Below are 110,631 nucleotides of genomic sequence, written 5' to 3' on the forward strand. Positions count from 1 at the left end.
TCGACGGCGGTCACCGAGGTGTTCGTGCGCCTGTACGAGCAGGGCCTGATCTACCGCGGCAAGCGCCTGGTCAACTGGGACCCGGTGCTGGGCACCGCGGTGTCGGACCTGGAAGTGGACAGCGTCGAGGAAGAAGGCTCGCTGTGGCATATCCGCTATCCGCTGGTCGAGGCTGACGCCAAGGGCGGCCTGACCCACCTGACCGTCGCCACTACGCGCCCGGAAACCATGCTGGGCGACGTGGCCGTGATGGTCCACCCCGAAGACGAGCGCTACGCGCACCTGATCGGCAAGTCGGTGCACCTGCCGCTGACCGGCCGCCAGATCCCGGTGATCGCCGACGAATACGTCGACCGAGAGTTCGGCACCGGCGTGGTCAAGGTGACGCCGGGCCACGACTTCAACGACTACGCCGTCGGCCAGCGCCACAACCTGCCGCAGCTGTCGATCCTGACGCTGGACGCGAAGATCGTTGCCGACGCGCCGGCCGCCTACGCCGGCCTGGACCGCTTCGACGCGCGCCGGACCATTGTCGAAGACCTGGACAAGCGTGGCCTGCTGGCCGAGGTCAAGAAGCACAAGCTGATGACCCCGCGCAGCGAACGCACCGGCAGTGCGATCGAGCCGATGCTGACCGACCAGTGGTTCGTCGCGATGAGCAAGCCGGCGCCGGAAGGCACTTTCTACCCCGGCCGCTCGATCGCCGAGGTGGCGCTCGAAGCCGTGCAGAGCGGCGAGATCAAGCTGGTGCCGGAAAACTGGATCAGCACCTACAACCAGTGGCTGGGCAATATCCAGGACTGGTGCATCTCGCGCCAGCTGTGGTGGGGCCACCAGATCCCGGCGTGGTACGACGATGCCGGCAACTGCTTCGTCGGCCGCACCGAAGAGGAAGCGCTCGCCAAGGCGAAGGCCGCGGGCAGCACCGGCGCGCTGCGGCGCGAGGAAGACGTGCTCGACACCTGGTTCTCGTCGGCGCTGGTGCCGTTCTCCTCGCTGGGCTGGCCCGCGGAAACGCCCGAGCTGAAGCACTTCCTGCCGTCGTCGGTGCTGGTCACCGGCTACGACATCATCTTCTTCTGGGTGGCGCGCATGGTCATGATGACCAAGCACTTCACCGGCAAGGTGCCCTTCCATACCGTCTACGTGCACGGCCTGGTGCGCGATTCGGAAGGCAAGAAGATGAGCAAGTCCGAGGGCAACACGCTCGACCCGGTGGACCTGATCGACGGCATCGACCTCGACACGCTGCTGAAGAAGCGCACCACCGGCCTGCGCCGCCCCAAGGACGCGCCCAAGATCGAGAAGAAGACGAAGAAGGAATTCCCGGAGGGCATTCCCGCCTTCGGCGCCGATGCGCTGCGCTTCACCTTTGCCTCGCTGGCGACGCTGGGCCGCAACATCAACTTCGATACCGGCCGCTGCGAGGGCTACCGCAACTTCTGCAACAAGCTGTGGAACGCGACCCGCTTCGTGCTGATGAACACCGAGGGTCACGACTGCGGCATGGGCCCGTGCAATCACGACTGCGGCCCGGACGGCTACCTCGATTTCTCGCAGGCGGACCGCTGGATCGTGTCGCTGCTGCAGCGCGTGGAGGCGGAGGTCGAAAAGGGCTTTGCCGAGTACCGCTTCGACAATATCGCCAACGCCATCTACAAGTTCGTCTGGGACGAGTACTGCGACTGGTACCTGGAACTGGCCAAGGTGCAGATCCAGAACGGCACCGAGGCGCAGCAGCGCGCCACCCGCCGCACCCTGCTGCGGGTGCTCGAGACCGTGCTGCGACTGGCGCATCCGATCATCCCGTTCATTACCGAAGAACTGTGGCAAAAGGTGGCCCCGCTGGCCGGCCGCGCCAGCGCCGATGGTGCGGAAACCATCGCATTGCAGCCGTATCCGCTGCCCGCCGTCGCCAAGATCGACGAGAATGCCGAGCAGTGGGTCGCGCGCCTGAAGGAAGTGATCGACGCCTGCCGGAACCTGCGCGGCGAAATGAACATCTCGCCGGCACAGCGCATCCCTCTGTACGCACAGGGCGACAGCGCCTTCCTGAAGGCGGCCAGCGCACATATCCAGGCGCTGGCGAAACTTTCGGAGGTGCGCGTCTTCGAAGATGAAGCCACCCTGCAAGCGGAGGGCGCCGGTGCGCCGGTCGCCATTGCCGGGGGCAACCACCTGCTGCTGAAGATCGAGATCGATGTCGCCGCCGAGCGCGCGCGCCTGTCGAAGGAAGTCGAACGCATCGGTGGCGAAATCGGCAAGTGCCGCGCCAAGCTGTCGAACGAGAGCTTTGTCGCCAAGGCACCGCCCGCGGTGGTGGCGCAAGAGACGCAGCGCCTGTCCGATTTCGAGCAGACGCTGGCCAAGCTGCAGGGCCAGCTGCAGCGGCTGCCGGCCTGACCGAACGGTCAGTCAGGCGGCCTGCATCACGCCCCTGCCAGCCGGGGGTTCTGTACGGCATCGTCGGACAGAACCGGACAGACGGCGCCCACGCCGGCTGGCAGGGTTATGGACTGGAATCTGAGAGGTACACCTGATATGGAAAATCGCGTCACCAAGGCTGTGTTCCCGGTTGCGGGCCTGGGCACCCGCTTCCTGCCAGCCACCAAGGCCAGCCCCAAGGAAATGCTTCCGGTGGTGGACAAGCCGCTGATCCAGTACGCCGTGGAAGAGGCCATGGCCGCCGGCATTACTGAGATGATCTTTGTGACTGGCCGCTCCAAGCGCGCCATCGAGGACCATTTCGACAAGGCCTTCGAACTGGAAGTGGAGCTCGAGGCCAAGAACAAGCAGGCGCTGCTGGACGTGGTGCGTTCGATCAAGCCGGCCAATGTCGAGTGCTATTACGTGCGCCAGCCCGAGGCGCTGGGGCTGGGTCACGCGGTGCTGTGCGCGGCCAAGCTGGTGGGCGACACCCCGTTCGCGGTGATGCTGGCCGATGACCTGATCGACGGCAAGCCGCCGGTGATGAAGCAGATGGTGGATGCCTTCAACCACTACAACTGCTCGGTGCTGGGCGTCGAGGAGATCACGCCGGAGCAGAGCCGCTCCTATGGCGTGATCGATGGCCGCGAATGGGACGAAGACGTGATCAAGGTTTCGGGCATCGTCGAGAAGCCGGCGCCGGAAGATGCGCCGTCCAACCTCGGCGTGGTCGGGCGCTACATCCTGACGCCGCGCATCTTCGACCACCTGCGCGAACTCAAGCCCGGCGCCGGCGGCGAGCTGCAGCTCACCGACGCGATCCAGTCGCTGCTGGGCCAGGAGCAGGTGCTGGCCTACCGCTACCAGGGCCGCCGCTACGACTGCGGCAGCAAGCTGGGCTACCTCAAGGCGACCGTCGAGTTCGCGCTGAAGCACCCCGAAGTGGGCACCGATTTCAGCGCCTACCTGGAATCGCGCGAACACTTGAACGGCCTGGGCCGCTGAGTTCGCCGTCGCGGGCACCAAGAAAAAGCCGCTTTCGAGCGGCTTTTTCTCTATCGGACGGTCGAGCGCTGCCAGCCCCGCGGCCGGCACCGGTCAGCAAACCCTCAGCGACGGCGCATGTAGAACACGAACACCTTGTCCACTTCCGAGTGCGACAGCAGCTCGTTGCCGGTCTGCTTGGCAAAGGCCTGGAAATCGCGCGTGGCGCCGGGATCGGTGGCCAGCACCTTGAGCACGTCGCCGCTGGCCATGTCGGCCAGGGCCTTCTTGGTGCGCAGGATCGGCAGCGGGCAGTTCAGGCCGCGCGCATCCACTTCTTTCTGGAACTCCATTCGTCTCTTCCTCTGATGCTTGGGGGCTGGAGGCTGGCTGAAAAAACCGGCCTTACCAGCGGTATTGTAGCGAAGCCCCGACCTGGCTGAAGTCGTGGGGGCGGCGCGGGTCCGGAATGTCGGCGCCGGTCTGGCGATCGAAGAAGCGCACCGGGTAGCCCCGCGCGGCAAGCCAGTCGGCCACGGCGAAGCCGGTTCCGGCTGACCACACGCGCACATCCTCGGGCGCCACCAGCTTGTACTCGGCCAGTTCCTCGGACAGTGCCACGGTACCGGTGGCCTTGACGTGATAGGCGATGATCAGCTCGTTCTTGCGCATGAACTCGTAGACGCCGATCAGCGCGACCGACTCGGTATCGAGGTTGGTCTCCTCCTTCAGCTCGCGCGCCACGCCGAGTTCGGGCGGCTCGTCGCGCTCCAGGAAGCCGGTGACCAGCGCAAACATCGTCTCCGGCCACGCGGCGTTGCGCGCCAGCAGCAGCTTGTCCTGGTACTCCACCACCGCCGCCAGCACCGGCAGCGGGTTGTTCCAGTGCACGAAGCCGCAGTCCTGCTGCACGCAGGCGTGGCGTTCGCGCCCGGACAGCGGCAGCAGTTCCAGCGGCGCGCCGCACTGCGGGCAGAATCGGTATGGCATGGGGGCTCCTGAGTCTTGTCGTTACGAGTATGGCGGGATTGTCCCGCTATGCGCCGCAGGCGACGCGCATGTCCGCGGCCAGCGCCTCCACGGTCTGCGGCTGCAGGTCCCACGAACACATGAAGCGGCAGCCGCCCGCGCCGATAAAGGTGTAGAAGCGCCAGCCCTTTGCGCGCAGCGCCTCGATCGCCGGCAGCGGCAGCTCGGCGAAGACCGCATTGGATTGCGTCGGGAACATGATGCGCACGCCCGGGATCTCGCGGATGCGCTGCTGCAGCAGTTGCGCCATCGCATTGGCATGGCGCGCGTTGGCGAGCCACACGTCGTTCTCGAGCAAACCCAGCCACGGCGCGGAGATAAAGCGCATCTTCGACGCCAGCTGCCCGGCCTGCTTGACGCGGTAGGCAAAGTCCTCGGCCAGGCGGCGGTCGAAGAACACCACCGCCTCGCCCACCGGCAGCCCGTTCTTGGTGCCGCCGAAGCACAGCACGTCGACGCCCGCGCGCCAGGTGATCTCGGAAGGATGCACGCCCAGCGACGCCACCGCGTTGGCGAAGCGCGCGCCGTCCATGTGCACGCGCAACTGCCGGCGCTTGGCGATGGCGGCGATGGCGCGCACCTCTTCGACGCTGTAGACGGTGCCGACTTCGGTCGACTGCGTCAGCGACACCACCTTGGGCTTGGGGTAATGGATGTCGGCGCGGCGCGTGACCAGCGCCTCGACCGCATCGGGCGTGAGCTTGCCGTGCGCGCCCGGCGCGGTCAGCAGCTTGGAGCCGTTGGAGAAGAACTCCGGCCCGCCGCATTCGTCGGTCTCGATATGCGCCAGCTCGTGGCAGATCACCGAGTGGTACGACTGGCACAGCGCCGACAGCGCCAGCGAATTGGCCGCCGTGCCGTTGAACACGAAGAACACTTCGCAATCGGTCTGGAACAGGTCGCGGATCCGGTCGCAGACCTTCTGCGTCCAGGTATCGTCGCCATAGGCCTGCTCATGGCCGCTGCCGTTGGCTTCCAGGAAATACTTGAGCGATTCCGGGCAGAAGCCGGCGTAGTTGTCGGAGGCGAAGTGCTGCATGGTGTTCAGTGTTGAGCGGCCTGGCGCCTTACTTCTTGTCGGCCCACAGCTCGCCGCCGGTGGACCAGTTCTCGCGCTTGATGTCGGTGATGATGATGTCGACCGCCGACGGCGAGCAGCCCAGCGTTTCGCAGCTGACGCGGGTGACTTCCTCGACAAACTTGCGCTTCTGCTCGATGGTGCGGCCTTCAAACATTTCGACGTGGAAAGTCGGCATACATTGCTCCTGTGCTTGATTGATTGTTGTGGTCCGGGCGGGGAAGCTCTCCCCTTCAGTCCCGGTAGGAAGGATCGATTCTATCCAGTTTGCGCAGCAGCGCGGGCCACTCCATCACGCCCTCGACCGCGCCGTTGTCATAGAGCTGGGCGGAGGTCTTGTCCGCCACGGCGGCGCCGGGCTGCACCAGCGCGCCGCCCGCCTGCGCCGCGATCTGGACTTCGCAGGCCTTGATCAGCGTCGCCATCAGCACATAGGCTTCGGCCACGGTGCGCCCCACCGTCAGCGTGCCGTGGTTGCGCAACAGCAGGGCCGGATGCGCGCCCAGCGATGCGGTCAGCCGGGCGCCCTCGGCCGGGGTGAAGGCCAGGCCCTCGTAGTCGTGGTAGCCGATGCGTCCATGGAAACGCATGGCATGCTGCGACAGCGGCAGCAGCCCCGCCGCCTGCGCCGACACGGCAATGCCGGCGGTGTTATGCAGGTGCATCACGCACATCGCGTCGGCGCGCGCGGCATGCACCGCGGCGTGCAGCGCAAAGCCGGTCACGTTGACCGGATGCACGGTATCGCCGACGACTTCGCCGCGGCCGTTGATCTTGACCAGGTCGCTGGCGCGAATCTCGTCGAAGGCAAAGCCGAACGGGTTGATCAGGAAGTGATCCGGCTCGCCCGGCACCGTGGCCGAGATATGGGTGTAGATCAGGTCATCCCAGCCCGCGCGCGCGGCCAGGCGATAGGCGCCCGCGAGGTCGACGCGCACGCGCTGCTCTTCGGCCGAGACGGGATGGGAAGCGCCCGCGGCGCGCGCGGGCTGCAAGGCAAAAGACATGGGGTCGCTCCTGCGCCGCCCGGTCTGGCGTGCCGGGTACGGCCCGGCCTTCTGTGCCGCGCCGCGGGACCGCGATGCCGGCAGACCCGGCCGCAAGCCCTCGCGCGGCGCGCCGGACGGCAAAGGCGATACTTTAGCGCACCTTGGCGTCCGGGCTCGGGCTGGTGCCGGCGGCCGGCAACGGCCACGCGCGGCGCATCCAGGCGAACACCAGCGCGCCCAGCGCCAGTGCCGCCGCGGCGCACGCCAGCGAACTGGCAAAGCCGCCGCTGCGTGCCACCAGCGCGGTCGCCAGCGGCGGGCCGGCGATCTGGCCGAGGCCGTAGGACGCGGTCATCAGGCCCATCAGCCGTGGGGCGTGCGGCCCCCACAGCCGCCGCGCCTCGCGCATCGCAAACGCCACCAGCGCGGTAAAGGGCAGGCCGGCCAGCAGGCTGCTGACGGCAAAGCCGGCCACGCTCGGGAACACCACCGCGATCGCCACGCCTAGCGCCTGCATGCCGTACAGCAGCGCTAGCAGCTTGCGGTTGTCGTGCGCCATGCCGATCCGCGTTGCCACGAACGCGCCCACCGCCACGCCCGCGCCGAAGATCGGCCAGAACAGGTCGGCCCACACCGTGCCGGGCAGCGCTTCGCGCGCGATCACGGGCAAGAAGGTCGCGGTGATGATGTAGCCGAAGCCGGCCAGGCCGTAGGCCAGGGTCAGCGCCCAGGTCTGGGCATCGAGCCGGACCGTGCCGGCACCGGCACGGTCCGGCGAAGCTGCCGGCGCCGCTGCGGCCAGGGCGGCGGGGGCGGCGAAAATCCGCCAGACACCAGCCACCAGCACCACCGCCAGCGCGGTAAAGGCAAGCCAGCCATGGTCCGCATGCCAGCCCGCGCCGACCATGCCGGACGCGCCCAGCCCGGTGACCACGATGCCCAGGCCCGGGCCGCAGAAGATCAGCCCGCCCAGTTCCGGCCGGCCCAGCTCGGCCAGCCGCTGCAGGCACCAGGCGGCGGTGTAGACCATCACCAGGGCGCTGGCCACGCCCGCGGCGGCGCGCCACAGCGACCACGCCGGCATGCCGCCCGGCAAGGCCATGCCCAGCGTCAGCAGCACCGTCGCCACCAGGCCCAAGCGCACCATGCGCACCGCGTCGGGCCGGATGAACAGGCACACCGCGGCGCCGACGAAGTACCCGATGTAGTTCACCGTCGCCAGCCAGCCGCCCTGGTCAAGCGTGACCGTGCCGTCATGCAACATCATCGGCAGCAGCGGCGTAAAGGCGAAGCGGCCGATGCCCATCACCACCGCCAGCGACACCAGCCCGGCCAGCGCCACCGCAAACGGGCCGGCGGCGCGACGCCGCGCGGCCGCGGCCGCGACGCGCGCGGCAGGGTGTTCGGAGTCCAGGCTGTGCGGGGTAGGCATGAGGGGCGGCTGCGGGGGACAGCGGTTGCATTGCGATCCCTGTATGCTACGCTGCCATCATCATCTTGAAACATGAATTCTCAAGATGCCAGCCATTCTGAAATCTGATGGATTACCCGGGAGCCGCACCATGGATCTTGCCGCGCTGGAGATTTTCCGCGCCGTCGTCGAAGCTGGCGGCGTCACCCGCGCAGCCGAGCGGCTGCACCGGGTGCAGTCCAATGTCACCACCCGCATCCGCCAGCTGGAGCAGTCGCTGGGCGTCGACCTGTTCGTGCGCGACGGCCGGCGCATGGTGCTGACGCCGCCGGGCCAGACCCTGTTCGACTACGCCTGCCGGATCCTGACCCTGACCGAAGAAGCGCGCCAGGCGGTATTGCCGGCCCGCCCGCATGGCCGGCTGCGCATCGCCTCGATGGAAAGCACTGCCGCCAGCCGCCTGCCCGGGGTGCTGGCCGCGTATCACCAGGCCTGGCCCGAGGTGCAGCTGGAACTGGTGACGCTGGCCACGCGGCAGGCGTTCGATGCGCTGGCGCGCTTCGAGGTGGACTGCGCCTTCGTCGCCGAGCCGCTCGCCGATCCGGCGCTGCGCGCGGTGCCGGTGTTCGAGGAAGAGCTGGTGGTGATCACGCGCGAGCACCATCGCCCGGTACGCGGCGCGGCCGACCTGGAGGTGCCGACGCTGCTGGCGTTCGAGCCGGGCTGCAACTACCGCGCGCGGCTCGAGACCTGGTACGGCTCCGGCACCGCGCCGACGCCGCGCGTGCTGCAACTCAGCTCCTACCATGCCATCGTCGCCTGCGTCGCGGCCGGCATTGGCGCGGCGATCGTGCCGAGCTCCGTGCTCGGCCTGTACCGCGACCTGCCCGCCATCCGGCAGCACAGCCTGGGCGCGGCGGGCCGGGTGCGCACGCTGCTGGCGTGGCAGCCGTCGATGGCCAGCGCCGCGCTGCATGCGCTGGTCGAGGCCCTGCCCGAACTCACGCCGGCACCGCCCGGCGCGGCCGGCCCCGAACTGGCGGCGGCCTGACCGGCGGGGCCGCGTGCAAGATGTGCCCGGTGGCCTACACTTGAAGTGGCGTCACCACGGCACCTTGCCTGCCCCGCTCCTGCCATGAACCCTGCCACCGCGTTGCTGCGGGCCTTCCGGCTGCTGGCCAGCCTGGCGCTGGCATGCTGCGCCCTTGCCTTCGGCGGCAGCGGCGCCGCGGCCCCGCCGGCGGGCACCACGGCCACGGCCACCGCGCCGGTCTACGTGATTCCGTTGAAAGGCGCGGTCAGCCCGGCCAGTGCCAGCTTTATCCTGCGCGGCATGGCGCGCGCGCGCGAAGCCGGCGCGCAGCTGGTGGTGCTCGAAATGGACACGCCCGGCGGGCTGGATGCATCGATGCGCGAGATCATCCAGGCGATCCTGGCCTCGCCGGTGCCCGTGGCCAGCTATGTCTATCCCGGCGGAGCGCGCGCGGCCAGCGCGGGCACCTACATCCTCTACGCCAGCCATATCGCGGCGATGGCGCCGGGCACCAACCTGGGCGCGGCCACGCCGGTGCAGGTCGGCATCGGCGGGCCGCAGAAGCCTGAGTCCCTGCCCGGCGCCCGACCCGCTTCGGCGCCCGCCAGCGAGCCCGCGTCGGGCGACACCATGGCGCGCAAGCAGATGCACGATGCCTCGGCCTATATCCGCGGGCTGGCGCAACTGCGCGGACGCAACGCCGAGTGGGCCGAGCGCGCGGTACGCGAGTCGGTCAGCCTGTCGGCGGACGAAGCGCTGGCCCAGCACGTGGTCGACCTGGTAGCCGCCGACCTGCCCGCGCTGCTGCGACAGGCCGAGGGACGCAAGCTCACCGCGGCGGGCGGCAAGGCCAGCGTGCTGCACACCGCCAATGCCCCGGTGGTGACGCTGGAGCCGGACTGGCGCAACCGCTTCCTGGCCGTGATCACCGAGCCCAGCGTGGCCCTGTTGCTGATGATGATCGGCATTTACGCGCTGATCTTCGAGTTTTCGACGCCGGGCATGGTGGTGCCGGGCATCGTCGGCGCAATCTGCCTGCTGCTGGCGCTGTTCGCGCTGCACATGCTGCCGGTGAACTACGCCGGGCTGGCGCTGGTGGCGTTGGGCATCGGCTGCATGGTGGCGGAACTGTTCCTGCCGACGTTCGGCGCGCTTGGCGTCGGCGGCATCGTCGCCTTCGCCTTCGGCGCGGTGATGCTGATCGACACCGACGTGCCGGGCTTTGGCGTGCCGCTGCCGATGGTGGCGGCGCTGTCGGCGCTGTCGGCGGTGTTCGTGTTCGGCATGTCGGCGCTGCTGGTGCGCTCGCGCAAGCGCCCGGTGGTCAGCGGCGCCGACACGCTGGTCGGCAGCCGCGGGGAGCTGCTCGACGACCTGCGCGAGGAAGGCTGGGCCAGCGTGCGCGGCGAGACCTGGCGCGTGCGCAGCGCCACCCCGCTGGCGCGCGGCACGCCGGTGCTGGTCACCGGACGCAGTGGCCTGGTGCTCGAAGTGATCGCCGCGGGCAGCGCGCCGGCCTCCTCTTCCCCATCGACCCCTGACACGGGAGCCTGACCATGGCCTACGGATTCAGCTTCGGCGGTGTGATTTTCCTGCTGGCACTGCTGATCATCATGGCGTTCCGCGTGCTGCGCGAATACGAACGCGGCGTGGTGTTCATGCTCGGGCGCTTCTGGAAGGTCAAGGGCCCGGGACTGGTGCTGCTGATCCCGGCGGTACAGCAGATGGTCAGGGTCGACCTGCGCACGGTGGTGATGGACGTGCCGCCGCAGGACGTGATCTCGCGCGACAACGTTTCGGTCAAGGTCAATGCGGTGGTGTACTTCCGCGTGGTCGATCCCGAACGCGCCATCATCCAGGTGGCGAACTTCCTCGAAGCCACCAGCCAGCTGGCACAGACCACGCTGCGCTCGGTGCTGGGCAAGCACGAGCTGGACGAGATGCTGGCCGAGCGCGAGAAGCTCAACCTCGACATCCAGCAGGCGCTCGACGCGCAGACCGACGCCTGGGGCATCAAGGTGTCGAACGTCGAGATCAAGCACGTCGACCTGAACGAGACCATGGTCCGCGCCATCGCGCGCCAGGCCGAAGCCGAACGCGAGCGGCGCGCCAAGGTGATCCATGCCGAAGGCGAACTGCAGGCGTCGGAGAAGCTGCTGGAAGCGGCGCAGATGCTGGCGCGGCAGCCACAGGCCATGCAGCTGCGCTACATGCAGACGCTGACGCAGATCGCCGGCGACAAGAGTTCGACCATCGTGTTTCCGCTGCCGATCGATTTGCTGACGACGCTGCGCAGCGCTACGGGGAACACGGAGAAGTAGGAAAGGAGACTGCCGCAATGCCTGCGGCGGATGGCCCCCTCTCCCGCTCGCGGGAGAGGGGTTGGGGGGAGGGCCGGCGCCTGCCAGGCACGATGCCGAATCACTTCGTGGCAGTTCCGGCCCTCTCCCCGCCCCTCTCCCACAAATGGGAGAGGGGAGCAAATCCGCGATGATCGTTACGCGATCAAACCTTGCCCGCCACCCATTCGCTGACACCCGCCAGCGCCTGCGGCAGCTTGCCCGGCTCGGTGCCGCCGGCCTGCGCCATGTCCGGGCGGCCGCCGCCCTTGCCGCCCACCTGCTGGGCGACAAAGTTGACCAGTTCGCCGGCCTTGACCTTGCCGGTGGCGTCGGCGGTGACGCCGGCGATCAGGCTGACCTTGCCGTCGGCCACCGCGCCCAGCACGATGGCGGCACTCTGCAGCTTGTCCTTGAGCTTGTCCATGGTCTCGCGCAGGGTCTTGACGTCGGCACCGTCCAGCTGCGCGGCCAGCACCTTCAGGCCCTTGACGTCGACCGCCTGCGCCGCCAGCTCGTCGCCCTGCGACGCGGCCAGCTTGCTCTTCAGGCGCTCCAGCTCCTTCTCCAGCGCGCGCACCTGGTCCTGCACCTGGCCGATACGCGGCACCAGTTCCGAAGGCTGCGCCTTGAGCACGGCGGCGGCCTGGTTCAGCTTGGCGTCCAGGCCCTGCAGGTAGTGCAGCGCGTTGTCGCCGGTGATGGCTTCGACGCGGCGGATGCCGGCGGCGACGCCCCCTTCCATCACGATCTTGAACAGGCCGATATCGCCGGTGCGGTGCACGTGGGTGCCGCCGCACAGTTCCTTCGAAGTGCCGATCGACAGCACGCGCACGTCGTCGGCGTACTTCTCGCCGAACAGCGCCATCGCGCCGCTCTTGACCGCGTCGTCGAACGGCATGATCTCGGCGTGCGTATCCTCGTTGCGCAGGATCTCGGCGTTGACGATCTCTTCAACCTGGCGGATCTGCGCGTCGGTCAGCGCGGCGTTGTGCGAGAAGTCGAAGCGGGTCTTGTCCGCATCGACCAGCGAGCCCTTCTGCTGCACGTGGCTGCCCAGCACTTCGCGCAGCGCCTTGTGCATCAGGTGGGTGGCCGAGTGGTTGCGCACGGTGCGCGCGCGGCGCAGCGCGTCGACCTGCGCCGACACGGCATCGCCGAGCTTGAGCGCACCGCCCTGCAGCGTGCCCTGGTGGCCGAACACGTCGGCCTGGATCTTGGTGGTGTCGGCCACGGCAAAGGTCGCGTTGCCGGCCCGCAGCACGCCCTGGTCGCCGGCCTGGCCGCCGGACTCGGCGTAGAACGGGGTGTTGTCGAGCACCACCACGCCGGTCTGGCCGGGCTGCATGGTGTCGACCGAGGCGCCCTCCACATACAGCGCGGTGACCCTGGCCTGCGGCAGTTCCAGCTTTTCGTAGCCGTGGAACACGGTCTTGTCGCCGGTGTACTCCAGGCCGGCGGCCATCTTGAACTTGCCGGCGGCGCGTGCCTGCTCGCGCTGGCGATTCATGGCGGCGTCGAAGGCGGCCTCGTCCACGCCGATTTCCTGCTCGCGGCACACGTCCTGGGTCAGGTCCAGCGGGAAGCCGAAGGTGTCATGCAGCTTGAAGGCGAGTTCGCCGTCCAGCATCTTGCCGCCCTTGAGCTTGAGCTCGGCCAGCGCAGCGTCCAGGATGGCCATGCCGTTCTCGATGGTCTCGAAGAAGCGCTCTTCCTCGGCCTTCAGCACTTCGGTCACGCGCGACTGCGCCTCGGCCAGTTCGGGGTAGGCCTGACCCATCTGCTCGACCAGGTCCGGCACCAGCTTGTGGAAGAACGGGGTCTTCTGGCCCAGCTTGTAGCCATGGCGGATGGCGCGGCGGATGATCCGGCGCAGCACGTACCCGCGGCCTTCGTTGCCGGGGATCACGCCGTCGACGATCAGGAACGAGCACGCGCGGATATGGTCGGCGATGACCTTCAGCGAGTTCTGGTTCAGGTTGTCGATATGGGTCTCGCGCGCGGCGGCCTTGATCAGTGCCTGGAACAGGTCGATCTCGTAGTTGCTGTGCACGTGCTGCAGCACCGCGGCGATGCGCTCCAGGCCCATGCCGGTGTCGACGCACGGCTTGGGCAGCGGCGTCATGTTGCCCTGCTCGTCGCGGTTGAACTGCATGAACACCAGGTTCCAGACCTCGATGTAGCGATCGCCGTCTTCCTCGGGCGATCCCGGCGGGCCGCCCCACACGTCGGGGCCGTGGTCGTAGAAGATTTCCGAGCACGGGCCGCATGGGCCGGTGTCGGCCATCTGCCAGAAGTTGTCCGAGGCGTAGCGCGCGCCCTTGTTGTCGCCGATGCGCACGATGCGCCCGGCCGGCACGCCCACTTCCTTCGCCCAGATGTCATAGGCCTCGTCGTCTTCGGCATAGACCGTCACCCACAGCTTCTCTGCCGGCAGCTGGTAGGTCTTGGTCAGCAGTTCCCAGGCGTACTGGATCGCCTCGCGCTTGAAGTAGTCGCCAAACGAGAAGTTGCCCAGCATCTCGAAGAACGTATGGTGGCGCGCGGTGTAGCCGACGTTCTCGAGGTCATTGTGCTTGCCGCCCGCGCGCACCGAGCGCTGCGCCGAGGTGGCGCGGCTGTAGGGGCGCTTGTCGGTGCCCAGGAACACGTCCTTGAACTGCACCATGCCGGAATTGGTGAACAGCAGCGTCGGGTCGTTCGCCGGCACCAGGCTGGACGAGCGGACCACGGTATGGCCCTTCGATTCGAAGAACTGCAGGAACTTGCTGCGAATGTCTGAGACTTTCATGGGATGGCGGACGCTTGCCCCGGCGTGGCCGGGCGCGACGAATCAGTATGGGATTTGCAAACCGTTGATTATACGGGCAAGGCAGGCCGCCGGGCAGGTCGGCCCCGGCGCCCGGGAAGCGGCCGGCTATCGCCCGGAATCCAGTAGCCACGAGATACGCATGCATCACTTGCGGCGGCACCGGCGACTTGCCGGTGGTACAGTGCAGCCAACCCGCGCCGCCCCGTTTCCGGGGCGCGCCGAGCGCCCGCATTCCGCATCCGATCCCCCTTGCCTCTGCCTCGAATACCGCCATGGGAGCCTTAAGCCATCTCCGCGTCCTCGACCTGACCCGCGTCCTCGCCGGGCCGTGGTGCGCCCAGAACCTTGCCGACTTCGGCGCTGACGTGATCAAGATCGAGCGCCCCGGCGCCGGCGACGACACCCGCACCTGGGGGCCGCCCTGGCTCAAGGACGAGGACGGCCGCGACACCGCCGAGGCCGCCTACTACCTGGCCGCCAACCGCAACAAGCGTTCGGTCACCTGCGACATCAGCACCCCGGAAGGCCAGCGGATCGTGCGCGACCTGGCCGCGCAGAGCGACGTGGTGCTGGAGAACTACAAGGTCGGCCAGCTGAAGAAATATGGCCTGGACTACGACTCGCTGCGGCAGGTCAGGCCCGACCTGATCTACTGCTCGGTCACCGGCTTCGGCCAGACCGGCCCGTATGCGGCGCGCCCCGGCTATGACTTCATCATCCAGGGCATGGGCGGCTTCATGAGCCTGACCGGCGAGCGCGACGACCTGCCCGGCGGCGGCCCGCAGAAGGCCGGCGTGGCGATTTCCGACCTGATGACCGGCCAGTACGCCACCATCGCCGTGCTGGCGGCGCTGGCGCACCGCGACCGCACCGGCGAGGGCCAGTACATCGACATGGCGCTGCTCGACGTGCAGGTGGCCATGCTCGCCAACATGAACACCAACTACCTGGCCAGCGGCGAGGCGCCGCGCCGCTGGGGCAACGCGCACCCGAACATCGTCCCCTACCAGACCTTCCAGGCCGCCGACGGCTGGATCATCGTCGCGGTGGGCAACGACGGGCAGTTCCGCAAGTTCGTCACCGACGGCGGCATGCCGGAGCTGGCCGACGACCCGCGCTTTGCCACCAACCCGCAGCGCGTGGCCAACCGCGACCTGCTGGTGCCGATCCTGGCCGGGATGGTGCGCCCGCGCACCCGCGCGCAATGGATCCGCGACCTGGAGGCCGCGGGCGTGCCGTGCGGCCCGATCAACACGCTCGACGACGTGTTCGAGGACGACCAGGTCAAGGCGCGCGGCCTGCGCGTGGACCTGCCGCACCCGAGCGCGGGCGAGGTCAAGCTGGTCGGCAGCCCGATCAAGATGAGCGCGACGCCGCCGCAGGCGCTGCGCCACCCGCCGCTGCTGGGCGAGCACACCGACACCGTGCTGGCCGGGACCCTGGGCTACAGCGCCGCGCAGATCGCCGCGCTTCGCGCAAAGGGTGTGCTGTAAGATTCTCCTCCAGCCCGCGGCAGGCCATCCGGCCGCGGGCGCTTTCCGGAAGTTCAGTCCCCACTGAAGTACTTTCCCGGGCGCGCGCCCGCGCAAAGCGAAGGAGAACCCATGCTGACCGACGCCATCCTGGCCTTCCTGCATTTCCTGGCGATCTTCGTCCTGATCACGCTGATGGCCGCCGAGGCCGTGGCGCTGCGTCCGGACCTTACGCCCGCCACCGTGCGGCGCCTGTCGCTGTATGACCTGTTCTACTTCCTGTCGGCGATCGCGGCGCTGGGGACCGGCCTGCTGCGCCTGTTCTACGGCGCCAAGGGCGCGGACTTTTACCTGCACAACCCCTGGTTCCACGCCAAGATGGGCGTGTTCGTGCTGATCGCGCTGTGCTCGCTGCCGCCCACCCTTGCCATCGCGCGCTGGCGCAAGCAGGCGCGCAGGCTGCCCGATTACGTGCCGCCGCCGTCCGAGATCAAGGCGGCGCGGCGCTGGGTCATGATCGAATCGCACCTGGTGATCCTGCTGCCGCTGTGCGCCGTGATGATGGCGCGCGGCATCGGGGCCCGCTGACCATCGCCGAAATTCCCAATCCCCCTGTCCTCCGCAACATGCTGAAGAAACTGCTTGCCGCCGCGCTGACCGCGGCACTGATGCCCGCCGCCGCGGTGGCGGCGACCAACGCCTATCCCTCCAAGCCGGTCCGCTTCGTCGTGCCCTACCCGGCCGGCGGCCCGCTCGACACCGTGGCGCGCGCCATCGGCGACAAGCTGCGCGACAGCCTGGGCCAGCCCGTGATCGTGGAAAACAAGCCCGGCGCCGGCGGCAACCTCGGTGCGGACTACGTCGCCAAGCAGCCCGCCGACGGCTACACCATCGTCATGGGCGCGGTGGCCACGCACGCGATCAACCCGACGCTGTTCAGCAAGATGCCGTACGACCCGGTGAAAGACTTCGCGCCGGTCACGCTGGTTGCCGACGTGCCCAACGTGCTGGTGATGCACCCCGGCAAGGCCGCCGAGCTGCATATCAACAACGTGCGCGACCTGGTCGCATACGCGCGCAAGAACCCGGGCAAGCTGGACTACGCCTCGGGCGGCAATGGCAGCGCCGGCCACCTGTCGGGCGAGCTGTTCAAGAGCATGGCGAAGGTCAGCATGGTCCATATCCCCTACAACGGCGCGGCGCCGGCGCAGCTGTCGGTGCTGTCGGGCCAGACCGACCTGATCTTCGACAACCTGGCCTCGGCCTCGGCCAATATCAAGGCGGGCAAGCTCAAGGCCTTCGCCGTGACCACCGCCGGCCGCGCCGCGGCCGTCCCGGAGCTGCCGACCATTGCCGAGGCCGGCAAGGGACTGGGGCTGGAAGGCTTCGACATCTCGACGTGGTTCGGCGTGTTCGCGCCGGCCAACACGCCGCGCGAGATCGTCGAACGGCTCAACCACGAGATCGTGGCGATCCTGAAGACCGACGACATGAAGGCCCGCCTGGCCCGCATCGGCGCCCAGCCGGCGCCGACCACGCCGGAGCAGTTCGCGGCGCTGATCCAGAAGGAACTGAAGAAGTATGCGCAGATCGTGAAGGTGTCGGGGGCGAAGGTCGACTGACCACAAGCGTTCGCGGCCCCCAAGGTTTTGGGTGCTCCCAAGCCGCCCGAGCTGGCCTCGGCAAGGTGTTCTCCCTCTCCCCTTCACGGGGAGAGGGTCGGGGTGAGGAGTGGTTTAGCGAGGTACCAAACCAGGCGAAGCCAACGGTTTCTTAGCCCCCAGGCTGCGGCAAGCGCTCACCCTCACCCCCGCCCCTCTCCCGCGCGCGGAAGAGGGGAGAAAACCAGCGCTATCCGGCACGCTCGCGCCTGTCCGTCCTTTTCCTTTGCACCCACAGCTTCCCCGCCGAATCCCCTTCCAGCCGCGGCAGCAGCAACCCCACCTGCACGATCTGCGCGCCTTCCATGCGCGTCACCGTCAGCGGCAGCCCGGCGATCTCGACGCTGTCGCCCTCCACCGGCGGCGACGTGAACGCGCGCTGCATCGCGCTTTCCAGCGTCAACGATGCCTGGTCGGGCGTCAGTGCGCGCGTGCCGTAGAGCGCGGCCACGTCGCGCAGCGGCGCGTCGCCCGACAGCAGGAAATCGTGCGAGACCTGTTCCCAGGTGGGCGCCCGCCCCGGCGTCTGGAACAACGCCGACAGCAGCGGCAACGAGACGGTCGGCCCCAGCACGCAGACCGCGTCGCCGGCGCGCAATACCGTCTGGCCCGGGTCGGCGAGCGCGTCGTCGCGGGCCACGGTCAGCAGGCGGCAGCGTGGCGGCAGTTCCAGCTGGTCGGCGCGCACGTTCTCGACCGGTGCGTTGGGGCCGACCTCGAACTGCATCACTTCCAGGATCGGCGCGCGCGTGCCGCGCAGGCGCGAACGCGCCAGCGGCTCGGGGTAGCCGGGGCGCAGCACGCGCGCCAGCCGCGCCGCCGCCGACACGGTGGTGCCCTGGAACAGCAGGCTGGCCAGCACCACCGCAAAGGCAATGCGGAACAGCAGGCCCGATTGCGGCACTTCGCGCAACAGCGGGAACAGCGCCAGCACGATCGGCACCGCGCCGCGCAGGCCCATCCAGGCGATAAAGCCGGTTTCGCGCGCATTGAAGCGGAACGGCAGCAGCGCCAGCCAGACCGCCACCGGCCGCGCCACCAGCATCAGGAAGGCCGCCACCGCCACAGCGGGGCCGGCGACTTCCCAGATCCGGTGCGGCGCCACCAGCAGCCCCAGCAGCAGGAACATGGCGGACTGTGCCAGCCACGCCATGCCGTCCATGGCGCGCATGGTGTCGGCGGTGACGGCGCGCTCGCGGTTGCCGATCAGCATGCCGGTCAGGTACACCGCCAGGAAGCCGCTGCCGCCGGCGCTCTGCACGATGGCAAAGACCATCGCGCCGCCCGAGCACAGCAGGATCGACTGCAGGCCTTCGGCCACGCGCGTGCGCTCCAGCACATTGGCCAGGCAATAGCCGAGTCCAAGGCCCAGCACGCCGCCCACGCCGAACTGCACCAGCAGGCGCAGCACCAGGTCCAGCGGCGTCAGGCCGCCGGGCGCGGTCAGCCATTCGATCAGCGTCAGCGTCAGGAAGATCGCCATCGGGTCATTGATGCCGGATTCGATCTCGAGCACGCTCGCCACCCGCTCCTTGAGCCGGATGCCGCTGCTATTGAGCGTCGAGAACACCGCGGCGGCATCGGTGGAGCCGACGATGGCCCCCAGCAGCAGCCCCAGCCGCCAGTCGATGCCGAGCAGCCAGGCGGCGAATATCCCCACCAGCGCGGCCGTCACCAGCACGCCGACCGTGGCCAGCGACAGCGACGGCCTGAGCGCCACGCGGAAGGTGGCAAAGCGCGTGCGCAGCCCGCCGTCGAGCAGGATGACGGCCAGCGCCAGGTTGCCCACCAGGAAGCTGAGCCAGGTGTCGTTGAAGCGAATGCCGCCGGGGCCGTCCACGCCGGCCAGCATGCCCACGGCCAGGAACACCAGCAGGAACGGCACGCCGAAGCGTGCCGAGAACGCCCCCAGCACGATGCCCAGGGACATCACGATGCCGCCGATCAGGATGACGTGGTCGATGCTCTCCAAGCTGCTCCTTGCCTCAGCTATATGTTCTCGCCGGAGCCTTTCCAACCTTACAGGGCTGTCAGGCCGATGCTGTCGCGGAGACCGCGGTACCAACACGCGGACTGCTCCGGATGATAGCGCAGCACTTCCACCGCCTCACCCGCCAGCCCGCCTCCAGACTGGATTTGCGGACCGGTCAGAGGTCTTTTAAGCGCCATCTCACTAGGGGATACCCGAACCATGACGCTGTTTGCAGACATCTGAAAGGTAGCTGAAAGGTCGCCCCCTTAACTTCCACCCTGCCCGCAGGAGGGCCCTTCGTTGCAGATCGCATTGATGCGGGGCAACAAAGGGTCGACCGCAGATTTTCAAGCGTCTTATCGAGGAGATTCACTTTGCGCATACGTAGCCAAAAGGACTTTGCCTCCGGCCTGATGTTCATTCTGGTCGGATTTGGCTTTTCCTGGGTCGCACGCGGTTATTCCATGGGAACTGCCGCAAAAATGGGACCGGGATACTTCCCGTTCTGGCTCGGCATCGTGCTCGCCCTGCTGGGCGCGCTGGTGCTGTGGGGGTCGTTGTCTTCCAAGTCGGAAGAAGACAGCCTGGCCCGCTGGGACATCAAGACGCTGCTGTGGATCCTCGGTTCGGTGGTGCTGTTCGGCCTGCTGCTCAAGCCGCTGGGCATGGTGCTGTCGGTGCTGGTGCTGGTGCTGGTGTCGTCGATGGCCAGCCATGAATTCAGCTGGAAGGGTGCCATCCTTAACTCGATCATCCTGGTGCTGATCAGCCTGGGCGCGTTCGTGTACGGCATCAACCTGCAGATGCCGGTGTGGCCGGCTTTCCTGGCAAGCTAAGGAGGCCGCCAACATGGAACTACTCGCCAACCTGGGCCTGGGCTTCTCCACCGCCCTGACCTTCCAGAACCTCGCGTACGCCTTCCTCGGCTGCGTGCTGGGCACCCTGATCGGCGTGCTGCCGGGCCTGGGGCCGCTGGCCACCATCGCCATGCTGCTGCCGGTGACCTACACGCTGCCGCCGGTGGCCGCGCTGATCATGCTGGCCGGCATCTACTACGGCGCGCAGTATGGTGGCTCGACCACCGCCATCCTGGTGAACCTGCCCGGTGAATCGTCGTCGGTGGTGACCACCATCGACGGCTACCAGATGGCCAGGCGAGGGCGAGCGGGGGTGGCGCTGGCGACAGCGGGCCTGGGCTCGTTCTTCGCCGGCTGCGTCGCCACCATGATCCTCGCCGCGTTTGCCGCGCCGCTGTCGGAACTGGCGTTCAAGTTCGGCCCCGCCGAGTACTTCTCGCTGATGGTGCTGGGCCTGATCGGCGCCGTGGTGCTGGCCTCGGGTTCGCTGGTCAAGGCCATTGCGATGATCGTGCTGGGCCTGCTGCTGGGCCTGGTCGGCACCGACGTCAACTCGGGCGCCGCGCGCTTCTCGTTCGACGTGCCGGAACTGACCGACGGCCTGAACTTCGTCTCGGTGGCAATGGGTGTGTTCGGCTTTGCCGAAATCATCGCCAACCTGGAGCAGAAGGAGCACCGCGAGACCTTCACCGACCACATCACCAACCTGTTCCCGACCAAGGAAGACTTCAAGCGCATGATCCCTGCAGTGCTGCGCGGCACCTTGCTGGGCTCGGCGTTGGGCATTCTGCCGGGTGGCGGTGCTTCGCTGGCCTCGTTCGCCGCGTACTCGCTGGAGAAGAAGACCTCCAAGCATGCCAGTGAATTCGGCAAGGGCGCGATCGAAGGCGTGGCGGGTCCGGAGTCGGCCAACAACGCGGCCTCGCAGACCTCGTTCATCCCGCTGCTGACGCTGGGCATTCCGCCCAACGCCGTGATGGCGCTGATGGTCGGTGCGATGACCATCCACAACATCCAGCCCGGCCCGCAGGTGATGACCAGCAACCCGGCGCTGTTCTGGGGCCTGATCGCCTCGATGTGGATCGGCAACCTGATGCTGGTGGTGCTGAACCTGCCGCTGATCGGCATCTGGGTCAAGCTGCTGAAGGTGCCCTACCGTTACCTGTACCCGGCCATCCTGACGTTCTGCTGCATCGGCGTGTACTCGGTCCAGAACACCACCTTCGACGTGTTCCAGACCGCTGCCTTCGGCGTGATCGGCTACCTGTTCATCAAGCTGCGCTGCGAACCGGCACCGCTGCTGCTCGGCTTCGTGCTGGGGCCGATGATGGAAGAAAACTTCCGCCGTTCGCTGCTGCTGTCGCGTGGTGACTTCAGCGTGTTCGTCACGCGCCCGCTGTCGATGGGCCTGCTGATCGCCGCCGCGGTGCTGGTCGTGATCGTGGCGCTGCCGTCGATCAAGGCCAAGCGCGAAGAAGCGTTCCAGGAAGAATAAGCAGGAAATAGCACCGGCCTGGCGCTGGTGGCAACAAACCTGAAGGGCACCGCAAGGTGCCCTTTTTTTCGTCCGTCGCCCGTCGCCGCTAAGCCCCGAACAGTTCGCTGCAGGCCGCCCGCACCGCCGCCGTGACCTGCCCGCGGCCGTGGTCGCGCCGCTCCAGCATGCCGATCTGGCGCATCACCGGCTCGCCGTTGACCAGCAGCGCCAGCACCCGCAAGGCGTCGTCGTCGCGCCAGCGCGCGCGCCGCAGCAGCGGCACCACGGTCACTCCCACTTCCTGGCGCACCAGTTCGACCAGCGCCTCGATCGCGTTCAGCTCCAGGAATTCATTGACCTTCAGGTGAGCGCGACGCAGCGCGCGCTCCACCAGCACGCCGGTGCGCTGGCTGCGGTCGAAGCGCAGATAGGGGTTGGCCGCCAGCGCCTCGCGCGCGTCGCGGCCCGGGCTGCCGCGCGCGGCGATGGCCACCAGCGGCTCCTGGTACAGCGGCGTCCAGCGCAGCGAGCCCGGCACGCGCGCGGCGCCTTCCACCAGGATGGCGGCGTCGAGTTCGCCGGCCTCCACCTGCGCCGCCAGCTCGATCGACTTGGCACCGACCAGGCGCACCTCGAGCGCCGGATAAGTGCGCTTCATGCGCGCCACCGCGTGCGACAGGCCGCCCATTACCGACACCACCGCGCCCACCGCGACCGCGCCCGCCATGGCTTCGGCCGACGCCAGCGGCAGCCGCATCTCGTCATACAGCGCCAGCAGCCTGCGCGCCTGCGGCAGCAACGCGCGGCCATCCGCATTGAGCACCGCCACGCGGCCGTTGCGGTCGAACAGCTCACGCCGCAGCTCGGTTTCCAGCGCGCGCATCTGCAGGCTGACCGCGGCCTGGGTCAGCGCCACCTGCGCCGCCGCGGCGGCGAACGAGCCGTGCTCGGCCACGGCAACAAAGGTACGAAGGAAACGGACAGTGCTCATGGTGCACACCCAGGCAAAAAAACGCCTTGTCGCCAGGGCGTTCGATACTTAAAAATTTCTTGTGACATCGAAAAGGAATATTAGCTTTCTTTGTGACTGGCGGCGCGGAATAATGAAGGCCGATCATCAATCGGCCTCCTCGCGCCCGATCTCCGGAGACACCCATGACATCCTGGCTGCGCCGCCTCGGCACCGGCCTCGGCATCGGCCTGTGCCTGGCCACCACCCCCGCACTGGCAGACAGCTACCCGAGCAAGCCCATCCGGCTGCTCGTGCCCTTCCCCGCCAGCGGCGCCACCGACCTGCTGGCCCGCGCCATCGCGCAGAAGGTGGGCAGCAACATGGGCCAGCAGATCGTGGTCGACAACCGCCCCGGCGCCGGCGGCGCGATCGGCTCCGACATGGCCGCCAAGGCCGCGCCCGACGGCTATACGCTGCTGATCGCCACCACCAGCACGCATTCGATCGGGCCGCATATCAATCCCCGGCTGCCGTACCAGACCGAGACCGACTTCACGCCGGTGGGCCAGGTCGCGATCGCCACCAACGTGCTGGTGGTGCCCAACAGCCTGCCGGTGAAGAACGTGCGCGAGCTGATCGACTATGCCAAGAAGCATCCCGGCGAGCTGAACTACGCCTCGAGCGGCAACGGCACCGTGGTGCACCTGACCACCGAGGCGTTCAAGACGCAGGCGGGCGTGTTCATCACCCACATCCCTTACCGCGGCACCGCGCTGGCGGTGCCCGACCTGATCTCGGGCAAGGTGCAGGTGCTGTTCGACAGCATCGTGTCGGGGCTGCCGCATGTGAAGGACGGCAAGCTCAAGGCACTGGCGGTGACCAGCGCCAGGCGCTCGCCGCTGGCGCCGGAAATCCCCACCGTCAGCGAATCCGGCCTGCCCGGCTTCGTCTCCGATACCTGGTTCGGCATCTATGGCCCCAAGGGCATGCCGGCCGATATCGTCAACCGCCTCAATGCCGAGTTCAACAAAGCCATCCAGTCGCCCGAGGTCAAGGAACGGCTGGCCAAGCTGGGCGCCGAACCGGTCGGCGGCACGCCCGCCCAGTTCGCCGCCATGGTGAAGCAGGACAGCGCGCGCTGGGGCAAGCTGATCAGGGATCGCAAGATCACGGCAGAATAAGCACGCCACCGAGACGCCACCGAGCACTCCGGCGCACCGAGCACAAAGGACTACCCATGCAGAACTTCAACTGGACCAACCCCTACCCGTCCGTGCGCATTCCGCTGTTTGCGCGCAATGTGGTCTCGACCTCGCACCCGCTGGCCGCGCAGGCCGGCCTGCGCATGCTGCTCAAGGGCGGCAATGCCGTCGATGCCGCCATCGCCGCGGCTGCCGCCATCACCATCGTCGAGCCGGTGTCGTGCGGCCTGGGCAGCGATGCCTTCGCCATCCTGTGGGACGGCAAGTCGCTGCACGGCCTGAACTCGTCGGGCGTGGCTCCAGCGGCGTGGAGCCCGGAATACTTCAAGGCAAAGTACGGCACCGACGCCAATGGCCTCGCCATGCGGCCGATCCGCGGCTGGGATTCGGTCACCGTCCCCGGCGTGGTCGCCGGCTGGGCCGCGCTGCACGAGCGCTTCGGCAAGCTGCCGTTCGCCGACCTGATGGAGCCCGCGATCGAGATCGCCGAGCGCGGCTACGCCGTGCCGCCGGTGGTGGCGCACAAGTGGGCAGCCGCGGTGCCGGAACTGAAAGACCAGCCCGGCTACGCCGAGACCTTCATGCCCAACGGCCGCGCCCCAGCGGTGGGCGAGAAGTTCACCATGAAGGCCGCCGCCGAGACCCTGCGCCAGATCGGCGCGAGCCGCGGCCGTGCCTACTACGAAGGCGAGATCGCCGAGAAGATCGCCGCCTTCAGCAAGCAATGCGGCGGCGCGATGACGCTCGACGACCTGCGCAACTACCGGCCTGACTGGGTAAAGCCGATCAGCAAGTCCTACCGCGGCTACGAGCTGCACGAGATCCCCCCCAATGGCCAGGGCATCGCCGCGCTGATCGCGCTGGGCATCCTCGACCAGTTCGACCTGGCCTCGATCCCGGTGGATTCGGTCGATTCGCAGCACCTGCAGATCGAGGCCATGAAGCTGGCCTTCGCCGACCTGTACCAGTACGTCGCCGATCCGCGCAGCATGGAAGTCACGCCCGAACAGATGCTTGACGACGCCTACCTGAAGTCGCGCGCCAAACTGATCGACATGCAGCGCGCCACGCATTTCAACTTCGGCATGCCCAAGGTCGGCGGCACCATCTACCTGACCGCGGCGGACGAGAACGGCATGATGATCTCGTTCATCCAGTCGAACTACATGGGCTTCGGCTCGGGCGTGGTGGTGCCGGGCACCGGCATCAGCCTGCAGAACCGCGGCGTCGGCTTCTCGATGGATCCGAAATCCGCCAACGTGGTAGCGGGCGGCAAGCGTCCGTTCCACACTATCATCCCGGCCTTCCTGACCAAGAACGGCCAGCCGGTGATGAGCTTCGGCGTGATGGGCGGCGACATGCAGCCGCAGGGACACCTGCAGACCGTGGTGCGGATGCTCGACTACAACCAGCAGCCGCAGGCCGCCTGCTGCGCGCCGCGCTGGAAGGTCAACCGCGACTTCACGCTGGACGTCGAAGGCACCATGGACCCGGCCACGGTCGAGGGCCTGAAGGCGCGCGGCCACCAGCTCAAGTCGGTGGACGACCCGTACATGGACTTCGGTTCGGGCCAGTTTATCTGGCGCCTGTCGGATGATCCGGAACAGGGCTACGTCGCGGCCAGCGACAGCCGGCGCGACGGGCAGGCGGTCGGGTTCTGAACGCAGGTTTAGCGGAGCACCAACGCCGCGCCAACCAACATTTGCGTACTCCCTGTCCCGCAAGCGGGCGAGGGGAGCTTGCTGCGAACGACAGCGCGACAACACCGCTGATCCAACTGGCCCGCTCGCAAGCCCTCCAATTGTCCATGGCCCGCCGGCCCGGTCTCCGTACACTGTAACGGAAGAATTCCGGAGCCCTCGCGCCATGACCACTTACGCCTTCCGCCTGCTCAACGTCTTTGCCGAATCGACCTTCGGCGGCAATCCCCTGTGCGTGTTCGAAGACGCGCGCGGCATGGACCACGCCAACATGCAGGCGCTGGCGCTGCAGTTCAACCTGTCGGAAACCACCTTTATCCTGCCGTCGGAACAGGCCAGCGCGCGCGTGCGCATCTTCACCCCCGGCTATGAGATGCGCTTCGCCGGCCATCCGGCGCTGGGCACCGCGCACGTGGTGCGCGAACTGGCGGGCACCGGCGCTGCGCTGACGCTGGAGTTCGCCGCGGGCGTGGTGCCCGTGAACGCGCAGGGCGACGTCTGGACCTTCACCGCACCCCATCGCGGCAAGCCCAGGACCGCGCCGTCCGGGCTCTCCGACGCCGGCATGGCCTCCCTGCTCGGCCTGCGCGAACAAGACCTGCTGATGGCGCCGATGTGGGTCGATACCGGCGCCGACCAGCTGCTGGTGCCGGTGCGCAGCGCCGATGCGGTGCGCCGCGCCCATCCCGACAGCGCGCGGCTGGACCTGTGGCCGCAAAGCAGCCTGGGCCGCAAGACCGCCTACGTCTTTGCTTTCGACCCCGAACAGCCCGGCCACGTGCTGGCGCGCTACTTCTTCACCAAGCAGGGCGGCGGCGTGGCCGAGGATCCGGGCACGGGTTCGGCCTGCGCCAACCTGGGCGGCTGGCTGCTGGCCACCGGCCGGGCCTTGCCGGCGGAATATGCAATCAGCCAGGGCGAGGCCGTCGGCCGCCCGTGCCGGCTGCGCCTTGCGGTCGATGCCGAGGGCGCGATCCGCGTGGGCGGGCGCGTGCTGGAGATCGGCCGGGGCACCGTGACCGTGTAACGTCCCCACCGCGCTGGTGCGTTACATTGGCGCTTTCGCCCCCGTCTCCAACGCCCAGCCGCCATGACCCCGCACGCCATCACCACGCTGGCCGAACTGGAAGCGCTCTACGCGCAACCGGCCGCGCCCTCTCTCGCCAAGCAAGTCGATTACCTGCACCCGCACTACCGCGCCTTTATCGAGGCGGCGCCGTTCTGCCTGCTGTCGACGGTCGGCCAGGACTGGGCCGAATGCTCGCCGCGCGGCGACGCCCCCGGCTTCGTGCAGGTGCTGGACCCGCGCACCCTTCTGCTGCCGGACCGGCGCGGCAACAACCGCATCGACAGCCTGCGCAATATCGTTGCCGATACGCGCGTGGGGCTGCTGTTCGTGATCCCCGGCATCAACGAGACCATCCGCGTCAACGGCACCGCGCAGATCAGCGTCGATCCGGGGCTGATCGCGCGCTGCGTGGTCGATGGCAAGGCGCCGACCACGGTGCTGGTGATCACGCTGCAGGCGGTGTTCTTCCAGTGTGCGCGCGCGCTGATTCGCTCGCGCCTGTGGGCCGCCGACGCGCAGGTGGCACGCCAGACGCTGCCGAGCAACGGCGAGATCCTGGCCACGCTGAGCGAAAACGCCATCGACGGCGCCGCCTATGACCGCGAGCTGCCCGAACGGCAGCGCGCCACGCTCTACTAGCTCTACGCGTTCTACTAGCGCGGCAGCCACTCCGGCGCGTGGGTGCCAAGCGGCTCGGACGGCAGCGTCCAGCGCGCCGGCGTCTCGGACAGGTGCGCCGCGTGTCGCACCGCGGTCAGCATGCCGAAGCCCGACGGCACCGCTTCGAGCAGGTCGGCAACATCGTCGATTTTCTGCTCGGGCGCCTTCAGCCCGTCCGGGACGCGCCCCAGCCCGCGCAGCCACTGCCCCACCTGCGCCAGCGACACGCGCACGTGCCAGCTGCCGCCCTCGACCGCGCGCCGGTGCAGCGCGGCCATCGCGCCGAACGCCAGCAGGTAGCCCGCGGCGTGGTCCAGCACCTGGGCCGGCAACGGGCGCGGCGTGTCGCTGCCGGCCGCTTGCGCCTCGGCGTGGTTGAAGCCGGTGGCGGTCTGCACCAGCGAATCGAAGCCGCGCTTGGACGCCCACGGCCCGACGTGGCCATACGCGCTCAGCGACACATAGACCATGCCTGGCCGGGCGCGGGCCGCGGCCTCGGGGCCCGCGCCCAGCTCGGCCAGGCCGCCGGGGCGGTAGCCCTGCACCATCACGTCGGCGCCATGCAGCAGCTTGTGCAGCGTGCGCTTGTCGTCGGCATCGCGCAGGTCCAGCTGGCAGCTGCGCTTGCCGCGGCCGGTGTCGATCACCAGCGGCGCGATCGACGGCAGGTGCGGCGCGGTGACCAGCAGCACGTCGGCGCCATGCGCGGCCAGCGTGCGACCCGCCACCGGGCCGGCGATGATGCGGGTGAAGTCGAGCACGCGCACGCCCGACAGCGGCTGCGCGTCCACGCAGCCCGGCGCCGGCAGCGGCTGCGGCGGGGCGTCGCCGATCCGCTCCAGTGTTACCGGCGCCAGGCCGCGCAGCGCCGCGGCCTGCGGGTGGCGGTCCCATTCATCGAAGCTGCGCAGCGCGGCCACCACCAGGCCGGCGTCGGACGCAGCCGTCTCGAACGCCTCGGCCTCCCATTTTTCCAGCGCTGCCTGCACCGCCGCCTTGTCATAGGCACAGCCCAGCAGCCGCAGCACGCCGTCGCGGTGGTGCGGGAAATTGGTGTGCAGGCGGACCCAGCGGCCGTCGCCGCAACGGTAGATGCCTGCGATCTGGTCCCACAATTCCGGCGCCGGGCCGCCATCGACGCGCAGGTAGCGCTCGCTGCGGAACTCGGTGATGGCATGGCGCATGTCGACGCTGACCTCCTGCCAGCGACCGCTGCGGCCTTGCCACAGCGTGGCGGCGGCCAGCGCCGCCGCGGCCAGGCTGGCCTGCGCCGCAGTGCCCACGGCAAAGCTCGAGGGCAGCACCGGCTCGGCGCCGTGCAGGCGCAGGTGGGCCAGTGCCGCGTCAGGCAGGCCGGCATCGCGCCACAGCGCGCCGACGACATCGAGGGGCATGGGCGGCACTTGTGCCGCAGCGGTGGGGGCGTTCATGAGCGTTCCTGCTGCGATGGATGAGTGCGGGCCGTGGCGGCCGGCACGGGTCTCCATGCTACTCCGACACATCATTTTCGGTGCGGCCAACTTGTGTCGGCAACGAAGCGGACCACAAATGAGCCGATGCTCACGGCGTGCGGCGCCGCCGGCACGGTAAAATCCCGCTATTGGCATTCCGCCACGCAATCTGACGACCCGGCCCCCCCGCCTTGCAGGCGCTAGCGGCCGGCCAACCGGCGCCATCATGAGCCACGACAACAAGCCTACCGACAGCACCCCAGCCGCCTCCAACTTCCTGCGCAGCATCATCGACCAGGACCTCGCCGCCGGCACCTACGCCGGCCGCCAGGACAAGCAAGGCGAGCCGCTGCCGACCGTCATCACCCGCTTTCCGCCGGAGCCCAACGGCTACCTGCATATCGGCCACGCCAAGAGCATCTGCCTGAACTTCGGGCTGGCGCGCGACTACGGCGGCCGCTGCCACCTGCGCTTCGACGACACCAACCCGGTCAAGGAAGACACCGAATACGTCGATTCCATCATCGACGCGGTGCACTGGCTCGGCTTCTCCTGGGACAGCACCGGCAAGGACGGCGCCGCGGAGCCGCACCTGTACTACGCCAGCGACTACTTCGACCAGCTCTACGCCTTTGCCGAGACCCTGATCGAGCGCGGCGCCGCCTACGTGGACAGCCAGTCGGCCGACCAGATCGCCGCCAGCCGCGGCAATTTCTCCGAGCCGGGCAAGCCCTCCCCCTTCCGTGACCGCAGCGTCCAGGAAAACCTGCAGCTGTTCCGCGACATGCGCGCCGGCAAGTACGCCGATGGCGAGCACGTGCTGCGCGCCAAGATCGACATGGCCGCGCCCAACATCGTCATGCGCGACCCGGTGCTCTACCGCATCCGCCACGCGCATCACCACCGCACCGGCGACAAGTGGTGCATCTACCCGATGTACGACTTCACGCACTGCATCTCGGACGCGCTGGAGAACATCACCCACTCGCTGTGCACGCTGGAGTTCGAGAACAACCGCCCGCTGTACGACTGGGTGCTGGAGCACCTGCGCGACAGCGGCGTGTTCCGCGACCCGCTGCCGCACCAGTATGAGTTCGCACGGCTGAACCTGACCTACGCCATCACCAGCAAGCGCAAGCTCAAGCAACTGGTCGACGAGCACCGCGTCGACGGCTGGGACGATCCGCGCATGCCCACGCTGGTGGGCGTGCGCCGCCGCGGCTACACCCCGGAATCGATCCAGCTGTTCTGCGACCGCGTCGGCGTGGCCAAGGCCGACAGCTGGATCGACATGAGCACGCTCGAAGGCGCCGTGCGCGACGACCTCGACGGCCGCGCCGCGCGCGGCGTCGCCGTGCTGGATCCGCTCAGGCTGGTCATCGACAACTACCCCGAAGGCCAGAGCGAGGAATGCTCGGCCCCGGTCCACCCCAAAAAGCCCGAACTGGGCAAGCGCGTGTTCCCGCTGTCGCGCGAGCTGTGGATCGAGCGCGAGGACTTCAACGAGAACCCGCCCAAGGGCTACTTCCGCCTGTTCCCCGGCAACAAGGTGCGCCTGAAGTATGGCTATGTGATCGAGTGCACCGGCGTGGACAAGGATGCCGACGGGAACGTGATCGCCGTGCACGCCAGCTACCTGCCCGACACCAAGAGCGGCACGCCGGGCGCCGACAGCGTCAAGGTCAAGGGTGTGATCCACTGGGTCAGCGCGGCGCATGCCTACGCGGCCGAGGTGCGCCTGTACGACCGCCTGTTCAACGATCCCAATCCGGATGCGGGCGGCAAGAACTTCCTCGATGCGCTCAACCCGGATTCCAAGCAGGTGATCGCCGCCTACCTGGAGCCGGGCCTGCGCGAGGCGCAGCCGGAAGACCGCTTCCAGTTCGAGCGCCATGGCTACTTTGTCGCCGACCGCAGCGATTCGACACCGGGCAAGCCGGTGTTCAACCGCATCGTCGGGCTCAAAGACAGCTGGGGCAAGTGATGGCCAAACCTGGCAAGGCAACGGTGCAGACCATCACCTTCCCGCTCGAGGGCGAGTTCATCGCCCTCAATGACCTGCTCAAGCTGGCGGGCGTCTGCGACAGCGGCGGCGCCGGCAAGGCGCTGGTCGCGGCCGGCGAGGTCTCGGTGGACGGCGCGCCCGAATCGCGCAAGACTGCCAAGATCCGCGCCGGGCAGGTGGTGGGCCTGGCGGGCATCGAGATCCGCGTGGTCGCCGCCTGAGCGCGCGGACCGGCCGGCGCGCCGCCCCGTGCGGCCGGCGCCGGCACTGCAACCGAAAGGATGACTATGCCGATCGCTTTCTGGTGCGTGCTGCTGGCCGGCGTCCTGCCGCTGGCGACGGTGGCCATCGCCAAGGCCAGCGCGCCGGGCTATGACAACCATGACCCGCGCGGCTGGCTGGAGCGGCAATCCGGCCGCGCACGCCGCGCCGACCTGGCCCATCGCAACCATTTCGAGGCCTTCCCCTTCTTTGCCGCGGCGGTGCTCAGCGCCACCTACCTGCAGGCGCCGCAGGCCCGCGTCGACGAACTGGCGATGGCCTTTATCGCGGCGCGCTTGCTCTACACCCTGTGCTACATCACCGATCGCGCCACGCTGCGCACGCTGTGCTGGACCGTCGGCTACCTGACCGTGGTGGGGATCTTCCTGCTGCCGGTCTTTGTCCACTGACGCCCATGGGCCTGCGCGCGCTGGTGCTCGTCGCCGCCCTCGGCATTACCGCCGCGCACGCGGCGCCGGTCGAGTACACCCTGGATCCGGCCCATACCACCGTCTATTTCTCGGCCAGCCATTTCGAGCGCAGCGCGGTGCGCGGGCGCTTCGGCAAGATCGACGGCCGCCTGGTCTATGACGTGGACAGCGGCGTCGGCGCCATCGACGTGACCGTGGACCTGGGATCGGTCGATACCGGCAACCGCACCCTGGACGGCGTGCTGCGCTCGGCGCAGTTCTTCGATATTGCCGAGCATCCGGTGGCACGGCTGCGCGCCGACCGGTTCGTGACGGAAGCCGGCCGCCTAGCCGTCGTCGAGGGCGAACTGACGCTGCACGGCGTAACCCGGCCCGTGCGCCTGCAGGCCGAGCGTTTCCGCTGCGGCGAGGTCACGCTGTTCGGCGTGCGCCGGCAGGTCTGCGGCGGCGACTTCCGCACCGAAGTGCCGCGCAGTGCCTTCGGCATGACCCGCTTCCTGCCCGAGGTGGGCGACACCGTGACGCTGCAAGTGGCGGTTGAGGCATCGCCCGCCGAAGCCGTTCCGCGCTGACCCGGCGCTTGGCCTGAGCTCGCCCCTACTCATCACCTGCGCCACAAATTTCTCTTGTAGAATCAGCGCTTTGCAAAATCCCTGCCACGCTTCGCGCGCGTGTGCGGCGACGCGAGACAGAAACCATGTTCGAAATCCATTCCGGCGACATCGTGGCCGCCGCGCTGGCGGCTGCCGGGGCCTGCCTGGCCTGCAGCATTCCGGGCGACTTCCTGCGGCGCTTCCCGCTGTGGGCCGTGCGCACCTACGGGCGCGGCGCGCTGCTGATGCCGTTTCTGGCGATGATGGTCGGCACCTGGCTGTTCCGCCTGGGCCTGGCGGGAAAGATCGACACCCCGCCCGGCCAGGCGCTGCTGGTGGCGGCGGCCTTCCTCGGCACCCTGCTGGTGTCGGCGCTGCTGCGCTTCTACCTGAAGGAATACCGCAAGCGCTGAGGCGCCGGCTTTGAATTGCCGCCGTTGAATCGCGTATGATGCGGCCTTTTGCGTCGTACGCACCCCAGCCCGGGGCGCCTGCCGCTCACCTCATCTCATGGCGCTCAAATCCACCATCTTCAAGGCCGAACTGTCCGTGTCGGACATGGACCGGCCTTATTACGGCAGCCACAGCCTGACCATCGCCCAGCACCCGTCCGAGAACGACGCGCGCATGATGGTGCGCCTGCTGGCCTTTGCCTGCGAAGCCAGCGAAACCCTGGCCTTTACCCGCGGCCTGGACGAGCCCGATGAGCCCGACCTGTGGGACAAGCGGCTGACCGGCGACATCGCCCATTGGGTCGAACTGGGCCAGCCCGACGAAGCCCGCCTGAAACGCGCGGCGGCCCGCGCCGAACGCGTGACCGTCTACACCTACAACGCCGCGAGCGCGCGCGAATGGTGGAAGGGCATGGCGGGCAAGGCCGGCAAGCTGCGCAATGTCACCGTCTACAATGTCCCGGCAGAGGCCGTCGAGGCGCTGGCCGCGCTGGCGCAGCGGGCCATGCGCCTGTCGGTGACGATCCAGGACGGCGATATCTGGGTGGCCGACGACGACCGCAACGTACAACTGACGCTGGAAGTGCTCCAGCGCGCCCAAGCCTGAGCGCAGCGACGCTGCGCTCATCTGTCCACGTCTTTCCCATCGCAAGGAAACAACGCCATGCAAACCACGCCCTCTGGCCTGCAATACGAAGACACCACCGTCGGCTCCGGCGCCGAAGCCACCGCCGGCAAGCACGTCACCGTGCACTACACCGGCTGGCTGTACGAGAACGGCCAGGCCGGCCGCAAGTTCGATTCGAGCAAGGACCGCAACGATCCGTTCGTGTTCCCGCTGGGCGCCGGCCATGTGATCCGCGGCTGGGACGAGGGCGTGCAGGGCATGAAGGTGGGCGGCGTGCGCCGCCTGGTGATTCCGGCCGACCTGGGCTACGGCGCACGCGGCGCCGGCGGCGTGATTCCGCCGAACGCGACGCTGCTGTTTGAAGTGGAACTGCTGGCGGTTTAAGCCGGCGCTCTAGCCGGCGCCGCTCCCGCGCCAGCAGGAGCGGCGTCCGGCCGCAGTCTTCGGCCCGGGCGCCCTGCCCGGGCGCGCTCAGAAACCGATGGCGGCGTTGCCGACATCGACGCGGACCTTGTCCCGGTCCAGCAGCCGCGCCGCATGGCGCGCGTAATCCTTGGCCCAGGCCGCATCGCCGGCGAAGCGCCCTTCTCCCGAGAACTTGGCGACATTGAGGATCTTGTCGATCACCAGCACCTTGCCCACCGGGCTCGATGCCTGGCAGTCCAGCTCGGTGTATTCCCGGTCGAACCAGCGCCAGGCGGCATCCTCGGTGACCGCGGCCAGCTCGTCCGTGCCGATCGTGAAGTCATATTCCTTGCCGCTGCCGAATACCACCGTAAGCGTACGTGCCATCGCAGGTTCCCCCTGGGTTGGATTGAGGCCCCATTGTAAGGACTCGGCGGCGCCAGCGGCGCGCAATTCGCGCCGGCCTGATCGCCGACAAGGCGCCACGGCGCACGGTCATGGCGAGTGGCAGCGACGGCACGCGGCCCGAACCGTTGTCTGGCGCCCACACCCGGAGCGCTGACTCGGACAATTCCGAACAAAAGTGCCACTTGTGGCATTTCCCCGCCCCGCCCGGGACGCTGCTTTGATTTATGCTTGCAGCATGGGCATCACGCGACAGGACCTCGAATCCGACCGGCTGCGCACCTCGCTGTGCAGCACCCCGGTTGCGTCCTCGCTGTTGCCCGAAGCGGCGCTGGAGCAATCGCTGGCCGATACGCTGGCGCGCCGCCCCGACGATCGCGCGCTCGGCGGCGATGTGTGGGTATTCGGCTACGGCTCGCTGATCTGGAACCCGATGGTGGTGCACACCGAGCGCCAGCGCGCCACGGTGCACGGCTACCACCGCGGCTTCTACCTCTATTCCCGCATCAACCGGGGCACCTGGGACAATCCCGGACTGGTGCTCGGGCTCGACCGCGGCGGCTGCTGCCACGGCATGGTGTTCCGCGTGCCCAGCCATGTGGTCGAGCAGGAGTTCCGCGTGCTGTGGCGCCGCGAAATGCTGACCGGCGCCTACCATCCGCGCTGGCTGCGCATCCGCGTCGGCGCCGCCGGCGCGCCGGAGCAGCGCGCGCTGGCCTTCGTCATGAACCGTTCGCACGAGGCCTACGCCGGCCGGCTGCCGGACGCCAGCGTGGTGGAACGGCTGCGCCACGCCACGGGCCTGTTCGGCCCGGCACGCGAATACCTGCAGCAAACCCTGCTGGGGCTGGCCACCAACGGCGTCGACGATCCCTACCTCGGACGGCTCTGGCGCCAGCTGCAGGCGGGCGATGCCGCCGAACCCGCCGCCGGACCTGCCACCCAGGCCGCGGGCCAGGCGCCGGAGCTGCCGCTGCCGGCCAGCCGCCACGAAACCGTCTGAGCCCAGGAGCTGCCGCCATGACGCGCCCCGCCGCCCGCACCCGCAGACAGGCACTCAATGAGTTGCTGGGGCTGATGGGCTTGCTGATGGGAGGTGGCCTGCTGGCGGCGCAAGGCGGCCAGACCCTGGCGCGTCCCGCGGGCAGCGCGGCCAACGTGCCTGCTGCGCGTCCGCCGCGCGACCCCGCCACCCTGGCGCCGGCACGCCGCGACGCCATTGGCACGCTCGACCGCAACCTGATCACCGCCGCCAGTGCCGGCGACCAGGCGCTGGTGTCGCGCCTGCTGGCCGCGGGGGCCTCGGCCCGCGCCGCCGACGAACACGGCCGCAGCGCGCTGCTGGCGGCCGTGCAGAACCGCCGCACCGAGGTCGCGCGCACGCTGCTGCTGGCCGGCGCCGACGTCAACCTGAAGGATGCCGATGCCAACAGCCCGTTCCTGCTGGCCGCCGCCACCGGCCAGGCCGACATGGTGCAGCTGGCGCTGGCGCACGGCGCCGACCTCGCCAGCACCGACCGCTACCATGGCACCGCGCTGATCGTGGCCAGCCAGCAGGGCCATGTGGAAGTGGTGAAGCTGCTGCTCAAGGCCGGCATTGCCGTCGACCACGTCAACGACCTGGGCTGGACCGCGCTGCTGGAGGCGGTGGTCCTGGGGGACGGCAGCGCGCGCTACGAGGACACGGTGCAGCTGCTGCTGGACGCGGGCGCGGACGCCAACCTGGCCGACCGCGAAGGCGTGACGCCCACGCGCCATGCGCGCCAGCGCGGCTACAAGACCATGGTAAAGATGCTGATGCGGGTGCGCGGGCATTGAGCCTTGCCCTGGAGACAACGGATGCCACTTGTGTGCGCCCTCTCACGCTCGCCGGAGCGGGCTGGGGTGAGGGCCGGGCGCCGGCGGGAGCCACCGTGTTCGACAAAACCGCCAGCGTGGTTTTTTGTGGTTCTTTGCTGAACCACGCCTCACCCCGGCCCTCTCCCCATGAGGGGAGAGGGAGAACCCACTCCGGACATCTGGCCTAGACGCCTGTCCGGGCGTTCTCGCTTTCCTGCAGCTGCCGCCACATCACCTTGCCGGTCCCCGACTTCGGCAGGGCGTCGACGAATTCCACCACGCGCGGGTACTTGTAGGCGGCCATGTTGTCCTTGGCCCAGTCGATGATCTGCTCCGGCGTGGTCTTGCCCCTGGCATGGGCGCGCAGCACCACCACCGCCTTGACGGTCTCGCCCCGGTACGGGTCGCGCGTGCCGATGATGCAGGCCTCCTGCACGTCCGGGTGCTTGTACAGCAGGTTCTCGACCTCCGCCGGCCACACCTTGAAGCCCGACGCATTGATCATGCGCTTGAGCCGGTCAGTGATGAAGAAATACCCCTCTTCGTCCATGCGGCCCAGGTCGCCGGTGCGGAAGAAGGTTTTGCCCTCGAATTCGATGAAGGCCTCGCGCGTGGCATCCTCCTTGCCCCAGTAGCCCTTGAACACTTGCGGGCCGCTGACGATGATCTCGCCGATCTCGTTGGGCGGCAACTCCTTGAGCGTGACCGGGTCGATCACGCGCGCGTCGGTGTTGAAGGTCGGCACGCCCAGGCACTGCAGCTTGGGCCGGTCCGACGGGTTGCTGTGGGTCGGCGCCATGGTCTCGGACAAGCCGTAGCCCTCCAGGTAGTTCAGCCCGAACTGGTCGCGCAGGCGCTCGGCCACCGCCTGCGGCATGGCCGCGCCGCCGCCGCCGACATAGCGCAGGCTCGACAGGTCGAACCCGGCCAGGTTGGGGCTGGCGAGGAAGTCGATCACCATGGTCGGGATATTGGTCCAGTGCGTGACCTGGTAGCGCGAGATCAGGCGCCCCGCCACTTCGCGGTCCCAGCGCGGCAGCATCACCACGGTAGCGCCGCTGTAGATCGGCCCGTTCATGCCGTACTGCATGCCGGTGACGTGGAACAGCGGCAGCACCGACAGCACCACCGACTCTGCGCCCGAGCCGGACCAGGTCGCGCCGCCGACGATGTTGTGCATCACCGAGCGGTGGGTGTGGATGCAACCCTTGGGGAAGCCGGTGGTGCCCGAGGTGTACGGCATGACCGCCATGTCGTCCGGGCCGGCGGTATGCGGCCCCGGCTGCAGGCCCGCGCCGAGCGCATCCGCCCACGCGGTGGCGCCGGCGGGCAGCGGATGCGGCGTGGTCAGCCAGGCCGGCGGTGCGTCTTCCGGATGCTCGTGGGCCGGCGGCAGCGCGTCGGCGTATTGGGTCACCAGCAGGTGCTGCAGGCGCTGCGCCGGTTCCAGCTCGGCCTGCGCCTGCTCGACGCCGGCGGCAAGGTCGGCGCTGAAGATCGCCACGCGCGCCTGGGCGTCGGTGACGTAGTGCTTGAATTCCTCGGCGCGGTTCATCGGGTTGACCGGCACCACCACCGCGTCGGCGCGCAGGATGGCGTAGTAGCTGACGATGAACTGCGGGCAGTTCTGCATGTACAGCAGCACCCGGTCGCCCTTCTTCACGCCCGCCTGTTGCTGCAGCCAGCCGGCCAGCGCGGTGGCCTGGTCAAGCAGTTCACGGAAGCTGATGGCATTGCCGAAATAGCGGATCGCGGCCTTGTCGGCATAGCGCAGCGCCGAGACCTCCAGGTTGGCCCACAGCGACGTTTCCGGCAGCACGATGGCGGCCGGCAGGCGCTTTGGCCAGAACTGGAAATGCGGGCGGGCGGGGGTCGGCATGAAGGGTCTCCTGTGCGGTCTCGCGGACCGGGTCTGTCGTATGGTCAAGGACTATAACCGAACGATCGTTCTATTTTCAACCGGTGACTTCCCCAAGCACGGCGCGGCGCCGGCCGCAACCGGCGTTGCATTTGGCGCCTTCGCCCTCACAATAAGGGTATCGACTCCCTATTTCTCTTTCGACCAGGATTCCCCCATGAGTGACGTCACCCTGCAGAATTTCGAAGCCGAAGTGATCGACGCCTCGCGCCAGGCACCGGTGCTGGTCGATTTCTGGGCCCCGTGGTGCGGCCCCTGCCGCACGCTCGGGCCGATGCTGGAACGCCTGGAGGCCGAGGCCAACGGCCAGTGGAAGCTCGCCAAGGTCAATGTCGACGAGAACCAGGAGCTGGCGGCGCACTTCGGCGTGCGCAGCATTCCGCATGTGGTGGCGATTGCCGACGGCCAGGCCGTGGACCAGTTCACCGGCGTGCTGCCGGAGTCGGGCCTGCGCGAGTTCCTGGACCGGCTGGCGCCGGGCCAGGCCAAGGCCGGCTCGCCGCTGGCTGACGCGCTGGCGCTGGCCGCCGCCGGCAACCGCGACGGCGCCGAAACCCTGTTCGCCGATGCGATCGCGGCGGAGCCGGAATCCGATGCCGCGCGCCTGGCCTACATCGGCTTCCTGCTGGACGGCAACGCCCTCGACCGGGCCAGGGCCGAGTTCGCGGCGCTGTCGCCGCGCGCGGAACAGGAAGACGGCTACGGCGCGCTGCGCACCCGCATCGAGGCCATGGAAAACGCCGCCGGCCTGCCCGATGCCGCCACCCTCGCCGGCCGCATCGACGCCGATCCGCGCGATCTCGCCGCGCGCATGGACCTGGCGCGGCTGATGATCGCGCAGCAGCAATACGAGCCGGCGCTGGAACAGCTGCTGGCGATCGTGCGCACCGACCGCGGCTTCGACGACGATATCGGCCGCCGCACCATGCTGTCGGTATTCGAGATGCTGGCCGACCGGCCCGAGGTGGTGTCGCGCTGGCGGCGCCAGCTGAGCACGTCGCTGAACTGACGGTGACGCAGGCCGGCGCGGTAAACTGGCGCATTCCTGTTTCCGCCGCATCCCCGATCCACCTGCTGCCATGACCGCGCCCCGCCTGATCGACTTCAAGACCGAGCCCGCCCCCAGCCACGACCGTCCGCGCCCCGACCGGCTGGTGTCGGGCAATCCGGACCGCACCACCTGGACGCACTACAGCGCGCAGCATGGCGATTTCGATTGCGGTATCTGGGCGTGCGAGCCGGGCGCCTGGCGCATCGCCTTCCCGGCGGGCAAGGAAGAGTTCTTCCACGTCATCAGCGGCCGCATCCGCATCAGCGACGACAGCGGCCATGCCCGCGAATTCGGTCCCGGCGATGCCTGCGTGATCCCGGGCGGCTTTACCGGCGTGTTCCAGGTGCTGGAGCCGGTGCGCAAATACTTCGTGGTGATCGACCGCGACGCAGCGCGCCAGCCCTGAGCGCCGCGCCCGCGGCAATCACGCCGCCGTGGCGGGGCCTTCGATCAGCGTGAAGCCGTGCTCGCGCATATGCTCGACCATCATCGCGTCCATCGACTTGACGTGATGGTCGAACCAGCCTGACAGCTCGGCCACCAGCCGGCGGCCAAGCTGGAATTCCGCATCGCTGTGCACCTTGTCGCGCACCGCGACGGCCACCGCCAGCACCTGCTGGTGCTCGCCCGCGTGGCAATGGCGCGGTCCGAAGCCCATGGCCTCCATCCACTGCTCTTCCTGGGCGAAATGATGGCGGGTGTGGTCGATCCATGCGTCCATCGCCGCCAGGAAGGCGGCGTCGTCGGCGCTGGCGACGGCCGCCAGCAGTTGCATGAACTCGGCGTGGGTGGCGTCGGTGACCGGTTCGCCCAGGTGCAGGTGGTCCGGCAGGCCGGCGGAGGAAAGCTGGTCTTTGGCGTCCATGGGAAGCGGCGGGGAGCGTGGAGAAAAACGGCAAGGATACCGAATCGGCGCGACCCGGGCCTGATCTGGCGCAAGCAAGCGGGTATGCTGTGGGCAATGCGGCCGGTCCGTCACCCCTACCGTCTTTCGCTCATGCCACGACTGATCTTCTTCTGCGGCCATGCCGGCACCGGCAAGACCACCCTCGCCCACCGCCTGATCGGCCCGCTGATGCAGGCCACCGGCGAGCCGTTCTGCCTGCTCGACAAGGACACGCTGTACGGCCGCTACAGCGCCGCGGCCATGGCCGCGATCACCGGCGACCCCAACGACCGCGACAGCCCGGCCTACCTGGAGCACCTGCGCGACCCGGAATACCAGGGCCTGCTCGACACCGCGCGCGAAAACCTGGCGCTGGGCATCAGCGTGATCGTGATCGGGCCGCTGTCGCGCGAGGTCCGCGCCCACCTGCTGAACGACCCGGACTGGCTGCATGTCACCGCTGGCACCACGGTGCGCACGGTCTGGGTCCACCTGCCCGAGGATGAGGCCCACGCGCGCATCGTCCGGCGCGGCAATCCCAACGACGCCTACAAGCTGGCCCACTGGGACGCGTACCGGACCCGGCGCTTCATGCCCGCACCCGCAGACTATCCGGAACTGATCTTCTTCGACAATCGGGCACCGGGGGAGGCCGAGACCGATGCGCTGCTGCGCGCGCTGAGCGCCTGAGCGCCTGAGTAACCGTCTTCAAAGTCAAGTTCGGTGAAGCGATTTGCCCCAAGGGGTGCTGGTTCTGACCATGGCGTTGAGCACGGTCAGCAACTTGCGCATGCAGGCCACTAACGCCACCTTGGGCAGCTTGCCGGCGGCTGTCAGGCGCTGGTAGAAGGCTTTGATGGCGGGGTTGTGCCGGGTTGCGGTGAGCGTGGCCATGTACAGTACCCGCCGGATCTCGAAGCGCCCTCCCAGAATCCGGCGCCGCCCCCTGCTGCTGCCCGAGTCATTGGCCATGGGCGACACACCTACCAGGGCCGCGATCTCGCGCCGGCTGAGCCGCCCGAGCTCAGGCAATTCGGCAATCAGCGTGGCGCTGGCCACCGGGCCGATGCCGCTGGCCGACTGCAACAGCCGATCTAGTTCCCCAAAGTGCTCACGCATGTGGCCCACCATCTGCGCCTCCACGTCGTCCAGTTGGGCCTTGATGGCCGCCACGATGGCCTCGATGCTCGGGTGCAGCCCGGCCGGCGTGATCTGCAGCCGCTGGCGTTCGGCGTTCAACATGGTCAGCAGTTGGCGCCGGCGCGTAACCAGGGCCGCCAGCCACTGCTGCTGGGCGTCGGCCAGCGGGCGCAGGAAGCGCGCAAGGTCTTCGCGTTGCACCAGTACCGAGGCCAGTTCGGCGAGCATGCGCGCATCGATGGCGTCGGTCTTTGCGAGGCGCCCCATGGATTTGGCGAAATCGCGGGCCTGGCGCGGGTTGATCACCGCCACAGGTTGGCCTGCCGCCTGCAGCGCACAGACCAGTGCCGCCTCGTAGCCGCCGGTGGCCTCCATCACCACCAGGCCAATCCCCAGCGGCTGCAAGGTCGCGGCCAGTGCCGAATGGCCCTCGGCATCGTTGGCAAACTGCTGGGTATCGCGATTGGCGCCCAGTACACAGACATCGACGTGTGCCTTCGCAACGTCAATACCAACAACTGAGATAACAGACATGGTCTTCAGATCCCTTGCTTGTGCATGCGCGCTCACACAAGGCGCGCGTAACCGTTCGGGCTTCAGGAAGACCAGCACGGCGACCGTGCGTTCTGTACTCAGGCGCGGGCTCGATCACCCTAGCGGCTATCAAACTGCACGAGCCGGTCTGGCCGCCTCAACGACGCTCAGACTCTACCGCACTGGTCTGGTCTGAACATACAAGCGGCCCGGTGCCGGCGCCTCAGCCGCGCGCGATCGCGCCGATCACCGCCGACGCCGCGACCAGGCCGAACACCGCCGTCACCGCCACCGACGAACCGAAGCCGGCGCAGGCCAGCCCTTGCGGTCCGCGCGCGGCGGGCTGGCCGAACGGCACCTCCGCCGGCGGCGCCTCGTCGAGCTCGCAGGCCTGCTGCTCGGGTTCCGGGTATTGCAGCGGCTCGTCGGAATAGACCGCGGCGATGCCGAACTTCTTCTTCGGGTCGCGGGTAAAGCCCCACTGCTTGCGCAGGCTGGCGCGCACCTTGGACAGCAGCGGGTCCTGGATCGTGCGCGCGAGGTCGTCGATGCGCACGCGCGTGGGGTCGAGCTGGCCGCCGGCGCCGCCGCAGGTGATCACCGGCACGCCCTGGCGCCGTGCCCAGCCCAGCATGGCGGTCTTGACCCGCACCGCATCGATGGCGTCGATCACATAGTCATAGCCGGCGCCGAGCAGGTCCGGCACGTTGTCGGCGGTGACGAAGTCGTCGACCTGGGTCACGCGGCAGCGCGGATTGATGGCGACGATGCGCTCGGCCATGGCCTCGACCTTGGCGCGCCCGTAGGCATCGCCCAGCGCATGGATCTGGCGGTTGGTGTTGGACAGCGCGATATGGTCCAGGTCGATCAGCGTGATGCGGCCCACCGCGTTGCGTGCCAGCGCCTCGGCCGCCCAGCTGCCGACTCCGCCGATGCCGACCACGCACACGTTGGCCACCTCCAGCCGGGCCAGCCCGGCGGCGCCGTACAGCCGCGCGACGCCGCCGAAGCGGCGATGGTAATCGTCGTCGGCCGGGCTTTCGTGGGTCAGCGGCTCGGGCAGGCCAGCCAGCTCGTGTGCGGCATCGTTCATACGTGAGGGAGAGGATCCGGGGACGCGGGCCATGCCGGGCAGGGCAATACCGGGGCAAAAAATCCGGCATTTTCCGGCGCCGATGTCAGCCAGTCCCCGACAAGGACGGCAAGCGCGCAACTATACAATAGACCTGCAGTGGTCCGTTCGCCGCGCCGCCCCGTGCGGGTAGCGCGGGCCCGCCCTCGCCCAGCCAGGAGCCCGCCTCATGCCCGTGCGCCGCAAGGTCGTTCTGTGGAGTGTCCTGACACCGGTCGCGCTGATCGCGCTGCTGGTGGTCGTGATCCTGACCTTCGACTGGAACCGGATCAAGCCCTGGCTCAACGACCGCGTCTCCGAAGCCATCGGCCGCCCCTTTGCCATCAATGGCGACCTCACCGTGACCTGGCGTCGCGGCGAGGGCGAGCAAGGCTGGCGCACGCTGGTGCCGTGGCCGCGGCTGTCGGCACGCGACATCACCATCGGCAACCCGGACTGGGCCGCGCAGCCCCATATGGCAACCGTGCGCGAGCTGATCTTCGTGCTGCGCCCGCTGCCGCTGCTGGCCAACGAGATCGCGGTGCCGACCATCGTCATCGACAGCCCCGCGGTATGGCTGGAACGCCTCGCCGACAGCCGCAACAACTGGACCTTCGAGACCGGACCGAAGAAAGGCACCTCGAAATGGCAGCTGGATGTCGGCGAGGTGGTGCTGGCGCGCGGCAACCTGGCGCTGACCGACCAGCTCAAGAAGATCTCGCTGCAGGCGGAACTCGACACCATCGGCAGCGCGCCGCTCTATGACAAGGAGCGCGACGGCGCGCTGGTCGAGCCGCAGGCCTCGGCCGTGCCGCCCGGACCGCCGGGCAGCGCCGCGCAGGCAGCCTCGGCGCCGCGGGCGGATGGCCCGGCCTCCGCGCCGCCCGCCAGCAGCGCCGACGGCCGCTATGGCGTGCGCTGGAAAGCGACCGGGCGCTACAACGAGGCCACCATCAACGCCAGCGGCAAGGCCGGCACGGTGCTGAGCCTGCGCAATACCGACGTGCCCTTCCCGATCCAGGCCGATGTGCGCGTAGGCACCACGCGTGCGCAGATCGAGGGCACGGTCACCAACCCTGCGCACCTGGCGGCGCTGGACGTGCACCTGACCCTGGCAGGCGACAGCATGGCCAAGCTTTACGCGCTGACCGGCGTGGTGCTGCCGTCGACGCCGCCGTACCAGACCCGCGGCCGGCTGATGGCGACGCTGCGCAAGGAAGGCTCGATCTACGAGTACCAGAAGTTCACCGGCCGCGTCGGCGGCAGCGACCTGTCGGGCACGCTCACCTTCACCAAGCGCGACCCGCGCCCGCTGCTGGCCGGCAACCTGGTGTCGAACCAGTTGCGCTTCGTCGACCTGGCCCCGCTGATCGGCGCCGATGCCAAGCCCGGCCGCCCGGCCAAGGACAGTGCGGTGGCCCAGCCGGCGGACAAGGCGCTGCCGGTGGCGCCGTTCCGCACCGAGCGCTGGGACGAGATCGACGCCGACGTGCACTTCACCGGCAAGCGCATCATCCGCGATGCCGAGTTGCCGATCACCGACCTGGTCACGCACCTGAAACTGCAGGACGGCGTGCTGCTGCTCGACCCGCTCAACTTCGGCGTGGCCGGCGGCAACCTGGTCTCGACGATACGGCTCGACGGCAAGCGCGAGCCCATGGGCGCGATGGTCGACCTGAAGGCGCGGCGCATGAAGCTCAAGCAGCTGTTCCCGACCATCGACCTGATGCGCGCCAGCATCGGCGAACTCAACGGCAGCGCCAAGCTGTCGGCCACCGGCAATTCGGTGGCGGCGCTGCTGGGCTCGTCCAACGGCGAGGCGCGGCTGCTGGTCGAGAACGGCACGGTCAGCAAGTTCCTGCTCGAGGCGATCGGCCTGAACGTCGGCAGCCTGGTGATCTCGAAGCTGTTCGGCGACAAGCCGGTGCAGATCAACTGCGGCGTCAGCGACTTTGCCCTGACCGACGGCGTGGCGCGCGCGCGCACCTTCGTGCTCGACACGCATGACGCGGTGATCGAGACCACCGGCGGCATCGACCTGCGCAGCGAGCGGCTGGCGCTGACCATCCACCCGGACTCCAAAGGCCTGCGGGTGTTCTCGCTGCGTTCGCCACTGTATGTAGGCGGCACCATGAAGAACCCGCGCGTCAGCCCCGACATCGGCGTGCTGGCGCTGCGCGCCGGCGGCGCGCTGTCGCTGGCGCTGCTGGCACCGGTCGCAACCGCGGTGCTGCCGCTGCTCGACCTCTCCCCCGGCGGTGACGACACGCAGTGCGCCAGGCTGCTGGCGGAACTGCGCAAGCGCCCCACCGCGCCACCGCCCGGCAAGACCTACCAGGACCCGAAGGCAGCCGCGGCGCCCGCCGAGCCTGCCGCTGCCGCCGCAACGGCCCGCCCGGGGGCGACGGCCACCAGCCGGCCCGCTGCGCCGGCCACCGCCGCGACGCGTCCCGCCCCGCCCGCCGCCACCGCGCCGCGCGAGCCGCCCGCGCCCTCGGGCCAGCGCCCGCCGCAGCGCGCGCCGCAGCGTCCGGCCAACGACCGGTCGTTCTACCAGGGCGGCTGAATCTGCTTGGCGCCTCCGCGCCCTCGCCGTTTAAACAAAATCGCAACACTTGCCGCCGCTGCGTCAGGTTGACGCATGTTGCCGTTGTGCCGCGCCGCGCTCAGGCGCATAATTAAACGGCCATTTACAAGAAGCTCAAGCATGGCAAGCGTTGATTGCGACGCGGGCCCGCCCGTGTGGCATCCTTGAGAAGGCGCGGCCGCGGCCGCCCTTGTTTTTGCTGCCGGTCTTGCGGCCCAATTTCCTGATCCGCCGCGCCTGGTACGGCCCCCGCCGACACCTGTCGCGCTCCACCTCGCTCCGCCCCGCCCCATGACGCTGACGCATGCCACCGTCCCGCCGATCACCTGGCTGATCGCACTGACGGTGTGCAACCACGTGGCCTTCAATGCCAGCCGCGTGGTGGTGTCGCTGTTCGCGATTTCCCTCAAGGCTTCCACCGTCACGCTGGGCGTGCTGATGTCGCTGTACGCGCTGCTGCCGATGCTGCTGGCGATCCGCGCCGGCAAGCGCATCGACCAAATCGGCCCGCGCAAGCCGATGATGGCGGGCTCGCTGATGGTGGTGGCGGGCACGCTGCTGCCGGCGCTGTGGCACGAACTGGACGCGCTGTACCTGTCGTGCGCGCTGATCGGGGTCGGCTTCATGCTGGTCCAGGTGGCGATGCAGCTGCTGATCGGGCAGGTCTCGACCGATGCCACCAGGCTGCGCAACTACACCTGGCATGCGCTGGGGCTGTCGGTGTCGGGCACGCTCGGGCCGGTGGCGATGGGCTATGTGATCGAGCACGCGGGCTTTCGCCCCGCGTTCGGGGTGCTGGTGGCGGTGGCGCTGGCCGGCCAGGCCGGCCTGCAATGGGTACGTCGGCGGCTGCCTGCGCGCGGCGGCAACGCCGGGCGCATCGCCATCGCGGATGGCACCCGGCACTCCACGCTGGACCTGCTGCAGCATCCCGAACTGCGCGCGGTCTTCGTCGCCAGCGCGGTGCTGTCGGCGGCGTGGGACCTGCACGCGTTCCTGATCCCGATCCAGGGCTCGCGCATCGGGCTGTCGCCGTCGTCGATTGGCTGGGTGCTGGGCGCGTTCGCCATCGCCACCTTTGCCATCCGCGTGGCGATGCCGGCGGTGTCGCGCCGCCTGTCGGAATGGAAGATCATCCGCGCCGCCCTGCTGGTGGGCGCGCTGGCCTACCTGGCCTACCCCTTCGTCGCGCACTTCTGGCTGATGTGCACGCTGGCCTTCGTGCTGGGCCTGGCGCTGGGCAGCGCGCAGCCCAATGTCATGAACATCCTGCACGCCGCGTCGCCGCACGGCCGCGCGGGCGAGGCGCTGGGCCTGCGCTCGGCGGTGCTGAACACCAGCCAGGTGTTGTGGCCGCTTACCTTCGGCGTGGTTGGCACGGCGCTGGGCATGCTGCCGATCTTCCTGTCGATGGCGGGCGCGATGGGCGCCGCTGGCTACTATTCGCGGCGCCAGGGGCGCAAGGCGCTGGCGCCGCCGGCGCACCCCACTGCCGGCGGGTGACGCAGCGGCGGGTGACCCACATACCGCTGCCTGCCGCTTGTCGCCACGCAAATGCGGCCCCCGATGCATTCGCTATACTCGAATCAGCCGGACCCGCGGCCCCCGCTCCGGGGCGCACCGCGCTTCCGTACCGATTCCCTGATGATTGCGACATGACCCAACTTGCCGACCTGCGCCGCACCTATGTGCTGGGCGCGCTGTCCGAATCCGACGTGGCCCCCGACCCGATGAGCCAGTTCAAGCGCTGGTTCGACGAAGCGGTCACGGCCAAGCTGCCTGAACCCAATGCCATGACCCTGGCCACGGTCGACGCCGACGGCCAGCCCTCGGCCCGCATCGTGCTGCTCAAGGGCATCGACGACCGCGGCTTCACCTTCTTCACCAACTATGAAAGCCGCAAGGGCCTGGACCTGGCGGCAAACCCGCGCGCCGCGCTGCTGTTCCACTGGGTCCAGCTGGAACGCCAGGTGCGCGTCGAAGGTCGCGTCGAGAAGGTTTCCGACGACGAAAGCGACGCCTATTTCGCCACGCGTCCACTGGGCTCGCGCGTGGGCGCCTGGGCTTCCGCGCAAAGCCGGGAGGTCACCGGCCGCGACGTGCTGGAGCAGCGCGAGCAGGAATACCGCAGCAAGTTCGGCGAAAACCCGCCGCGCCCGCCCTACTGGGGCGGCTACCGCCTGGTGCCGACGGCGCTGGAATTCTGGCAGGGGCGGCCATCGCGCCTGCATGACCGCATCGCCTACCGGGTCCAGCCGGGCACGGGCTGGCAGATCGTGCGGCTGTCGCCCTGAGCGGGTCCGCGGACGCCGCGCGCGTCCGCGCTGATGCGTCTACGCCTCTCCGGGGACGACGGGGGTCTTCCGGCGGTGCGCTGCACGGGCTGCGGAATTGGACTAAAGTGAGACAGGCGTCGCTTGGCTACTCTTTTCTTGCAGCGCTCGCGACGGATCGGGCAAGGCTTGCGCGCAGTTTCTCCTTGCCGGATGCGTCCGCCGAAGCGTGTGCCGCAACCATCGGGAGGTAAAGCGCATGTTTTTCAAGCAAACCCTGGAAAAGCAACTCGACAACTGGATCGCCGACCTGCGCGAGAACGCGAATCTCCCGGTCAGCCTGCGGCTGTGGAATGGCGCCGAATACCCGCTCGGGCAATTCGACAAGCCAGTGGTGACGCTGACCGTGCGCGAAGCCGCGGCCCTGCCGCTGCTGCTGACCCCCAGCCTGGACAACCTGGGCGAGGCGTACGTCCAGGGCAAGATCGATTTCGACGGCCGGCTGGCGGACATCATCAAGGTGGGCTACGGCTTCTCGGCCGCGGCCACGCGGCGCGCCGGCGGGGCGCTGTACAAGGTGGCACAGCACTTCTCGCATACCAAGCAGGAAGACAAGGAGTCGATCCAGTACCACTACGACGTCTCCAACGACTTCTACCAGCTCTGGCTCGATCCCAATATGGTCTATTCCTGCGCCTACTTCGAGCACGGCGATGAAGACCTGGCCACCGCGCAGATCAAGAAGATCGACCATATCCTGACCAAGATCCGGCTGCAGCCAGGCCAGACGCTGCTCGACATCGGCTGCGGCTGGGGCGCGCTGGTGCTGCGCGCGGCGCAGAAGTTCGGCGCGCGCTGCGTGGGCATCACGCTGTCGCAGAACCAGTTCGACCTGGCCACCGAGCGCGTACGGGCGGCGGGCCTGTCCGACCGCGTCGAGATCCGGCTGCAGGACTACCGCGACACCGCCGGCACCTTCGACCGCATCACCAGCGTCGGCATGTTCGAGCATGTGGGCAAGGACAACCTGCCCGGCTACTTCAGCCGGATCCGCGAACTGCTGGCCGACGACGGCTTTGCCATGAACCACGGTATCACCTCGCCCGACCCGGACAACGGCGCGACGCCGATGGACGGGGCCGAGTTCATGGACCGCTACGTGTTCCCGCAGGGCGAACTGCCGCATATCGGGCTGGTGCTGCGCACGCTGCAGCAAGGCGGCCTGGAGGCCTTCGACGTCGAGCTGCTGCGCCGGCACTATGCGCGCACGCTGCACCACTGGGCCGACAACTTCGAGGCCCGCGGCGATACCATCCGCAGCATGGTGGGCGAGAAAAAATACCGCATCTGGCGCGTGTACCTGGCCGGCTGCGCGCACGCCTTCGAGACCGAGAAGATGTCGATCTACCAGGTGGTGTGCCACAAGTCCGGGCTCCAGGCCGACTCGCTGCCGTGGTCGCGCCGCTATATCTACGACCAGCCCATCGGCGGCAACGACTGAAGGCAACCGAAGCGATTGACTGAAGATCTCTTTGGCGGGCTGCCCCTGCCCGCCCCCGCAGCCCCTGCCGGGCCGCCCGCGGCGCCAGCCGGCGTGGCCGCCCGACCCGACTCCCCAGGCAAACCGGCGCGCGGCAAGAGCGTGCAGCCGTTTCCGGCCACGCCGGCACTGCAGGCGCTGGCCGCACGGCTGCCGCCGCAGCTGTATTTCGGCACCTCGTCGTGGGCCTATCCCGGCTGGAACGGGCTGGTCTACGCCGGCGAGTACGGCGACAGCCTGCTGTCGCGCAAGGGCCTGGCCGCCTATTCGCGCCACCCTCTGCTGCGCGCCGCCGGCATCGACCGCGGCTTCTACTGGCCGATCCCGCTGGCCGACTACCTGTCCTACGCCGCGCAGGTGCCGGAAGGCTTCCGCTTCCTGGTCAAGGCGCCGGCCAGCGTCTGCGACGCCTGGCTGCGCGGCCCGGACGGCGCCGGCCGGCTGGCCAACGCCGCCTTCCTGGATGCGGAGATCGCGGCGCGCGACTTCATCGTGCCAGCCACCAGCGGACTGGGACACAAGTGCGGGCCGCTGCTGTTCCAGCTGTCGCCGATGGGGCCGCTGGCCGACAGCGCGGTTTTCCTGGAGCGGCTCGATGCCTTCCTCGGCGCACTGCCGGCGCTGGATCCGGCGCTGACGCCGCACGCCGCCTATGCCGTCGAGCTGCGCGACCCGGCCCTGCTGACGCCGCGCTATATCCGGCTGCTGCGCCGCCACGGCGTGCGCTTCTGCCTGTCGGCGCGCGACCGGCTGCCGCCGGTGCCGCGCCAGGCCGCGGCGCAGGCGCTGATGGACGAGGCCGCGGCGGGCCCGCTGGTACTGCGCTGGATGCTGCATGCGGGCCGACCCTACGCCTACGCGGAAAAGCGCTATGCGCCGTTCGACCGCATCGTCGACGACGATCCCGACACCCGCGACGCGATTGCCGAGGTGGTGGCGCGCACGCTGCGCGCCGGGCAGCCCGCCATCGTCATCGTCAGCAACAACGCCGAAGGCTGCGCGCCGCTGAGCTGCGTGCGGCTGGCCGAGGCCATCGCGGCACGGCTTGAGCACTGAGCCCGCCGCCGCGCCGGCGCGCCCTTATTTGCGCAGCTTCGCGCCGAACTGCTTGCGGAACTTGGCCAGCTTGGGCGAGATCACGAACGCGCAGTAGCCCTGGCTGGGATGATCCTGGTAGTAGTTCTGATGGCTGGCCTCGGCGCGCCAGTACGGCTGCTCCGGCTCTACCTGCGTCACGATCGGCGCATCGAAGGCCTTGGCGGCGGCCAGCTCGCGCATCACGTATTCGGCGGTCGCACGCTGCGCCTCCGAATGCGTGAAGATGGCCGAGCGGTATTGCGGCCCGACGTCGTTGCCCTGCCGGTCCGGCGTGGTCGGGTCATGGATGGCGAAGAAGATCTCGAGAATCTCGCGGTAGCTGATCACCGAAGGATCGAAGCTGACCCGCACCACCTCGACGTGGCCGGTATCGCCTGCGCAGACCTGCTGGTAGGTCGGGTGGTCGACATGCCCGCCGGTGTAGCCGGACTCGACCGCGACCACGCCTTCGACCTGCTGGTAGACCGCTTCCAGGCACCAGAAGCATCCGCCGCCCAGCGTGGCGGTTTCCAATCCATGTTCCATTTGCGCCGCTCCCTTGCGTAGTCGTCTTTCTTGCCAGGCCTCAAGCATAAGCGCAGATCGGCGCGCTTGCAGGGGATTCAGCCGGGCTCGCGCCGCGCCTCCAGCAGCGCGCGCAATTGCGGCTTGAGCACCTTGCCCAGGGCGCTGCGCGGCAGGTCGTCCATCAGCACCACCTCGCGCGGCAGCTTGAAGCGGGCGATGCGCGCGGCCAGCAGCTCGCGCAGCGGTTCGGCCGCCAGCGCGCCGCGCGGCGCGCCCGGCGCCGGCACGATCACCGCCACCGGCACTTCGCCCCAGCGCGCATCGGCCACGCCGACCACCGCGCATTCCTGCACGCCAGGCAGGCCGACCAGCACGTTCTCGATCTCGGCGGGATAGATGTTCTCGCCGCCGGAGATGATCATGTCCTTGCTGCGGCCCACCACCTCGATGCAGCCCTCGGCATCGCGGTGCGCGAGATCGCCGGAACGGAACCAGCCGCCCGGCAGCCCGCTGTCGGGCTGGTTCCAGTAGCCCGCCATGACATTGGCGCCGCGCACCCACAGTTCGCCGACCGCGCCCGGCGCCACCTCGGCGCCGTCGGGGCCGGCCAGGCGCACCTCGGCCTCGGGCTGCGGCCAGCCGGCATAGCCGGGGCGCGCCATGGCCTGTTCCAGCTTCAGCGCCACCGACACCGGCCCGGTCTCGGTGGCGCCATAGATCTGCCCCAGCGGCACGCCGCGGGCATGGAACGCTTCGATATACGAGCGCGGGATGGTCGACGATCCCGCCATCACTCCGCGCAGCGCCGCCAGGTCGGCATCGGGCCAGCGCGGATGCTCCAGCACCGCGCGCAGCGTCGCCGGCACCATCAGCGACAGGCTCGGCCGCGCCGCGGCCACGGCGTCCAGCCACGCCTGCGGCGCAAAGCGGTCATGCAGCGTGACCCGCGCGCCGGCCAGCAGCGCCGGCAGCGTCTGGATGCACAGCCCGCCGACATGGAACAGCGGCAGCACCGACAGCACGTGGTCGTCGGCGCTCATGCCGTGCGCCCACCAGCTGGCGCGCGCATTGGCCAGCAAGCCGGCCTGGGTATGCACCGCGCCCTTGGGCTTGCCGGTGGTGCCGGAGGTATAGGCCAGCAGCAGCGGCGCATGCTCCGGCACGGCGGCATGGATCACGCCGGACGGCGCCGGAATGGCGATCAGCCGGTCGATCTGCGCCAGCCGGCAATCGGCGCCGGCCTCGCGCGCCAACGCTTCATGGGCCGCGTCATGGAACAGCACGGCCAGTTGCGCGTGGGCCGCGATCGCCCGCAACTCGGCCGGCGCCAGCCGGTAGTTCAGCGGCGCAAACATGGCTCCGACGCGGGCGCAGGCGAACAGCAGCACCAGCTGCAGTTCGTGGTTCAGGCACAGCGTGCCGACGCGGTCGCCGGCGCGCACGCCCCAGGTCGCGGCCAGATGGGCGCTGGCGCGCTCGACGCGCCGCCACAGCTTACCGTAGGTGAAGGTGCGGCCCAGGTAGTGCAACGCTGGCCGGCCGGGCGCCGCCACAGCGTGGCCATGGAGCATGGCCGGCAGCGCGCCCAGGCCGACGGCACCGGCACGGATGGCGCGGGGGGCGCTCATTCGTCGCGCTCGCCGGATTCGTACAGGGCCTCGCGGCCCATGCGGTCGAGGATCAGCTCGGCGGTCCAGGGCAGCATCAGCGCACCGCAGCGCGAATCGCGGTAGAGCCGTTCCAGCGGCAGGTCCTTGAGCATCGACTGGCCGCCGCAGGTGCGGATCGCCAGCCGGGCGATATCGTTGGCGCCTTCCATCACCGTGTAGTGCGCGGCGTACAGGCGCAGGCGCTCGTCCTTCGACGGATTGGGCCTGGCTTCGTGGATCGCGCGCCAGAAGATCGAGCGCATGGTCTCCAGCTGGATGCGCATCTGCGCCACCGCGATCTGCTTGGTCGGATACATGCGGCGCTTGACCGGCGGCTGGCCCGGCACCTCGCCGCGCAGGTACTGCACGGTGAAGTCGTACGCCGCCTGCGCCACGCCGAGGTAGGTCGGCGACAGCGTGAAGAACATCGCCGGCCAGGTCTGCGCGGCGCGGTAGTAAACCCCGCGCGGCATCAGTTGCTCCGGGTCGGGCACGAACACGTCCTTGAGCAGCAGCGTGCGCGACACCGTGCCGCGCATGCCCATCGGATCCCACTCGCCGGTCACGGTGAGCCCGTCCGCCTTTCCGGGCACGGCGATATAGAGCGTGTCGCGCATGTCCGGATGCTGGTTGCCGCGATCCTCGGTGCACAGGATGCCGTAGTAGTCGGCCGCGCCCGACAGCGAGGCGAAGATCTTGCGCCCGTTCAGCACCCAGCCGCCTTCGACCTTGCGCGCGCTGGTGCCGAACGGCGCCTTGCCGGCGGCGGCGGCCGAGCCTTCGGAGAACGGCTGTGCGTAGACTGCGCCGTCGCGCACCACCCGCGCGAAATGCAGCTCGCGGCGCGCCTGGTGTTCATCGCGCTGTGCCGGCGTCATGTCGATGCCATCGGACAGCACACCGGTCCACATGGTCGAGCAGATGTGCATGTTGTAGGTGAGCGCGGTGGCGCCGCAGAAGCGGCCGATCTCGGCGCCGACCATGCAGTAGGTGGCAAAGTCCGCGCCCGCGCCGCCAAACGCCCGCGGCACGCACAAGGCCAGCAAGCCGGCCTCGCGCAGGTCGTCATAGTTGGCGAAGGGAAAGCTGGCCTCGCGGTCCCAGATGGCGGCGCGCGGCGCGAAGCGCTCGCGGCCCAGGCGGTTGGCCAGCGTCAGCCATTGCGCCTGTGCCGGGGAGAAGTCCGCCGTACCGACGGCGGGAATGAAGTCGAGCTGGCCGGATGGCATGTCGCGTCTCCTGGTTGTCCTGCTCGCGCCGGCTTGGTGGAAGGAGGGCGGCGCGGCGGGGTTCTGGTGTTGGCGTTGCCGCCAAGCGGCGCACCTCAGTGCACGGGAAAGTGCCGGCGCAGGAAATCCAGCACCGCGTCGTTGAACTGCTCGGGGCGCTCCATGCAGGCCAGGTGGCCCACGTCGGGCAGGCAGCGGTACTCGGCGCCGGCAATGCGTTGCGCCATGCGCTGCATCACCTCGGGCGCGGCGTTGGTATCGTGCTGGCCGGCCAGCGCCAGCACCGGCACCGCGATGCGGGCCAGCGCATCGCGCTGGTTGAAGCGCACCAGCGCACCCAGCGCGGCGCGATAGGTCGGTGCCGGCACCGCCGCCATCACCGTGGTGGCGAAGGCCACGGCGCGGGCGTCGGCAGCGGGCGCGACCATGGTGCGCACCAGTCCCGCGGCCATCTGCGCCATGGTCTTGCCGGCATCCAGCGGCGCGGTGCGCGCGGCGATGAACTCGCGTTGCCACGGGCCATCGCCCTTGCCGAAGGCGGGCGAGGTGCCGGACAGCACCATGCCGTCAACCAGCGCGGGCGTGGCCGCGCACGCCTGCTGCGCCACCATGCCGCCCATGCTATGGCCCAGCAGCACCACGCGCCGGCCGGCGTCGCGTTCGAACAGCAGCACGGGCGTCAGCGCCTGCGCCAGTCGGTCGAAGTCGTAAGGATCGATCAGGGCACTGTCGCCATAGCCGGGCATGTCCCACGCCACGGCGCGGTAACCGGCCTGCGCCAGGGCCTCGCCCTGCGCCGGCCAGGCAGCCTTGCCGCCGCCGATGCCATGCAGCATCAGCACCGCCACCGGCCCGTCGCCCCAGGCCAGGGCGGCGATGCCGTTGGCGTGGCGCTGCGTGGTCGCGGCGGCGCTCATGCGGCCACCTCCACCAGCGCGCCCGCCTCGACCTCGTTGCGGCCGTCGAGCGCAACCGTGCAGTTGCGCAGCGGCAGGTCGAAGTGGCCCAGCGTATGCCGCCCGGCGACCTCGTTGGCGCCGGTCGAAAACAGGAAATTGCCGGCGAACGCGCGCAGCTCGGTGCCGTTGCAATCGCGCTTGTCATAGAACGTCATCGCGTCCCAGCGCGCCATCCGGTTCAGGCCCCAGCCCACGTGCGAGACCGCATAGGCGTCGCGCGTGCCCTCGCGGTCGGCCCAGGCCTGGTAGTAGCCGCGCATCATGTCGGCGTCGATGCCCTGGCCCTCGACCGCGACGATGTAGTCGTCCTCGATATGGCAGACCACGGTGTCGCGCAGGTAGGTCTTGAAGGTCAGGTTGACGTCGCCCGGCGCCAGCACCAGCGTGCCGTTGACCTGGCGCCCGGCCGGGAACGCCAGGCACAGCCCGCCGGGCCAGTGCGAGACCTGGCCGGGCTTGTTGCAGAAACCCCAGACGCCGCCCACGCGCGCCTCGGCCAGGCCGATGCGCAGCTCGGTGCCGGCAGCGGAATGCACACGCATCTCGCGCGCGCCGCGCAGGCGCTTCATCGCCGCGCGCACGGTGGCCTCCAGCGACGGGTCGGGCTGGCAGCGCTCCAGGATCTCGGGGTGCTCGTTGCTGACCATCAGCATGCGCGGCACCACGCCATTGGCGCCGCTCAGGATCTGCGGCAGCTCAGGGGCGTGCAGCAGGCCTTCGACGGTGCAGTCAAGCACCAGCTGGCAGCGCGACAGCGCCGCCAGCACTGGCGCCAGATGCTGCAGGGCATCGCTGGCCCCGGTCGAGCGCACCGGCGCCGGGGCCGCAAGCGCCGGGGTCGGCACCTGGATCCGCACCGGGGTGGCGCCGAGCGACTGCGCGGCCAGTTCGGCCAAGGCCACGTTGACAGGGCGGGATTGGGACTCCGTTACAATTCCCACCACATCACCGTGCCGCAGGGCACAGAGTTCCAGCGTGCGGCGGAACGCCGCCAGCCAGCGGTGTTCGATCTGCTCGATGAGCATGCGCTTGTCTCCTGCTGCTTGTTGTCTGGCTTGTTGTTCGCTTCTTGTTCTATAGGGCGGGCCGCCGAGGCTTTTGTGCACCGGCCGGCGCCTGCGGCGCCGGGCTTGAACTCGCCGCCCCTGGCGCGAATAATATATATGAAATTTCATGAACTCCAGTGGAGCCCCCATGGGCATGCCTGAGGCCCAGCCACGGATCGCCAGCGTGGCCGCCGCGCCGGACTTCGATGCGATGCACTTCCGCCGCACCCTGTCGCAGTTCGCGACCGGGGTCACGGTGATCACCACGCGCGCCAGCAACGAGTCGGTTGCGGCGGGCGCGCCGCCGTACATCGGCATCACCGCCAGCTCCTTCAACTCGGTGTCGCTGGAGCCGCCGCTGGTGCTGTGGAGCATGGCCACGCGCGCCAACAGCCTGCCGATGTTCCGCGACGGCACCCACTACATCATCAACGTGCTGTCGGCCTCGCAGCTGGACCTGTGCCAGCGCTTCGCCACGCTCAAGGGCGATCGCTTCGCCGGCGTCGACTACCGGCTCTCGGCCACCGGCCTGCCGATCCTGTCGAATGCGCTGGCCTGGTTCGAATGCCACAACCGCAGCCGCTACGACGAAGGCGACCACGTCATCTTCGTCGGCGAAGTGGAGCGCTGCGGCGTGCTCGACGGCAAGGACGGCCCGCTGGTGTTCCAGGGCGGCCAGTTCACCACCACCGCCCCGCTCGATCCCTGAACCGCCCCTGCCCCATCATGGCGGACCTGCCGGCAGCACCCTCGCCCCAGCCCTTCGTCGACGGCTACCTGGCCTACCTGCTGGCCCGCGCCAGCCATCTGATCTCGGGCGAATTCCATCGCGAGGTCGAGGCCAGCGGCCTTTCGGTGCAGGAATGGCGCGTGCTGGCCACGCTGGCCGACCGCCCCGACTGCACCGTCGGCGCGCTCGCGGAAATCACGCTGACCAAGCAGCCCACGCTGACCAAGCTGGTCGATCGCATGGCGCACGACGGCCTGGTCCGGCGCCGTGCCGGCAAGACCGACCGCCGCCAGGCGCTGGTTTCGATCACGCCGCGCGGCCTGGCGCTGGTGCGGCCGCTGCTCGAGCGCGCCGCGCAGCACGAGCGCGCGGTGCTGGATGACTTCGGCGCCCGCGAGGGCGCGCAGCTGAAGGAAAGCCTGCGGCAGCTGATCGCGCTGCATACGCAGCGCTAGGCCTGCGCGGCCGCCTTCAGGATTGCCAGCGGCGAACTGTCCACCTTGATCCGCTGCAGCACGATATTCGAGCGGATATCCATCACCCCCGGGGTGCGGTACAGCCGGTTCACGATGAAGTCGGAGTAGTGCTTCAGGTTGCGCGCTTGCACGCGCAGGATGTAGTTGCTGTCGCCGGTGATGATGTACGCCGAGAGCACTTCCGGCCACGACTGCACCGCGGCGATAAAGGTGTCGTGCCAGCCCTCCACGTCATGGCGCATCGACACTTGCACGATCGCCTCCAGCTCCAGCCCCAGCTGCTCGGCATCGAACCACGCGCGATAGCCGCCGATCACCCCTGACTCTTCCAGCAGCCGGACCCGGCGCAGGCATGCCGACGGCGACAGCGCCACGCGGTCGGCCAGGTCCTGGTTGCTGATGCGGCCGTTCTCCTGCAAACAGGTCAGGATGCGCAAATCGGTGGGATCGAGGTTCATTCGAATTTCCTTCGAGTAATCGGCGATTTTTCGCATTCTATGCGAAAGACAGCTAGGATGACGGGTCATTTAGCAAGCCTCTTGCCGCCGTTTTTGACTATGATTCCCGACATCGAGGCACACAGAAACGGCGCCCGCAGACGGCGCCGCCCACACCCATGACCGCCCCCAATCCCGACCCGCGCCGGCTGTGGGACATCAGCCCGCCGCTGTCTCCCGCCACGCCGGTGTGGCCCGGCGATACGCCGTTCCAGCAGCAGCCGGCCTGGCAGATCGACGCGCAGTGTCCGGTCAATGTCGGGCGCATCACGCTGTCGCCGCATACCGGCGCGCATGCGGACGCGCCGCTGCACTATGCCGCCGACGGCGCCCCGATCGGCGCGGTGCCGCTGGCGCCCTACCTGGGCCGCTGCCGCGTGATCCACTGCATCGGCGCGGCGCCGCTGGTGCTGCCGCATCATGTCGGGCACGCGCTCGACCAGTTGCCGCCGCGGGTGCTGCTGCGCACCTACCGGCAGGCGCCGCTGGCGCAGTGGGATCCGGCCTTCTGCGCGGTGTCGCCCGACACCATCGCGCTGCTGGCCGCGCACGGCGTGCAGCTGGTCGGCATCGACACGCCCTCGCTCGATCCGCAGGAGTCGAAGACCATGGACGCGCACAACGCGGTGCGCCGCCATGGCCTGGCGATCCTGGAAGGCATCGTGCTGGACCAGGTCGATGCCGGCGACTATGAACTGATCGCGCTGCCGCTGCGCTTTGCCGCGCTGGACGCCAGCCCGGTGCGCGCGGTGCTGCGCAGCCTCGACTGAACTTTTTTCCGAACCCGCCTGGCTTTTCTGCACGACATGACGACCATTGACCGCGAGCACTGTATCCGGCTCGACCAGCAAGACCCGCTGCGCCCGCTGCGCGACCAGTTCGCGCTGCCCCACGGCGTGATCTACCTCGACGGCAACTCGCTCGGCGCCCGCCCGCGCGCCGCCGCCGCGCGCGCCGCGCAGGTGGTGGCCGAGGAATGGGGCGACGGCCTGATCCGCAGCTGGAACACCGCCGGCTGGTTCGACCTGCCGCAGCGCCTGGGCAACAAGCTGGCGCCGCTGGTGGGCGCGGGCCACGATGAAGTGGTGGTCACCGACACCACCTCGATCAACCTGTTCAAGGTGCTGGCCGCGGCGCTGCGCGTGCAGCAGACGCGCGACCCGGCGCGCAAGGTGATCGTCTCCGAGGCCAGCAACTTTCCCACCGACCTGTATATCGCCCAGGGCCTGGCCGACCTGCTGCAGCAGGGCTACTCGCTGCGGCTGGTGAACTCGCCGGCGGAGATCGACGCCGCCGTCGGCGCCGATACCGCGGTGCTGATGCTGACGCACGTCAACTACAAGACTGGCGAGATGCTCGACATGGCCGGGCTGACCGAACTGGCCCATGCCCGCGGCGCGCTGACGGTGTGGGACCTGTGCCATTCGGCCGGTGCCGTGCCGGTCGACCTGAAGGCGGCCGGGGCCGACTACGCCATCGGCTGCACCTACAAGTACCTGAACGGCGGCCCGGGTTCGCCCGCCTTCGTCTGGGTGGCGCCGGCGCTGCGCGACGCCTTCTGGCAACCGCTGTCGGGCTGGTGGGGCCATGCCGCCCCGTTTGCGATGGATCCGCAGTACCGGCCGGTCGAGGGCGTGCGCCGCTTCCTGTGCGGCACGCAGCCGGTCACGTCGCTGGCCATGGTCGAGTGCGGACTGGACGTGTTCGCGCAGACCGACATGCAGGCGCTGCGCGCCAAGTCGCTGCAGCTGACCGACCTGTTCATCGCGCTGGTGGAAGCCCGCTGCGGTGACCACCCGCTGACGCTGGTGACGCCGCGCGAACACGCGCGCAGGGGCAGCCAGGTCAGCCTGGAGCATCCGCAGGGCTACGCGCTGGTGCAGGCCCTGATCGAGCGTGGCGTGATCGGCGACTACCGCGAGCCGCGCATCGCCCGCTTCGGCTTCACGCCGCTCTACACCAGCTTTGCCGAGGTGTGGGATGCTGTGGAAATCCTGCGCGACGTGCTGGACAGCGGCGCGTATCGCGACGCGCGCTTCCAGACTCGCGGCCAGGTGACCTGACCGGGAGCGCATCATGAGCGAATTCAAGGGATGCCCCTTCTCCGGCGCGGCGCCGGCAGCCACGCCGCAGGGCGACGGCTGGCACGGCGCGCAGATGGATTTCGCCAAGGACATGAGCTATGGCGACTACCTCGGCCTTGACCAGATCCTGAGCGCGCAGCATCCGCTGTCGCCGGACCACAACGAGATGCTGTTTATCGTGCAGCACCAGACCACCGAGCTGTGGATGAAGCTGATGCTGCACGAGCTGCGCGCCGCGCGCGAATCGGTCAAGGGCGACAGCCTGCCGCCGGCGTTCAAGATGCTGACGCGCGTGTCGCGCATCATGGACCAGCTGGTGCAGGCGTGGAACGTGCTGGCCACCATGACGCCGCCGGAATACTCGGCGATGCGGCCCTACCTGGGCATGTCGTCGGGCTTCCAGTCGTACCAGTACCGCGAGATCGAGTTCATCCTGGGCAACAAGAATGCCGCCATGCTCAGGCCGCATGCGCACCGGCCCGAGCACCTGGCGCTGGTCGAGGCCGCGCTGAAGACCCCGTCGCTGTACGACGAGGCGATCCGGCTGATGGCGCGGCGCGGCTTTGCCATCGACGCCGCTTGGGTCGAGCGCGACTGGAGCCAGCCGACCACGTACAACGCCTCGGTCGAGGCAGCGTGGCTGGAGGTCTACCGCAACCCCGGCGCGCACTGGGAACTGTATGAGCTGGGCGAGAAGTTCGTCGACCTGGAAGACGCGTTCCGGCAATGGCGCTTCCGCCATGTGACCACGGTCGAGCGAGTGATCGGTTTCAAGCGCGGCACTGGCGGCACCGAAGGTGTCAGCTATCTGCGCAAGATGCTGGACGTGGTGCTGTTTCCGGAACTGTGGAAGCTGCGCACCGACCTTTGAACCGCGCCGTTCCTGCGCGCGCGGACCGCGATACGGCCGGCGGGCGGCCTCAGCCCGCCGGCTCGGACAACCTTGCCGCCAGCGTCTGCAGCGCCGGCGCCAGGGTCTGGTGGAACACCGCCTCGTCCACTGCCCCATACGAAGCACTGCAGCTCAGCATGTGCAGCTCTTTCTCCCCCACCGGCCGGAACGCCACCGCGCAGGCATGGATGGCCGGATGCCAGTCGCGGAACGACGCCGCATAGCCACGCTGCTGCGCCTCGGCCAGCGCGGCGCGGGTGGCGGCCTCCTGCTGCTTCCATTGCTCCGGGAAGGCCTGGCTGAACTCGGCCATCACGCGCTCGCGGCGCGCCGCCGGCAACGCGGCCAGGTAGGCCCGCCCCATCGAGCTCGAGACCAGCGACAGCCGCGAGCCGACGCCCAGCCCTAGCATCACGCCGGCGTCGTTGCGGATCGATTCCAGGTAGATCACCTCCATGCGCTCGCGCTTGCCGAGCGACACCGAGACCCCGTACGACTGCGCGAACGCCAGCATGTGCGGGCGCGCCAGCGCCACCACATCCGACGCCGACAGGTAGGCATAGCCCAGCGCCAGCACCCCGGCATCGAGCGCGTATTTGCCCAGGCCCTCGTCATAGCGCAGGTAGCCAAGCTGCACCAGCGTGCCGGCCAGCCGGCTCACCGTGGCCTTGGGAAATCCGGTGCGGCGCACGAACTCCTGGTTGCCCAGCATGGCCTCGCCGGTACGGAAGCAGCGCAGCAGTTCAAGCCCGCGCGCCAGCGCGGTGACGAAGTTAGGGTCGCTGTCGCGCACGGGTGCCGCGGCAGCTTCCTGGGGAAGTGACAGATCGGGGTTGGGGTTGGCCAAGGTTCGCGGCTCCAGTCGGCGCTTGTCCGTTCATCGCACAAAGGCTGGGTGGGTCAGGGTTTTGCCGGTTGCGTGGCAAGACCGTTGCGATATACTAATTCAACGGAACACAGTTCCGCAATGCGGAACTATCAGGATCCCGAAAAAATCCTCCGCACGATCATCGACCGATCACCAAACCCATTACGAATGACGGAATCCGCCGGCGCGGACCACGGCACGCCAGCCAACCGCCCGCCGCTTCCCTGTGCTACCGAAGGAGACCTGCATGGCTGCCAACGCCGAATTCCACTGGGCCGACCCCCTGCTGCTCGACCAGCAACTGAGCGCCGACGAACGCGCCGTGCGTGACGCCTCCGCGGCGTACTGCCAGGACAAGCTGATGCCGCGCGTGCTGCAATCGTTCCGCAACGAGAAGACCGACGTCGAGATCTTCCGCGAGATGGGTGAACTCGGCCTGCTCGGCCCGACCATCCCCGAGCAATATGGCGGCCCGGGCCTCAACTACGTCAGCTACGGCCTAATCGCGCGTGAAGTGGAGCGCGTCGATTCTGGCTACCGCTCGATGATGAGCGTGCAGTCGTCGCTGGTGATGGTCCCGATCTACGAATTCGGCACCGAGGCGCAGAAGCAGAAGTACCTGCCCAAGCTCGCCACCGGCGAGTGGATCGGCTGCTTCGGCCTGACCGAGCCGAACCACGGTTCCGACCCGGGCTCGATGGTGACCCGCGCGAAGAAGGTTGACGGCGGCTACGAGCTGACCGGCGCCAAGATGTGGATCACCAACTCGCCGATCGCCGACGTGTTCGTGGTCTGGGCCAAGCTGCAGGGCGAAGACGGCAAGGAAGACATCCGCGGCTTCATCCTGGAAAAGGGCTGGAAGGGCCTGAGCGCCCCGGCGATCCATGGCAAGGTCGGCCTGCGCACCTCGATCACCGGCGAGATCGTGCTGGACCAGGTGTTCGTACCGGAAGAGAACATCATGCCGGGCGTGAAGGGCCTGAAGGGTCCGTTCACCTGCCTGAACTCGGCCCGCTACGGCATCGCCTGGGGCGCGCTGGGCGCCGCCGAATTCTGCTGGCACACCGCGCGCCAGTACACGCTGGACCGCAAGCAGTTCGGCCGCCCGCTGGCCCAGACCCAGCTGGTGCAGAAGAAGCTGGCCGACATGCAGACCGAGATCACGCTGGGCCTGCAGGGCTGCCTGCGTCTGGGCCGCATGAAGGACGAAGGCACCGCCGCGGTGGAGATCACCTCGATCATGAAGCGCAACTCGTGCGGCAAGTCGCTCGACATCGCCCGCGTGGCGCGCGACATGCTGGGCGGCAACGGCATCTCGGACGAATTCGGCGTGATCCGCCACGTGGTGAACCTCGAGGTGGTCAACACCTACGAAGGCACCCATGACATCCACGCGCTGATCCTGGGCCGCGCCCAGACCGGCCTGCAAGCCTTCTTCTGATCGGAGCATGAAAAAAGCCCGGCGATGAAGCCGGGCCAAGCACACTACCAAGGAGACGACGAGGCTGCCCCCGTCGATACAACACCTGCCTTGCACACGGCCCCGCCCTGGCGGGGCCGTGTTCATTTGTCGGGCGGCGAGAACCGCAGGCCCCGGCCGTCGCCGGGCCACGCATGCAAGCGGATGCGGCCTGCGCTGGAATCCTGTCCCAGGTCCGCGGCGATAGCGCCAAGTCGCAATGCCATGCTCGGTTCTCCTGATTTCACGGTGGAACCAGGGTAACTGGATTGATATCCAACCCAAACGAATATAAAGTCACTACAAAATCACTCGTAGTCATATAGGCATTCTCTGACATCCATCACGCCCGCTTTCGTGCATGCTGGCAATACTTGGGCGTCGACCCGCAGCGAACCCGCAGCGAACCCGCAACCGACCCTGTTCCGGGCGCGTTGCCTTGAAACGGCGACGTGTCGCCACATATGCTTAGTATCAGACCGACAAATGCCGTTAGCCTCGGAGCGAAGAAAATGTCAGAATCCGCACAAACCGAACCAACCGCCCGCAAACAGGAGAAACTGATGAGCGATGTGAAGACCGTTCTGTCCGACGCCGAGGAACTGCTGAAGCAAGCCGCCTCGACCACCGGGGAAAAGGCCGCCGAACTGCGCGAGCGTGGCATGGGCCTGCTCAAGCAAGCCAAGGAGAAGGCCCAGGACCTGCAAGATGCCGTCGTAACCAAGAGCAAGGCCGCCGCGCGTGCCACCGACGACTACGTGCACGACCACCCGTGGCGCGCGGTGGGTGTCGCCGCCGGCGTGGGCCTGCTGATCGGTCTGCTGCTCAACCGCAAGTAAGCGCTGCAAATCCGGCGCGGCTCGCCAAGGCCGCGCCATCGTGGCAACCCGCCCGGCGGGTTGCCAATGGCCGGGGCGCCCGGTGTGCCGGTAACGCTGTCGCGGTTGACCTCTCATGGCCAACCGTTCGTTGCCGACACGACCTGGCGCCGCATCCGGCCTTGCCAGCTGGATAGGTGCGTACGGCCATGCCGGCGCACCGCTCTTTCACGCCGGAGCCGCATGAGCGAAGCCACCCCTTCCCCCAAGTTCCTCGACGCCGTGCGCAACCTGGCCGGCTCGCTCGTGGCGATGGTGCAGACGCGCCTGGAGCTTGCCAGCGTGGAGCTGGCCGAGGAGCGCACGCGCTTGCTGAAGGTCGCCCTGCTGGCCTTGTTCGGGCTGGCGTTCTTCGGGCTGGGCCTGGTCACGCTGACCGCCCTCATCGCGATCCTGTTCTGGGACACCTACCGCTGGCAGGCGCTGGGCGCCCTGACGGTGCTCTACCTGGTGCTGTGCGCCGTCTGCCTGGCGTACGCCCGCAGCGTGCTGCGCAACGCGCCGCCGATGCTGGAAGCCACCCTCGCCGAAATCGACAAAGACCGGGAGATCCTGCGCCGATGAGCACACTCGACCCTGACGACGCCACGTCCGCACGCGAACGCGGCGAATACCCGCGCGCGCCCCGGTTCACGCAAGAGGTGCGCCTGCCGCTGGCGGTGCGCAAGGAACTGCTGCTGACCCGCGCCGCCCTCGAACGCCACGATTGCCTGCAGGCCCTGCGCGCGGTGCGCGGCGGCGTGCACCGCCTGGGCACCGTCAGCGCCTGGCTGCCGCGGATCGCGCGGCCGGGCTCGTGGATGAAGGTGGTCGGCCTGACCAAGGACTACCCGCTCCTGAGCACCGCGGTGACGCTGGCGCTGCCGCTGGTCAAGCGCGTGCCGGTGCTGCGCTGGAGCTGGAAGCTGTCCAAGCTCGGCCTGGTCGCCGGCGCGGCCTACTGGGCCTACAACACCTGGCGCGAGGCCAAGGGCCAGGCGGTACCGCCGGCCAGCGTGCCGACCCCGGCCCCGGCGGGCACTCCGCCCGCCGCCGACACCGGCTTCCGCGATCCGCTGATCCCCTGACAATCTGGACGACTCAGCCGGCCAGCGCCAGCGCCGGCCGCGCCCCGGCCTCCGGGGCGAACGGCACCGGCGGCGCAATGTGGTAGCCCTGCGCCAGGTCCACGCCCAGCTCGCGCAGGCGCTCGAGCATCGCCTCGTTCTCGACGAATTCGGCAATGGTCTGCTTGCCCATGGCGTGGCCGATGCGCTGGATCACCTCCACCATCACCAGGTTGACCGGATCGACCAGCATATCGCGCACGAAACTGCCGTCGATCTTCAGGTAGGCCGCCGGCAGGTGCTTCAGGTAGGTGAACGAGGACATGCCGGCGCCGAAGTCGTCCAGCGCGAACTGGCAGCCGAGCTGCTGCAACTGCATGATGAACGCCCCGGCCTGGGCCAGGTTGGCAATCGCCGCCGTTTCGGTGATCTCGAAGCAGATGCCGTCCAGCGCGATGCCGAAGCGCTGCGCCTGTTCGCGCACGAAATCCGGGAACTGGAGGTCGGCCAGCGACGAGCCTGACAGGTTGATCGCGCAGATGGCGGTCTCGGCCTGGCGTCCCACCAGCGTGGCAAACGCGGTCTCGACCACCCAGCGGTCGATCATCGGCATCAGGTTGTAGCGCTCGCAGGCCGGCACGAAGGCCATCGGCGGCACCACGCGGCCGCGCTCGTCGACCATGCGCAGCAACAGCTCCACATGGCGCCCCCGCGCCGACGGCGTGCCCGGCTGCACCGGCACGATCTCCTGCGAGAACAGGCAGAAGCGGCCGGCCGCCAGCGCCGCGTGCACGCGGCTGACCCACTCCATCTCGCCATGGCGCGCCTGCACCACGCTGTCCAGCGGATGGTAGACCTGCACGCGGTTGCGCCCGCCTTCCTTGGCCACGTAGCACGCCGCGTCGGCCGCGCTCAGCGCCTCGGCCACGCTGCCGGTGTGCCGGTCCAGCGTGACCAGGCCGATGCTGGCGCCGACCGCGAAGGTGCGCTGCCGGTGCGCAAAGCGGAAGCTCGCAATGGCGTGGCGCAAGCCCTCGGCCACGCGCTCGCCGTCGGCGGCGCCGCAATGCTCGAGCAGCACGCCAAACTCGTCGCCGCCCAGCCGCGCCAGCATGTCGCTGCGGCGCAGATGGCCGCGCATGATCTCGGCCATCTGCCGGATCAGCTCGTCGCCGGCGGCATGGCCGCAGGTGTCGTTGACCACCTTGAACTGATCCAGGTCCAGGTACATCAACGTGTGCGGGATGCCCTGCGTGCGCGCACGCTCGATCGCCGCGGCCAGCCGGCGCTCGAATTCGGCGCGGTTGACCAGGCCGGTCAGCGCGTCGTGGCTGGCCTCGTATGCGAGGCGCGCGGCATGCGCGCGTTCCTGGCTGATGTCGTGCAGCACCACCACCACGCCGATGGCCTGCGCGGCGCGGTCGCGGATCAACGCCACCGACGGCTTGACCACCAGCGCCGGTCCGGGCTGCCCGGCACCATCGCGCTGCACCAGCTGAGCCGAGCGGGTGTGCCAGCGCTGCTGCAAGGCCAGCATCACGATATCAGGCAGCGGCGCCTGGCTGTCCTCGTCGCGCAGCACGCAGACCTGGCTCAGCGGCAGCCCGCGCGCCCCGGCTTCGCGCCATCCGGTCAGCGCTTCGGCGGCGGGATTGAGCGACTGCACGCGGCCCCATACATCGGCGGTCACCACCGCATCGCCGATGGCCTGCAGCGTGACCTGGGCGCGCTCCTTTTCGGCAAACAGCTGGGTCTCGTAGCGCTTGTGCTCGGAGATATCGGTGAGCGAGCCCGCCATGCGCGCGCGCCGGCGCCCGGCACCGCGCACCAGCCGGCCGCGTGCCCGCACCCACAGGTAGTCCCCGGCGCGGTTGCGCAGGCGGAATTCGGCGTCATAGGGCTCGCCGCTGCGCAGGTGGTATGCCAGCCTGGCTTCGAACGCCGCCAGCTCGGACGGATGCAGAAGCCCCAGCACGGTTTCGCGCGCATTCGGCAGCTCGTCGGCGCGGTAGCCCAACATCTGTGCGCAGCGCGCCGAGAAATACAGTTCGCCGCGGCCAGGATGCCAGTCCCACAGGCCATCGTTGCTGCCCTCGACCGCCAGCTGCAGCTGCTCTTCACTTTGCGCCAGGGCCTCGCGCAGCCGGCGCTCACGCCGCAGCGGCCCCAACGACAGCAGGATCGCCGACATCAGCAGCGCCGCCGCCATCACCGCGCTGCCGCTGGTGAGCAGCCGCATGACCCGGCGCGAGGCGTGGCCCAGGTGTCCCGAGAAGGCACGTTCCAGCGGCGTCAGCCGGGCGTCGATCTGCGCGATGTTGCGCAGCACAGGCGCCACGCAGGCGTCGTCGCACCCGGGCTGACCGGCCAGGCGCCGCAGCGCCAGCGCCTGCTCATGCAACGCAAAGATCTCGAGATCGCCCTGTGCCCACACGCGGATGGCCGCGTCGACCTCATGGATATGGCGGAAGTTCCGGTACAGGCGCACCATCCGCGGGATGTCTTCGGGGTGGTTGCCGCCGGCCAGCAGGCCCTCGCGCACGCGCTCCAGGTCGGGCTCGGCGCGGTCCAGTTCCAGGCGGGCGCGGTGGTCGCCGAACGGGATCGCGATGGACGCCAGGTAGGCGTCGAAATCCGCCGGATCGCGGTCCTCGCCGTAGCGCAGCAGGTGCAGCACGGCGTTCTTCTGGCCCTTGGACCACTGGCTCTCGCCGGCGACGAAGGCGCGCGCGGCCGACAGCAGGTCCAGGCTGGCGATGCTGAACAACGCCAGCGCCACCACCACCGGTACGAACGGCCAGATGATGCGCAGCACATGCCCGCTGGCCGGCAAGGAAACGCCTGCTTGCCGCATAGGTCTTGTTCGGGGGGCCGTGTCTCGCGGCCGTTCCATGGGTCCGCGGTCCACGCGCCGCGGTTAGCCCATTGTGCGGCGCGCGCCGGGCCCGCGTCTCTACCTCGAACTAGTTAAAGCATCCCCTACCATCGGGGCATGCCAGATGCAAAAAGGGCCTGTGACGTGCGCCACAGGCCCTTCGCAATACTGGTGGGTCGTGCGTGACTCGAACACGCGACCAACGGATTAAAAGTCCGCTGCTCTACCGACTGAGCTAACGACCCGAAAAAACAGAACCGCGATTATAGTGATGCGATTCTCGATGTGTCAAGGCCATGGTGCGCCAGCGTCTTACACCATGCGTTCCAGGCGCCACATCTGGTAGCGGAACGCCAGCACCGCGCCGGCCAGGATGCCGGCCAGCGCAATGAACGAGCCCAGCGCCAGCGTCGACACGCCCGACAGCCCCTGCCCCACCGTGCAGCCCAGCGCCGTCACCCCGCCCGCGCCCATCAGGATGCCGCCGACAATGTGGTTGGCCACGTCCTCGGCATTGCCGAAGCCTTCCCAGCGGAAGGTGCGGGTGGCCAGCGCATACGCGGCCGCGCCGGCGATCACGCCGAACACGCTGACGATGCCGATGGTCAGCACCTTGCTCTTGTCGCTGAACAGCATCAGCCAGTCGAGCGTGTAGGCATACGGCGCGACGAAGCTCAGGCTTTCCATGCGGCCGCTGTTGGTCGAGACGAACAGTTCTTCCAGCGTATTGGGGTCTTCGGCAACGTAGCCGAGGTGGCCCGACACGTACCACATCGCCACGATGATCAGGCCCACGCCGAGGCCGCCGAGCAGGTTGTCGAAGGTGCGGAAGCCGCGCCCCGCCAGCGCCCACGCCGCCAGCACGCCGCCCAGCGCCAGGCCCAGCCCCAGTTGGAGCACGCCGCGCGCCGCGCCGGTGCCCTGCGCCAGCACCGACGGCAGGTCCTGCGTGGTCGGCAGCGCCAGCGCCACCGCATCGACGGTATTGACTCGCACCACGCCGAACAGGCCGCGCAGTGTCATGTAGGCCGACAACCCCAGGAACACGAACACCACCAGCGACTTCAGGTTGCCCGCGCCGATCCGCACCAGGGTCTTGCTGCCGCAGCCGGACGCCAGCACCATGCCGAAGCCGAACATCAGCCCGCCGGCCAGCGCCGACAGCCAGGCCAGCTTGCTGGCGGCATAGATGGTCTTGGTCGGGTCGATCGCGCCGTGCCAGGCCAGCACGCCGGTGCCGATCATGGCCACCCCGATCGCCAGCGCCCACATGCGCATGCGGCTCCAGTCACCCATGTTGACGATGTCCGAGACCGCCCCCATGGTGCAGAAGTGCGTGCGCTGCAGCAGCGCGCCAAACAGGAAGGTCAGGACGAAGGTGCTCAGCAGCACCGAGCGCGAGAGCGCGGCAAGATCGATTTCAGGCATGGGGCGGGAACGGCGGACTCAGGCTCAGGATCAGGCGGCGGCCTGGTAGCGGGTCGGGTCGGGCACGCCGGCGGCCTCGAAGCCGGCGCGGCGGATGCGGCAGGAATCGCACACGCCGCAGGCGCGGCCGTCGTCGTCGGCCTGGTAGCACGACACCGTCAGGCTGTAGTCGACGCCCAGCGCGATGCCGGCGCGGATGATCTCGCCCTTGGTCATGTCGATGATGGGGGCATGGACGCGGAAGCGGTCGCCCTCGACGCCGGCCTTGGTGGCCAGGTTGGCCAGGGTCTCGTAGGCGGCCACGTATTCGGGGCGGCAGTCCGGGTAGCCGGAATAGTCGACCGCGTTGGCGCCGAAGAACAGGTCGCGACCGCCGACCGCCTCGGCCCAGCCGAGCGCCAGCGACAGCATGATGGTGTTGCGCGCCGGCACGTAGGTGACGGGAATGCCGCCGCTGGCGCCATCGGTCGGCACCGCGAGCGCGTCGTCGGTCAGCGCCGAGCCGCCGAAGCGGCGCAGGTCGAGGTCGACGATCTCGTGGCGCGCGGCGCCCAGCGCCGCGGCCACGCGCGTGGCGGCTTCCAGTTCCGAGGAATGGCGCTGGCCGTAGCGCATCGACAGCGCATAGGTCTCGAAGCCCTGGGCGCGGGCCATGGCAAGTACGGTGGCGGAGTCGAGTCCGCCGGACAGCAGGACGATGGCGCGTTGAGTCATGGTGCGGGTCGCGCCGGCGGCGGCGCGCAAGAACATTCAGGCGAATCGCATATTCTAGCGCGACAAACGAAAAAGGCCCGCCGAAGCGAGCCTTGCCATGGCGGGCAGCGGCGCCGGCGCTTACTTCAGCGTCTTGAGCCGGTTGCTCGCCGCCTGCGCGCCCTCGGTGCCGGGATACTTCGCCACCACCTGCTCCAGCGTCTTGCGCGCGGCCGCCTTCTGGCCGGACTCGAGCTGGTTGTTGGCAATGGCGATCATCGCGTCCGGCACCTTGGGGTGGGTCGGGTTGGCATTGACCATGTTCTGCAGCACGAAGGTGGAACCCTTGTAGTCGCGCTGCGCGTACAGCGAGTTGCCGAGCCAGTACTGTGCCAGCGGCAGGTACGGACTCTGCGGGTACTTCTTCACGAACGCCGAGAACGAATTCCCCGCGCTCTTGAAGTCGCCCGCCTGGAACTGCTTGAGCGCGGCATCGTATTCGGGCTTTTCGCCCGGCTGCGCGATGCCTTCGCGGCCTTCGACCGTGACCTGCTGCGGCTCGAATTTCTTCAGGCGCGCATCGAGGTCGGCGTAGTAGTCCTTCTGCTGCTTCTGCAGCGTTTCCACCGTGTTCTGCAGCACTTCGTTCTGGCCGCGCAGCCGCGCCACTTCCTGGCGCAGGCCTTCGAGCTGGTTCTCCATCTCGAGCGTGGTGCGGCTGTTCTGCTCGATGCGCTGGGTCGCGGTCGCCTGGAAACCGTTGAACTGGTCGCGCAGGCTGATGACGGCCTTGCGGGCCTCGTCATCGTCGAACACTCCGGCATGCGCCTGCGACAGCGGCAGCATGCCGCCGCCGGCGACGGCGGCGAGCCACAACAGGGTGGAAACGCGTGCTTTCATGGAAGGCGGTCCAGATCAGTAGTTGATGTCCGCGCGGCGGTTCTCGGCCCACGAGGCTTCATCGTGGCCGGCGGCCTTGGGCTTTTCCTTGCCCAGGCTGACGGCTTCCATCTGGGCGTCGGGCACGCCCATCGACGCCAGCGAGCGGCGCACGGCTTCGGCGCGCTTCTGGCCCAGCGCGAGGTTGTACTCGCTGGTGCCGCGTTCGTCGGTGTTGCCCTGGATCAGGATCTTGCGGCCCTTGTTGGTGCCCAGGTACTTGGCGTGCGCGTCCAGCATGCCCTGGTAGTCGGGCTTGACGCTGTAGCTGTCGAAGTCGAAGTAGACGCTGCGCTTGGCCAGCGGGCTGTTCGGGTCGTTCAGCGGATCGGCCGCGGTCACCGGGGTGACGGCGCGCGGATCGGCACCGGTGCCGCCAGCGGCGCCGGCGCCGGCGTTGGCGGTATCGTCAAGCTTGACGCCGGAGCTGCACGCGCCCAGGGCGAGCAGTGCGGCAACGGCAAGGGTTTTGGTCATCAGTTGAGGCATGGTGAATGACTCCTGTTATTGCATGAAAGGACCCCAGGACGGCTCGCGAACATCGCCGGACTGGAGGGACAGAACCTGCCGGGTACGCCCGTCAGTGGACACCGCCGCCAGCACCGCGCGACCGCCCACGCGGGTGGCATAAAGGATGTACTTGCCGTTGGCGGCGAAGCTGGGCGCTTCGTCGTTGGCGGTATCGGTCAGCGACGTCACGTCGCCGTTGGTCAGGTCCTGCAACTGCAGCTTGAAGCCGCCCCCGCGCGAAATGTACGCCAGGTACTTGCCATCCGGCGAAATGCGCGGGCTCACGTTGTAGCTGCCCTTGAAGGTGACGCGTTGCGCACCGCCGCCTTCCTCGCCGGAGGCGGACATGCGGTAGACCTGCGGTGCGCCGCCGCGGTCGCTGGTGAAGTAGATGCTCTTGCCGTCGGGCGAATACTGCGGCTCGGTGTCGATGGCGCTGCTGCGCGACAGGCGGCGGATGCCCGAGCCGTCGGCGTTGACCTGGTAGACCTGGGTATTGCCATCGCGCGACAGCGCCAGCGCCAGGTGGCGGCCATCCGGCGACCACGACGGCGCGCTGTTGTTGCCCTTCTGGTTCGACACCAGCGTGCGCTTGCCGCTGGCGAGGTCGTGCACATACACCACCGGCTTCTTGGCCTCGAACGAAACATAGGCCACGCGTGCGCCGTCCGGCGACCACGACGGCGAGATGATGGGCTCGTTGCTGGTCAGCGCCACCTGCGCGTTCTGCCCGTCCGAATCCGAGATCAGCAGCTGGTAGCGGCCGCCCACCTTGGACACGTAGGACAGGCGCGTGGCAAACACGCCGCGCTCGCCCAGCAGCTTTTCATAGATGTAGTCGGCGATCTTGTGCGCGGTCACGCGCAGCTGCGACTGGTTCACGGTAAAGGCCAGCCCGCCCAGGCTCTGGCCCTTGACGGTGTCGTACAGGCGGAAGCGCACTTCGTACTTGCCGCCCGCGGCCGGGGTCACGCTGCCGGCGACGAAGGCATCGGCGCCACGCGCCTTCCAGCTGCCCAGGTCGACATTGGCGGACTCGGCCACGGTCGCGCCGCCCGGGTCGACGTTGCGAAAACGGCCGCTGCGGGCCAGGTCCGAACGGATGATCGCGGTCAGGTTCTGCGGGGCCTGGGCCTCGCCCTGGAAGTTGGCGGTGGCCACCGGGAACTGGCTGGAGCCAACCCCGGAGATCTCAACGTTGAGCTGCGCGTGCGCGGCGCCTGCCGCCATGGTCATGGCCGCGGCCAGCCACGCCATCAGCGCGCGCCGGCCCGCCAGCGGCGCCGGCCGGCTGGCGCCTCGGGATGCGGGGGAATCTGCGTTGTGCCGCCTCGCGGACAGCCAGTTGGGGGCCCAAAGCTTTCGCATGCTGCTCCTCAGTCGATTTCAAGTTTCGTCGGGCACGACAGGCAATCGGCAACACGGGCACTGCGGCATTGCTGCGCGTGGCGCATGCCCCGTCCGCGTGCGTACCGCACCGTCGGCTGCGTCAGGCAACCTGTCATGCTAGCGCTGGGACCGGAACCCGGCGATGAAGGTTGCATTATGTTGCAAATCATGCCTTGCCGGTCACTCAGTCCTTCGGCCGGAAGGTAATGGTGAAACTGGCCGGCGCCTTGCCGTTCTCGTCGCGCGGCAGCGGATCCGAACGCTCCACCGCGCGCAGCACGGCATTGTCCCAGCCGGAGTTGCCGCTGGACCTGGACAGCCGCGCCGACAGCAGCGAACCGTCCGGCGCCAGCTGCACCGAGACCACCGCGGTCGGGTTGCCCGGCACGTCCTCGGTAAAGACGATGTTCGGCTTGACGCGGCGGCGCACGCGGTCGGCATAGCCGGGCGAAGCCTTGCCGCCACCGCCGGCACCGGCGCCGGCCGCATTGCCGACCCCGCCACCGCCGGCGCCTGAACCGCCGGCCAGTGCCTGCAGGCGCGCCAGCTCGCTCTTGCGCTGGGCGTTGGCGGCGGCTTCGCGCTTGGCCTTGGCGTCGGCATCCGCCTTGGCCTTGGCGTCGGCCTCGGCTTTCGCCCTGGCGTCGGCCTGGGCCTTGGCCTTGGCATCGGCCTGCGCCCTGGCCTTGGCCTCGGCGGCTTCCTTGCGCTCGCGCTCGGCCTGTTCCTTGCGATCCTGCTCCTGCTGCGCGGCCTTCTTCTTCGCGTCTTCCTTGCGCTGCGCTTCCTTGCGCTCGGCCTCGCGCCGCTCGGCTTCCTTGCGGTCGGCCTCCTTTCTCAGCGCTTCCTTGCGCGCGTCCTCTTTGCGCGCTTCCTCCTTGCGCTCGGCGTCCTTGCGCTCGGCGTCCTTGCGTGCCGCTTCCTTGCGCTCGGCTTCTTCGCGCGCGGCCGCTTCGGCGCGGCGCTTCTTCTGCTCCAGCGCGATATCGGCGTCGTCCTCGACCTTGCTCTTCACCTGGGGCGGCGGCGGTGCCGGACGCGGCAGCGGTACCGGCTCCGGCGCGGGTTCTGGGCGCGGGGGCGGCGGTGGCGCCGTGGCAGCCGGGATCTCTTCCCAAAGTTCGGCCTCGGCGCCCACGGGCGTGCTGCTCTGCCAGCTCACGCCGTAGTACAACACCACGGCCAGCAGCAGATGCATGATCAGCGCGAGCACGAAGGAACGCAGGGTTCCCCGCTCCTTGACCGGCTGGTAGGGATAAGCGGCGGCGGTCGTCATCAGGCGCAACGGCAATCGGATAGGCGCTTCAACGCGTCAGGAGGTCTTGGACTTGACCATCAGGCCCACGCGCTTGACGCCATCGGCCTTGAGGACGGACATCACGTCCAGCACCGCTTCGTACTTGACCGCGCGGTCGGCGGCGATCACCACCGGCTGGTCCGGGTTCTCGTTCTGGCGCTGGTGCACGAAGTCCAGCAGGCCCTGCTTGTCGAGCTTGCGTTCGAAGGTATTGCCCGCATTGTCCTTGCCGCGCGCGGTGAGGTGGCCGTCTTCATGCACGGTGACAACGATCGGGGGGGCCTTCTGCTGCGGCGTGGCATTGGCCACGGTGGGCAGGTCGACGGTGGCGGGGCTGACGATCGGCGCGGCCACCATGAAGATGACCAGCAGCACGAGCATGACGTCGATATACGGCACGACGTTGATCTCGGCGCTGGCCCGGCGGCGCGAGCCGCCGCGGCGCTGAATGGCTGCCATTGCAGGACTCCTGGAAACGCCGGCCCGGGTTCGCGCCCGGGCCGTTGATAGGAAATACGGTTAGCGGGTCTGCCGCTGCAGGATGTTCAGGAACTCTTCCATGAAGCTCTCGAAGCGGATCGCCAGGCGATCGATTTCGGTGGCATAGCGGTTGTAGGCGATCACCGCCGGGATCGCCGCGAACAGGCCGATCGCGGTCGCCACCAGCGCTTCGGCGATGCCGGGCGCCACCGATGCGAGGGTCGCCTGCTGTACATTGGACAAGCCACGGAATGCGTTCATGATCCCCCACACGGTGCCGAACAGGCCGATATACGGGCTCACCGAACCCACCGACGCCAGGAACGGCAGATGCGATTCGAGCACGTCCATCTCGCGCTGGTAGGCCGCGCGCATGGCGCGGCGAGCGGCGTCGAGCAGCGCCCCGGCTTCGTTGCCGCGCTCGCGCGCCTTCAGGAATTCGCCCATGCCGGATTCGAAGATCCGTTCCAGCGCACCGGTGTTATGGCGGTTGTTGACGGCGCTGTTATAGAGCGCCTGCAGGTCGCCGCCGGCCCAGAAGTCGCGCTCGAAGCCTTCGGTCTGGGTACGCGCCGAACGCACTGCCAGGTGCTTGCGGAAGATATAGGTCCACGAAAACAGCGACATGACGAGCAACAGCGCCATGACGGCCTGTGCCAGCACGCTGGCGTGGAGCACCAGCGTTACGATCGACATGTCTTGCGTGACGGTCACGGGATTCATCGTGCTGACTTGATGGTGGCTAGAACGGGGTCGGGGATCGGGGCGGGACGGAAAGTGCTTTTGTCGACGCAGCCAACGCGGATCGCGCCGGTCGCGAGCATCAGTTCGCCCCGCCAGGCTTCCTGGGTGAACTGCACCGAAGCCGGGCCAACCCGGTCGATGCGCGTGCGGATCTCAAGCTGGTCGTCCAGCCGGGCGGGCGCATTGTAGTCCACCGCCGTGCTGCGGACGATGAAGACCACGCCCGCCTGGTCGGCGAGCGCCTGCTGTTCGATGCCGAGCGAGCGCAGCCACTCGGTGCGGGCGCGCTCGAAGAACTTGAGGTAGTTGGCGTAGAACACTACGCCGCCTGCATCGGTGTCTTCCCAGTACACCCGCAGGGTCCAGACAAAGTTTGTCATGGCCGCGATTGTAACGGAGAGCGATACCCGTTTCGTGTAAACCCGCAGGACGACTTTGCAACAGCAAGTTGCTGGCCAGGTCCGCGCCAGCCCTTGCCAGCGCTTGGCTGGCGGGTCCACGGCTTGCGGCGGGCGGCCGCCTCGCGCTACACTGCGCGCAACCATTCCATCTTGCGCGACTGGCGAAGTCAGTGGGCACTACCACGAGGAAGCGCAAGTTCTCTGGCGTGAAGTTTCCAGACGCCATGGCGTTGACGCGAGTCATGCCTGCCGCTCGCCTGGGCAGCGAATGGGAAGCAGGGTGCGCCCTGCGCCGACGGCCAAGCCGCCGGTGCGGGTCGCCGCTAGCCTTCCCCGCGCGCCCTACCCCCGATGCCCGCATCGGATTCCCTTTTTTCAGACGAGTTTCGCCATGTTCGAACGCAGCCGTTTTACGATCGACCAGATCGACCCCGAGGTCTTTGCCGCCATCCAGCAGGAAAACCAGCGCCAGGAAGACCACATCGAGCTGATCGCCTCCGAGAACTACACCTCGCCCGCGGTGATGGCCGCGCAGGGTTCGCAGCTGACCAACAAGTACGCCGAGGGCTATCCCGGCAAGCGCTACTACGGCGGTTGCGAGTACGTCGACATCGTCGAGCAGCTGGCCATTGACCGCGTCAAGCAGCTGTTCGGCGCCGAGGCCGCCAACGTGCAGCCCAACTCGGGCTCGCAGGCCAACCAGGGCGTGTACTTCGCCGTGCTCAAGCCGGGCGACACCATCATGGGCATGAGCCTGGCCGAAGGCGGCCACCTGACCCACGGCATGGCGCTGAACATGAGCGGCAAGTGGTTCAACGTGGTCAGCTACGGCCTCAACGCCCAAGAAGACATCGACTACGACGCGCTGGAAAAGCTGGCGCAGGAGAAGAAGCCCAAGCTGATCATCGCCGGCGCCTCGGCCTTCGCGCTGCGCATCGACTTCGAGCGCATCGGCAAGGTCGCCAAGTCGATCGGCGCCTACTTCATGGTCGACATGGCGCACTACGCCGGCCTGATCGCCGCGGGCGTCTACCCGAACCCGGTGCCGCACGCCGACTTCGTCACCACCACCACGCACAAGAGCCTGCGCGGCCCGCGCGGCGGCGTGATCCTGATGAAGGCCGAGCACGAGAAGGCGATCAACTCGTCGATCTTCCCCGGCATCCAGGGCGGCCCGCTGATGCACGTGATCGCCGGCAAGGCGGTCGCGTTCAAGGAAGCGCTGACGCCGGAGTTCAAGGCCTATCAGCAGCAGGTGGTGAAGAACGCCGCGGTGCTGGCCGAGACCCTGATCGCGCGCGGCCTGCGCATCGTCTCGGGCCGCACCGAGAGCCACGTGATGCTGGTCGACCTGCGCGCCAAGAACATCACCGGCAAGGAAGCCGAGCGCATCCTGGGCGAGGCGCACCTGACCGTGAACAAGAACGCGATTCCGAATGACCCGGAAAAGCCGTTCGTCACCTCGGGCATCCGCGTCGGCTCGCCGGCCATGACCACGCGCGGCTTCAAGGAAGAAGAAGCCCGCATCGTCGGCAACCTGATCGCCGACGTGCTCGACAACCCGCACGACGCCGCCAACATCGCCGCGGTGCGCGAGCAGGTGTCGGCCCTGACCAAGCGTTTCCCGGTCTACGGCTGACGCCAGCAGGCCGCCCGCGCGCACGCGCATGGGCGGCCGGCAGCTCCGCGGCCCGCGCCCCACGGCGCGGACCGCGGGCCTCGCCAACCCGCCCCGCCGCCGCAGAACGACAACACGGACAAGGCGCTGGGGTCCAACTCAAGGTGGTCCGGCATGAAATGCCCCTTTTGCGGTCATTCCAATACCCAGGTTCTCGACACCCGCATGTCGGAAGACGGCGATGCCGTGCGCCGGCGCCGCCGCTGCGAAGCCTGCGACCGCCGCTTCACCACCTATGAGCGGATCGAGCTGTTCTTCCCCGCCATCGTCAAGAAAAACGGCTCGCGCGTGGACTACGCCCGCGCCAAGCTGAAGGATTCGATGCGCCTGGCGTTGCGCAAGCGCCCGGTCTCGGCCGAAGCCATCGACGAAGCCATCACCCGGATCGAAGAAAAGCTGCTGGCGCTGGGCGAGAAGGAAATTCCCAGCAGCCAGGTCGGCGAACTGGTGATGCGCGAGCTGCGCAAGCTCGACAAGATCGCCTATATCCGCTTTGCCTCGGTCTACCGCAGCTTTGAAGACGTGTCCGAATTCTCGGACGTGCTGGCGGAAGTCACCGCCGGCAGCGGCAAGCGCTGACGCCCGCGGTTTCCGCTACCAGCACTGCGCCGACGGCACGCCGGCGCATCCCCGTGTTCCCTTGCAATCCCAGTTGGTTGATGGTGTAGCTGCCGCAGTCGTCCCCTTGCTGCGCGCCCTGCTTTTCGCGTGTGTTGCCGGCGATCTTCTCCTGCAGGCCGAAGCCGCGGAACATCACATGTCCGCGCTTAACACAATGGTGCGGATCTTCGCGCTTTACGTTTGGGCACGTTCGCCGCCGGCACGGCTCGCTAATCTTGGCCCGTCGCCTTCACAGCCCGTGCCATGCCCTCACCTGCAACCCGGCGCCGGACGCCGCCGCCAACCATCCCGCAACCCGGGATCCAGCGCGCGTACGCGCTGATCGAGGCGCTTGGCGCCTTGTCGATCGTACTTGCCGGACTGCTGCCGATGGCGGTGGTCGGCACCAGCGGGCTGGGCTGGCTGCGCGAGCTGGAGCGCCTGGCACAGGCCACGCGCAGCGCCGCCGACGATGCCGAACTGGGTCGCTGCGCGACGCCCCTGGTCGCGGTCGCCGCCATCGTGCCGTGGCCGGATGCCGGCGGCTGCCTGCCGGGCTGGGCCACGTGGGGGCGCCCATGAGCCGGCTTATTGACGCGTGCGGCTGGCGCGCCCGCCGGCGCGGCTTCTCGCTGGTCGAACTGATGGTCGGCATGGCGCTGGGCCTGATCGCTTCTGCCGCGGCCGGCGCCGCCTTCCTCAACGCGCACGCGGCCTACCTCGCCACCACCGACCGCGTGCTGATCGAGGAACGCGGCCAGCGCGCCCTGGCCATTCTCTCCATGCTGCTGCGACAGTCCGGATGGCCGGGCGAGCCGGCGTCCGGCATGGCCGGCACCGCCCTGCCCGTGGTCAGCGGCGCGGACAATTGCGGCCAGCCCGCCATGGCCGCCGCGCCCGCCTGCGCCCGCGCCGCGGTCGGCCAGAGCGACGCGCTGCTGGTCCGCTTCAGCGGCAGCGGCCTGCCCGCGGCGCCGGCACAGCCGGACGACACCATGACGGATTGCAGCGGCTATCCGGTCGCCGCAAGCGCGGCGGGCACCGAGGCAAGCGCCGGCTACGTGGCGGAGAACCTGCTCTATGTGGCGGCTGGCGCCGATGGCGTGCCGCAACTGCTGTGCCGGTACCTGGCCCGCCGCAATGGCCTGATCGACGGCAACGGCTGGACCTCGGGCGCGCTGGTGCGTGGCGTGGAATCGCTGCAACTGCGCTATGGCCTGGACCTGGACCAGGACGGCCGCCCGGAGCGCTTCGAGACGGCATCGGCGATCGCGTCGCAGGGCGATGCCGCCTGGCAACGCGTGGTGGCGGTCCAGCTCGCCATTGCCGTGCGCGGCGACCGGCCGGGCTCGGCCACGCCAGTGCGGGCCAGCGCTACGGACACGCCGGCACTGCCCGGCACCGCGGCGGCGGACCTGCCGCCCGCCGCACCGGCGCAGGCTGGCACCGCGCGCCGCGTGTTCGTCGCCGCGGTACGGCTGCGCAATGCGCCGCGCTGCCAGGAGACGCTGTGCTAGCGCGCTGCCTGTCACGCCCGTGCCAGGGCGGCGCCGTCACGCTGCTGCTGTGCGGCACCCTGCTGCTGATGGTGGTGCTGATCGCGGCCGCCACGCTGCAGATGCTGCTGTCCGGCCGCCAGCTTGCCGTCATGCAGCGCGAGCGCGAACTCGCCTTCCGCGCCGCCGAGGCGGCCCTGCGCGATGGCGAGGCCGAGCTGCTGGCAGCCGCGGCATCGCTCGACGCGCAGGACCGCCTCGCTCCGTGGCCGGCGCCGGGTCGCTGCGGCAGCGGCCAGCAGGCGGGCCTGTGCCGGCCCGCACTGGCCGGGCCGCCGGTGTGGCAGCCGTGGCTGGGGGGCGATGCCGAGGTCGACGCCATCGGCGTGCCGCTGGGCCGCTTTACCGGCGCTGCGCTGCCGGCCGACGCAACCGCACAGGAGCCGCCGCGCTATGTCGCGGAAATCCTGGACGAAGCGCCGGCCGGTTACAGCGCGCCGGATCCCGCCTCCGCGCTCGCCCCGGCGCCGCGGATGCGGGTGACCGCGATCGGCTTCGGCCGCACCCGCGCCGTGCGCGCCCTGTTGCAAAGCGTGATCCAGCCATGATCAGCCTCGCCACCCGCTGCGCTCTCGTCTGCCTTGTCTTCGCCCTGGCTGCGGCCTGCCATGCCGCCGGGTCCGAAGCGGGCCGGCTGCCGCTGGCCTACCGTACCGCGAACGGCGCCTATCCGTGGACCGGGCGCTTGTTCGCCATCGGCTGGCAGGACCTGACCCAGGCACCGTCGCCAGCCCTGTGGGAGGCCGGCGATCGCCTCGACCGCCGCACGGTGCCGTCGCGGCGGATCTTCACGTACGCCGCGCCGGACGGCGGCACGGCGCACGCCATTGCGCTGCAATGGGATGAAGCAACCGAGGCCTTGCACATCGGGGACAGCGCCTCGGTGGACTGGCTGCGCGGCGACCAGACCCGTGCCGGCCTGCGCCCGCGCGATACCCGCCTGGGCAATGCGGCAGGCGCACGGGTGCGGGTGGTGGCGCCGCCCGCATGGTCGCCCGGCAAAGCCGGCCACGCCGGCTTTCGCCTGCGCTACAGCCTGCGCCCGCACGTGGCCTGGCATGGCACCGGCGACGGGCTGCTGCACGCGTTCGATGCCGTGACCGGCGAGGAGCGTGCCGCTTACCTGCCGGGCGCGCTGCTGCCCCATGCCCTCGCCATGCCGGCCCCGGGGACGCCAACGCCGCCGGCGCCATGCCCGCGCCCGGAAGCGCAGGACGTCACGCTGCGCGGCGAATGGCGCACGGTGCTGCTATGCGGCATCCCGGCCAATGCCGCGGCCGGCAATGCCGCGGCAGCCTTTGTGCTGGATGTCACCGATCCCGAGGGACAGACGCCGTTCATGCCGATCTGGGAGATCGCCGCGACCGACGCATTGCCTCTGGCTGCGCGCGGGCCGGTACGCGCTGCGGGCATCCGTGGTCCGGATGGCTTGCGCTGGTTCGCGGTCGTGGTCCTCGCTGCCGGCACCGGCGGCGAGGCAGGCGCTGCCCGCGCCGGACTTGCCCTGCTGCCACTGGACAAGCCCGCCGGCGCCGCATGGTCCGGCCAGTACGCCATCCGCACCCTGCCCTTGCCGGAACGTGACTGCCTGGGGAACCCGGCGGCCAGCCAGCTCGTGGCGGTCAGCGTGCTGTCCGATATGAGCGGTGCCGCGCTCGCTGCCTATGCCACCGACGATGCCGGGCAGCTCTGGCGCTTCGCGCTCGCCGACGCGCCGCAGGCCGGGGCCAGCGCCGCCGCGGCCTGCCTGTACCGGATGCAGGTGTCCGCGCAACCGGCCACGGAAGAAGCCCCGGTATTGCTCGGATCCCCGAGCGCGCCGGTGGTGATCTACGGCGCCGGCAACGAACTGGCCGCGGTGCCCGATAGCACTGCCACACGTAGCGCCACCGCGCGCAAACCGCGGCAGGTCGCGACCCAGGCCGCGGACAACGGCCATGTCCTGCGCGCGGCGCCTGGCGGCGGGCCGGATCCCGGCTGGCGCCTGACCCTGCCCCATGCCGGCGAACAGCTGGTCGAGATAGAGCCGGTCTACCCCGGCTACCTGCTGTTCGTGACCCGCACGCCCGATGGCGCGCAACGCAGCTACCTGGTGCTGGCGGCGACCGGGGAATCGGTCTCGCAGCGCAGCTCCGGCGAGCGCGTGCCGGTTGCCACCGGCCAGTTGCTGCCGCCCGGGGCCAGCGTGTTCGCGACCCGCACCGACTTGCCGGGCACGCCCGCGCAACCTGGCGGCGCCGGGCGCCAGGCGTACGCGCTCTCGGTGTGGTCCGCCACCGGCAACGCGGTCACGCGCGTCGCGCAGACACTGGCCACGCGCCGCACCGGGCGCCTGCGCTGGCGCGAGATCGTCGGCCCGGCACGGGAGGATGCGCCATGAAGACCCGGGCCTCGGCGTGCCGGCGCAAGCGCGGCTTCAGCCTGATCGAGCTGGTGGCGGCGCTGGCCGTGCTGGCCATCCTCGCGGCCATTGCCGTGCCCGCATGGCACCGCCACCTGGCGCGAGGCTGGCGCGCACAGGCGCGCGCCGAGCTGACCGGCGCGATGTTGCAGCTGGAGCGGCATGCGCTCGAGGCCATGACCTTTGCCGCCGCGCCAGGGTCCGACATGGTTGCCGGCGAGTGGCCGTTGCGGGTGCCAGCCAATGGTCCGGTGCGCCACCTGGTAAGCGCCGGCGCTTGCCCGCAAGCCGCGCTCGATACCTGTGTCGAACTCCGTGCGGTGCCGCAAGCCGCGGATCCCGAATGCGGGACGCTGATCCTGCACAGCACCGGCCAGTGGCTGGCGCAGCCGCAAGGCGCGGCGCAGCCGCAGCCGCTGCCACCCGGCTGCTGAAGCCATGACCCACACATCGCTGGACCCCGGCTGGCCGCTCCGCCCTGACGGCCTGACGCTGGTCGAACTGGTCGCCGGCCTGGCCATTCTGGGCGTGTTCACGGCCGCGGCCTATCCGCTCTTCAGCGGCATGCTGGCGCGCCAGCAGGTCACGCTGGCGGCCGACCGGCTGGTGATGTCGCTGGCGCTGGCACGCGCCACCGCGCTGTCGCGCCGCCTCGAGGTGACGCTGCAGCCGCTGCCGGGCGAGGCCACGCTGAGCCCCGGCTGGCAACTGGTGACGGCCGGCGCCGGCCAGGAGCGGCCAGTGGTGCTGTCCGTGGTCGAGCCCGGCATGCCGTGCCTGTCCGTGACGCTGCGGCAGACCGTGCGCGGCGCCAATGTGCTGAAATTCCTGCCTGTGGGATACTCTCGTTCTGAGCAGGGCGGTTTTCAGGCCGCCACCTTCACGCTTGGCTGTCGTGGCGAGCAGCGGCAAGTCAGGCTGGGCGCGCAGGGACGTATCCGACTCTGCACACCCGGCCGCGACGCTGACTGCGAAGCGGCGGAATCCTCCGAGCCGCCATGACCTGGCAGCCCTGCCATCTAATCGCAGCGCCAAGGCCCACCCGATCGCCGAATGTTTTCCGATACCGACCACGCCGCCATGCAGCAGGCGCTCGCGCTCGCCGCGCGGGGCATGTTCAACACCACGCCCAATCCGCGCGTCGGCTGCGTGCTGATCAAGGATGGCCAGGTCATCGGACAGGGCTTTACCCAGCCGGCCGGGCAGGACCATGCCGAGATCCAGGCGATGAAAGACGCGCTGTCGCGCGGGCTCGATCCGGCTGGCGCCACCGCCTATGTCACGCTGGAGCCGTGCAGCCATTTCGGGCGCACCCCGCCGTGCGCCGATGCGCTGGTGCGCGCCGGCGTGGCACGCGTGGTGGCGGCGATGGAAGACCCCAACCCGTCGGTGTCCGGTCGTGGCCTGCAGCGCCTGCGCGATGCCGGCATCGACGTGCGCTGCGGCCTGCTGGAAAAAGAGGCGCGCGACCTGAATATTGGCTTTGTCTCGCGCATGACGCGCGGGCTGCCGTGGGTGCGCGTCAAGGTGGCGGCGTCGATGGACGGCGGCACGGCGCTGCATGACGGCACCAGCCAGTGGATCACCGGCCAGACCGCGCGCGACGACGGGCACGCCTGGCGCGCCCGCGCCTGCGCCATCCTGACCGGCATCGGCACCGTGCGCGACGACAATCCCGCGCTGACGGTGCGCGCCATCGCCACGTCGCGCCAGCCACAGCGGGTGCTGGTCGATTCCCGCCTCGAAGTGCCGCTCGACGCGCAGATCCTGACGCCCGATACCGGCGAGTTCGCCCGGCCCGTGCTGGTGTTCTGCGCGGTGGAAGACCGGCAGCGCCAGCGCGCGCTCGAGGGCCGCGGCGCCGAAGTCGTGGTGCTGCCCAACCCGCACGGCAAGGTCGAGTTGCGCCGCATGCTGGAAGAACTTGGCCGGCGCGGCATCAACGAATTGCACGTCGAGGCGGGCTTCAAGCTCAACGGTTCGCTGGTGCGCGAGCATTGCGCCGACGAACTGCTGATCTACCTCGCGCCCAAGCTGCTGGGCGATGCCCAGGGCATGTTCAACCTGCCGCCGCTGGCGCGGCTGCAGGATGCCGAGCAGTTCCACTGGCATGAAGTGCGGCAGATCGGCGACGACCTGCGCCTGATCGCCCGGCGCAACGATGCGTAGCGCCGGAACGCCGGCAGCCCATTCGAGATTCCCAAAACCTCAAGCACAAGACTCCACCATGTTTACTGGCATTGTCGCGGCGGTCGGCCGCATCGAATCCGTTACCCCGCTCGGCGCCGCCGCCGACGCCGGCGTGCGCCTGCGCATCGCGGCCGGCGGGCTGGACCTGTCGGACGTCATCACCGGCGACAGCATCGCCATCCAGGGCGCCTGCATGACCGTGGTCGCGATGGCGCCCGACTCCTTCGAAGTCGAGGTCTCGCGCGAATCGCTAAACAAGACCGTGGGGCTCGACCGGGCCGGCCGCATCAACCTGGAAAAGGCGTTGCGCCTGGCCGACCGGCTCGGCGGCCACCTGGTGTCGGGGCACGTCGACGGCCTGGGCGAAGTGGAGCATTTCGCGCCGGTGGGCGAGTCGCACGAGCTGCGCATCCGCGCCCCGCGCGAGCTGGCCCGCTACCTGGCCTACAAGGGCTCGGTGGTGGTCAACGGCGTGTCGCTGACCGTCAACCGCGTCACCGACGAGGCCGACGGCTGCGTGTTCTCGATCAACCTGATCCCGCACACCGTCGAAGTGACCACGCTGCAGGAGCTCAAGCCCGGCGCGCGCGTCAACCTGGAAATCGACCTGATCGCGCGCTACGTGGAACGGATGCTGTCTGCCGCGCAGGCGCCCGTGTAAGGTTCCCGCGTAAGGCGCCCGCGTAAGGCCCGCATAAAGCAAGGCCTGCCGGCCAGGCGCCGCAGCCGGCACCCCGCCCGCCCGGCCTCGAACCGGCAGCACTTTCCGCTGCCCGCGACTCCAGCGTGGGCTGCCTTGGCGTACAATACCCGGCTTGACTGGGCAACCTGCCGGGCGTATATGGCCCGGCCGGCCCGGCCCGATGCCCCGCCTCAGTCCGGCCGCTTTCCACCGCGGCCATGGTTCCTGCCACAGCCATTCGCCCTGATTTCCGCCCCAACCTGCCGTTCTGCACGCCATGACAATCGCCCGTACCGAAGACATCATTGCCGACATTCGCGCCGGCCGCATGGTCATCCTTGTCGATGAGGAAGACCGCGAAAATGAGGGCGACCTGGTCCTGGCTGCCGATTTCGTCACGCCGGAGGCGATCAACTTCATGGCCAAGCATGGCCGCGGCCTGATCTGCCTGACGCTGACGGCCGAGCGCTGCCGCCAGCTCGACCTGCATCCGATGGTGAGCCGCAACGGTACCCAGCACGGCACCAACTTCACCGTCTCGATCGAAGCGGCCGAGGGCGTGACCACCGGCATTTCCGCCGCCGATCGCGCCCGCACCGTGCAGGCCGCCGTCGCCCGCGACGCCAAGCCGGCCGACCTGGTCCAGCCGGGCCATATCTTCCCGCTGACGGCCCAGCCCGGCGGCGTGCTGATCCGCGCCGGCCATACCGAGGCCGGCTGCGACCTGGGCGCGCTGGCCGGCCTGACGCCGGCGGCGGTGATCTGCGAGATCATGAAGGACGACGGCACCATGGCGCGCTTGCCCGACCTGGTCGAGTTCGCGCAGGAGCATGACCTGAAGATCGGCACCATCGCCGACCTGATCCACTACCGCAGCCGCACCGAGAGCATTATCGAGCGCGTCGGCGAGCGCGCCATGCAAACCCCGTACGGCACCTTCCACAGCATCGCCTACCGCGACAAGCCGACCGGCCAGGCCCACCTGGCGCTGGTCAAGGGCAAGCCCACGCCGGAACAGGAAACGCTGGTGCGTGTGCACGAGCCGTTCTCGGTGCTGGATCTGCTGGAAGTGAAATGCACGACGCACTCGTGGAGCATCCCGGCAGCGATGCAGGCCATCGCCGAGTCAGACAAGGGCGTGATCGTGCTGCTGAACTGCGGCGACACCGTCGAACAGCTGTTCACGCAATTCAGCGCGCTCGACGCGCCACAGTCGCGCCCCGCCGCAAGCCCGACCTGCGCACCTATGGCATGGGTGCGCAGATCCTGAAGGATGTCGGCGTGGGCAAGATGCGCGTGCTGGCCGCAAAGCAGCGCATGCCCAGCATGACCGGTTTCGACCTCGAAGTGACCGGCTACCAGCCGATGAGCGGCCAGGCCGACTGATCCGGCCCCCGGCCCCTCGGCCTCTGTACCGAGCCACCCCAATACCCGGACCGCGGCGCAAGCCGCCGCGGTCCTCCCGAAAACTGGAGAACTGAACAATGGATCACGGCTTCTACCCCAGCAACCTCGACGGTGAAGGCCTGCGTATCGGCATCGTGCAGGCGCGCTTCAACGAGCCGGTCTGCGCCGAGCTGCTCGAGGCCTGCGTGGCCGAGCTGGAACAGCTCGGCGTCGAGGGCGAGGACACCCTGGTGGTGACCGTCCCCGGCGCGCTGGAAGTCCCGCTGGCACTGCAGAAGATGTGCGAGAGCGGCCAGTTCGACGCGCTGGTCGCGCTGGGCGCGGTGGTGCGCGGCGAGACCTATCACTTCGAGCTGGTCTCGAACGAGTCGGGCGCCGGCATCACCCGCGTCGGCCTGGACTTTAACGTGCCGATCGCCAACGGCATCCTGACCGTCGACACCGACGAGCAGGCCCACGCCCGCACCCGCGAAAAGGGCCGCGACTGCGCCCGCGCCGCGGTCGAGATGGCCAACCTGGTGGCGGCGCTCGATTCGCTGCGCGGCCAGGAAGACGAAGACGAGGACGACGATGAGTGATACGTCGAACAACCCGGACCAGGACGCCGGCAAGAGCGCCGGCGGCAAACCCGCCGCGGCCCGCACCGAAGCCAAGGCGCCGCCCAAGAGCGCGCGCCGCCGCTCGCGCGAGCTGGCCCTGCAGGGCCTGTACCAGTGGCTGCTGAACCGCAACGACATCGGCGCGATCCAGGCCCACCTGCATGACGCCCAGGGCTTCAACAAGGCCGACCGCGAGCACTTCGACGCGCTCCTTAACGGCGCCGTGCGCGAAGAGGCCCGCCTGACCGCCGCGTTCGAGCCGTTCCTGGACCGTTCCGTCGACGAACTGTCGCCGGTCGAGCGCGCCGCGCTGCTGGTCGGCAGCTATGAGCTGGTGCACTGCCTCGACATCCCGTACAAGGTGGTCATCAACGAAGCCGTCGAGCTGACCAAGACCTTCGGCGGCGTCGAAGGCTACAAGTACGTCAACGGCGTACTCGACAAGCTTGCCGCCCAGGTGCGCGCCGCCGAGGTGGCCGCGCGCCGCTGAGCGCCCCGCCCCGCGGCCCCGCCGTGCCGTCGCGCTGGCCCTGGCGCCAGCGCGATGAAGACGACACCCGCCGCGGCGGGTGTTTTCATTCCTACCTGTCACCTTGCTGAACGGGCCCCGGCCCGCCCCGGAACATCATGGACCTGCAGCACCTGGCCACCGCCTCCCGCCTCGCCAACATCGACGCCTTCCATGTGATGGAGCTGGCCAAGCAGGCCGCCGCGCTGGAGCGCGCCGGCCGCCATATCGTGCACATGGGCATCGGCGAGCCGGACTTCACCGCCGCCGAGCCGGTGGTGCGCGCGGCCGAAGCCGCGATGCGCCGCGGCGTCACCCAGTACACCGGTGCACTCGGCATCCATCCGCTGCGCGAAGCCATCGCCGGCCATTACAAGGCCGCCTACGGCGTGGACCTCCCGGCGCGGCGCGTGATCGTCACCGCCGGCGCCTCGGGCGCGCTGCTGCTGGCGTGCGCGGTGCTGGTCGAGATCGGCGCCGAGGTGCTGATGCCGGACCCGAGCTACCCGTGCAACCGCCACTTCGTCGCCGCCTTCGACGGCGTCGCGCGCATGATCCCGAGCGGCCCGGCCGAGCGCTTCCAGCTGACCGCGGCGCAGGTCGAGGCCAACTGGGGCGAACACACCCGCGGCGTGCTGCTGGCCTCGCCGTCCAACCCGACCGGCACCTCGATCCTGCCCGACGAACTTGCGCGGATCCTGCAGGCGGTGCGCGCACGCCACGGCTTCGCCATCCTCGACGAGATCTACCAGGGCCTGTCCTACGATGCCGCGCCGGTGTCGGCGCTGAGCCTGGACCCGAACGTGGTCACGGTGAACAGCTTCTCGAAGTACTTCAACATGACCGGCTGGCGCCTGGGCTGGCTGGTGGTGCCGGAGGCGCTGGTCGAGGCCTTCGAGAAGGTCGCGCAGAACCTGTTCATCTGCGCCTCGGCGGTGGCGCAGTACGCCGCGCTGGCGTGCTTCACGCCCGAGGCGCTGGCCATCTACGACGAGCGCAAGGCCGAATTCCGGCGCCGCCGCGACCTGATCGTGCCGGCGCTGGAGTCGCTGGGCCTGCGCGTGCCGGTGCGCCCTGACGGCGCCTTCTATGTGTATGCGGACTGCCGCGGCGTCAACCATCCGGCCGCCGGCGACGCCGACCGCCTGACGCAGTCGATGCTGCACGATGCCGGCGTGGTGATGGTGCCGGGGCAGGACTTCGGCCCGCATACGGCCAGGGACTACATCCGGATCTCTTATGCGACCTCGCGCGAGAACATCGAAGAGGCGATGGCGCGGCTGGCGCGGCTGTTCCGCTGACCGGCCCGGCCGCCACCGCGGCAGGCAAAAGAAAAGCACCCCGCGGGGTGCTTTTCTTTCATGGCGATGCCGCCGCCGTGCTCAGGCGTTGTGCGGGCCGTTGTTGGCTTCCAGCTTCTCGGTCGGAGCGTGCTCGACCGGCGCCTTGTCCTCGGTGGCAGGCTTGCCGGCGTTGGCGGGCGCGTTGCGCACGCCGATCAGCTGGCGCAGGCGGGCGCGCTCGGCCAGCACCTTGGCGCCGTAGCCGCCATCGGTGGCCGTGGTGGCGCCGACGTAGTACTTCAGGCCGCCCTCGAGCGAGCCGGCGCGGGCGATGCAGTCCTTGAGCACCAGCGCGCCGATCTTGATGTTGGCGTACGGGTTCAGCGCCGCGGACACGCCGCCGACGGCTTCGTACTTGTCCTGGTGGACCTTGGTCATGACCTGCATCAGGCCCTGCGCGCCCACGCCGCTTTCGGCGTACGGGTTGAAGCTGGACTCGATCGCGATCACCCCCAAAATCAGCAGCGGGTCGATGCCGACCTCGCGCCCGGTCAGGTAAGCCGCCTTGACCAGCTGCGCGGTGGCCTGCGCCGCCACGCGGTACTTGCGGGCGATATAGTCCGCCACGGCGGCCTGCTCGCGCGCGCTGCCGAGCGTCGCACCGGTGCTGCGGGCGTCCATGGCCACGCGCGTCACCGGGATCTGCGCGGCCAGGTGCGCGACCGACGGCACCTTGGTATTGGCCGCCAGGCTCCATTCGTCGACGCCCGACACAGTCGGCAGGCCCAGCTTGCCGCCGCGGCCAGTGCCCGCGCCATAGCCGAACCTGGCCACCGCGACGTCCGCCGTGCTCGGCGGGACGGCGCTGGCTACGGCCGGGCCGTTGGCAGCGCTGGCGGCCGGGCCGGCATGCGCGGGTGCTGCCACGGCGGCGCGCACCAGCACCGCGGGCGCTTCGTCGCCGGCCAGCAAGGCGGCCAGTGTGGTGCGCCATTCCTGGCTCACCGACAGCGACACCGCCGAAACCACCGCCACCACGCCCAGGCTGTTCAGGGCGTACTTCAGCGTCGTGCGGCCGCCGCGCAACGCGCGGCCCGCGACCGGATGCGCGAGACGGACCTGCAATGCCCGACTCACTCCGGGTACCGGCTGTCGGAGGCGGACCTGCAGGGCCCGCCCGATGCCGGGAAGATGAAGGGTTTTCCAACCGCTCATGCTTACCTCCATCCGTTGCCCGCTTCGCGTGCCCGACTGCGGCATGCGCCCGATCTCAACGTACTCAAGTAAGGATGCCGCGCCGTCCAGCAGTGACGACCAAGCACCTGTTGGCAGGGCGCTCCCCTTGCGCCCAACTGGAAACAGGCCACGCCCTGGGGGAGCGCTACCTGCCACGACTTAACTCTCTCTACACTCCGGCAAGTCGCCGGAGGCGACCGGTCCCCCGCGATGCGCGGGTCTGTGACCATCGGTCCTTGCTGGAGGGACTCTCTGGCACATTCTTTTTATGTGCACCCCTTGACACAGGGGAGAATCCATGTTGCGACGCAACACTCCATGGAGCAGACCGGATTGTAGAAACCGTGTTATATCCCGTCAAGAATAACAAATCGATAATTAACTACTTCCAGTTATTTGTAACACGACGGTTCTGGTCGGCGGGGCATCACTCGGACCCCCGCAAACGCAGGCGTGGCCTTGGCTCGCCGCGCTGGCACCGGCCCCCGCGCGGACAAAAAACTTACACTTTCCGAAGTATCGGGCTGATGATTTTTTTGCCGCTGCCGCGAGGAATGTGTATCGTCACCGACCTGACTGCCGCCTCCCTGGATCCGGTGCGGGATGCCGCACCACAACAGAATTCACCATGCAATACAAAGACTTGCGCGATTTCATCGGCCAGCTCGAAAACCTTGGCGAGCTGCAGCGCATCGCCCGGCCGGTGTCGCCCAACCTGGAAATGACCGAAATCTGCGACCGCCTGCTGCGCGCCGGCGGTCCCGCGGTCGTCTTCGAGCAACCTGCGGGTGCTCCCCATGGCGACATCTATAGCGTGCCGGTGCTGGCCAATCTGTTCGGCACGACACGCAGAGTCGCATTTGGCATGGGCGCCGAATCGATGGAAGACCTGCGCGACATCGGCCGGGTGCTGTCGGCGCTGAAGGAGCCGGAGCCGCCGCGCGGGCTGCGCGAGGCCGGCAAGCTGTTCACCCTGGCCAAGTCGGTATGGGACATGGCGCCCAAGCGCGTCAGCAGCCCGGCGTGCCAGGAGGTGGTGTGGGAAGGCAACGACGTCGACCTGGCGCGCCTGCCGATCCAGACCTGCTGGCCCGGCGACGCTGCCCCGCTGATCACCTGGGGACTGGTGGTGACCAAGGGCCCGCACAAGAAGCGCCAGAACCTGGGCATCTACCGCCAGCAGGTGATCGGCCGCAACCAGGTCATCATGCGCTGGCTGGCGCATCGCGGCGGCGCGCTCGATTTCCGCGAGCATGCGCTGGCCAACCCCGGCAAGCCGTTCCCGATCGCGGTGGCGCTGGGCGCCGACCCCGCCACCATCCTGGGCGCGGTGACACCGGTGCCCGATACGCTGTCCGAATACCAGTTCGCCGGGCTGCTGCGCGGCAGCCGCACCGCGCTGGCGGGCTGCCTGACGCCGACGCTGTCGGAGCTGAGCGTGCCGGCCTCGGCCGAGATCGTGCTGGAAGGCCATATCCAGCCCGACCCGAGCCACCCGTCCGGCTACCAGCATGCGCTGGAGGGCCCGTTCGGCGACCACACCGGCTACTACAACGAGCAGGACTGGTTCCCGGTCTTCACCATCGACCGCATCACCATGCGGCGCGACCCGATCTACCACTCCACCTACACCGGCAAGCCGCCCGATGAGCCCGCCGTGCTGGGCGTGGCGCTGAACGAGGTGTTCGTGCCGCTGCTGCAGAAGCAGTTCCCGGAGATCACCGACTTCTACCTGCCACCCGAGGGCTGCAGCTATCGCATGGCGCTGGTGCGCATGAAGAAGCAGTACGCCGGCCATGCCAAGCGCGTGATGTTCGGCGTGTGGAGCTTCCTGCGCCAGTTCATGTATACGAAGTTCATCGTGGTGGTCGACGACGATGTCGACGTGCGCGACTGGAAGGAAGTGATCTGGGCCATCACCACCCGCGTCGACCCCAGCCGCGACACGGTGCTGGTCGACAATACCCCGATCGATTACCTCGACTTCGCCTCGCCGGTGTCGGGCCTCGGTTCCAAGATGGGCATCGATGCCACCGACAAATGGCCCGGCGAGACCACGCGCGAATGGGGCACGCCGATCGCCATGGACGCGGCGGTCAAGGCCAGGGTCGACACCCTGTGGGAAACGCTGTTCGAGCGTCCCGGCGCCCGGTGATGGCAGCGGGCAGGCGCCTGCGGCGATCCGCCGTTATCATGTCACGCTGATGCCGGGCGCCGCGACAGGCGCCCGCGACCAACCATCGCACCATCCGATGCCCGCGCCAGACGGGCCCGAGGAGGAGACATGAGCACCGCCGCCCCGCTCGCCGAAGGGAACCTGATGTGGACGCCGTCCGAGGCATTCCGCGAGCGCAGCCAGATCGCGCAGTTCATGCGCTGGCTGCGCACCGAACGCGGCCTGGCCTTCGACGACTACGACAGCCTGTGGCAATGGTCGGTCACCGAACTGGAAGCCTTCTGGGACGCGGTGCGCGCCTACTTCGACGTGCGCTTCGACACCCCGGCCACGCAAGTGCTGGACCGGCGCACCATGCCGGGCGCGCGCTGGTTCGACGGCGCCACGCTGAACTACGTGCAGCAGGTGTTCCGCCACGCCGGCACGGGCGCGGCCCGCGAGCGTACCGCCATCCGCTACGCGGGCGAGGCGCAGCCGCTGGCCGACATCAGCTGGCACGCGCTCGAAGCCCAGGTCGCCTCGCTCGCGCATGCGCTGCGCCAGATGGGCGTGCAGCGCGGCGACCGCGTCGCCGGCTACCTGCCCAATATCCCCGCCACCGTGGTCGCCTTCCTGGCCACCGCCAGCCTGGGCGGGGTCTGGTCCGGCTGCGCGCCGGACATGGGCCAGGTGGCAGTGGTCGACCGCTTCCGCCAGATCGCGCCCAAGGTGCTGATCGCCGTCGACGGCTACCGCTACGGCGGCAAGGCCTACGACCGCGCGCCGGTGCTGGCCGAGCTGGTCGCCGCCCTGCCCTCGCTGACCGACCTGGTGCTGGTGCCGCAAACCGGCAGCGGCGCCGCGGCGCCCGCCGGCGTGCGCGTCCATGCCTGGCAGCAGGCGCTGGCGCACGACGTGCCGCTGGCGATCGAGCCGGTGCCGTTCGACCATCCGCTGTGGATCGTCTATTCGTCCGGCACCACCGGCATGCCCAAGCCGATCGTGCACGGCCATGGCGGCATCGTCATCGAGCAGCTCAAGCTGATGGCGTTCCACAACAACCTCGGCCCGGACGACGTGTTCCACTGGTACAGCAGCAGCGGCTGGATCATGTGGAATGCGCAGGTGGCCGGGCTGCTGCTGGGCACCACCATCGCGCTCTACGACGGCAACCCGGCCTGGCCCGACGCCGGCGTGCTGTGGCGCTTTGTCGACGATGCCGGCGTGACCCTGTTCGGCGCCGGCGCGGCGTTCTTCACCAACTGCATGAAGGCCGGCATCGAGCCGGCGCGCATCGCCGACGTGTCGCGCCTGCGTGGACTGGGCTCGACTGGCTCGCCGCTGCCGGTCGAGGCCTACGACTGGATTTACCGCCATGTGCGCGAAGACATCTGGCTGGTGCCGATGTCGGGCGGCACCGACTTCGCCGGCTCGTTCGTCGCCGGCTGCCCGCTGCTACCGGTCTCTTCCGGCGAGATGCAGTGCCGTTGCCTGGGCGCGAAGGTGGAAGCCTTCGATGACCACGGCCAGCCGCTGGTCGACGCGGTCGGCGAGCTGGTCTGCACCGAGCCGATGCCGTCGATGCCGCTCTACCTGTGGGGCGACACCGACGGCAAGCGCTACCGCGACAGCTATTTCGACACCTACCCGGGCGCGTGGCGGCATGGCGACTGGATCAAGATCACCAAACGCGGCGGCGCGGTGATCTACGGGCGTTCCGACGCCACCATCAACCGCCACGGCATCCGCATGGGCACCAGCGAGCTGTACCGCGTGGTCGAAGACCTGCCCGAAGTGCTCGACAGCATGGTGGTCGACCTGGAATACCTGGGCCGCGAATCGTATATGCCGCTGTTCGTGGTGCTGCGCGAAGGCGTGGTGCTCGACGACGCGCTGCGCGACACCTTGCGCGCGCGCATCCGCAGCGCGCTGTCGTCGCGCCACGTGCCCAACGAGATCGTGCAGGCGCCCGGCGTGCCGCGCACGCTGTCGGGCAAGAAGATGGAGGTGCCGATCAAGAAGCTGCTGCTGGGCCACGCGCCGCAGGGCATCGCCAACCGCGACGCCATGGCCAACCCCGACACGCTCGACTGGTACTTCGACTATGCCGCGCGCTTCCTCGAGGCGCGCCAGGCCGAGTCGGCCACGAACTGAGCACCGGCTCCGCATCCACACGCCATGCACCATCCGCCAACCGAGGACTTCCAGGGCCAGCCGCTGGTGCGGATCGGCCAGGCCGATTCCTACCTGCTGCTGGCGCCGCAACATGGCGCGCGCCTGGTCCGCTGGGTGCACCGCGGGCACGACCTGCTGTACTGGCCCGACGCCGCCGACTGGAGCCGCCCGGCCAAGATCCGTGGCGGCAACCCGCTGCTGTTCCCGTTTATCGGGCGGCATTTTGTCGACGGCACGCCTGGGCAGTGGCGTGACGCCAGCGGGACGGTCCACACGCTCGCACAGCATGGCTTTGCGCGCGACCTGCCGTTCGAGGTCAGCGCCGTCGACACCCGCACCGCCATCACCATGACGCTGCGCGACAGCGAGGCCACGCGCGCCGGCTATCCGTTTGCCTTCGTGTTCGACGTGATCTACGCCTTGCTGCCCGACGGCCTGGAGGTGACGCTGCGCACCGCCAACCCCGGCCCGCAACGCCTGCCGTGTTATCCGGGCCACCACTTCTATTTCGCCCTGCCTCACGCCCAGCGCGCCGCGGCGTCGCTGGCGTTGCCCGCCACCGCGCGCCTGCGCCAGCTACTCGATGGCAGCCCCGCAGGGGCCGAATCCGGCGAGTCGACCTACCAGCTCGACGATCCACGGCTGCAGGACACGTTCCACGTCTTCCGCGCCAGCCCCGCGGCCGAACTGGCCATGCCGGACCGCCGTATCCGCTTCGAGCTGGACCTGCCCGGCAGTGCGCCCTGGCATGCCGTGACCACGTGGTCCGAGAGCGAGGCCTCTGACTTCTATTGCGTCGAACCGTGGGTGGGACTGCCCGATGCCATCCACCATGGCCAGGGCTTGCGCTGGCTCGAGCCGGGCCAGAGCGAAAGCGCGGTGTGCCGGCTGCGCGTCGCCGCCTGATTCAGGCAGCGACGCTCAGTGTTCGAAATCGAGCCCGCCGATCAGGATCTGCGGGTCGGCCTGCGACAGCGAGCGGAAGTCGATGCCGCGCGGCTCCTGCCACGCCCGCAGCTTGGACGGCAGCGCCGCCAGGTAGCCGGCAAAGCGCGCCTCGCCGCCCGCCGCGAACAGGCGCTGCACTTCCAGCCCGTTCCACGCCAGCGTGATATCGAGCGCATACGGATGGCGCCGCAGTTCGGGCGGGCCGTCTCCGGTCACGCGCAAGCGCGGCGCATGCCCCGGCGCTTCGGCCGGCAAGGGGTGCAGTTGCAAGCGCCGGTGTTGCTGGCCGATCGCGTCGGCGATGCGCGGCAGGCATTCGGCTTCAAAGCGGGCAAAGAAGTCAGTGGTCAAGGTGGGGGCGTCCTGACGTTGGGGGCGGGGTCACGGCGCATCGGGCGTGCGTCATGGTGCCGGCCACTATACGACGGGCGTCAACCCTCGCGGTAGACGCGGAAACCCCCGGCGACAGCACCTCGGTCTCGCGGGCAAGCGCGGCATATCATGCCGGTGATGGAGAGCTACAGGAACCTCAGCGGCAAATCGGGCGTCATCGCCTACGAACTGGGTCCGGACCATATCCGGGTTCGGTTTGGCGACGGCCATGTCTACACCTATGACTACCGCAGCACCGGCCGCGGCAAGGTTGAACAGATGAAGCGCCTTGCCACTGCCGGACGCGGGCTGTGCAGCTTTATCAGCCAGGTGGTCGGCAACAATTTCGCGTACAAGGACACCCGGGGCTGAATGGGGCCTATCCGGCACTCGCTTGCACTGCCGTGCTTTCCCGCATAGAATCGCGGGTTCGCGGGCGTCGTATAATGGCTATTACCTTAGCTTCCCAAGCTAAAGACGTGGGTTCGATTCCCATCGCCCGCTCCACTTCCAGTCGAGACAAGCCGCCTTTGCCACCGTTACGGTGATCCGCCCGGCGGCTTTTTTGTTGCCATGCTTCCCCAAGACCCCAGCACCGGGCCGGCCGACGACGCCGCGCCAGCGTCCGCCCCCTCTCCTGCCGATCCTGAAGGCGTTGCGCATCCGCGCCGGATCCGTTCGTTCGTGCGCCGCGCGGGCCGGACTTCGACGGGGCAGCAACGTGCCATCGACGAGGTCGGGCCGCGCATGATGGTGCCGTACGCGCCGCAGCCGCTGGACTGGGAGGCGACCTTTGGCCGCCGGGCGCCGTCGATCCTGGAGATCGGCTTCGGCATGGGCGAGACCACCGCGCATATCGCCGGCCTGCGGCCGCAGGACAACTTCCTCGGCTGCGAGGTGCATGAGCCGGGCGTGGGCGCGCTGCTCAAGCTGATCGACGAGCGCGGCCTGTCCAATGTGCGCATCCTGCAGCACGACGCGGTGGAAGTGATCGCGCATATGCTGACCGACGCTTGCCTCGACGGCGTGCACATCTACTTTCCGGACCCGTGGCACAAGAAGCGCCACAACAAGCGCCGGCTGGTGCAGCCGCCGCTGGTTAAACTGCTGGCCGCTCGCCTGAAGCCGGGCGGCTATATCCACTGCGCCACCGACTGGGAAGAGTACGCGCACCAGATGGTGGAAGTGCTGTCGGCCGAGCCGCTGCTGGAAAACACCGCGGCGGCGACGGATGGCTTTGCCGAGCGGCCCGATTACCGCCCCGTGACCAAGTTCGAGCGGCGTGGCGTGCGGCTCGGGCACGGCGTGTGGGACGTGGTGTTCCGCAAGCGCGCCTGAGCGCGGCAAACGCGCATACAAAAAAGCGTGGCATCTGCCACGCTTTTTTGTTGCCCGCGCTACGGCGACATCAGGCGTGCCAGGACACCAGGCCGGTGTACGCGGTCAGCAGCACCACGATGCCGAAGGCGATGCGGTACCACGCGAACGGCTTGAAGTCGTGCGTGGCGACGAAACGCAGCAGCCAGCGCACGCACAGGAAGGCGGACAGGAAGGCAAAGACGAAGCCGACCGCGAAGATGCCGAGATCGTCGCCTTCCAGCAGCGCGCGCGCCTTGTAGAGTTCGTAGACGGTGGCGCCGAAGATCACCGGGATCGCCAGGAAGAACGAGAACTCGGTGGCCACCTGCCGCGACAGCCCGAACAGCATGCCGCCGATGATGGTGGCACCGGAGCGCGAGGTGCCCGGCACCAGCGCGAAGCACTGCGCCAGCCCCACCTTGAGCGCATCGCGCCAGTTCAGGTCGTCGACCGACTCGATGCGCGGCGCGCCGGCCTTGGCGGCTTCCAGCAGCGCATTGCCCTGCGGATGCGAGACCGTGCCGCGGCGCGCGTCGCGCCATTCGGCCAGCAGGATCACCACGCCGCCGACGATAAAGGCCAGCGCCACCGAGATCGGGTTGAACAGGTGGGCCTTGATCCATTTGCCGAAGATAAACGCCAGCACGATCGCCGGCACCGACGCGATCACCACGTTGGCGGCGAAGCGCTGCGACAGCGGGTCGTCGCGCAGGCCGCGCACCACCTTGCCGATGCGCGCGCGGAACTCCCAGCACACCGCCAGGATGGCGCCGAACTGGATCACGATCTCGAAGATCTTGCCCTTCTCGTCGTTGAAGTCGAGCAGCTGGCCGGCCAGGATCAGGTGGCCGGTGCTGGAAATGGGAAGAAACTCGGTCAGGCCTTCGACGATGCCGAGGATCACGGCCTTCAGCGCTAGTGCGATTTCCATGCGGAATCAAAGAGACGTAGTCACGGGCGTTGCCCGGCGTGGTGCCGGACCGCCCGCATTGTTTGTTGTTCGATGCGCCCCCGGTCAGGGGCGGTTGATCTTGACGTTGATGCCGTCAGGCAAAACGGTGATTGTACCGGGCTCGACGTGCGTGCCGGCAACACGCAGCTGGTCTTCGCGGAAGGTATAGAGCGGATAGCCCTGCAACAGCTGCTCGGCCAGGATGCCGCCCAGCGCATTGAGCTGGCGCGAGAACTGCGCGGGCATGCCCTGCACGTCGAAGCGCCTGACCTCCGGATCCTGCAGCACCACCGAACGCGTGGGCTCGTCGTAGCGCAGCCCGCTGTCCAGCGCGAAGCGGCCGCTCAGGGCCTGGCTGAAGAACAGCTTGTTGTCGATGGTGGCGTCGAACTGCACGTTGACGCGGTTGCGCACGGCGTCCAGCGTCAGCTGCGGGTTGGTCAGCTGGATGTCGAACAGCTCCATGTAGCGCTTGTTGAACGGGAACTTGCGCTCCAGTGCCGGCTGCAGCTGGCTTTGCGAGAACGTGTACTCGCTGCGGAAGGCGCCGCAGGCGGCCAGGCCCACGGCCAGGGTTGCCGCGGCGGCAGCGGCCAGCCAGCGCCGTCGGGTAGTCCGGATCATATTGCCTCCGATTGCGGGATATCAGGAACGAATGCCAGGCGTGATGCCGCGCCGGGGCCCTTCAGGCGTGCGCTTGCGGCGCGGTCAGGATCTCGAGCCGGGTCAGCCATTGCAGCGCGGCCTCGCGGGAATCGCCGCACATCTCGGCCGACGGTTTCAGGCCGCCGCAGAACGCGGGCCGCTCCAGGCTGCCGAATACCGCGCAGCGCATGTCCGGCAGCAACTGCGCGCACGGCACGCCCGCCGGCTTGCCGTCCGGCATGCCGGGCAGCGGCGAGGCGATCGACGGCGCGATACAGCAGGCGCCGCAACCCGCGCGGCAGGAAAGGTCGGACCGGCAACTCATGACGATGGTTCGGAAGCGGCAACCGCCGAGGCTGCCCGTGCAAAGGCGACATTGTGCCCGAAGGGGCGCGGGCCTCCTGTAAGAAAAGGAAAACGCCGTAAGCACGCGGAAGTGGCACAGGCATACGTGCGCCTTTCATCATATGGCAGAGAAAGGGTTTTGGTGGCCTGCCTCGGTACATGCCCGTGCTTGACCCCCTGTGGGGCCTCATCTACATTACTGACCCACAAGTTATTAACTTTTCAACGCGCCCCTCCGTGCCCCGCAGTCTTCGCAAACCCGCCGTGACCAAGCCACCCGCCGACCCGCACAAGGACGCCGACAGCCCCCGCTGGAGCCGGCGCAAGGCGGCGCGGCCGCAGGAGCTGGTGGCGGCGGCGCTGGACCTGTTCGTCGAGCGCGGTTATGCCGGCACGCGGCTGGAAGACGTGGCGGCGGCGGCCGGCGTGTCCAAGGGCACGGTCTACCTGTACTTCGCCAACAAGGAAGAGCTGTTCAAGTCGGTGGTGCGCGAGAACCTGGTGCCGGCACTGGCGCGCGGCGCCGACCTGGTCGACGCCTACCAGGGCAGCACGCCCGAGCTGCTGCGCGAGCTGCTGCGCGGCTGGTGGGGCCTGATCGGCGCCACGCCGGTGGCGGGGCTGACCAAGCTGATCATGGCGGAGTCGGCCAACTTCCCGGATATCGCCCGCTTCTATAACCAGGAAGTGATGGTGCCGGGCGACGAGCTGTTCGCCAAGGTGCTGGCGCGCGGCGTGGCGCGCGGCGAGTTCCGCGCGCTGCCGGCCAACCCCACCACCACCCCGAGCTGATCTGCGCGCCGCTGGTGTTTCTGATGATGTGGCAGCGCGCGCTGCGCGCCACCGCCGAGAAGGACATCGACCCCGAGGCCTTCCTCGACGGCCTGCTCGACACGCTGCTGTTCGGGCTGACCGCTGGCGCAGCGCGCGACCGGCCGCTGCCGCCGCAGCACGGCCCCTATATCTGGGAAGTGATCCGCGACGAGATGCTGGCGCAACGCGCCGCCGCGATGGCTGTCGACGCCACGCCCGCCCCTTCCGCGCCGCGACCCGGCACCCCGACATGAAGCGAAAGACCCTGCTGATCACCACCGCCTGCCTGGCCCTGGCGCTGAGCGCCACGGTGGCCGTGCGCAAGGCCGGCAGCGCGCGCCAGCCGCAGGTGGCCGCTGCGGCCGCCAATATCGTCGAGTTCCTGCAGACTGACCTCGTTCGCGTGGCGCGCCAGGACCTGCAGCTGTCGCTGCCGCTGTCGGGCAGCCTGCGCGCGCTGAACCAGGCCTCGGTCAAGGCCAAGGTCTCGGGCGAGGTGAAGCAGGTGCTGGTGCGCGAGGGCGAACCGGTGCGCGCCGGCCAGGTGATCGTGCGCATCGACCCGACCGAATACGAAGCCCGGGCCGCGCAGGCGCGCGGGCAGATGCTGGCGGCGCGCGGCCAGTTCGAGAATTCGCGCCAGACCTGGGAACGCAACCGCGAGCTGGTCGGCAAGGGCTTTATCTCGCAGACCGCCTTCGACAAGTACCAGTCCGACCTGGCTGTGGCTCGCGCCAACCTCGACGCCGCCCAGGGCGGGCTGGCGGTGGCGCAGAAGGCGCTGGCCGACACCGTGGTCAAGGCCCCGCTCGACGGCATGGTGGCCGCGCGCGCGGTGCAGCCGGGCGAGAAGGTGTCGCCGGATACGCGCCTGGTCGATGTGGTCGACCTGCGCGTTCTGGAGCTGGAAGCGCCGATCCCGATGGCCGAGGTGGCGCGCGCCGCGGTGGGCCAGCCGGTGGCGCTGGAAGTGGAAGGCGCCGGCCGCTTTGCCGGCAAGCTGGTGCGCATCAACCCGGCGGTCAGCGAGGGCACGCGCAGCATCATGGTCTATGTGCGCGTCGACATGCCGACAGAAACTGCGCGCCGGCATGTTCGCGCGCGGCGCGCTGGTGCTGGGCCAGCGCGCCGCGGTGGTGGCGGTGCCGGTGTCGGCGGTGCGCACCGAGGGCGAGCGCGCCTTCGTCTATGCATCGAGCGCGACACGCTGGCGGAACGCCCGGTGCAACTCGGCCTGCGCGACGAAGCCGGCGGATGGTCGAAATCGTCGCCGGCCTCGACGCGGCGCCGAGATCGTGCGCAACAACCTGGGCACGCTGCGCAGCGGCAGCCAGGTCAGGCGCGTCAGGCCTGACGGTACCCAGGACGCGCGCCATGTGGTTCACCCGCCTGTCGATCCGCAATCCGGTGCTGGCCACCATGATGATGATGGCCTTCATCGTGGTGGGGCTATTCTGTACCAGCGGCTGCCGGTTGACCAGTTCCCGGACATCACCTTCGGTGGTGGTGGTGCAGACCGAATACCCGGGCGCGCGCCGGAGTCGGTCGAGTCCGACGTCAGCGCAAGGTCGAGGAGATCGTCAATACCATCTCCGGCATCGACGAGATCTTTTCGCACTCCTACCAGGGCACTTCGGTCGTCGTGATCAAGTTCGACTGAGCGTCGATGTCGGCCAGGCCGCGAGGACGTGCGCGACAAGATCGCGCTGATCCGCCGCAGTTCGCGACGAGGTCAAGGAACCGCGCGTGCTGCGCTATGACCGTCCGACGCGCCGATCTTCTGTCGGTGTCCAACGCGCCGGGCGCCGGCGCAGCCAGCGCGAGCTGACCACCATCGCCGACCAGATCGTGCGCAAGCGGCTGGAAACCGTACGCGCGTGGGCGCGATCAATCTCGTCGCGGCACCAGGCGAGGTCGAGATCCGCATCGTCCGGCGCAGCTGGAAGCGCTGGGCATCGGCGTCGACAGGTGATGAACGCGATCCGCAACGAGAACCAGGAATTGCCCGCGGGCGAACTGCGTTCCGCGCGACCGAGACCGTGGTGCAGATCAAGGGCCGCGTGCCACGCCGGATGCGTTCCGGCAGATCATCGTCGCGCGCCGCGCCGGCCAGCCGGTGACGCTGGCGAGATCGCCGACGTGCGCGACGGCCAGGAAGAACAGGAAAGCCTGGCTGCTCGACGGCAAGCGCGCGCTGTTCCTGTCGGTGGTGAAGGCGCAGGGCCAGAACACGGTCGATACCGTCGACGGCCTGGTGCGCATGACCGACGAAGTGCGCAAGCTGGTGCCCGCCGGCGTGCAGCTGAATGTGGTCAACGACACCGCGCGCGCATCCGCAGCAGCGTGAAGGAAGTGCGCTCGACTTGCTGGAAGGCGCCTTCCTGACGCGTGGCGATCGTGTTCTGTTTCTCGGCTCGTGGCGCAGCACGGTGATTACCGGCTGACGCTGCCGATCGCGCTGATCGGCACCTTCGGCGTGATTACCTGTGCGGCTTCACCTCGTGATCACGCTGATGGCGTGTCGCTGTGCGTGGGCCTGCTGATCGACGATGCCATCGTGGTGCGAGAACATCGTGCGCCACAACCTGATGGGCAGGACCACCGCAGCGCGGCGCTGGACGGCACCAACGAGATCGGGCTGGCGGTGCTGGCCACCACCTTCTCGATCGTCGCGGTGTTCCTGCGGTGGGCTTCATGGGCGGCATCATCGGGCGCTTCTTCCACCAGTTCGGCATCACCGTGGTGGCGGCGGTGCTGATCTCGATGTTCGTCTCGTTCACGCTGGACCGATGCTGTCCTCGTCTGGCATGACCCCGACCTGCACGGTACGGCAACAAGGCCAGCTGGTACGGGCGACGGTGGGCGGCTGCTGGACTGGTTCTCGGCCAGGATGGACCGGCTCGGCGACGGCTAGCCGGCATGCTGGGCTGGGCGCTGAAGCACCGCCTGGCGACCGCGTCATCGCGTCGCGACCTTCTTCGGCAGCTTTGCGCTGGTGCCGCTGATCGGCACCGAGTTCGTGCCCAATGCGACCTGGCGAAACCCAGGTCGGCTCACAGCCGGTCGGACCTCGCTCGACGTCACCGAAGCAAGGTGCGGCAGGTCGAAGCCGCGTGAAGGCTTCCCGGAAGTGGTACACTACGCACATCAACTCGGGCAACACTCGGCGCAACAACGCGCTGGGTTCGGTGGCCTGACGAGCGGCGCGCGCGCACCCTGACAGCGCAGCTCAACCCGCTGATCGACAGCGCCTGGCCGGCATCGCCGGCATCACGCTGACCATGGTCGGATGCCCGATGGCGCGGCGGGCAAAAGGCGATCCAGGTATCAATCCAGGGCGACGACCTCGACGAACTGCGGGCCTGTCGCGCGAAGCCAGCGCGCGCATGGCGGCGATCCCCGGCTGACCGACTGGATTCGAGCATGAAGGACGACCGCCCACCATCGAGTCGCATCCGGCGCGAGCTGGCTCCGACCTGGGCGTGGGCGTGGCGCAGATCGGCAACGCGCTGCGCCGCTGCTGGCGGAATGCCATCAGCTCTGGCGCGCGCCGGATGACGAGAACTATGACGTGCGCGTGCGCCTGCCGAAGGACGCGCGCACCGGCATGGCCGACCTCAGCGCGCTGATGATCGCCAGCAGCCATACAACGCCGATGGCTCGCCAGGATGGTGCGCGCGCCAGATCGCCGAGCTGGTGCGACCACCGGCGCCAACCAGATCAGCCGGCGGACCTGAACCGGAGGTCGAGCTGACCGCCAACGTGGCCGGGCGCTCGGCTGGCGAAGTCGCGCGCGACGTCAAGGCGCGCTGGATGGGGTCAACTGGCGGCCGGCTACAAGTACCGCTTCGGCGGCTCGACCAAGTCGATGAAGAGTCGTTCGGCTACGCCGTGTCGGCGCTGGCGCTGGCGGTGATCTTCATCTACATGATCCTGGCTTCGCAGTTCGCCAGCTTCTTCAGCGGTCGCCATCATGACCTCGCTGCGCTGACGCTGGCCGGCGTGTTCGCGGCGCTGCTGCTGTTCGCTCGACCCTGAACATGTTCTCGATCATCGGTTTCATCATGCTGATGGGGCTGGTGACCAAGAATGCGATCCTGCTGGTGGACTTCGCCAACCAGGCGCGCGCGGGCGATGTGGACGGCACCTACGGGCGCGCGCCGCTGTCGCGAGAGGCCGCGCTGGTCGAAGCCGCGCGCGTGCGCCTGCGCCCGATCCTGATGACGACGCTGGCGATGATCTTCGGCATGGTGCCGCTGGCCTTCAGCCTGGGCGAGGGCGCGGAGCAGCGCGCGCCGATGGGGCAGACCGTGATCGGCGGCATCATCACGTCGTCGATCCTGACGCTGGTGGTGGTGCCGGTAATCTATACGTACCTCGATGATTTCGGCGCGTGGCTGCACCGGCTGTGGCTGGGCAAGCCGCGTAACGGGACGACAGCGCCCGCAGCAGGCCCGGTGCCGGGCGGGACCGGCCGGCCCGCGGCGGGCGACCATGCGGCCCCCGGCGGAGCCAGCGCCGAATGAGCCCGGAGCCGCCCGCAAGGTTAAAATAACGGGTTTGATAAGACTGTCCGGCCGTGGCACCGCGCGGCCGGCACACAGACCGACAGCGGTTGGCATTGGTAAGGAATGGCAAGATGGACCTCGAAAAAGCCCGATTCAACATGATCGAACAGCAAATCCGCCCGTGGGACGTGCTGGACCAGGAAATCCTGGACCTGCTGGCGGTGGTCAAGCGGGAGCAGTTCGTCCCGCCCGCGTACGCCTCGCTGGCGTTCGTCGACATGGAAATTCCGCTGCCCGCCGGGCAGAACATGCTGGCGCCGCGCGTCGAAGCCCGCATCCTGCAGGACCTGGCCGTGCGCAAGCATGAGACCGTGCTGGAAATCGGCGCCGGCTTCGGCTACATGGCTGCGCTGCTGGCCAACCGCGCCCGCCATGTGCTGAGCGTCGACATCGTGCCCGAGCTGGTCGAGCTGGCCCGCGCCAACCTGGCCAACGCCGGCGTCACCAACGTCGACGTCGCCGAAGGCAATGCCGCCGACGGCTGGGCCGCCGCCGCGCCCTACGACGTGATCTGCATCTCCGGCTCGCTGCCGGCGATCCCGCCGTCGATCCTGGCGCAGGTGAAGGTGGGCGGGCGCATCGCCGCCTTCGTCGGCGAGCTGCCGGTAATGGAAGCGCGCCTGGTCACGCGCGTAACCGAGACCGAGTACCAGGTCGTCAACCTGTTCGAGACCGCGGTCAAGCCCCTGCAGGGCGCGGCCCGGCCGTCGCAATTCCAGTTCTGAGGACATACCGCCATGCAGGTCATCCAAGCGACCGAACTGGCCCGGTGGCTGGCCGATGCCAGCCGCGCCAGGCCGGTCCTGCTCGACGTGCGTGAAGGCTGGGAGGTGCAGACCTGCGCCCTGCCCGGCATCACCCACATCCCGATGCGCGATATCCGGCGCGCGCCGCCGAACTCGACGAAGACGCCGACATCGTCTGCATCTGCCATCACGGCGCCCGCAGCATGCAGGTGGCGGCCTACCTGGAGCGCCAGGGCTACGGCAAGGTCTACAACCTGACCGGGGGCGTCGACGCCTGGGCCAGCCAGGTCGACCCCGGGATGCCGAAGTACTGACGCGGCAGCAGCGCCCGCGACACCGGCCGCGCGCCGACCTGGAGGTCTATGCGTGCGCAAGCCAATGACTCCCAGTTCGCCAGCGCGCGCGCGCAGCTGCTGGCCACGCGCGAGAAGCTGCCGCAGGGCCGCGCGGGCCTGCTGCCGCAGGTGGTGGGCACCGGCGGCGCCAACCGCACCAAGCTGGACCAGACCGCGTCGCTGCCGATCGGCGGCGCGCCCAGCGCCTCCGGCACGCGTTTCTTCAACAACAACAACTGGCAGCTGCAACTGAGCCAGCCGCTGTTCCGCTGGGACCGCTGGGAAACCTACAAGCAGGGCGAGCTGGCCGCGCAGGCGGGCGAAGTCACGTTCCACCAGGCCGAGCTCGACCTGATCACGCGCAGCGCGCAGGCCTACTTCGACGTGCTGGCTGCGCAGGACAACCTCTATCTCGCGCGCGCGCAGAAGAAGGCCATCGCCGAGCAGCTGGAACAGGCCAGGCGCAATTTCGAGGTCGGCACCGCCACCATCGTCGATGCCAACGACGCCCAGGCCCGCTTCGACCTGGCCACCTCGACCGAGATCGCTGCGCAGAGCGACCTGGAGATCAAGCGCGCGACGCTGCAGCAGATTACCGGCAAGCCGGTCGACGAGCTGCTGGGCCTGCGCCCCGAAGCGCCCATCCCCGGCCCGCAGCCGCCCGACGTCAACGCCTGGGCGGCGCAGGCCGAGACCAGCAACCTGCAGGTCAACCTGGCCAGCTACAACCTGGAAACCGCGCAGCGCGAGACCAACAAGGCCAAGGCCGGGCATCTGCCGTCGGTCGACCTGGTGGCCTCGTACGGCTTCAACAACCAGACCGGCAGCGCCACGCAGGCCATCTCGACGCACTACAACGCGTCGCAGATCGGCGTGCAGCTGACCCTGCCGATCTTCGCCGGCGGCCAGATCCAGTCGCGCGTGCGCGAGACCCTGGCGCTGGCCGACAAGGCCGCCAGCGACCTCGAATTCGCCCGCCGCACCGCCGCGCAGACCGCGCGCCAGACCTATTCCGGCGTCTCCAACGGCCTGGCGCAGGTCAAGGCGCTGGAGGCGGCCGAACGCTCGGCCACCAGCGCGGTGGAATCCAACCAGCTCGGCTATGAAGTGGGGGTGCGCATCAATATCGATGTGCTCAACGCCGAAGCGCAACTGTTCTCCACCCGCCGCGACCTCGCCAAGGCCCGCTACGACACCATCATGAACGGCCTGCGGCTGAAGGCCTCCACCGCCGTGCTGCAGGAAGCGGACGTGGTGCAGATCAACACCCTGCTGACCTCGTCGCCGGGCGCGCTGTACAAGCTGCCGGTGCCGGCACAGGCGGAGGCCAAGGCGCAGGCAAAGCCGGCTGCGACGGCGGACCGGCGCGACGCGGCGGCGAGCCGCAAACCGCGCTCCTGAGCGAAGGCGCAGATCGCCGGATTTTGAGTTCCCGCTTGGGTGCTCCCCTCGTCCGCCTGCGGGAGAGGGGCCGGGGGTGAGGGCAGGCGCCGGCAATACCGACGCCCGTCACTTCGTCGAAGCGCCGGCCCTCACCCCGACCCTCTCCCGCAAGCGGGAGAGGGAGCAAACCACGCATGCCTACTTCGCCCGCGTGCGCGACTCCACGTTCAGCACCTGCCAGCGGATGGCCGACGCATCCGCCGGCGGGTTCGGCACCTGGTATTCGCGCACGCGCAGCTTGTACGACACGCCCGGCTCGAAATCCAGCCCCTCGATCGGCCCATACCAGAGCTGCCACGGCGCGTCTGGCGACTCGCGCCAGCGGTAGCACGTCATCTTGCCAACGCCCGTGCATTCCACGCGCTGCGAGTCGATATAGACCGTCTTCTCCACGCCCGCGGCCTCGACGCGCGCACCGCGCTTGCCCACGCCCTCGCGCTCGACGAACTGCAGCAGGTCGCCGTCGACGGTCTTCCAGATGATCTGCCGGCCGGTACTGGCCGCCGAGGGCTGCGTGCCCACGGTGGCGAACGGCGTCTGCATCGCCTTCAGCAGCGCCGACTCCAGCGCCATGCGCGGCGGCGGGCAAGCCATGCGCGTGCCGGCGATGCGGTCGAAGCGGATGCCGGTCTCGGTCTTGCCATAGCTGCCGGTGAAGCGGTTGCAGCCGCTGGTGCCGCTGACCGTGCCCTGCGCCGCATCGATGCCCTCGTTGAACTCGAAAATGACCGGCTGGCCATTGTCGCCGTGCGGGATCTCGCGCAGCGACCCATCAGGCTGCTGCCATCGCACCAGTTCCCAGCGGCTTGGGCCCGACGGCTGGGTCTGGTTCAGGTTGGTGCCGGCCGAAGGCAGGCTGGGCGCGGTCGCGGTGGTGCAGGCGCCGAGCACGGCGGCGACCAGCAAGGCGGCCGCGCAGCGGCCAGCTGGCGCGAAGGAAGTCAGGCGGTTACGGCTGTGCATGAAAACTCCTGTTGAGGGCGGCCCGAGGCGCCCGTATCGACGTCATCGATGTGTGTGACAAACGGATCTGACCATTGGCATGCCGGAAAATGCACCCGGCCATAGACCTTCAGTTTAGCAAGCCGCTCCGGCAAGGCGCCCTCGAAGCGCCCTGTTCGCCACATACATCCTGTAACGGGGCAGCACGCCTACCGGGCTAGGATGCGGAACTCCTGGAAATGCCACCGTAGCCATCCGATATAATCGCTTCGCCCCGAGCCGCTATGCCGGCGCAGGGCACCGCTCCTCAGGAGACGGCGACAATAATAAGACGGACGGAACGGCACGCATCTCCCATGCACCAACCTTCCTCCGGAACCTTTCTCCATGCTCTTGATGACGAGATTGCAAGGGTCCCTACCGTTGGGGATCGACAAAGCTCTTTACCTGAGCGCCTGTGTTGTCCTGGCTGCGTTTCCAGCGCTGATGTTTGTCAAGCCGTCGCTCAGCAATACCTGCTACGGGCTGTTGCTGGGATGGAGCGTGATCGTCATGGCTGCCGGCGGCCGCGCCGGCCTGGCCGAATATGGCCTGATCCTGCGCCGGTACTGGCCCTTCATGCTGGCCATGGCGGCGCTGCCGCTGGCCGTCCTGTTCCAGCAACTGCTGACCGGGGCCGAAGACCCGCATGTGCCCTATCTTTATCTGCGTTTTGCGTTGTTCATCCTGCTGGTCCCTGGCATGCTGCGACTGGGCCGGCGTGGCATGCAGCACATCCAGTGGGGCTTCGTCGCCTGTGCGCTGATATCCGCCTTGTGGCTGCACGAAGTCGCCGCGGCCGGCCGCCCAAGTCATGTCGGGTTCTCCAATGTCATTCCCTTCGGCAACCTCGCCCTGCTGACCGGCATGCTCGCCGTGATCTCGATCGGCTGGAACCGCCCCGGCGATCATTGGCTGGCCGGCCTGAAACTGCTGGCCGGCTTCGCGGGCCTGTACGCCTCATACATGAGCGGCACCCGCGGCGGCTGGCTGGCGATCCCGGTGCTCGCGCTGATCGCGCTGGCGGCCTCGCGCCGGCTGAAGCGGTGGCACAAGGCGGGAGTGCTGGCGGGGCTCGCAGGGCTGATGGCGCTGGGGTGGTTCACCAGTGCGCTGGTGCAGCAGCGGACGGCCGCGGTTGTATCGGAACTGTCTCAATCTGTTCAGCATGTAACGTCGGATACCTCGATCGGAATCCGGTTGCAGTTGTGGCGCGCGTCGCTGGAACTGATCCAGGCACACCCGTGGACCGGCGTGGGGCCGGAACATTTCGAGGGAAGCTTGCAGACCCTTGCCGCCGAGCGCGTCATCACGCCGCTGGCCGCCACCATGCCGCACTCCCACAACGAGCTGCTGCATGCGGCAGCAACACTTGGCATGCCAGGCTTGCTGGCGGTGCTTGCACTTTATCTTGTGCCCGCCGCATTCTTTCTGCGCTACCTGCGCGGCACCGATCGGGGCGCGCGTGTCGGCAGCGCCATGGGCCTGGCCCTGTGCTGCGGCTTCATGGTGTTCGGGCTGACCGAAGTCATGTTCGCCACGACGCTGGTCAATGCCTTCTATAGCCTGGTCATGGCATTTTGCTTTGCCTACGTGATTGTGCGCCAAGGCAAGATCCCGGCGCCCGCGGCCCTTTGAACCCGGACTCGCGGCGTCGTATCTGCTTCCTGACCGGCACCCTGAACGCGATGGCCGGCGCGGAACGCATGACCGCCACCATCGCGAACGCGCTGGCCGGGCTCGGGCACCACGTCACCGTGCTGAGCCTGTGGGACACCACTAGCCGGTTTCCGCTGCACCCTGAGGTGCGCCATGAAGCGGTGTTTGCGCAACGCCCCTCTTTCAAGCGCGCCTATGTCACCACCGTTGCCGGCATCCGCCGGCACTGCATCGCGCATCGCACCGAGGTACTGGTGCAGGTGGACACCATGCTGGAACTGTTCGTGCTGCCCGCCACGCTCGGACTGGGCCTGCACCATATCGCCTGGGAGCACTGCCACTTCGACGAGGACCTGGGCAAGCCGGCACGCAGGCTGGCGCGCCGGCTGGCGGCGCGATCCTGCCGGCAGGTGGTGGTACTGACCGAGCGGGACCGCCACCGCTGGCTTGAAGCACTGCGGCCGCGCAGCGAAGTCGTCTGCCTGCCAAACCCCTTGCCGTTTCCCATGCCGGCGGCACCGGCGCCGCGCGCGCGCAAGACGGTGCTTGCGATGGGCCGTCTGGTGCCGGCCAAGGGATTCGATGTGTTGCTGCGCGCATGGCAAGCCGTGGCAGCGGCAGCGCCGGACTGGCATCTGGTGGTCCATGGCGAAGGCGACGAGCGCCCCCGCCTGATGGCGTTGATCCGGGAGCTTGGGCTGCAAGGCAGCGCCAGCTTGCCGGGCGTTTGCCACGATCCGTTGCAGACCTATGGCCAGTCATCGGTCTTCTGCCTGAGTTCGCGCTACGAGGGATTCGGGCTGGTGCTGATCGAAGCCATGGCGTTCGGACTGCCGATCGTATCGACCGATTGCGAGACCGGACCCCGTGAGCTGCTCGCCCCGGGCGAAGACGCACTGGTGGTCGCCACGGACGACCCCGGTGCGTTGGCCAGCGCGCTGCTGACGGTGATCCGGCAGCCCGAACTGGCGGCCCGGCTTGGCGCGAGCGGCCGCCACAAGGCCGGCGCGTTCGCGCTGGAAAGCATTGCCCGGCAGTGGGATGCGCTGGTCAGGGCGCCGGGATAGGCAGCGGATCAGCCTTCCAGCGCCGGCGCCACGGCGGCAAGCGTGCGTACCGTAGCACCCCGATGCAGCCCCGCGAAGGTCTGCGCATGCGCGCGCATCTCCGCCAGGCGCGCCGGATCTGCCAGCACGCCGGCCGCGCTACGCATCAGCACATCGGCATTGTCGACACGCAGGCACGCGCCCGCGGCAATCGCATCCTCGGTCGCCTGCGCAAAGTTGAAGGTGTGCGGCCCGATCAGCACCGGGGTCCCGGCGGCGCAGGCTTCGATCAGGTTCTGCCCGCCCAGCGGCAGCAGGCTGCCGCCGATAAACGCCAGGTCCGACGCGGCAAAGTACATTGCCATCTCGCCCATCGAATCGCCAAGCACGAGATCGGCCGTCAGCGGCGACCGCTCGCGCTCGAGATCCAGACTGCTGCGGCGTTCGACCGAAAACCCGGCGCGCGCCGCCATCGCGGCCACTTCATCGAAACGCTGCGGGTGGCGCGGGATCAGCAGCAGCGCCGGCCGCGGCACGCCCGGCGCCAGTGAATCCCAGCGCGAGAAGGCGTCGAGCAGCATCGCCTCTTCGCCCTCGCGCGTACTGGCCGCCGCCAGCACCGCGCGCGCGCCGAAGGCCTTGCGCAGCTGCCTGCCCAGCGCCACGCCGGCCGGCGCGGGCTGCATGTCGAACTTGAGGTTGCCGGTGATCTGCACCGCCGGCACACCCAGTGCGCGAAAGCGCTCGGCGTCGCCGGCCGTCTGTGCCAGCACGCCGGCAAAGTCCCGGTACATCGCCGCCGCGGCGCGGCCGAAGCGCGCCGTGCGCCGGTAGCTGCGCGGCGACAGGCGGGCGTTGACCAGGTACAGCGGCACGCCCGCCTTGCGCGCGCCATGGACCAGGTTCGGCCACACCTCGGTCTCCATCAGCATGCCCACCTGCGGCCGGAAATACCGCATGAACCGCCGCACCAGCCATGGCAGGTCATAGGGCAGGTAGCACTGGACCACGCGCGGCTGCTGGCCGAACAGCTGCGCGCCGGTCTGGCGGCCGGTCGGCGTCATGTGCGTCAGCAGCAGCCGGTGATGCGGATGCGCGGCCAGCAACGCCTCGACCAGCGGCTGGGCCGCGCGGGTCTCGC

105 protein-coding genes, 2 tRNA genes, 5 pseudogenes and 1 riboswitch (2 of these 113 cut by a window edge) are annotated in these 110,631 nt (G+C 68.9%); of the genes and pseudogenes, 71 read left to right on the forward strand and 41 right to left on the reverse strand.

What is annotated here, in order from left to right:
* On the forward strand, positions 1–2,403 hold the 3' portion of the coding sequence (locus tag CBM2586_RS11785) for a valine--tRNA ligase (RefSeq protein ID WP_115687671.1). It extends 465 nt beyond the left edge of the window; the window shows 2,403 of its 2,868 coding nt (coding positions 466–2,868); its start codon lies off the left edge, out of view; the stop codon is at positions 2,401–2,403.
* Between the two features lie 138 nt (positions 2,404–2,541).
* Positions 2,542–3,432 (forward strand): UTP--glucose-1-phosphate uridylyltransferase GalU, encoded by an 891-nt coding sequence (gene galU, locus CBM2586_RS11790; RefSeq protein WP_115661516.1) that lies wholly within the window; start codon positions 2,542–2,544, stop codon positions 3,430–3,432.
* A gap of 104 nt (positions 3,433–3,536) precedes the next feature.
* Here the strand turns inward: galU and CBM2586_RS11795 are convergent, their stop codons facing one another.
* The 6 genes from CBM2586_RS11795 to CBM2586_RS11820 all read right to left on the reverse strand — a co-directional run bounded on the left by CBM2586_RS11795 (position 3,537) and on the right by CBM2586_RS11820 (position 7,939).
* Positions 3,537–3,764, reverse strand: coding sequence for a sulfurtransferase TusA family protein (locus CBM2586_RS11795; RefSeq protein WP_010813669.1), 228 nt, complete (start codon positions 3,762–3,764; stop codon positions 3,537–3,539).
* Between the two features lie 52 nt (positions 3,765–3,816).
* Positions 3,817–4,401: an NUDIX hydrolase gene (locus tag CBM2586_RS11800; protein WP_115661515.1), complete on the reverse strand. Its 585-nt coding sequence runs from the start codon at positions 4,399–4,401 to the stop codon at positions 3,817–3,819.
* Positions 4,402–4,447: 46 nt separating this feature from the next.
* Positions 4,448–5,479, reverse strand: a complete 1,032-nt coding sequence (locus CBM2586_RS11805) for a threonine aldolase family protein (RefSeq protein WP_115661514.1) — start codon at positions 5,477–5,479, stop codon at positions 4,448–4,450.
* Between the two features lie 28 nt (positions 5,480–5,507).
* Entirely contained in the window at positions 5,508–5,696 is a 189-nt protein-coding gene (locus CBM2586_RS11810; protein WP_115661513.1) for a 4-oxalocrotonate tautomerase, read from the reverse strand.
* A 55-nt stretch (positions 5,697–5,751) separates the two neighbouring features.
* Positions 5,752–6,525 (reverse strand): class II aldolase/adducin family protein, encoded by a 774-nt coding sequence (locus CBM2586_RS11815; protein ID WP_115661512.1) that lies wholly within the window; start codon positions 6,523–6,525, stop codon positions 5,752–5,754.
* Positions 6,526–6,658: 133 nt separating this feature from the next.
* The gene (locus CBM2586_RS11820) at positions 6,659–7,939 is read right to left on the reverse strand and encodes a YbfB/YjiJ family MFS transporter (RefSeq protein WP_115687673.1); all 1,281 of its coding nucleotides are present in this window, start codon (positions 7,937–7,939) and stop codon (positions 6,659–6,661) included.
* A 130-nt stretch (positions 7,940–8,069) separates the two neighbouring features.
* Between CBM2586_RS11820 and CBM2586_RS11825 the strand changes: the two genes are divergently transcribed.
* The 3 genes from CBM2586_RS11825 to CBM2586_RS11835 all read left to right on the forward strand — a co-directional run bounded on the left by CBM2586_RS11825 (position 8,070) and on the right by CBM2586_RS11835 (position 11,272).
* A complete protein-coding gene (locus CBM2586_RS11825) occupies positions 8,070–8,969 on the forward strand; it encodes a LysR substrate-binding domain-containing protein (RefSeq protein ID WP_115687675.1) in 900 nt (299 codons plus the stop codon).
* An 84-nt stretch (positions 8,970–9,053) separates the two neighbouring features.
* Positions 9,054–10,505, forward strand: a complete 1,452-nt coding sequence (locus CBM2586_RS11830) for an NfeD family protein (RefSeq protein ID WP_115687677.1) — start codon at positions 9,054–9,056, stop codon at positions 10,503–10,505.
* Between the two features lie 2 nt (positions 10,506–10,507).
* Positions 10,508–11,272 (forward strand): slipin family protein, encoded by a 765-nt coding sequence (locus tag CBM2586_RS11835; RefSeq protein WP_115661508.1) that lies wholly within the window; start codon positions 10,508–10,510, stop codon positions 11,270–11,272.
* A 184-nt stretch (positions 11,273–11,456) separates the two neighbouring features.
* On the opposite strand, the gene alaS is transcribed toward CBM2586_RS11835, so the two are convergent.
* The gene (alaS, locus tag CBM2586_RS11840) at positions 11,457–14,081 is read right to left on the reverse strand and encodes an alanine--tRNA ligase (RefSeq protein ID WP_115687679.1); all 2,625 of its coding nucleotides are present in this window, start codon (positions 14,079–14,081) and stop codon (positions 11,457–11,459) included.
* Positions 14,082–14,374: 293 nt separating this feature from the next.
* Between alaS and CBM2586_RS11845 the strand changes: the two genes are divergently transcribed.
* The 3 genes from CBM2586_RS11845 to CBM2586_RS11855 all read left to right on the forward strand — a co-directional run bounded on the left by CBM2586_RS11845 (position 14,375) and on the right by CBM2586_RS11855 (position 17,196).
* Positions 14,375–15,595, forward strand: coding sequence for a CaiB/BaiF CoA transferase family protein (locus CBM2586_RS11845; protein ID WP_115661506.1), 1,221 nt, complete (start codon positions 14,375–14,377; stop codon positions 15,593–15,595).
* A gap of 111 nt (positions 15,596–15,706) precedes the next feature.
* A complete protein-coding gene (locus tag CBM2586_RS11850) occupies positions 15,707–16,162 on the forward strand; it encodes a DUF2214 family protein (protein ID WP_115661505.1) in 456 nt (151 codons plus the stop codon).
* A 38-nt stretch (positions 16,163–16,200) separates the two neighbouring features.
* Positions 16,201–17,196, forward strand: a complete 996-nt coding sequence (locus CBM2586_RS11855; protein ID WP_115663698.1) for a tripartite tricarboxylate transporter substrate binding protein — start codon at positions 16,201–16,203, stop codon at positions 17,194–17,196.
* Positions 17,197–17,425: 229 nt separating this feature from the next.
* Here the strand turns inward: CBM2586_RS11855 and CBM2586_RS11860 are convergent, their stop codons facing one another.
* Positions 17,426–19,207, reverse strand: coding sequence for a potassium/proton antiporter (locus CBM2586_RS11860; protein WP_115687681.1), 1,782 nt, complete (start codon positions 19,205–19,207; stop codon positions 17,426–17,428).
* 374 nt (positions 19,208–19,581) lie between these two features.
* Here CBM2586_RS11860 and CBM2586_RS11865 point away from each other — a divergent pair, with 374 nt between their 5' ends.
* Positions 19,582–20,043 carry a tripartite tricarboxylate transporter TctB family protein gene (locus CBM2586_RS11865; RefSeq protein WP_115661503.1) on the forward strand — a complete coding sequence of 154 codons (462 nt, stop codon included), beginning with the start codon at positions 19,582–19,584 and terminating at the stop codon, positions 20,041–20,043.
* Positions 20,044–20,056: 13 nt separating this feature from the next.
* Entirely contained in the window at positions 20,057–21,559 is a 1,503-nt protein-coding gene (locus tag CBM2586_RS11870) for a tripartite tricarboxylate transporter permease (RefSeq protein ID WP_115661502.1), read from the forward strand.
* Between the two features lie 88 nt (positions 21,560–21,647).
* On the opposite strand, the gene CBM2586_RS11875 is transcribed toward CBM2586_RS11870, so the two are convergent.
* Complete coding sequence (locus CBM2586_RS11875; protein WP_115687683.1) at positions 21,648–22,532, reverse strand: LysR substrate-binding domain-containing protein; 885 nt, start codon at positions 22,530–22,532, stop codon at positions 21,648–21,650.
* A 164-nt stretch (positions 22,533–22,696) separates the two neighbouring features.
* Here CBM2586_RS11875 and CBM2586_RS11880 point away from each other — a divergent pair, with 164 nt between their 5' ends.
* From CBM2586_RS11880 to CBM2586_RS11895, 4 genes are all read left to right on the forward strand, one after another.
* A complete protein-coding gene (locus CBM2586_RS11880; protein WP_115687685.1) occupies positions 22,697–23,674 on the forward strand; it encodes a Bug family tripartite tricarboxylate transporter substrate binding protein in 978 nt (325 codons plus the stop codon).
* 56 nt (positions 23,675–23,730) lie between these two features.
* Entirely contained in the window at positions 23,731–25,356 is a 1,626-nt protein-coding gene (gene ggt, locus CBM2586_RS11885; protein ID WP_115687687.1) for a gamma-glutamyltransferase, read from the forward strand.
* Between the two features lie 205 nt (positions 25,357–25,561).
* Positions 25,562–26,422: a PhzF family phenazine biosynthesis protein gene (locus CBM2586_RS11890; protein WP_115661498.1), complete on the forward strand. Its 861-nt coding sequence runs from the start codon at positions 25,562–25,564 to the stop codon at positions 26,420–26,422.
* A gap of 63 nt (positions 26,423–26,485) precedes the next feature.
* A complete protein-coding gene (locus CBM2586_RS11895) occupies positions 26,486–27,103 on the forward strand; it encodes a pyridoxamine 5'-phosphate oxidase family protein (protein ID WP_115687689.1) in 618 nt (205 codons plus the stop codon).
* A gap of 14 nt (positions 27,104–27,117) precedes the next feature.
* On the opposite strand, the gene CBM2586_RS11900 is transcribed toward CBM2586_RS11895, so the two are convergent.
* Positions 27,118–28,554 (reverse strand): CoA transferase, encoded by a 1,437-nt coding sequence (locus CBM2586_RS11900; protein ID WP_115661496.1) that lies wholly within the window; start codon positions 28,552–28,554, stop codon positions 27,118–27,120.
* A 247-nt stretch (positions 28,555–28,801) separates the two neighbouring features.
* On the opposite strand from CBM2586_RS11900, the gene CBM2586_RS11905 reads away from it, so the two are divergent.
* From CBM2586_RS11905 to CBM2586_RS11935, 7 genes are all read left to right on the forward strand, one after another.
* The gene (locus CBM2586_RS11905) at positions 28,802–30,559 is read left to right on the forward strand and encodes a glutamine--tRNA ligase/YqeY domain fusion protein (RefSeq protein WP_115687691.1); all 1,758 of its coding nucleotides are present in this window, start codon (positions 28,802–28,804) and stop codon (positions 30,557–30,559) included.
* On the forward strand, positions 30,559–30,801 hold the full coding sequence (locus CBM2586_RS11910) for an RNA-binding S4 domain-containing protein (protein ID WP_112774501.1): 243 nt from the start codon (positions 30,559–30,561) through the stop codon (positions 30,799–30,801). The genes CBM2586_RS11905 and CBM2586_RS11910 overlap by 1 nt, the downstream gene beginning before the upstream one ends.
* A gap of 66 nt (positions 30,802–30,867) precedes the next feature.
* On the forward strand, positions 30,868–31,251 hold the full coding sequence (locus CBM2586_RS11915) for an MAPEG family protein (protein WP_115661494.1): 384 nt from the start codon (positions 30,868–30,870) through the stop codon (positions 31,249–31,251).
* A 5-nt stretch (positions 31,252–31,256) separates the two neighbouring features.
* Entirely contained in the window at positions 31,257–31,844 is a 588-nt protein-coding gene (locus tag CBM2586_RS11920) for a YceI family protein (RefSeq protein WP_115661493.1), read from the forward strand.
* A gap of 125 nt (positions 31,845–31,969) precedes the next feature.
* Entirely contained in the window at positions 31,970–32,278 is a 309-nt protein-coding gene (locus tag CBM2586_RS11925; protein WP_115661492.1) for a hypothetical protein, read from the forward strand.
* A gap of 97 nt (positions 32,279–32,375) precedes the next feature.
* A complete protein-coding gene (locus tag CBM2586_RS11930; protein WP_115661491.1) occupies positions 32,376–32,924 on the forward strand; it encodes a YaeQ family protein in 549 nt (182 codons plus the stop codon).
* A 57-nt stretch (positions 32,925–32,981) separates the two neighbouring features.
* On the forward strand, positions 32,982–33,329 hold the full coding sequence (locus tag CBM2586_RS11935) for an FKBP-type peptidyl-prolyl cis-trans isomerase (RefSeq protein WP_018008195.1): 348 nt from the start codon (positions 32,982–32,984) through the stop codon (positions 33,327–33,329).
* 87 nt (positions 33,330–33,416) lie between these two features.
* Here CBM2586_RS11935 and CBM2586_RS11940 read toward each other — a convergent pair whose 3' ends face one another.
* Positions 33,417–33,737 carry a hypothetical protein gene (locus CBM2586_RS11940; RefSeq protein ID WP_115687693.1) on the reverse strand — a complete coding sequence of 107 codons (321 nt, stop codon included), beginning with the start codon at positions 33,735–33,737 and terminating at the stop codon, positions 33,417–33,419.
* Between the two features lie 256 nt (positions 33,738–33,993).
* Between CBM2586_RS11940 and CBM2586_RS11945 the strand changes: the two genes are divergently transcribed.
* Positions 33,994–34,758, forward strand: a complete 765-nt coding sequence (locus CBM2586_RS11945; RefSeq protein WP_115687695.1) for a gamma-glutamylcyclotransferase — start codon at positions 33,994–33,996, stop codon at positions 34,756–34,758.
* 17 nt (positions 34,759–34,775) lie between these two features.
* A complete protein-coding gene (locus CBM2586_RS11950; protein WP_115661488.1) occupies positions 34,776–35,573 on the forward strand; it encodes an ankyrin repeat domain-containing protein in 798 nt (265 codons plus the stop codon).
* A 205-nt stretch (positions 35,574–35,778) separates the two neighbouring features.
* On the opposite strand, the gene CBM2586_RS11955 is transcribed toward CBM2586_RS11950, so the two are convergent.
* Positions 35,779–37,473: a long-chain fatty acid--CoA ligase gene (locus tag CBM2586_RS11955; protein ID WP_115687697.1), complete on the reverse strand. Its 1,695-nt coding sequence runs from the start codon at positions 37,471–37,473 to the stop codon at positions 35,779–35,781.
* A gap of 196 nt (positions 37,474–37,669) precedes the next feature.
* Here CBM2586_RS11955 and trxA point away from each other — a divergent pair, with 196 nt between their 5' ends.
* Positions 37,670–38,521 carry a thioredoxin gene (trxA, locus tag CBM2586_RS11960; protein WP_115687699.1) on the forward strand — a complete coding sequence of 284 codons (852 nt, stop codon included), beginning with the start codon at positions 37,670–37,672 and terminating at the stop codon, positions 38,519–38,521.
* 70 nt (positions 38,522–38,591) lie between these two features.
* Positions 38,592–38,969 (forward strand): cupin domain-containing protein, encoded by a 378-nt coding sequence (locus CBM2586_RS11965; protein ID WP_115687701.1) that lies wholly within the window; start codon positions 38,592–38,594, stop codon positions 38,967–38,969.
* A gap of 18 nt (positions 38,970–38,987) precedes the next feature.
* Here the strand turns inward: CBM2586_RS11965 and CBM2586_RS11970 are convergent, their stop codons facing one another.
* Complete coding sequence (locus CBM2586_RS11970) at positions 38,988–39,428, reverse strand: bacteriohemerythrin (RefSeq protein WP_115687703.1); 441 nt, start codon at positions 39,426–39,428, stop codon at positions 38,988–38,990.
* Between the two features lie 132 nt (positions 39,429–39,560).
* Between CBM2586_RS11970 and CBM2586_RS11975 the strand changes: the two genes are divergently transcribed.
* Positions 39,561–40,139: an AAA family ATPase gene (locus CBM2586_RS11975; protein ID WP_115661483.1), complete on the forward strand. Its 579-nt coding sequence runs from the start codon at positions 39,561–39,563 to the stop codon at positions 40,137–40,139.
* Between the two features lie 24 nt (positions 40,140–40,163).
* On the opposite strand, the gene CBM2586_RS11980 is transcribed toward CBM2586_RS11975, so the two are convergent.
* Entirely contained in the window at positions 40,164–41,123 is a 960-nt protein-coding gene (locus tag CBM2586_RS11980; protein WP_115687705.1) for an IS110 family transposase, read from the reverse strand.
* A gap of 223 nt (positions 41,124–41,346) precedes the next feature.
* On the reverse strand, positions 41,347–42,216 hold the full coding sequence (tcdA, locus tag CBM2586_RS11985) for a tRNA cyclic N6-threonylcarbamoyladenosine(37) synthase TcdA (RefSeq protein ID WP_115687707.1): 870 nt from the start codon (positions 42,214–42,216) through the stop codon (positions 41,347–41,349).
* 208 nt (positions 42,217–42,424) lie between these two features.
* On the opposite strand from tcdA, the gene CBM2586_RS11990 reads away from it, so the two are divergent.
* From CBM2586_RS11990 to CBM2586_RS12010, 5 genes are all read left to right on the forward strand, one after another.
* Positions 42,425–44,800, forward strand: coding sequence for an AsmA family protein (locus tag CBM2586_RS11990; RefSeq protein ID WP_115687709.1), 2,376 nt, complete (start codon positions 42,425–42,427; stop codon positions 44,798–44,800).
* 312 nt (positions 44,801–45,112) lie between these two features.
* Complete coding sequence (locus tag CBM2586_RS11995; protein ID WP_115687711.1) at positions 45,113–46,324, forward strand: MFS transporter; 1,212 nt, start codon at positions 45,113–45,115, stop codon at positions 46,322–46,324.
* 152 nt (positions 46,325–46,476) lie between these two features.
* Positions 46,477–47,115 (forward strand): pyridoxamine 5'-phosphate oxidase, encoded by a 639-nt coding sequence (pdxH, locus tag CBM2586_RS12000; RefSeq protein ID WP_115661478.1) that lies wholly within the window; start codon positions 46,477–46,479, stop codon positions 47,113–47,115.
* Positions 47,116–47,353: 238 nt separating this feature from the next.
* The gene (locus CBM2586_RS12005) at positions 47,354–48,595 is read left to right on the forward strand and encodes an SAM-dependent methyltransferase (RefSeq protein WP_115687713.1); all 1,242 of its coding nucleotides are present in this window, start codon (positions 47,354–47,356) and stop codon (positions 48,593–48,595) included.
* 15 nt (positions 48,596–48,610) lie between these two features.
* The gene (locus CBM2586_RS12010; protein WP_115687715.1) at positions 48,611–49,690 is read left to right on the forward strand and encodes a DUF72 domain-containing protein; all 1,080 of its coding nucleotides are present in this window, start codon (positions 48,611–48,613) and stop codon (positions 49,688–49,690) included.
* A 24-nt stretch (positions 49,691–49,714) separates the two neighbouring features.
* On the opposite strand, the gene msrA is transcribed toward CBM2586_RS12010, so the two are convergent.
* The 5 genes from msrA to CBM2586_RS12035 form a co-directional block, all read right to left on the reverse strand.
* Entirely contained in the window at positions 49,715–50,257 is a 543-nt protein-coding gene (gene msrA, locus CBM2586_RS12015) for a peptide-methionine (S)-S-oxide reductase MsrA (RefSeq protein ID WP_115687717.1), read from the reverse strand.
* Between the two features lie 77 nt (positions 50,258–50,334).
* On the reverse strand, positions 50,335–51,867 hold the full coding sequence (locus tag CBM2586_RS12020; protein ID WP_115687719.1) for a class I adenylate-forming enzyme family protein: 1,533 nt from the start codon (positions 51,865–51,867) through the stop codon (positions 50,335–50,337).
* Complete coding sequence (locus CBM2586_RS12025) at positions 51,864–53,117, reverse strand: acyl-CoA dehydrogenase family protein (protein ID WP_115687721.1); 1,254 nt, start codon at positions 53,115–53,117, stop codon at positions 51,864–51,866. Before CBM2586_RS12025 ends, CBM2586_RS12020 begins: the two co-directional genes overlap by 4 nt.
* Before the next feature lie 95 nt (positions 53,118–53,212).
* On the reverse strand, positions 53,213–54,034 hold the full coding sequence (locus CBM2586_RS12030) for an alpha/beta fold hydrolase (RefSeq protein ID WP_115661472.1): 822 nt from the start codon (positions 54,032–54,034) through the stop codon (positions 53,213–53,215).
* Complete coding sequence (locus tag CBM2586_RS12035; protein ID WP_115687723.1) at positions 54,031–55,101, reverse strand: peptidase M29; 1,071 nt, start codon at positions 55,099–55,101, stop codon at positions 54,031–54,033. Before CBM2586_RS12035 ends, CBM2586_RS12030 begins: the two co-directional genes overlap by 4 nt.
* A gap of 169 nt (positions 55,102–55,270) precedes the next feature.
* On the opposite strand from CBM2586_RS12035, the gene CBM2586_RS12040 reads away from it, so the two are divergent.
* Positions 55,271–55,831: a flavin reductase family protein gene (locus tag CBM2586_RS12040; RefSeq protein ID WP_115661470.1), complete on the forward strand. Its 561-nt coding sequence runs from the start codon at positions 55,271–55,273 to the stop codon at positions 55,829–55,831.
* 17 nt (positions 55,832–55,848) lie between these two features.
* Positions 55,849–56,307 (forward strand): MarR family winged helix-turn-helix transcriptional regulator, encoded by a 459-nt coding sequence (locus CBM2586_RS12045; RefSeq protein WP_115661469.1) that lies wholly within the window; start codon positions 55,849–55,851, stop codon positions 56,305–56,307.
* Here CBM2586_RS12045 and CBM2586_RS12050 read toward each other — a convergent pair.
* Complete coding sequence (locus tag CBM2586_RS12050) at positions 56,304–56,786, reverse strand: Lrp/AsnC family transcriptional regulator (RefSeq protein WP_115687725.1); 483 nt, start codon at positions 56,784–56,786, stop codon at positions 56,304–56,306. The two genes, CBM2586_RS12045 and CBM2586_RS12050, sit on opposite strands and share 4 nt — an antisense overlap.
* 158 nt (positions 56,787–56,944) lie before the next feature.
* Here CBM2586_RS12050 and kynB point away from each other — a divergent pair, with 158 nt between their 5' ends.
* Genes kynB through kynA form a run of 3 tightly spaced genes read left to right on the forward strand, consistent with a single transcriptional unit; the run spans position 56,945 to position 59,780 of the window.
* Positions 56,945–57,595 carry an arylformamidase gene (gene kynB, locus CBM2586_RS12055; protein ID WP_115687727.1) on the forward strand — a complete coding sequence of 217 codons (651 nt, stop codon included), beginning with the start codon at positions 56,945–56,947 and terminating at the stop codon, positions 57,593–57,595.
* Between the two features lie 36 nt (positions 57,596–57,631).
* Complete coding sequence (kynU, locus tag CBM2586_RS12060) at positions 57,632–58,888, forward strand: kynureninase (protein ID WP_115661466.1); 1,257 nt, start codon at positions 57,632–57,634, stop codon at positions 58,886–58,888.
* A 13-nt stretch (positions 58,889–58,901) separates the two neighbouring features.
* Complete coding sequence (gene kynA, locus CBM2586_RS12065) at positions 58,902–59,780, forward strand: tryptophan 2,3-dioxygenase (RefSeq protein ID WP_115687729.1); 879 nt, start codon at positions 58,902–58,904, stop codon at positions 59,778–59,780.
* A gap of 49 nt (positions 59,781–59,829) precedes the next feature.
* On the opposite strand, the gene CBM2586_RS12070 is transcribed toward kynA, so the two are convergent.
* On the reverse strand, positions 59,830–60,648 hold the full coding sequence (locus CBM2586_RS12070) for an IclR family transcriptional regulator (RefSeq protein WP_172587072.1): 819 nt from the start codon (positions 60,646–60,648) through the stop codon (positions 59,830–59,832).
* A 268-nt stretch (positions 60,649–60,916) separates the two neighbouring features.
* Here CBM2586_RS12070 and CBM2586_RS12075 point away from each other — a divergent pair, with 268 nt between their 5' ends.
* The 4 genes from CBM2586_RS12075 (at position 60,917) to CBM2586_RS12090 (ending at position 64,073) form a co-directional block, all read left to right on the forward strand.
* On the forward strand, positions 60,917–62,110 hold the full coding sequence (locus CBM2586_RS12075; RefSeq protein WP_062801383.1) for an acyl-CoA dehydrogenase: 1,194 nt from the start codon (positions 60,917–60,919) through the stop codon (positions 62,108–62,110).
* 530 nt (positions 62,111–62,640) lie between these two features.
* Positions 62,641–62,967, forward strand: coding sequence for a DUF883 family protein (locus CBM2586_RS12080; RefSeq protein WP_010813729.1), 327 nt, complete (start codon positions 62,641–62,643; stop codon positions 62,965–62,967).
* A 222-nt stretch (positions 62,968–63,189) separates the two neighbouring features.
* The gene (locus CBM2586_RS12085; protein WP_092306926.1) at positions 63,190–63,570 is read left to right on the forward strand and encodes a phage holin family protein; all 381 of its coding nucleotides are present in this window, start codon (positions 63,190–63,192) and stop codon (positions 63,568–63,570) included.
* On the forward strand, positions 63,567–64,073 hold the full coding sequence (locus CBM2586_RS12090; RefSeq protein ID WP_115661464.1) for a DUF3318 domain-containing protein: 507 nt from the start codon (positions 63,567–63,569) through the stop codon (positions 64,071–64,073). The genes CBM2586_RS12085 and CBM2586_RS12090 overlap by 4 nt, the downstream gene beginning before the upstream one ends.
* 13 nt (positions 64,074–64,086) lie before the next feature.
* On the opposite strand, the gene CBM2586_RS12095 is transcribed toward CBM2586_RS12090, so the two are convergent.
* From CBM2586_RS12095 to ybgC, 11 genes are all read right to left on the reverse strand, one after another.
* Positions 64,087–66,945, reverse strand: a complete 2,859-nt coding sequence (locus CBM2586_RS12095; protein ID WP_115687731.1) for an EAL domain-containing protein — start codon at positions 66,943–66,945, stop codon at positions 64,087–64,089.
* Positions 66,946–67,096: 151 nt separating this feature from the next.
* Positions 67,097–67,172 (reverse strand) — tRNA-Lys (locus tag CBM2586_RS12100).
* A 67-nt stretch (positions 67,173–67,239) separates the two neighbouring features.
* Positions 67,240–68,355, reverse strand: coding sequence for a YeeE/YedE family protein (locus tag CBM2586_RS12105; RefSeq protein WP_115661460.1), 1,116 nt, complete (start codon positions 68,353–68,355; stop codon positions 67,240–67,242).
* Positions 68,356–68,385: 30 nt separating this feature from the next.
* Positions 68,386–69,069, reverse strand: a complete 684-nt coding sequence (gene queC / locus CBM2586_RS12110) for a 7-cyano-7-deazaguanine synthase QueC (RefSeq protein ID WP_115663695.1) — start codon at positions 69,067–69,069, stop codon at positions 68,386–68,388.
* 120 nt (positions 69,070–69,189) lie between these two features.
* Positions 69,190–69,948 carry a tol-pal system protein YbgF gene (ybgF, locus tag CBM2586_RS12115; RefSeq protein WP_115687733.1) on the reverse strand — a complete coding sequence of 253 codons (759 nt, stop codon included), beginning with the start codon at positions 69,946–69,948 and terminating at the stop codon, positions 69,190–69,192.
* 15 nt (positions 69,949–69,963) lie between these two features.
* Positions 69,964–70,476 carry a peptidoglycan-associated lipoprotein Pal gene (pal, locus tag CBM2586_RS12120; RefSeq protein WP_115661458.1) on the reverse strand — a complete coding sequence of 171 codons (513 nt, stop codon included), beginning with the start codon at positions 70,474–70,476 and terminating at the stop codon, positions 69,964–69,966.
* Positions 70,477–70,491: 15 nt separating this feature from the next.
* Entirely contained in the window at positions 70,492–71,865 is a 1,374-nt protein-coding gene (tolB, locus tag CBM2586_RS12125) for a Tol-Pal system beta propeller repeat protein TolB (protein WP_115661457.1), read from the reverse strand.
* A 205-nt stretch (positions 71,866–72,070) separates the two neighbouring features.
* The gene (tolA, locus tag CBM2586_RS12130; RefSeq protein WP_115688747.1) at positions 72,071–73,162 is read right to left on the reverse strand and encodes a cell envelope integrity protein TolA; all 1,092 of its coding nucleotides are present in this window, start codon (positions 73,160–73,162) and stop codon (positions 72,071–72,073) included.
* 36 nt (positions 73,163–73,198) lie between these two features.
* The gene (gene tolR, locus CBM2586_RS12135; protein ID WP_115661455.1) at positions 73,199–73,642 is read right to left on the reverse strand and encodes a protein TolR; all 444 of its coding nucleotides are present in this window, start codon (positions 73,640–73,642) and stop codon (positions 73,199–73,201) included.
* A 60-nt stretch (positions 73,643–73,702) separates the two neighbouring features.
* A complete protein-coding gene (tolQ, locus tag CBM2586_RS12140; protein ID WP_012353556.1) occupies positions 73,703–74,386 on the reverse strand; it encodes a protein TolQ in 684 nt (227 codons plus the stop codon).
* Complete coding sequence (gene ybgC, locus CBM2586_RS12145; RefSeq protein WP_012353557.1) at positions 74,383–74,787, reverse strand: tol-pal system-associated acyl-CoA thioesterase; 405 nt, start codon at positions 74,785–74,787, stop codon at positions 74,383–74,385. The genes tolQ and ybgC overlap by 4 nt, the downstream gene beginning before the upstream one ends.
* A gap of 165 nt (positions 74,788–74,952) precedes the next feature.
* A riboswitch (ZMP/ZTP riboswitch) is annotated at positions 74,953–75,078 on the forward strand.
* A 121-nt stretch (positions 75,079–75,199) separates the two neighbouring features.
* Between ybgC and glyA the strand changes: the two genes are divergently transcribed.
* Positions 75,200–76,447, forward strand: coding sequence for a serine hydroxymethyltransferase (gene glyA / locus CBM2586_RS12150; protein WP_012353558.1), 1,248 nt, complete (start codon positions 75,200–75,202; stop codon positions 76,445–76,447).
* 153 nt (positions 76,448–76,600) lie between these two features.
* On the forward strand, positions 76,601–77,065 hold the full coding sequence (gene nrdR / locus CBM2586_RS12155) for a transcriptional regulator NrdR (RefSeq protein ID WP_012353559.1): 465 nt from the start codon (positions 76,601–76,603) through the stop codon (positions 77,063–77,065).
* Here nrdR and CBM2586_RS32055 read toward each other — a convergent pair.
* On the reverse strand, positions 77,040–77,240 hold the full coding sequence (locus CBM2586_RS32055) for a hypothetical protein (RefSeq protein ID WP_231942401.1): 201 nt from the start codon (positions 77,238–77,240) through the stop codon (positions 77,040–77,042). The two genes, nrdR and CBM2586_RS32055, sit on opposite strands and share 26 nt — an antisense overlap.
* Positions 77,241–77,350: 110 nt before the next feature.
* Between CBM2586_RS32055 and CBM2586_RS12170 the strand changes: the two genes are divergently transcribed.
* The 12 genes and pseudogenes from CBM2586_RS12170 (at position 77,351) to CBM2586_RS12225 (ending at position 87,730) form a co-directional block, all read left to right on the forward strand.
* Entirely contained in the window at positions 77,351–77,668 is a 318-nt protein-coding gene (locus tag CBM2586_RS12170) for a hypothetical protein (protein ID WP_145987403.1), read from the forward strand.
* Positions 77,665–78,603, forward strand: coding sequence for a PilW family protein (locus CBM2586_RS12175; protein WP_115687737.1), 939 nt, complete (start codon positions 77,665–77,667; stop codon positions 78,601–78,603). Before CBM2586_RS12170 ends, CBM2586_RS12175 begins: the two co-directional genes overlap by 4 nt.
* Positions 78,597–79,190 (forward strand): pilus assembly protein, encoded by a 594-nt coding sequence (locus CBM2586_RS12180; protein WP_115687739.1) that lies wholly within the window; start codon positions 78,597–78,599, stop codon positions 79,188–79,190. The genes CBM2586_RS12175 and CBM2586_RS12180 overlap by 7 nt, the downstream gene beginning before the upstream one ends.
* Positions 79,187–81,022 carry a pilus assembly protein PilY gene (locus CBM2586_RS12185; protein WP_115687741.1) on the forward strand — a complete coding sequence of 612 codons (1,836 nt, stop codon included), beginning with the start codon at positions 79,187–79,189 and terminating at the stop codon, positions 81,020–81,022. The genes CBM2586_RS12180 and CBM2586_RS12185 overlap by 4 nt, the downstream gene beginning before the upstream one ends.
* Positions 81,019–81,477 (forward strand): type IV pilin protein, encoded by a 459-nt coding sequence (locus CBM2586_RS12190; RefSeq protein WP_115687743.1) that lies wholly within the window; start codon positions 81,019–81,021, stop codon positions 81,475–81,477. The genes CBM2586_RS12185 and CBM2586_RS12190 overlap by 4 nt, the downstream gene beginning before the upstream one ends.
* A gap of 4 nt (positions 81,478–81,481) precedes the next feature.
* Positions 81,482–82,045, forward strand: coding sequence for a GspH/FimT family pseudopilin (locus tag CBM2586_RS12195; protein ID WP_115661448.1), 564 nt, complete (start codon positions 81,482–81,484; stop codon positions 82,043–82,045).
* A 51-nt stretch (positions 82,046–82,096) separates the two neighbouring features.
* A complete protein-coding gene (ribD, locus tag CBM2586_RS12200; RefSeq protein ID WP_115687745.1) occupies positions 82,097–83,212 on the forward strand; it encodes a bifunctional diaminohydroxyphosphoribosylaminopyrimidine deaminase/5-amino-6-(5-phosphoribosylamino)uracil reductase RibD in 1,116 nt (371 codons plus the stop codon).
* 58 nt (positions 83,213–83,270) lie between these two features.
* Positions 83,271–83,894 carry a riboflavin synthase gene (locus tag CBM2586_RS12205; protein WP_115687747.1) on the forward strand — a complete coding sequence of 208 codons (624 nt, stop codon included), beginning with the start codon at positions 83,271–83,273 and terminating at the stop codon, positions 83,892–83,894.
* Positions 83,895–84,192: 298 nt separating this feature from the next.
* Positions 84,193–85,301: pseudogene (gene ribBA, locus CBM2586_RS12210) on the forward strand (bifunctional 3,4-dihydroxy-2-butanone-4-phosphate synthase/GTP cyclohydrolase II).
* A gap of 98 nt (positions 85,302–85,399) precedes the next feature.
* Positions 85,400–85,900 (forward strand): 6,7-dimethyl-8-ribityllumazine synthase, encoded by a 501-nt coding sequence (ribH, locus tag CBM2586_RS12215; RefSeq protein ID WP_012353576.1) that lies wholly within the window; start codon positions 85,400–85,402, stop codon positions 85,898–85,900.
* Entirely contained in the window at positions 85,893–86,411 is a 519-nt protein-coding gene (gene nusB, locus CBM2586_RS12220) for a transcription antitermination factor NusB (protein ID WP_115661444.1), read from the forward strand. Before ribH ends, nusB begins: the two co-directional genes overlap by 8 nt.
* A gap of 137 nt (positions 86,412–86,548) precedes the next feature.
* Positions 86,549–87,730 carry a pyridoxal phosphate-dependent aminotransferase gene (locus CBM2586_RS12225; protein ID WP_115687749.1) on the forward strand — a complete coding sequence of 394 codons (1,182 nt, stop codon included), beginning with the start codon at positions 86,549–86,551 and terminating at the stop codon, positions 87,728–87,730.
* 81 nt (positions 87,731–87,811) lie between these two features.
* Here CBM2586_RS12225 and CBM2586_RS12230 read toward each other — a convergent pair whose 3' ends face one another.
* Positions 87,812–88,927, reverse strand: a complete 1,116-nt coding sequence (locus CBM2586_RS12230) for a lytic transglycosylase domain-containing protein (RefSeq protein ID WP_115687751.1) — start codon at positions 88,925–88,927, stop codon at positions 87,812–87,814.
* A 649-nt stretch (positions 88,928–89,576) separates the two neighbouring features.
* Here CBM2586_RS12230 and ubiD point away from each other — a divergent pair.
* The 3 genes from ubiD to CBM2586_RS12245 all read left to right on the forward strand — a co-directional run bounded on the left by ubiD (position 89,577) and on the right by CBM2586_RS12245 (position 94,184).
* Complete coding sequence (gene ubiD, locus CBM2586_RS12235) at positions 89,577–91,103, forward strand: 4-hydroxy-3-polyprenylbenzoate decarboxylase (protein WP_115687753.1); 1,527 nt, start codon at positions 89,577–89,579, stop codon at positions 91,101–91,103.
* A gap of 129 nt (positions 91,104–91,232) precedes the next feature.
* Positions 91,233–93,257 carry an acetoacetate--CoA ligase gene (locus tag CBM2586_RS12240; RefSeq protein ID WP_115661440.1) on the forward strand — a complete coding sequence of 675 codons (2,025 nt, stop codon included), beginning with the start codon at positions 91,233–91,235 and terminating at the stop codon, positions 93,255–93,257.
* 24 nt (positions 93,258–93,281) lie between these two features.
* Positions 93,282–94,184, forward strand: coding sequence for an aldose epimerase (locus tag CBM2586_RS12245; RefSeq protein WP_115687755.1), 903 nt, complete (start codon positions 93,282–93,284; stop codon positions 94,182–94,184).
* A gap of 15 nt (positions 94,185–94,199) precedes the next feature.
* Here the strand turns inward: CBM2586_RS12245 and CBM2586_RS12250 are convergent, their stop codons facing one another.
* Positions 94,200–94,577: a DUF5594 family protein gene (locus tag CBM2586_RS12250; protein WP_115687757.1), complete on the reverse strand. Its 378-nt coding sequence runs from the start codon at positions 94,575–94,577 to the stop codon at positions 94,200–94,202.
* 159 nt (positions 94,578–94,736) lie between these two features.
* Here CBM2586_RS12250 and CBM2586_RS12255 point away from each other — a divergent pair, with 159 nt between their 5' ends.
* The 3 genes from CBM2586_RS12255 (at position 94,737) to trmB (ending at position 95,936) form a co-directional block, all read left to right on the forward strand.
* A complete protein-coding gene (locus CBM2586_RS12255) occupies positions 94,737–94,970 on the forward strand; it encodes a hypothetical protein (protein ID WP_115688749.1) in 234 nt (77 codons plus the stop codon).
* Between the two features lie 60 nt (positions 94,971–95,030).
* A tRNA-Gly gene (locus CBM2586_RS12260) sits at positions 95,031–95,105 on the forward strand.
* A 66-nt stretch (positions 95,106–95,171) separates the two neighbouring features.
* Positions 95,172–95,936 carry a tRNA (guanosine(46)-N7)-methyltransferase TrmB gene (gene trmB / locus CBM2586_RS12265; RefSeq protein WP_115687759.1) on the forward strand — a complete coding sequence of 255 codons (765 nt, stop codon included), beginning with the start codon at positions 95,172–95,174 and terminating at the stop codon, positions 95,934–95,936.
* 70 nt (positions 95,937–96,006) lie between these two features.
* Here the strand turns inward: trmB and CBM2586_RS12270 are convergent, their stop codons facing one another.
* The 3 genes from CBM2586_RS12270 to CBM2586_RS12280 all read right to left on the reverse strand — a co-directional run bounded on the left by CBM2586_RS12270 (position 96,007) and on the right by CBM2586_RS12280 (position 97,879).
* Entirely contained in the window at positions 96,007–96,888 is an 882-nt protein-coding gene (locus CBM2586_RS12270; RefSeq protein ID WP_115687761.1) for an undecaprenyl-diphosphate phosphatase, read from the reverse strand.
* Positions 96,889–96,972: 84 nt separating this feature from the next.
* Entirely contained in the window at positions 96,973–97,533 is a 561-nt protein-coding gene (locus tag CBM2586_RS12275; protein ID WP_115687763.1) for a DUF1439 domain-containing protein, read from the reverse strand.
* 61 nt (positions 97,534–97,594) lie between these two features.
* Positions 97,595–97,879: a YkgJ family cysteine cluster protein gene (locus CBM2586_RS12280; protein ID WP_115687765.1), complete on the reverse strand. Its 285-nt coding sequence runs from the start codon at positions 97,877–97,879 to the stop codon at positions 97,595–97,597.
* 257 nt (positions 97,880–98,136) lie between these two features.
* Between CBM2586_RS12280 and CBM2586_RS12285 the strand changes: the two are divergent.
* From CBM2586_RS12285 to CBM2586_RS12310, 9 genes and pseudogenes are all read left to right on the forward strand, one after another.
* Positions 98,137–98,966, forward strand: a pseudogene (locus tag CBM2586_RS12285) (TetR/AcrR family transcriptional regulator).
* Positions 98,963–100,061: pseudogene (locus tag CBM2586_RS12290) on the forward strand (efflux RND transporter periplasmic adaptor subunit); the annotation flags it as partial. The pseudogenes CBM2586_RS12285 and CBM2586_RS12290, both read left to right, overlap by 4 nt.
* A gap of 528 nt (positions 100,062–100,589) precedes the next feature.
* Positions 100,590–100,832 carry a hypothetical protein gene (locus tag CBM2586_RS32060; protein ID WP_240991468.1) on the forward strand — a complete coding sequence of 81 codons (243 nt, stop codon included), beginning with the start codon at positions 100,590–100,592 and terminating at the stop codon, positions 100,830–100,832.
* Positions 100,829–101,523: pseudogene (locus CBM2586_RS32065) on the forward strand (efflux RND transporter permease subunit). Before CBM2586_RS32060 ends, CBM2586_RS32065 begins: the two are co-directional and overlap by 4 nt.
* 951 nt (positions 101,524–102,474) lie before the next feature.
* Positions 102,475–102,750, forward strand: a complete 276-nt coding sequence (locus CBM2586_RS32070; RefSeq protein WP_240991469.1) for a hypothetical protein — start codon at positions 102,475–102,477, stop codon at positions 102,748–102,750.
* A 2-nt stretch (positions 102,751–102,752) separates the two neighbouring features.
* Positions 102,753–103,238 (forward strand): efflux RND transporter permease subunit, encoded by a 486-nt coding sequence (locus tag CBM2586_RS32075; protein WP_240991470.1) that lies wholly within the window; start codon positions 102,753–102,755, stop codon positions 103,236–103,238.
* A gap of 113 nt (positions 103,239–103,351) precedes the next feature.
* Entirely contained in the window at positions 103,352–104,005 is a 654-nt protein-coding gene (locus CBM2586_RS12300; protein WP_115687767.1) for a protein-L-isoaspartate O-methyltransferase family protein, read from the forward strand.
* Between the two features lie 12 nt (positions 104,006–104,017).
* A pseudogene (locus CBM2586_RS12305) lies at positions 104,018–104,340 on the forward strand (rhodanese-like domain-containing protein).
* A 48-nt stretch (positions 104,341–104,388) separates the two neighbouring features.
* Positions 104,389–105,762, forward strand: a complete 1,374-nt coding sequence (locus CBM2586_RS12310) for a TolC family outer membrane protein (RefSeq protein ID WP_240991471.1) — start codon at positions 104,389–104,391, stop codon at positions 105,760–105,762.
* A 180-nt stretch (positions 105,763–105,942) separates the two neighbouring features.
* On the opposite strand, the gene CBM2586_RS12315 is transcribed toward CBM2586_RS12310, so the two are convergent.
* Positions 105,943–106,767: an META and DUF4377 domain-containing protein gene (locus CBM2586_RS12315; RefSeq protein ID WP_115687769.1), complete on the reverse strand. Its 825-nt coding sequence runs from the start codon at positions 106,765–106,767 to the stop codon at positions 105,943–105,945.
* Between the two features lie 366 nt (positions 106,768–107,133).
* Between CBM2586_RS12315 and CBM2586_RS12320 the strand changes: the two genes are divergently transcribed.
* Together CBM2586_RS12320 and CBM2586_RS12325 are read left to right on the forward strand one after the other, a co-directional pair.
* Positions 107,134–108,423, forward strand: coding sequence for an O-antigen ligase family protein (locus tag CBM2586_RS12320; RefSeq protein WP_115687771.1), 1,290 nt, complete (start codon positions 107,134–107,136; stop codon positions 108,421–108,423).
* Positions 108,420–109,511, forward strand: a complete 1,092-nt coding sequence (locus CBM2586_RS12325; protein ID WP_115687773.1) for a glycosyltransferase family 4 protein — start codon at positions 108,420–108,422, stop codon at positions 109,509–109,511. The genes CBM2586_RS12320 and CBM2586_RS12325 overlap by 4 nt, the downstream gene beginning before the upstream one ends.
* An 8-nt stretch (positions 109,512–109,519) precedes the next feature.
* Here the strand turns inward: CBM2586_RS12325 and waaA are convergent, their stop codons facing one another.
* Positions 109,520–110,631, reverse strand: the 3' portion of a protein-coding gene (gene waaA / locus CBM2586_RS12330; protein ID WP_115687775.1) for a lipid IV(A) 3-deoxy-D-manno-octulosonic acid transferase. It continues 178 nt past the right edge of the window; the window shows 1,112 of its 1,290 coding nt (coding positions 179–1,290); its start codon lies off the right edge, out of view; it ends in the stop codon at positions 109,520–109,522.

It is taken from the genome of Cupriavidus taiwanensis, from assembly GCF_900250115.1.
GTDB classification, from domain to species: Bacteria; Pseudomonadota; Gammaproteobacteria; order Burkholderiales; family Burkholderiaceae; genus Cupriavidus; species Cupriavidus taiwanensis_B.

Excerpts from the sequence above, each read along its gene's own strand:
- galU (WP_115661516.1), top strand. The coding sequence starts at position 2,542 with ATGGAAAATCGCGTCACCAAGGCTGTGTTCCCGGTTGCGGGCCTGGGC.
- CBM2586_RS11795 (WP_010813669.1), bottom strand. The coding sequence starts at position 3,764 with ATGGAGTTCCAGAAAGAAGTGGATGCGCGCGGCCTGAACTGCCCGCTG.
- CBM2586_RS11800 (WP_115661515.1), bottom strand. The coding sequence starts at position 4,401 with ATGCCATACCGATTCTGCCCGCAGTGCGGCGCGCCGCTGGAACTGCTG.
- CBM2586_RS11805 (WP_115661514.1), bottom strand. The coding sequence starts at position 5,479 with ATGCAGCACTTCGCCTCCGACAACTACGCCGGCTTCTGCCCGGAATCG.
- CBM2586_RS11810 (WP_115661513.1), bottom strand. The coding sequence starts at position 5,696 with ATGCCGACTTTCCACGTCGAAATGTTTGAAGGCCGCACCATCGAGCAG.
- CBM2586_RS11815 (WP_115661512.1), bottom strand. The coding sequence starts at position 6,525 with ATGTCTTTTGCCTTGCAGCCCGCGCGCGCCGCGGGCGCTTCCCATCCC.
- CBM2586_RS11820 (WP_115687673.1), bottom strand. The coding sequence starts at position 7,939 with ATGCCTACCCCGCACAGCCTGGACTCCGAACACCCTGCCGCGCGCGTC.
- CBM2586_RS11825 (WP_115687675.1), top strand. The coding sequence starts at position 8,070 with ATGGATCTTGCCGCGCTGGAGATTTTCCGCGCCGTCGTCGAAGCTGGC.
- CBM2586_RS11830 (WP_115687677.1), top strand. The coding sequence starts at position 9,054 with ATGAACCCTGCCACCGCGTTGCTGCGGGCCTTCCGGCTGCTGGCCAGC.
- CBM2586_RS11835 (WP_115661508.1), top strand. The coding sequence starts at position 10,508 with ATGGCCTACGGATTCAGCTTCGGCGGTGTGATTTTCCTGCTGGCACTG.
- alaS (WP_115687679.1), bottom strand. The coding sequence starts at position 14,081 with ATGAAAGTCTCAGACATTCGCAGCAAGTTCCTGCAGTTCTTCGAATCG.
- CBM2586_RS11845 (WP_115661506.1), top strand. The coding sequence starts at position 14,375 with ATGGGAGCCTTAAGCCATCTCCGCGTCCTCGACCTGACCCGCGTCCTC.
- CBM2586_RS11850 (WP_115661505.1), top strand. The coding sequence starts at position 15,707 with ATGCTGACCGACGCCATCCTGGCCTTCCTGCATTTCCTGGCGATCTTC.
- CBM2586_RS11855 (WP_115663698.1), top strand. The coding sequence starts at position 16,201 with ATGCTGAAGAAACTGCTTGCCGCCGCGCTGACCGCGGCACTGATGCCC.
- CBM2586_RS11870 (WP_115661502.1), top strand. The coding sequence starts at position 20,057 with ATGGAACTACTCGCCAACCTGGGCCTGGGCTTCTCCACCGCCCTGACC.
- CBM2586_RS11875 (WP_115687683.1), bottom strand. The coding sequence starts at position 22,532 with ATGAGCACTGTCCGTTTCCTTCGTACCTTTGTTGCCGTGGCCGAGCAC.
- CBM2586_RS11880 (WP_115687685.1), top strand. The coding sequence starts at position 22,697 with ATGACATCCTGGCTGCGCCGCCTCGGCACCGGCCTCGGCATCGGCCTG.
- ggt (WP_115687687.1), top strand. The coding sequence starts at position 23,731 with ATGCAGAACTTCAACTGGACCAACCCCTACCCGTCCGTGCGCATTCCG.
- CBM2586_RS11890 (WP_115661498.1), top strand. The coding sequence starts at position 25,562 with ATGACCACTTACGCCTTCCGCCTGCTCAACGTCTTTGCCGAATCGACC.
- CBM2586_RS11895 (WP_115687689.1), top strand. The coding sequence starts at position 26,486 with ATGACCCCGCACGCCATCACCACGCTGGCCGAACTGGAAGCGCTCTAC.
- CBM2586_RS11900 (WP_115661496.1), bottom strand. The coding sequence starts at position 28,554 with ATGAACGCCCCCACCGCTGCGGCACAAGTGCCGCCCATGCCCCTCGAT.
- CBM2586_RS11905 (WP_115687691.1), top strand. The coding sequence starts at position 28,802 with ATGAGCCACGACAACAAGCCTACCGACAGCACCCCAGCCGCCTCCAAC.
- CBM2586_RS11910 (WP_112774501.1), top strand. The coding sequence starts at position 30,559 with ATGGCCAAACCTGGCAAGGCAACGGTGCAGACCATCACCTTCCCGCTC.
- CBM2586_RS11915 (WP_115661494.1), top strand. The coding sequence starts at position 30,868 with ATGCCGATCGCTTTCTGGTGCGTGCTGCTGGCCGGCGTCCTGCCGCTG.
- CBM2586_RS11920 (WP_115661493.1), top strand. The coding sequence starts at position 31,257 with ATGGGCCTGCGCGCGCTGGTGCTCGTCGCCGCCCTCGGCATTACCGCC.
- CBM2586_RS11925 (WP_115661492.1), top strand. The coding sequence starts at position 31,970 with ATGTTCGAAATCCATTCCGGCGACATCGTGGCCGCCGCGCTGGCGGCT.
- CBM2586_RS11930 (WP_115661491.1), top strand. The coding sequence starts at position 32,376 with ATGGCGCTCAAATCCACCATCTTCAAGGCCGAACTGTCCGTGTCGGAC.
- CBM2586_RS11935 (WP_018008195.1), top strand. The coding sequence starts at position 32,982 with ATGCAAACCACGCCCTCTGGCCTGCAATACGAAGACACCACCGTCGGC.
- CBM2586_RS11940 (WP_115687693.1), bottom strand. The coding sequence starts at position 33,737 with ATGGCACGTACGCTTACGGTGGTATTCGGCAGCGGCAAGGAATATGAC.
- CBM2586_RS11945 (WP_115687695.1), top strand. The coding sequence starts at position 33,994 with ATGGGCATCACGCGACAGGACCTCGAATCCGACCGGCTGCGCACCTCG.
- CBM2586_RS11950 (WP_115661488.1), top strand. The coding sequence starts at position 34,776 with ATGACGCGCCCCGCCGCCCGCACCCGCAGACAGGCACTCAATGAGTTG.
- CBM2586_RS11955 (WP_115687697.1), bottom strand. The coding sequence starts at position 37,473 with ATGCCGACCCCCGCCCGCCCGCATTTCCAGTTCTGGCCAAAGCGCCTG.
- trxA (WP_115687699.1), top strand. The coding sequence starts at position 37,670 with ATGAGTGACGTCACCCTGCAGAATTTCGAAGCCGAAGTGATCGACGCC.
- CBM2586_RS11965 (WP_115687701.1), top strand. The coding sequence starts at position 38,592 with ATGACCGCGCCCCGCCTGATCGACTTCAAGACCGAGCCCGCCCCCAGC.
- CBM2586_RS11970 (WP_115687703.1), bottom strand. The coding sequence starts at position 39,428 with ATGGACGCCAAAGACCAGCTTTCCTCCGCCGGCCTGCCGGACCACCTG.
- CBM2586_RS11975 (WP_115661483.1), top strand. The coding sequence starts at position 39,561 with ATGCCACGACTGATCTTCTTCTGCGGCCATGCCGGCACCGGCAAGACC.
- CBM2586_RS11980 (WP_115687705.1), bottom strand. The coding sequence starts at position 41,123 with ATGTCTGTTATCTCAGTTGTTGGTATTGACGTTGCGAAGGCACACGTC.
- tcdA (WP_115687707.1), bottom strand. The coding sequence starts at position 42,216 with ATGAACGATGCCGCACACGAGCTGGCTGGCCTGCCCGAGCCGCTGACC.
- CBM2586_RS11990 (WP_115687709.1), top strand. The coding sequence starts at position 42,425 with ATGCCCGTGCGCCGCAAGGTCGTTCTGTGGAGTGTCCTGACACCGGTC.
- CBM2586_RS11995 (WP_115687711.1), top strand. The coding sequence starts at position 45,113 with ATGACGCTGACGCATGCCACCGTCCCGCCGATCACCTGGCTGATCGCA.
- pdxH (WP_115661478.1), top strand. The coding sequence starts at position 46,477 with ATGACCCAACTTGCCGACCTGCGCCGCACCTATGTGCTGGGCGCGCTG.
- CBM2586_RS12005 (WP_115687713.1), top strand. The coding sequence starts at position 47,354 with ATGTTTTTCAAGCAAACCCTGGAAAAGCAACTCGACAACTGGATCGCC.
- msrA (WP_115687717.1), bottom strand. The coding sequence starts at position 50,257 with ATGGAACATGGATTGGAAACCGCCACGCTGGGCGGCGGATGCTTCTGG.
- CBM2586_RS12020 (WP_115687719.1), bottom strand. The coding sequence starts at position 51,867 with ATGAGCGCCCCCCGCGCCATCCGTGCCGGTGCCGTCGGCCTGGGCGCG.
- CBM2586_RS12025 (WP_115687721.1), bottom strand. The coding sequence starts at position 53,117 with ATGCCATCCGGCCAGCTCGACTTCATTCCCGCCGTCGGTACGGCGGAC.
- CBM2586_RS12030 (WP_115661472.1), bottom strand. The coding sequence starts at position 54,034 with ATGAGCGCCGCCGCGACCACGCAGCGCCACGCCAACGGCATCGCCGCC.
- CBM2586_RS12035 (WP_115687723.1), bottom strand. The coding sequence starts at position 55,101 with ATGCTCATCGAGCAGATCGAACACCGCTGGCTGGCGGCGTTCCGCCGC.
- CBM2586_RS12040 (WP_115661470.1), top strand. The coding sequence starts at position 55,271 with ATGGGCATGCCTGAGGCCCAGCCACGGATCGCCAGCGTGGCCGCCGCG.
- CBM2586_RS12045 (WP_115661469.1), top strand. The coding sequence starts at position 55,849 with ATGGCGGACCTGCCGGCAGCACCCTCGCCCCAGCCCTTCGTCGACGGC.
- CBM2586_RS12050 (WP_115687725.1), bottom strand. The coding sequence starts at position 56,786 with ATGAACCTCGATCCCACCGATTTGCGCATCCTGACCTGTTTGCAGGAG.
- kynB (WP_115687727.1), top strand. The coding sequence starts at position 56,945 with ATGACCGCCCCCAATCCCGACCCGCGCCGGCTGTGGGACATCAGCCCG.
- kynU (WP_115661466.1), top strand. The coding sequence starts at position 57,632 with ATGACGACCATTGACCGCGAGCACTGTATCCGGCTCGACCAGCAAGAC.
- kynA (WP_115687729.1), top strand. The coding sequence starts at position 58,902 with ATGAGCGAATTCAAGGGATGCCCCTTCTCCGGCGCGGCGCCGGCAGCC.
- CBM2586_RS12075 (WP_062801383.1), top strand. The coding sequence starts at position 60,917 with ATGGCTGCCAACGCCGAATTCCACTGGGCCGACCCCCTGCTGCTCGAC.
- CBM2586_RS12080 (WP_010813729.1), top strand. The coding sequence starts at position 62,641 with ATGTCAGAATCCGCACAAACCGAACCAACCGCCCGCAAACAGGAGAAA.
- CBM2586_RS12085 (WP_092306926.1), top strand. The coding sequence starts at position 63,190 with ATGAGCGAAGCCACCCCTTCCCCCAAGTTCCTCGACGCCGTGCGCAAC.
- CBM2586_RS12090 (WP_115661464.1), top strand. The coding sequence starts at position 63,567 with ATGAGCACACTCGACCCTGACGACGCCACGTCCGCACGCGAACGCGGC.
- CBM2586_RS12095 (WP_115687731.1), bottom strand. The coding sequence starts at position 66,945 with ATGGAACGGCCGCGAGACACGGCCCCCCGAACAAGACCTATGCGGCAA.
- CBM2586_RS12105 (WP_115661460.1), bottom strand. The coding sequence starts at position 68,355 with ATGCCTGAAATCGATCTTGCCGCGCTCTCGCGCTCGGTGCTGCTGAGC.
- queC (WP_115663695.1), bottom strand. The coding sequence starts at position 69,069 with ATGACTCAACGCGCCATCGTCCTGCTGTCCGGCGGACTCGACTCCGCC.
- ybgF (WP_115687733.1), bottom strand. The coding sequence starts at position 69,948 with ATGAAAGCACGCGTTTCCACCCTGTTGTGGCTCGCCGCCGTCGCCGGC.
- pal (WP_115661458.1), bottom strand. The coding sequence starts at position 70,476 with ATGCCTCAACTGATGACCAAAACCCTTGCCGTTGCCGCACTGCTCGCC.
- tolB (WP_115661457.1), bottom strand. The coding sequence starts at position 71,865 with ATGCGAAAGCTTTGGGCCCCCAACTGGCTGTCCGCGAGGCGGCACAAC.
- tolA (WP_115688747.1), bottom strand. The coding sequence starts at position 73,162 with ATGACGACCGCCGCCGCTTATCCCTACCAGCCGGTCAAGGAGCGGGGA.
- tolR (WP_115661455.1), bottom strand. The coding sequence starts at position 73,642 with ATGGCAGCCATTCAGCGCCGCGGCGGCTCGCGCCGCCGGGCCAGCGCC.
- tolQ (WP_012353556.1), bottom strand. The coding sequence starts at position 74,386 with ATGAATCCCGTGACCGTCACGCAAGACATGTCGATCGTAACGCTGGTG.
- ybgC (WP_012353557.1), bottom strand. The coding sequence starts at position 74,787 with ATGACAAACTTTGTCTGGACCCTGCGGGTGTACTGGGAAGACACCGAT.
- glyA (WP_012353558.1), top strand. The coding sequence starts at position 75,200 with ATGTTCGAACGCAGCCGTTTTACGATCGACCAGATCGACCCCGAGGTC.
- nrdR (WP_012353559.1), top strand. The coding sequence starts at position 76,601 with ATGAAATGCCCCTTTTGCGGTCATTCCAATACCCAGGTTCTCGACACC.
- CBM2586_RS32055 (WP_231942401.1), bottom strand. The coding sequence starts at position 77,240 with ATGTTCCGCGGCTTCGGCCTGCAGGAGAAGATCGCCGGCAACACACGC.
- CBM2586_RS12170 (WP_145987403.1), top strand. The coding sequence starts at position 77,351 with ATGCCCTCACCTGCAACCCGGCGCCGGACGCCGCCGCCAACCATCCCG.
- CBM2586_RS12175 (WP_115687737.1), top strand. The coding sequence starts at position 77,665 with ATGAGCCGGCTTATTGACGCGTGCGGCTGGCGCGCCCGCCGGCGCGGC.
- CBM2586_RS12185 (WP_115687741.1), top strand. The coding sequence starts at position 79,187 with ATGATCAGCCTCGCCACCCGCTGCGCTCTCGTCTGCCTTGTCTTCGCC.
- CBM2586_RS12190 (WP_115687743.1), top strand. The coding sequence starts at position 81,019 with ATGAAGACCCGGGCCTCGGCGTGCCGGCGCAAGCGCGGCTTCAGCCTG.
- CBM2586_RS12195 (WP_115661448.1), top strand. The coding sequence starts at position 81,482 with ATGACCCACACATCGCTGGACCCCGGCTGGCCGCTCCGCCCTGACGGC.
- ribD (WP_115687745.1), top strand. The coding sequence starts at position 82,097 with ATGTTTTCCGATACCGACCACGCCGCCATGCAGCAGGCGCTCGCGCTC.
- CBM2586_RS12205 (WP_115687747.1), top strand. The coding sequence starts at position 83,271 with ATGTTTACTGGCATTGTCGCGGCGGTCGGCCGCATCGAATCCGTTACC.
- ribH (WP_012353576.1), top strand. The coding sequence starts at position 85,400 with ATGGATCACGGCTTCTACCCCAGCAACCTCGACGGTGAAGGCCTGCGT.
- nusB (WP_115661444.1), top strand. The coding sequence starts at position 85,893 with ATGAGTGATACGTCGAACAACCCGGACCAGGACGCCGGCAAGAGCGCC.
- CBM2586_RS12225 (WP_115687749.1), top strand. The coding sequence starts at position 86,549 with ATGGACCTGCAGCACCTGGCCACCGCCTCCCGCCTCGCCAACATCGAC.
- CBM2586_RS12230 (WP_115687751.1), bottom strand. The coding sequence starts at position 88,927 with ATGAGCGGTTGGAAAACCCTTCATCTTCCCGGCATCGGGCGGGCCCTG.
- ubiD (WP_115687753.1), top strand. The coding sequence starts at position 89,577 with ATGCAATACAAAGACTTGCGCGATTTCATCGGCCAGCTCGAAAACCTT.
- CBM2586_RS12240 (WP_115661440.1), top strand. The coding sequence starts at position 91,233 with ATGAGCACCGCCGCCCCGCTCGCCGAAGGGAACCTGATGTGGACGCCG.
- CBM2586_RS12245 (WP_115687755.1), top strand. The coding sequence starts at position 93,282 with ATGCACCATCCGCCAACCGAGGACTTCCAGGGCCAGCCGCTGGTGCGG.
- CBM2586_RS12255 (WP_115688749.1), top strand. The coding sequence starts at position 94,737 with ATGGAGAGCTACAGGAACCTCAGCGGCAAATCGGGCGTCATCGCCTAC.
- trmB (WP_115687759.1), top strand. The coding sequence starts at position 95,172 with ATGCTTCCCCAAGACCCCAGCACCGGGCCGGCCGACGACGCCGCGCCA.
- CBM2586_RS12270 (WP_115687761.1), bottom strand. The coding sequence starts at position 96,888 with ATGGAAATCGCACTAGCGCTGAAGGCCGTGATCCTCGGCATCGTCGAA.
- CBM2586_RS12275 (WP_115687763.1), bottom strand. The coding sequence starts at position 97,533 with ATGATCCGGACTACCCGACGGCGCTGGCTGGCCGCTGCCGCCGCGGCA.
- CBM2586_RS12280 (WP_115687765.1), bottom strand. The coding sequence starts at position 97,879 with ATGAGTTGCCGGTCCGACCTTTCCTGCCGCGCGGGTTGCGGCGCCTGC.
- CBM2586_RS32075 (WP_240991470.1), top strand. The coding sequence starts at position 102,753 with ATGTTCTCGATCATCGGTTTCATCATGCTGATGGGGCTGGTGACCAAG.
- CBM2586_RS12300 (WP_115687767.1), top strand. The coding sequence starts at position 103,352 with ATGGACCTCGAAAAAGCCCGATTCAACATGATCGAACAGCAAATCCGC.
- CBM2586_RS12310 (WP_240991471.1), top strand. The coding sequence starts at position 104,389 with ATGCGTGCGCAAGCCAATGACTCCCAGTTCGCCAGCGCGCGCGCGCAG.
- CBM2586_RS12315 (WP_115687769.1), bottom strand. The coding sequence starts at position 106,767 with ATGCACAGCCGTAACCGCCTGACTTCCTTCGCGCCAGCTGGCCGCTGC.
- CBM2586_RS12320 (WP_115687771.1), top strand. The coding sequence starts at position 107,134 with ATGCTCTTGATGACGAGATTGCAAGGGTCCCTACCGTTGGGGATCGAC.